Source organism: Mesoterricola sp. MK458 (genome assembly GCF_055384935.1).
Genome location: NZ_AP045075.1, coordinates 1835875 through 1945822, shown reverse-complemented (window position 1 = coordinate 1945822; position 109948 = coordinate 1835875). Strand labels below are relative to the sequence as shown.

113 protein-coding genes, 2 tRNA genes, 1 other RNA gene and 1 pseudogene (2 of these 117 running past the window's edge) are annotated in these 109948 nt (G+C 68.1%); 93 read left to right on the top strand and 24 right to left on the bottom strand.

The window, feature by feature from the left end; genetic code table 11:
- A protein-coding gene (locus ACZ5LB_RS08565; protein WP_464605777.1) for an endonuclease MutS2 crosses the window boundary here: on the bottom strand, positions 1–1158 show its 5' portion. 1275 nt of this gene lie to the left of the window's left edge; only the first 1158 of its 2433 coding nucleotides appear in the window; the start codon lies at positions 1156–1158; the stop codon falls past the left edge of the window.
- Positions 1159–1226: 68 nt separating this feature from the next.
- On the bottom strand, positions 1227–1433 hold the full coding sequence (gene rpsU, locus ACZ5LB_RS08560) for a 30S ribosomal protein S21 (protein ID WP_243335345.1): 207 nt from the start codon (positions 1431–1433) through the stop codon (positions 1227–1229).
- A gap of 169 nt (positions 1434–1602) precedes the next feature.
- Here rpsU and ACZ5LB_RS08555 point away from each other — a divergent pair, with 169 nt between their 5' ends.
- From ACZ5LB_RS08555 to ACZ5LB_RS08540, 4 genes are all read left to right on the top strand, one after another.
- Positions 1603–3408: a serine/threonine-protein kinase gene (locus ACZ5LB_RS08555; protein WP_464605776.1), complete on the top strand. Its 1806-nt coding sequence runs from the start codon at positions 1603–1605 to the stop codon at positions 3406–3408.
- Positions 3409–3483: 75 nt separating this feature from the next.
- Positions 3484–3780 carry a hypothetical protein gene (locus ACZ5LB_RS08550; protein ID WP_464605775.1) on the top strand — a complete coding sequence of 99 codons (297 nt, stop codon included), beginning with the start codon at positions 3484–3486 and terminating at the stop codon, positions 3778–3780.
- Between the two features lie 74 nt (positions 3781–3854).
- Positions 3855–5108, top strand: coding sequence for an MFS transporter (locus tag ACZ5LB_RS08545; RefSeq protein WP_464605774.1), 1254 nt, complete (start codon positions 3855–3857; stop codon positions 5106–5108).
- Positions 5099–7717, top strand: a complete 2619-nt coding sequence (locus ACZ5LB_RS08540) for an AMP-binding protein (protein ID WP_464605773.1) — start codon at positions 5099–5101, stop codon at positions 7715–7717. Before ACZ5LB_RS08545 ends, ACZ5LB_RS08540 begins: the two co-directional genes overlap by 10 nt.
- Here ACZ5LB_RS08540 and ACZ5LB_RS08535 read toward each other — a convergent pair.
- Positions 7701–8228: a SanA/YdcF family protein gene (locus ACZ5LB_RS08535; RefSeq protein ID WP_464605772.1), complete on the bottom strand. Its 528-nt coding sequence runs from the start codon at positions 8226–8228 to the stop codon at positions 7701–7703. The genes ACZ5LB_RS08540 and ACZ5LB_RS08535 overlap by 17 nt on opposite strands.
- A gap of 228 nt (positions 8229–8456) precedes the next feature.
- Here ACZ5LB_RS08535 and ACZ5LB_RS08530 point away from each other — a divergent pair, with 228 nt between their 5' ends.
- The 5 genes from ACZ5LB_RS08530 (at position 8457) to ACZ5LB_RS08510 (ending at position 19639) form a co-directional block, all read left to right on the top strand.
- Complete coding sequence (locus ACZ5LB_RS08530; protein ID WP_464605771.1) at positions 8457–11660, top strand: CehA/McbA family metallohydrolase domain-containing protein; 3204 nt, start codon at positions 8457–8459, stop codon at positions 11658–11660.
- 9 nt (positions 11661–11669) lie between these two features.
- A complete protein-coding gene (gene dnaB / locus ACZ5LB_RS08525) occupies positions 11670–13040 on the top strand; it encodes a replicative DNA helicase (protein WP_464605770.1) in 1371 nt (456 codons plus the stop codon).
- Positions 13040–15130: an ATP-dependent DNA helicase RecG gene (gene recG, locus ACZ5LB_RS08520; protein WP_464605769.1), complete on the top strand. Its 2091-nt coding sequence runs from the start codon at positions 13040–13042 to the stop codon at positions 15128–15130. Before dnaB ends, recG begins: the two co-directional genes overlap by 1 nt.
- Positions 15127–15573, top strand: a complete 447-nt coding sequence (locus ACZ5LB_RS08515; protein WP_464605768.1) for an NUDIX hydrolase — start codon at positions 15127–15129, stop codon at positions 15571–15573. The genes recG and ACZ5LB_RS08515 overlap by 4 nt, the downstream gene beginning before the upstream one ends.
- Positions 15574–15850: 277 nt before the next feature.
- Positions 15851–19639: a CheR family methyltransferase gene (locus ACZ5LB_RS08510; RefSeq protein WP_464605767.1), complete on the top strand. Its 3789-nt coding sequence runs from the start codon at positions 15851–15853 to the stop codon at positions 19637–19639.
- A gap of 22 nt (positions 19640–19661) precedes the next feature.
- Here ACZ5LB_RS08510 and coaD read toward each other — a convergent pair whose 3' ends face one another.
- Positions 19662–20153, bottom strand: coding sequence for a pantetheine-phosphate adenylyltransferase (gene coaD / locus ACZ5LB_RS08505; protein WP_464605766.1), 492 nt, complete (start codon positions 20151–20153; stop codon positions 19662–19664).
- 104 nt (positions 20154–20257) lie between these two features.
- Between coaD and ACZ5LB_RS08500 the strand changes: the two genes are divergently transcribed.
- The 6 genes from ACZ5LB_RS08500 to ACZ5LB_RS08475 are packed head-to-tail and all read left to right on the top strand — an operon-like array spanning position 20258 to position 26779.
- Positions 20258–21292, top strand: coding sequence for a D-alanine--D-alanine ligase family protein (locus tag ACZ5LB_RS08500; RefSeq protein WP_464605765.1), 1035 nt, complete (start codon positions 20258–20260; stop codon positions 21290–21292).
- Between the two features lie 43 nt (positions 21293–21335).
- Entirely contained in the window at positions 21336–21653 is a 318-nt protein-coding gene (locus ACZ5LB_RS08495; RefSeq protein WP_464605764.1) for a flagellar basal body rod protein FlgC, read from the top strand.
- 18 nt (positions 21654–21671) lie between these two features.
- A complete protein-coding gene (locus ACZ5LB_RS08490; RefSeq protein ID WP_464605763.1) occupies positions 21672–22901 on the top strand; it encodes an AmpG family muropeptide MFS transporter in 1230 nt (409 codons plus the stop codon).
- 31 nt (positions 22902–22932) lie between these two features.
- Positions 22933–24411, top strand: a complete 1479-nt coding sequence (pap, locus tag ACZ5LB_RS08485; protein ID WP_464605762.1) for a polyphosphate:AMP phosphotransferase — start codon at positions 22933–22935, stop codon at positions 24409–24411.
- On the top strand, positions 24408–25550 hold the full coding sequence (locus ACZ5LB_RS08480) for a sensor histidine kinase (RefSeq protein ID WP_464605761.1): 1143 nt from the start codon (positions 24408–24410) through the stop codon (positions 25548–25550). The genes pap and ACZ5LB_RS08480 overlap by 4 nt, the downstream gene beginning before the upstream one ends.
- Before the next feature lie 14 nt (positions 25551–25564).
- On the top strand, positions 25565–26779 hold the full coding sequence (locus ACZ5LB_RS08475) for a hypothetical protein (protein WP_464605759.1): 1215 nt from the start codon (positions 25565–25567) through the stop codon (positions 26777–26779).
- 64 nt (positions 26780–26843) lie between these two features.
- Here the strand turns inward: ACZ5LB_RS08475 and recR are convergent, their stop codons facing one another.
- From recR to ACZ5LB_RS08455, 4 genes are read right to left on the bottom strand one after another with little or no spacing between them, the layout of a single operon-like run.
- Positions 26844–27440, bottom strand: coding sequence for a recombination mediator RecR (gene recR / locus ACZ5LB_RS08470; protein WP_464605758.1), 597 nt, complete (start codon positions 27438–27440; stop codon positions 26844–26846).
- The gene (locus tag ACZ5LB_RS08465; RefSeq protein WP_464605756.1) at positions 27440–27742 is read right to left on the bottom strand and encodes a YbaB/EbfC family nucleoid-associated protein; all 303 of its coding nucleotides are present in this window, start codon (positions 27740–27742) and stop codon (positions 27440–27442) included. Before ACZ5LB_RS08465 ends, recR begins: the two co-directional genes overlap by 1 nt.
- A gap of 9 nt (positions 27743–27751) precedes the next feature.
- Positions 27752–28300, bottom strand: coding sequence for a DUF2062 domain-containing protein (locus ACZ5LB_RS08460; protein WP_464605755.1), 549 nt, complete (start codon positions 28298–28300; stop codon positions 27752–27754).
- Positions 28297–29214 (bottom strand): thiamine-phosphate kinase, encoded by a 918-nt coding sequence (locus ACZ5LB_RS08455; protein WP_464605754.1) that lies wholly within the window; start codon positions 29212–29214, stop codon positions 28297–28299. The genes ACZ5LB_RS08460 and ACZ5LB_RS08455 overlap by 4 nt, the downstream gene beginning before the upstream one ends.
- A 151-nt stretch (positions 29215–29365) precedes the next feature.
- On the opposite strand from ACZ5LB_RS08455, the gene ACZ5LB_RS08450 reads away from it, so the two are divergent.
- Positions 29366–29620: a ferredoxin gene (locus ACZ5LB_RS08450; RefSeq protein WP_464605753.1), complete on the top strand. Its 255-nt coding sequence runs from the start codon at positions 29366–29368 to the stop codon at positions 29618–29620.
- Between the two features lie 62 nt (positions 29621–29682).
- Here the strand turns inward: ACZ5LB_RS08450 and ACZ5LB_RS08445 are convergent, their stop codons facing one another.
- Complete coding sequence (locus tag ACZ5LB_RS08445; protein WP_464605752.1) at positions 29683–30147, bottom strand: chemotaxis protein CheX; 465 nt, start codon at positions 30145–30147, stop codon at positions 29683–29685.
- 135 nt (positions 30148–30282) lie between these two features.
- Here ACZ5LB_RS08445 and ACZ5LB_RS08440 point away from each other — a divergent pair, with 135 nt between their 5' ends.
- The 14 genes from ACZ5LB_RS08440 (at position 30283) to ACZ5LB_RS08375 (ending at position 43418) form a co-directional block, all read left to right on the top strand.
- Positions 30283–30732, top strand: a complete 450-nt coding sequence (locus ACZ5LB_RS08440; RefSeq protein WP_464605751.1) for a GatB/YqeY domain-containing protein — start codon at positions 30283–30285, stop codon at positions 30730–30732.
- Positions 30733–30762: 30 nt separating this feature from the next.
- Complete coding sequence (locus ACZ5LB_RS08435) at positions 30763–32589, top strand: proline--tRNA ligase (protein WP_464605750.1); 1827 nt, start codon at positions 30763–30765, stop codon at positions 32587–32589.
- Between the two features lie 2 nt (positions 32590–32591).
- Positions 32592–33065, top strand: a complete 474-nt coding sequence (locus tag ACZ5LB_RS08430) for a hypothetical protein (RefSeq protein WP_464605749.1) — start codon at positions 32592–32594, stop codon at positions 33063–33065.
- Positions 33066–33158: 93 nt separating this feature from the next.
- The gene (locus tag ACZ5LB_RS08425; protein WP_464605748.1) at positions 33159–33716 is read left to right on the top strand and encodes a D-glycero-alpha-D-manno-heptose-1,7-bisphosphate 7-phosphatase; all 558 of its coding nucleotides are present in this window, start codon (positions 33159–33161) and stop codon (positions 33714–33716) included.
- Complete coding sequence (locus ACZ5LB_RS08420) at positions 33716–34867, top strand: MFS transporter (protein ID WP_464605747.1); 1152 nt, start codon at positions 33716–33718, stop codon at positions 34865–34867. Before ACZ5LB_RS08425 ends, ACZ5LB_RS08420 begins: the two co-directional genes overlap by 1 nt.
- Before the next feature lie 32 nt (positions 34868–34899).
- Complete coding sequence (gene sfsA / locus ACZ5LB_RS08415; protein WP_464605746.1) at positions 34900–35649, top strand: DNA/RNA nuclease SfsA; 750 nt, start codon at positions 34900–34902, stop codon at positions 35647–35649.
- A gap of 67 nt (positions 35650–35716) precedes the next feature.
- Positions 35717–36820, top strand: a complete 1104-nt coding sequence (gcvT, locus tag ACZ5LB_RS08410) for a glycine cleavage system aminomethyltransferase GcvT (protein WP_464605745.1) — start codon at positions 35717–35719, stop codon at positions 36818–36820.
- Positions 36821–36880: 60 nt separating this feature from the next.
- A complete protein-coding gene (gene gcvH / locus ACZ5LB_RS08405; protein ID WP_464605743.1) occupies positions 36881–37267 on the top strand; it encodes a glycine cleavage system protein GcvH in 387 nt (128 codons plus the stop codon).
- Positions 37268–39088 carry a lytic transglycosylase domain-containing protein gene (locus ACZ5LB_RS08400; RefSeq protein WP_464605742.1) on the top strand — a complete coding sequence of 607 codons (1821 nt, stop codon included), beginning with the start codon at positions 37268–37270 and terminating at the stop codon, positions 39086–39088. It abuts the gene before it with no gap.
- A gap of 50 nt (positions 39089–39138) precedes the next feature.
- A tRNA-Ala gene (locus tag ACZ5LB_RS08395) sits at positions 39139–39214 on the top strand.
- Positions 39215–39260: 46 nt separating this feature from the next.
- Positions 39261–41237 (top strand): ABC-F family ATP-binding cassette domain-containing protein, encoded by a 1977-nt coding sequence (locus ACZ5LB_RS08390; protein ID WP_464605740.1) that lies wholly within the window; start codon positions 39261–39263, stop codon positions 41235–41237.
- A gap of 38 nt (positions 41238–41275) precedes the next feature.
- Positions 41276–41875, top strand: a complete 600-nt coding sequence (locus ACZ5LB_RS08385) for a thymidine kinase (protein ID WP_464605739.1) — start codon at positions 41276–41278, stop codon at positions 41873–41875.
- Positions 41876–41958: 83 nt separating this feature from the next.
- Positions 41959–42759, top strand: a complete 801-nt coding sequence (locus tag ACZ5LB_RS08380) for a type III pantothenate kinase (RefSeq protein WP_464605738.1) — start codon at positions 41959–41961, stop codon at positions 42757–42759.
- Entirely contained in the window at positions 42744–43418 is a 675-nt protein-coding gene (locus ACZ5LB_RS08375) for a biotin--[acetyl-CoA-carboxylase] ligase (protein WP_464605736.1), read from the top strand. Before ACZ5LB_RS08380 ends, ACZ5LB_RS08375 begins: the two co-directional genes overlap by 16 nt.
- Positions 43419–43457: 39 nt before the next feature.
- On the opposite strand, the gene ACZ5LB_RS08370 is transcribed toward ACZ5LB_RS08375, so the two are convergent.
- From ACZ5LB_RS08370 to ACZ5LB_RS08325, 10 genes are all read right to left on the bottom strand, one after another.
- Positions 43458–43862: a DoxX family membrane protein gene (locus tag ACZ5LB_RS08370; protein ID WP_464605734.1), complete on the bottom strand. Its 405-nt coding sequence runs from the start codon at positions 43860–43862 to the stop codon at positions 43458–43460.
- 96 nt (positions 43863–43958) lie between these two features.
- Positions 43959–44723, bottom strand: coding sequence for a LytR/AlgR family response regulator transcription factor (locus ACZ5LB_RS08365; RefSeq protein WP_464605732.1), 765 nt, complete (start codon positions 44721–44723; stop codon positions 43959–43961).
- A complete protein-coding gene (locus tag ACZ5LB_RS08360; protein WP_464605729.1) occupies positions 44720–45778 on the bottom strand; it encodes a sensor histidine kinase in 1059 nt (352 codons plus the stop codon). The genes ACZ5LB_RS08365 and ACZ5LB_RS08360 overlap by 4 nt, the downstream gene beginning before the upstream one ends.
- 1 nt (position 45779) lies before the next feature.
- Positions 45780–46502 carry a LiaF transmembrane domain-containing protein gene (locus tag ACZ5LB_RS08355; protein WP_464605728.1) on the bottom strand — a complete coding sequence of 241 codons (723 nt, stop codon included), beginning with the start codon at positions 46500–46502 and terminating at the stop codon, positions 45780–45782.
- A 29-nt stretch (positions 46503–46531) separates the two neighbouring features.
- Positions 46532–46657 (bottom strand): hypothetical protein, encoded by a 126-nt coding sequence (locus tag ACZ5LB_RS08350; RefSeq protein ID WP_464605727.1) that lies wholly within the window; start codon positions 46655–46657, stop codon positions 46532–46534.
- 92 nt (positions 46658–46749) lie between these two features.
- Positions 46750–47364: a YigZ family protein gene (locus tag ACZ5LB_RS08345; RefSeq protein ID WP_464605726.1), complete on the bottom strand. Its 615-nt coding sequence runs from the start codon at positions 47362–47364 to the stop codon at positions 46750–46752.
- Positions 47365–47413: 49 nt separating this feature from the next.
- Entirely contained in the window at positions 47414–48859 is a 1446-nt protein-coding gene (locus ACZ5LB_RS08340; RefSeq protein WP_464605725.1) for a NapC/NirT family cytochrome c, read from the bottom strand.
- A 57-nt stretch (positions 48860–48916) separates the two neighbouring features.
- Entirely contained in the window at positions 48917–49582 is a 666-nt protein-coding gene (locus tag ACZ5LB_RS08335) for a protein kinase family protein (protein ID WP_464605724.1), read from the bottom strand.
- An 8-nt stretch (positions 49583–49590) separates the two neighbouring features.
- On the bottom strand, positions 49591–50304 hold the full coding sequence (gene aat / locus ACZ5LB_RS08330) for a leucyl/phenylalanyl-tRNA--protein transferase (RefSeq protein ID WP_464605722.1): 714 nt from the start codon (positions 50302–50304) through the stop codon (positions 49591–49593).
- A 19-nt stretch (positions 50305–50323) separates the two neighbouring features.
- Entirely contained in the window at positions 50324–52414 is a 2091-nt protein-coding gene (locus ACZ5LB_RS08325; RefSeq protein ID WP_464605721.1) for a SpoIID/LytB domain-containing protein, read from the bottom strand.
- 223 nt (positions 52415–52637) lie between these two features.
- Here ACZ5LB_RS08325 and ACZ5LB_RS08320 point away from each other — a divergent pair, with 223 nt between their 5' ends.
- A complete protein-coding gene (locus tag ACZ5LB_RS08320; protein WP_464605720.1) occupies positions 52638–52880 on the top strand; it encodes a hypothetical protein in 243 nt (80 codons plus the stop codon).
- Here ACZ5LB_RS08320 and ACZ5LB_RS08315 read toward each other — a convergent pair.
- Positions 52877–54487, bottom strand: coding sequence for an aldehyde dehydrogenase family protein (locus ACZ5LB_RS08315; RefSeq protein WP_464605719.1), 1611 nt, complete (start codon positions 54485–54487; stop codon positions 52877–52879). The two genes, ACZ5LB_RS08320 and ACZ5LB_RS08315, sit on opposite strands and share 4 nt — an antisense overlap.
- 131 nt (positions 54488–54618) lie before the next feature.
- Here ACZ5LB_RS08315 and ACZ5LB_RS08310 point away from each other — a divergent pair, with 131 nt between their 5' ends.
- From ACZ5LB_RS08310 to ACZ5LB_RS08285, 6 genes are all read left to right on the top strand, one after another.
- Positions 54619–55857: an NAD(P)/FAD-dependent oxidoreductase gene (locus tag ACZ5LB_RS08310; RefSeq protein ID WP_464605718.1), complete on the top strand. Its 1239-nt coding sequence runs from the start codon at positions 54619–54621 to the stop codon at positions 55855–55857.
- Positions 55858–55884: 27 nt separating this feature from the next.
- A complete protein-coding gene (locus ACZ5LB_RS08305; RefSeq protein ID WP_464605717.1) occupies positions 55885–56646 on the top strand; it encodes a site-2 protease family protein in 762 nt (253 codons plus the stop codon).
- 18 nt (positions 56647–56664) lie between these two features.
- Positions 56665–57780, top strand: coding sequence for a tryptophan--tRNA ligase (gene trpS, locus ACZ5LB_RS08300; protein ID WP_464605716.1), 1116 nt, complete (start codon positions 56665–56667; stop codon positions 57778–57780).
- A gap of 91 nt (positions 57781–57871) precedes the next feature.
- Positions 57872–60979 carry a Kelch repeat-containing protein gene (locus tag ACZ5LB_RS08295; RefSeq protein WP_464605715.1) on the top strand — a complete coding sequence of 1036 codons (3108 nt, stop codon included), beginning with the start codon at positions 57872–57874 and terminating at the stop codon, positions 60977–60979.
- A 19-nt stretch (positions 60980–60998) separates the two neighbouring features.
- The gene (locus tag ACZ5LB_RS08290; protein ID WP_464605714.1) at positions 60999–61916 is read left to right on the top strand and encodes a DUF1186 domain-containing protein; all 918 of its coding nucleotides are present in this window, start codon (positions 60999–61001) and stop codon (positions 61914–61916) included.
- A 156-nt stretch (positions 61917–62072) separates the two neighbouring features.
- Positions 62073–62149 (top strand) — tRNA-Lys (locus ACZ5LB_RS08285).
- Between the two features lie 532 nt (positions 62150–62681).
- Here the strand turns inward: ACZ5LB_RS08285 and ACZ5LB_RS08280 are convergent.
- On the bottom strand, positions 62682–63407 hold the full coding sequence (locus tag ACZ5LB_RS08280) for a LexA family transcriptional regulator (protein WP_464605713.1): 726 nt from the start codon (positions 63405–63407) through the stop codon (positions 62682–62684).
- Positions 63408–63516: 109 nt separating this feature from the next.
- On the opposite strand from ACZ5LB_RS08280, the gene ACZ5LB_RS08275 reads away from it, so the two are divergent.
- The 16 genes from ACZ5LB_RS08275 to ACZ5LB_RS08200 all read left to right on the top strand — a co-directional run bounded on the left by ACZ5LB_RS08275 (position 63517) and on the right by ACZ5LB_RS08200 (position 72288).
- Positions 63517–63846: a hypothetical protein gene (locus ACZ5LB_RS08275; protein WP_464605712.1), complete on the top strand. Its 330-nt coding sequence runs from the start codon at positions 63517–63519 to the stop codon at positions 63844–63846.
- A gap of 473 nt (positions 63847–64319) precedes the next feature.
- Complete coding sequence (locus ACZ5LB_RS08270; protein ID WP_464605711.1) at positions 64320–66185, top strand: hypothetical protein; 1866 nt, start codon at positions 64320–64322, stop codon at positions 66183–66185.
- A 47-nt stretch (positions 66186–66232) separates the two neighbouring features.
- A complete protein-coding gene (locus ACZ5LB_RS08265) occupies positions 66233–66943 on the top strand; it encodes an AAA family ATPase (protein ID WP_464605710.1) in 711 nt (236 codons plus the stop codon).
- Between the two features lie 75 nt (positions 66944–67018).
- Positions 67019–67294, top strand: a complete 276-nt coding sequence (locus tag ACZ5LB_RS08260; protein WP_464605709.1) for a hypothetical protein — start codon at positions 67019–67021, stop codon at positions 67292–67294.
- On the top strand, positions 67275–67622 hold the full coding sequence (locus ACZ5LB_RS08255) for an XRE family transcriptional regulator (protein ID WP_464605708.1): 348 nt from the start codon (positions 67275–67277) through the stop codon (positions 67620–67622). Before ACZ5LB_RS08260 ends, ACZ5LB_RS08255 begins: the two co-directional genes overlap by 20 nt.
- A 499-nt stretch (positions 67623–68121) precedes the next feature.
- A complete protein-coding gene (locus tag ACZ5LB_RS08250) occupies positions 68122–68397 on the top strand; it encodes a hypothetical protein (protein ID WP_464605707.1) in 276 nt (91 codons plus the stop codon).
- Between the two features lie 119 nt (positions 68398–68516).
- Entirely contained in the window at positions 68517–69131 is a 615-nt protein-coding gene (locus ACZ5LB_RS08245) for a DUF3164 family protein (RefSeq protein ID WP_464605706.1), read from the top strand.
- Positions 69128–69691 carry a hypothetical protein gene (locus ACZ5LB_RS08240; protein ID WP_464605705.1) on the top strand — a complete coding sequence of 188 codons (564 nt, stop codon included), beginning with the start codon at positions 69128–69130 and terminating at the stop codon, positions 69689–69691. Before ACZ5LB_RS08245 ends, ACZ5LB_RS08240 begins: the two co-directional genes overlap by 4 nt.
- Positions 69684–69851 (top strand): hypothetical protein, encoded by a 168-nt coding sequence (locus ACZ5LB_RS08235; RefSeq protein ID WP_464605704.1) that lies wholly within the window; start codon positions 69684–69686, stop codon positions 69849–69851. Before ACZ5LB_RS08240 ends, ACZ5LB_RS08235 begins: the two co-directional genes overlap by 8 nt.
- Complete coding sequence (locus tag ACZ5LB_RS08230; protein ID WP_464605703.1) at positions 69848–70264, top strand: DUF4406 domain-containing protein; 417 nt, start codon at positions 69848–69850, stop codon at positions 70262–70264. Before ACZ5LB_RS08235 ends, ACZ5LB_RS08230 begins: the two co-directional genes overlap by 4 nt.
- Positions 70264–70331: hammerhead ribozyme type II (locus ACZ5LB_RS08225), an RNA gene on the top strand. Before ACZ5LB_RS08230 ends, ACZ5LB_RS08225 begins: the two co-directional genes overlap by 1 nt.
- 10 nt (positions 70332–70341) lie before the next feature.
- The gene (locus ACZ5LB_RS08220; RefSeq protein WP_464605702.1) at positions 70342–71046 is read left to right on the top strand and encodes a sigma-70 family RNA polymerase sigma factor; all 705 of its coding nucleotides are present in this window, start codon (positions 70342–70344) and stop codon (positions 71044–71046) included.
- A 47-nt stretch (positions 71047–71093) separates the two neighbouring features.
- Positions 71094–71486, top strand: coding sequence for a hypothetical protein (locus ACZ5LB_RS08215; protein WP_464605701.1), 393 nt, complete (start codon positions 71094–71096; stop codon positions 71484–71486).
- Entirely contained in the window at positions 71483–71791 is a 309-nt protein-coding gene (locus tag ACZ5LB_RS08210) for a hypothetical protein (protein ID WP_464605700.1), read from the top strand. Before ACZ5LB_RS08215 ends, ACZ5LB_RS08210 begins: the two co-directional genes overlap by 4 nt.
- A 31-nt stretch (positions 71792–71822) precedes the next feature.
- Complete coding sequence (locus tag ACZ5LB_RS08205) at positions 71823–71999, top strand: hypothetical protein (protein ID WP_464605698.1); 177 nt, start codon at positions 71823–71825, stop codon at positions 71997–71999.
- A 148-nt stretch (positions 72000–72147) separates the two neighbouring features.
- Positions 72148–72288: a hypothetical protein gene (locus ACZ5LB_RS08200; RefSeq protein WP_464605697.1), complete on the top strand. Its 141-nt coding sequence runs from the start codon at positions 72148–72150 to the stop codon at positions 72286–72288.
- A 12-nt stretch (positions 72289–72300) separates the two neighbouring features.
- Here the strand turns inward: ACZ5LB_RS08200 and ACZ5LB_RS08195 are convergent, their stop codons facing one another.
- Complete coding sequence (locus tag ACZ5LB_RS08195) at positions 72301–72450, bottom strand: hypothetical protein (RefSeq protein WP_464605696.1); 150 nt, start codon at positions 72448–72450, stop codon at positions 72301–72303.
- A 50-nt stretch (positions 72451–72500) separates the two neighbouring features.
- Between ACZ5LB_RS08195 and ACZ5LB_RS08190 the strand changes: the two genes are divergently transcribed.
- The 32 genes and pseudogenes from ACZ5LB_RS08190 to ACZ5LB_RS08035 all read left to right on the top strand — a co-directional run bounded on the left by ACZ5LB_RS08190 (position 72501) and on the right by ACZ5LB_RS08035 (position 100873).
- Positions 72501–72785 carry a hypothetical protein gene (locus ACZ5LB_RS08190; RefSeq protein ID WP_464605695.1) on the top strand — a complete coding sequence of 95 codons (285 nt, stop codon included), beginning with the start codon at positions 72501–72503 and terminating at the stop codon, positions 72783–72785.
- A 27-nt stretch (positions 72786–72812) separates the two neighbouring features.
- Complete coding sequence (locus ACZ5LB_RS08185; RefSeq protein WP_464605694.1) at positions 72813–73091, top strand: hypothetical protein; 279 nt, start codon at positions 72813–72815, stop codon at positions 73089–73091.
- Between the two features lie 26 nt (positions 73092–73117).
- On the top strand, positions 73118–73429 hold the full coding sequence (locus ACZ5LB_RS08180) for a hypothetical protein (protein WP_464605693.1): 312 nt from the start codon (positions 73118–73120) through the stop codon (positions 73427–73429).
- Positions 73430–73475: 46 nt separating this feature from the next.
- Positions 73476–73910, top strand: a complete 435-nt coding sequence (locus ACZ5LB_RS08175) for a gp16 family protein (RefSeq protein WP_464605692.1) — start codon at positions 73476–73478, stop codon at positions 73908–73910.
- Positions 73911–73929: 19 nt separating this feature from the next.
- Positions 73930–74277, top strand: a complete 348-nt coding sequence (locus ACZ5LB_RS08170) for a Mor transcription activator family protein (protein WP_464605691.1) — start codon at positions 73930–73932, stop codon at positions 74275–74277.
- Positions 74278–74461: 184 nt separating this feature from the next.
- A complete protein-coding gene (locus tag ACZ5LB_RS08165; protein WP_464605690.1) occupies positions 74462–75010 on the top strand; it encodes a hypothetical protein in 549 nt (182 codons plus the stop codon).
- A gap of 42 nt (positions 75011–75052) precedes the next feature.
- The gene (locus tag ACZ5LB_RS08160) at positions 75053–75505 is read left to right on the top strand and encodes a hypothetical protein (RefSeq protein ID WP_464605689.1); all 453 of its coding nucleotides are present in this window, start codon (positions 75053–75055) and stop codon (positions 75503–75505) included.
- A complete protein-coding gene (locus ACZ5LB_RS08155; protein WP_464605688.1) occupies positions 75502–76038 on the top strand; it encodes a transglycosylase SLT domain-containing protein in 537 nt (178 codons plus the stop codon). The genes ACZ5LB_RS08160 and ACZ5LB_RS08155 overlap by 4 nt, the downstream gene beginning before the upstream one ends.
- Before the next feature lie 55 nt (positions 76039–76093).
- Entirely contained in the window at positions 76094–76810 is a 717-nt protein-coding gene (locus ACZ5LB_RS08150) for a hypothetical protein (RefSeq protein WP_464605687.1), read from the top strand.
- Positions 76807–77148, top strand: a complete 342-nt coding sequence (locus ACZ5LB_RS08145; RefSeq protein WP_464605686.1) for a hypothetical protein — start codon at positions 76807–76809, stop codon at positions 77146–77148. The genes ACZ5LB_RS08150 and ACZ5LB_RS08145 overlap by 4 nt, the downstream gene beginning before the upstream one ends.
- Positions 77145–77615 (top strand): hypothetical protein, encoded by a 471-nt coding sequence (locus ACZ5LB_RS08140; protein WP_464605685.1) that lies wholly within the window; start codon positions 77145–77147, stop codon positions 77613–77615. The genes ACZ5LB_RS08145 and ACZ5LB_RS08140 overlap by 4 nt, the downstream gene beginning before the upstream one ends.
- Complete coding sequence (terL, locus tag ACZ5LB_RS08135; protein ID WP_464605684.1) at positions 77612–79276, top strand: phage terminase large subunit; 1665 nt, start codon at positions 77612–77614, stop codon at positions 79274–79276. The genes ACZ5LB_RS08140 and terL overlap by 4 nt, the downstream gene beginning before the upstream one ends.
- Positions 79273–81780, top strand: coding sequence for a phage portal protein family protein (locus ACZ5LB_RS08130; RefSeq protein ID WP_464605683.1), 2508 nt, complete (start codon positions 79273–79275; stop codon positions 81778–81780). Before terL ends, ACZ5LB_RS08130 begins: the two co-directional genes overlap by 4 nt.
- Positions 81777–82856 carry a hypothetical protein gene (locus ACZ5LB_RS08125; RefSeq protein WP_464605682.1) on the top strand — a complete coding sequence of 360 codons (1080 nt, stop codon included), beginning with the start codon at positions 81777–81779 and terminating at the stop codon, positions 82854–82856. The genes ACZ5LB_RS08130 and ACZ5LB_RS08125 overlap by 4 nt, the downstream gene beginning before the upstream one ends.
- Positions 82857–82925: 69 nt before the next feature.
- Positions 82926–83303, top strand: a complete 378-nt coding sequence (locus ACZ5LB_RS08120) for a hypothetical protein (RefSeq protein WP_464605681.1) — start codon at positions 82926–82928, stop codon at positions 83301–83303.
- 57 nt (positions 83304–83360) lie between these two features.
- Positions 83361–84317, top strand: coding sequence for a hypothetical protein (locus ACZ5LB_RS08115; RefSeq protein WP_464605680.1), 957 nt, complete (start codon positions 83361–83363; stop codon positions 84315–84317).
- A gap of 7 nt (positions 84318–84324) precedes the next feature.
- Positions 84325–84738, top strand: a complete 414-nt coding sequence (locus tag ACZ5LB_RS08110) for a phage protein Gp36 family protein (protein ID WP_464605679.1) — start codon at positions 84325–84327, stop codon at positions 84736–84738.
- Entirely contained in the window at positions 84735–85319 is a 585-nt protein-coding gene (locus ACZ5LB_RS08105) for a phage virion morphogenesis family protein (protein ID WP_464605678.1), read from the top strand. Before ACZ5LB_RS08110 ends, ACZ5LB_RS08105 begins: the two co-directional genes overlap by 4 nt.
- Complete coding sequence (locus tag ACZ5LB_RS08100; RefSeq protein WP_464605677.1) at positions 85316–85702, top strand: hypothetical protein; 387 nt, start codon at positions 85316–85318, stop codon at positions 85700–85702. Before ACZ5LB_RS08105 ends, ACZ5LB_RS08100 begins: the two co-directional genes overlap by 4 nt.
- 3 nt (positions 85703–85705) lie before the next feature.
- Positions 85706–85951 (top strand): hypothetical protein, encoded by a 246-nt coding sequence (locus tag ACZ5LB_RS08095; protein ID WP_464605676.1) that lies wholly within the window; start codon positions 85706–85708, stop codon positions 85949–85951.
- Complete coding sequence (locus ACZ5LB_RS08090) at positions 85948–86616, top strand: hypothetical protein (protein WP_464605675.1); 669 nt, start codon at positions 85948–85950, stop codon at positions 86614–86616. Before ACZ5LB_RS08095 ends, ACZ5LB_RS08090 begins: the two co-directional genes overlap by 4 nt.
- Before the next feature lie 8 nt (positions 86617–86624).
- Positions 86625–87119: a hypothetical protein gene (locus tag ACZ5LB_RS08085; RefSeq protein WP_464605674.1), complete on the top strand. Its 495-nt coding sequence runs from the start codon at positions 86625–86627 to the stop codon at positions 87117–87119.
- An 8-nt stretch (positions 87120–87127) separates the two neighbouring features.
- Positions 87128–87313: a hypothetical protein gene (locus tag ACZ5LB_RS08080; RefSeq protein WP_464605673.1), complete on the top strand. Its 186-nt coding sequence runs from the start codon at positions 87128–87130 to the stop codon at positions 87311–87313.
- A 234-nt stretch (positions 87314–87547) separates the two neighbouring features.
- A complete protein-coding gene (locus ACZ5LB_RS08075) occupies positions 87548–91507 on the top strand; it encodes a tape measure protein (protein ID WP_464605672.1) in 3960 nt (1319 codons plus the stop codon).
- The gene (locus ACZ5LB_RS08070; RefSeq protein ID WP_464605671.1) at positions 91507–94770 is read left to right on the top strand and encodes a hypothetical protein; all 3264 of its coding nucleotides are present in this window, start codon (positions 91507–91509) and stop codon (positions 94768–94770) included. Before ACZ5LB_RS08075 ends, ACZ5LB_RS08070 begins: the two co-directional genes overlap by 1 nt.
- Entirely contained in the window at positions 94770–95270 is a 501-nt protein-coding gene (locus tag ACZ5LB_RS08065; protein WP_464605670.1) for a hypothetical protein, read from the top strand. Before ACZ5LB_RS08070 ends, ACZ5LB_RS08065 begins: the two co-directional genes overlap by 1 nt.
- A 155-nt stretch (positions 95271–95425) precedes the next feature.
- Positions 95426–97060, top strand: a complete 1635-nt coding sequence (locus ACZ5LB_RS08060) for a hypothetical protein (protein WP_464605669.1) — start codon at positions 95426–95428, stop codon at positions 97058–97060.
- Positions 97061–97067: 7 nt separating this feature from the next.
- Positions 97068–98174: a DUF1349 domain-containing protein gene (locus tag ACZ5LB_RS08055; protein WP_464605668.1), complete on the top strand. Its 1107-nt coding sequence runs from the start codon at positions 97068–97070 to the stop codon at positions 98172–98174.
- A 259-nt stretch (positions 98175–98433) separates the two neighbouring features.
- Positions 98434–98631, top strand: a pseudogene (locus ACZ5LB_RS08050) (hypothetical protein); the annotation flags it as partial.
- Between the two features lie 36 nt (positions 98632–98667).
- The gene (locus ACZ5LB_RS08045) at positions 98668–98940 is read left to right on the top strand and encodes a hypothetical protein (RefSeq protein WP_464605667.1); all 273 of its coding nucleotides are present in this window, start codon (positions 98668–98670) and stop codon (positions 98938–98940) included.
- A gap of 284 nt (positions 98941–99224) precedes the next feature.
- Positions 99225–100394 carry an IS4 family transposase gene (locus ACZ5LB_RS08040; protein ID WP_464602275.1) on the top strand — a complete coding sequence of 390 codons (1170 nt, stop codon included), beginning with the start codon at positions 99225–99227 and terminating at the stop codon, positions 100392–100394.
- A gap of 35 nt (positions 100395–100429) precedes the next feature.
- On the top strand, positions 100430–100873 hold the full coding sequence (locus ACZ5LB_RS08035) for a hypothetical protein (protein ID WP_464605666.1): 444 nt from the start codon (positions 100430–100432) through the stop codon (positions 100871–100873).
- 32 nt (positions 100874–100905) lie between these two features.
- Here the strand turns inward: ACZ5LB_RS08035 and ACZ5LB_RS08030 are convergent, their stop codons facing one another.
- Positions 100906–101220: a transposase gene (locus ACZ5LB_RS08030; protein WP_464605665.1), complete on the bottom strand. Its 315-nt coding sequence runs from the start codon at positions 101218–101220 to the stop codon at positions 100906–100908.
- A gap of 365 nt (positions 101221–101585) precedes the next feature.
- Between ACZ5LB_RS08030 and ACZ5LB_RS08025 the strand changes: the two genes are divergently transcribed.
- The 4 genes from ACZ5LB_RS08025 (at position 101586) to ACZ5LB_RS08010 (ending at position 106166) form a co-directional block, all read left to right on the top strand.
- Positions 101586–102170, top strand: coding sequence for a hypothetical protein (locus tag ACZ5LB_RS08025; RefSeq protein WP_464605664.1), 585 nt, complete (start codon positions 101586–101588; stop codon positions 102168–102170).
- A 74-nt stretch (positions 102171–102244) separates the two neighbouring features.
- Positions 102245–103378: a hypothetical protein gene (locus ACZ5LB_RS08020; RefSeq protein ID WP_464605663.1), complete on the top strand. Its 1134-nt coding sequence runs from the start codon at positions 102245–102247 to the stop codon at positions 103376–103378.
- 13 nt (positions 103379–103391) lie between these two features.
- Positions 103392–105458, top strand: coding sequence for a hypothetical protein (locus tag ACZ5LB_RS08015; protein WP_464605662.1), 2067 nt, complete (start codon positions 103392–103394; stop codon positions 105456–105458).
- 147 nt (positions 105459–105605) lie between these two features.
- The gene (locus ACZ5LB_RS08010) at positions 105606–106166 is read left to right on the top strand and encodes a pentapeptide repeat-containing protein (protein WP_464605661.1); all 561 of its coding nucleotides are present in this window, start codon (positions 105606–105608) and stop codon (positions 106164–106166) included.
- Here ACZ5LB_RS08010 and ACZ5LB_RS08005 read toward each other — a convergent pair.
- Positions 106150–106506 carry an ArsR/SmtB family transcription factor gene (locus ACZ5LB_RS08005; RefSeq protein ID WP_464605660.1) on the bottom strand — a complete coding sequence of 119 codons (357 nt, stop codon included), beginning with the start codon at positions 106504–106506 and terminating at the stop codon, positions 106150–106152. The two genes, ACZ5LB_RS08010 and ACZ5LB_RS08005, sit on opposite strands and share 17 nt — an antisense overlap.
- Positions 106507–106595: 89 nt before the next feature.
- Between ACZ5LB_RS08005 and ACZ5LB_RS08000 the strand changes: the two genes are divergently transcribed.
- The 4 genes in view from ACZ5LB_RS08000 to ACZ5LB_RS07985 are tightly spaced (at most 2 nt apart) and all read left to right on the top strand, a layout consistent with a single transcriptional unit that may run on beyond the window.
- A complete protein-coding gene (locus ACZ5LB_RS08000) occupies positions 106596–107888 on the top strand; it encodes a glutamate--cysteine ligase family protein (protein ID WP_464605659.1) in 1293 nt (430 codons plus the stop codon).
- Positions 107863–108858 (top strand): carboxylate--amine ligase, encoded by a 996-nt coding sequence (locus ACZ5LB_RS07995; protein WP_464605658.1) that lies wholly within the window; start codon positions 107863–107865, stop codon positions 108856–108858. Before ACZ5LB_RS08000 ends, ACZ5LB_RS07995 begins: the two co-directional genes overlap by 26 nt.
- A gap of 2 nt (positions 108859–108860) precedes the next feature.
- Positions 108861–109775, top strand: a complete 915-nt coding sequence (locus tag ACZ5LB_RS07990) for an ABC transporter ATP-binding protein (protein WP_464605657.1) — start codon at positions 108861–108863, stop codon at positions 109773–109775.
- Positions 109768–109948 carry the 5' end (the start) of an ABC transporter permease gene (locus tag ACZ5LB_RS07985; RefSeq protein ID WP_464605656.1) on the top strand. 584 nt of this gene lie beyond the right edge of the window, so only the first 181 of its 765 coding nucleotides appear in the window; its start codon is at positions 109768–109770; its stop codon lies off the right edge, out of view. The genes ACZ5LB_RS07990 and ACZ5LB_RS07985 overlap by 8 nt, the downstream gene beginning before the upstream one ends.

Here is a 109948-nt window from a genome sequence, read left to right as displayed (position 1 = left end):
GGTGCCGGGCCGGGCGGGAATGGCGCATCCGGACCGGGCCAGGGCGGTGAGCAGGCCCACGGTCTTGAGGACGACGGTCTTTCCGCCGGTGTTGGAGCCCGAGATGATCACCCCGGGACGCTCCCGGTCCAGCTCCAGGGTCAGGGGCACGGCGTCGTGGTCCAGGGGGTCCAGGTCCAGGGCGGCGCGCACGTTGGGCAGCAGCAGGGGGTGCCGGGCCTCCAGGAGGCAGAGCCGGTCCCGGCCCAGGTCCGGCAGGGCGCCGTCGCACAGGGCGCTCCAGCGCAGCAGGGCGAGGCCCTCGTCCGCGTCGGCCTGGAAGCGGTGCCAGCGCTCGAAATCGAAGCGCCGGGCCCGGAGGCCCTCCAGCAGGTCCCGCAGGAAGGCCTGCACGGCCTGCATGTATTCCCGGTCGGCCTCCACGTGGTCGTTGTTGAGGCTCACGGCCTCGAAGGGCTCCACGAACACGGTGGCGCCGCTGCTGGAGCGGTCCAGCACGAGCCCCGGCACCATGCCCCGGCGCTCGGTGCGCACCGGCAGGCAGAAGCGCCCGTTGCGCTCCACGACGTTGAATTCCTGGAAGGCGTCGGGGAAGTCCCGGAGCATGCGCTGGAGGCGGTTGTTCACGGACTGGAAGCACCTGGACCGGGTGCGGTGAAGGTCGGCCAGGCCCGGCACCCGCATGGGATCGAGCTGGCCGTCCTCCGTGAAGCAGCGCCCCAGCTGGTCGGCCACGGGCCCGGGGTCGGGCAGGAGGTCGGCGGTGACCTGCAGCCGGTCGATGCCCAGTTCCGTGCCCTCGGGCCCGGGCCGGTCCTCGGGCCATTCCAGGCCCCGGGCGGTGCGGAGGAGGGTGGCCAGGGCGCGCAGGCCCTCCCGCAGCTGGCGCCAGTGCTCGGGCAGGGGCCACCCGGCGGGGTTGAGCACCTCGTCCAGGGCCTCGTCGAAGGCCACGATGGGCAGGGCCCCCGGGTCCAGGGACCAGGTGGGTCCCAGTTCCATCTGCCTGAGCCGCCGCAGGCCGCAGCGGCCGTCCCAGGGCTGGAGCTCCTGGAGGGCGGCGCGGCCCAGGCGCGTGCGCGCCCCGCCCGCCACCAGGGCGGCCAGGGTGGGGAATTCGACGGCGAGGAGTTCTGAGGCGTAGGGGGTTCGGGTCATGGGGGGCATTGGCGCACGAAAAAGGCCCGCCGTGGGCGGGCCTTTCCATCCTATCGGAAACGTGGGCTTCAGCCCATCAGCCTCCGCTCCTGGGCGAGGCGCTTCAACGTCTTCTTGCGGGCGGCGAGCATCTTCCGCTTGCGCTTGGCGCTGGGCTTCTCGTAGTGCTGACGCTTCTTCAGCTCGCTGAGGATTCCAGACTTCTCGCACTTCCGCTTGAAGCGGCGAAGCGCGTTCTCGAAAGTTTCATCTTCCTTGATTTTGACCAGTGGCATGTGGGGACACCTCCTTCCGCCTTGATTTCGCCCTGAAACCGCAATTCCGGAACCAGGGCCGTCCATCAGGTTACCAGCGGAATGCAGGTATTGCCAGCATTCGTTGTTGAAGATGAGGAGTTGGCCGCTTCCGCTCCCGCGGTCTATAATTCCATTTTCTCGAGAATTTATGGCCCAGGCTCATCTGCTCATCGTGGACGGCGAATCCTTCCGGACCCCCGACCTGTCGGCGGTCATGGGAAACGAAGGCTGGGAGGTCGTCTGGGCGCAGGGGGCCGCCCGGGGTTTCCAGGCCGCCGCCGCCACCCCGCCGGACGTGGTCCTGTTCGATCCCCGGGCCATCGGGGAGGAGGGGCTGGCGCTGCTCCGGGACCTCCAGCTCCGCAAGCCCGGCATCGCCCTGGTGGCCCTGGGGGGCACGGAAGCCGATGCGGAATGGGCGCGGAAGGCGGGCCTGGACCCCACCTCCCTGCACCGCATGGGCCGGGACACCTCCATCCAGGCCTGGCCGGCCACCCTGCGCTCCTGCCTGGGCGGCTTCGGACCGGGCGCCCAGAAATTCACCACCGAGGACCTCTTCGCGGACATCCTCACCGACCTGGACGAGCTGCCGCCGGAGCCGCCCCGGGCCGTGACCCCCCCGCTGCCCAAGGACTTCACCCTCGGCGGCGTTCCGAGCATCTCCGGCTTCTTCCAGGGCTCCGAGGTCGACATCAAGGCCACGGGCCCGCTGCCCCAGATCCCCGACAACTGGCCCCCGCCCGCCCCTCCCGAGAGCCCGGCCCCCCCGGACGAGAGCATGGAGGAGTTCGGCAACTACTACCTCCTGGAGAAGGTCGCCGTGGGCGGCATGGCCGAACTGTTCAAGGCCCGCCAGCGCGGCGTCCACGACTTCGAGAAGATCGTGGCCATCAAGCGCATCCTCCCCCACCTCTCGGACAACGACGAGTTCGTGCGGATGTTCATCGACGAGGCCAAGCTCGCCGCGCAGCTCACGCACCCCAACATCTGCCAGATCTTCGACCTGGGCAAGGCCATGGGGTTCTACTACATCGCCATGGAGTTCGTGGACGGGCGGGACCTGCGCAGCCTGCTGCGCAAGGTGCGGGAGTACCGGCTGCCGGTGCCCGAGCCCCTCGCCGCCGCCATCACCATGAAGGTGGCCAGCGCCCTGGACTACGCCCACCGCAAGCGCGGCATCAACGACAAGGAGCTCAAGCTCGTCCACCGGGACATCAGCCCCCAGAACATCCTCATCTCCTACGAGGGGGCGGTGAAGCTGGTGGACTTCGGCATTGCCAAGGCCGCCACCAAGAGCACCCAGACCATGGCCGGCGCCCTCAAGGGCAAGCTCCTCTACATGAGCCCCGAACAGGCCCTGGGCGGGGCGCTGGACGGCAGGTCCGATATCTATTCCTTGGGCCTGGTCCTCTTCGAGCTCCTTACCGGGGAACGCTGCTTCCAGGCCGACAGCGAGCTGGGGGTCCTCGAGAAGGTCCGCATGGGCAAGGTCCTGGAGGTGCGCACGGTGAACCCGGCGGTCTCGCCGGAGATGGCCGCCATCGTGAACAAGGCCCTGAACCGCGACGTGGACCACCGCTACGTCTCGGCCCGGTTCCTGGAGCGGGACCTCAAGAACCTCCTGGTGAAGACCAGCAGCGAGCCCACGGAGCACGACCTGGCCGAGTACGTGAACATGGTCCTGAAGGGGTCCCGGGGTGAGTTGGAGGAGCTCCTGCGGCACCGGTACCCCGCCGTCCAGCCCCCGCCGTCCGCGCAGCCGCGCCCCCCGCAGCCCCAGCCCCAGATCCAGCCCCGTCCGGTCCCGCCGCAGCCCCAGCGGGTGCGCCCCCCCGAGCCCATGCCCATGCCCCCGGCGCCCGTGGGGCACCCCCAGCAGCCCCTCTGGCTGATCCCCGTGCTCATCGCCCTCATCGCGACGGTGGCCTGGGTGGCGTACAAGGTTTTCAACTGAGGTCCGTGCGGTTCCCGGTATCCTTTACCCATCCGAATCTTTGGTGTTTCCCCTTTACGTGTGTATGGAGCTTTTATGGATCTCAACAAAGACCAGCAGCAGTTCTACGAGCAGGCCCGGGAGCGTTGCCGCCAGGACGTCGACCAGATGAACAACACCATCCGGGTGGAATGGCAGCACCTCAACGACGAGATCAAGCGCGTGCAGGAGCTCATCCAGACGCTTGAGACCCGCAAGCAGACCGTGGGCCAGATCTACGCCTCCTCCAGCGAGATGCTGGGCCTGGCCAACGACCTGGACGTGTCGCCGGCCATCAAGGACAGCGCCGAGGACACCGCCGACGACCTGGGCGTCGGGGAGATCGACCTCTGATCCATGGACATGCGCGCGCGCAAGGGCCGGACCCTGGGGCATCCCCGGGGTCCGCTGCGTTCCGGGGAGGGCCTTTGAGCGACGAAAGCGTGCAGGTCCGCCGGGCGCGGGGGAAATTCGCGGCCATGGCCGCGGCGTTCTTCCTGGGCGTCTTCAACGACAACTACTACAAGCAGGCGGTGCTCATCCTCGCGGTGGCGGCGGGGCGCATCAGCCTCCAGGGGGTGGCCGTCTTCGTGTTCACCTTCCCCTACCTGCTCTTCGCGGCGCCCGCGGGATGGGCCTCGGACCGGTTCCCCAAGCGCACCGTCGTCATCACGGCCAAGGCCGTGGAACTGGCCGCCATGCTGGTGGGTGCCGTGGGCATCGCCACGGGCCACTGGTGGCTGATCCTCGTCATGCTCGGCACCATGGGCACTCAGGCGGCCTTCATGAGTCCGGCCGTCAACGGCTCCATTCCCGAGCTCTACCCGGGGGACTACGTGACCCGGGCCAATGGCGTGCTCCGCATGGTGGTGACCGTGGGGATCCTCGTGGGCATCGCGGCGGCGGGCTTCACCCTGGACGTGACCGGAACCGGGTTCCACGGCATCGACCGCGGGCGCCTCCTGGTGGGGGCCGGCGTGATCCTGGTGGCCCTGGGCGGCCTCGCGGTCAGCTTCCGGATCGCCGCCTTCCCCGCGGCGGACCCGCGCGCCCCCTTCCCGTGGCTGGGCCCCCTGGCCACCCTGCGCGACCTCGCGGGCATCCGGAAGGATCCCCTCCTGGCCTTCACCGTGGGGGCCTCGGTGTTCATCTGGTTCTCGGGCTCGCTTCAGGTGCTCCTCATCAATCCCCTGGGCATCCAGGAACTCGGGCTCAGCAAGTCCCTCACCAGCGCCCTCATCGTCAGCCAGCTGGCCGGAATCGCCGCGGGCGGGATCCTCAGCCCCCGGTGGGCCAAGGGTGAGGACTGGCACCGGGTGCTGGGGCCCGCGGGCGCCGGGATGGGCCTGGCCATGATGGTGCTGCCCGCCCTGCGGCTGCTGCCCGCGCCCCTGGTGGTTCCCGCCGTGTTCGTGGCGGTGGGCCTGGTGGGGCTTTTCGGCGGGATCTTCCTCATCCCCGTGGAGAGCTTCATCCAGCGCCGGCCCGAGGCCTCGCGCCGGGGCGCGGTCCTGGCCGCGGCCAACTTCGCCGTGTTCGGCGGAATCATGCTGAGCGGACCGCTGTCCAACCTTCTCAACGCCCACTGGGCACCCACCACGGGCATGTGCGCCGTGGGGTGCCTCGCCCTCGCCCTGAGCCTGGGGATGCGGGCCCTGCTCCGGAGTGCGCCATGGGCGTGACGGCCTCCCTCTTCATCGCCCTGGGCCGCTGCCTCCTGTCCCTGCGGTACCGCATCCGGGTCAAGGGGCTGGAGGAGGTGGCCTCCCGGGGCACCGGCGGCATCCTCTTCCTTCCCAACCATCCCGCCCTCATCGACCCGGTCATCGTGGCGGGGACCCTCTACCCCCGGTTCCGTCCGGCCTCCCTGGCGGACCGGGACCGCATCGCCAGTCCCGGCATCAACTGGATCACCCGGAAGTTCGGGGCCAAACCCCTGCCGGACCTCTCCAAGCATGGCGAGAGCTGCCGCCCCGAAGTGGAGCGCGTGATCCGGGAATGCGCGGAGGATCTGGCCCAGGGCCGCAACATCCTCCTCTACCCGGGCGGACACCTCATGCGCGCCCGCCACGAGGACCTGGGGGGCAACAGCGCGGTGGAGACCATCCTCGCCGCGGCGCCCGGCGCGCGGGTGGTGCTGGTGCGTACCCGCGGCCTCTGGGGCAGCCGCTTCAGCCGCGCCGCGGGGCACTCCCCCGACTTCACCCGGGTCCTGGCCCGCCAGGCCCTGGACATCCTGGCCAGCTTCATCTTCTTCTGCCCCCGCCGGGAGGTGACGGTGGAACTGGCCGAGCCGGCCGACTTCCCCCGGTCTGGGGGCCGGGAGGCCATGAACCGGAGGATGGAGGCGTACTTCAACGAGGATGCGCCCCCGGCCCTGCATGTGCCCGCGACCCCCTGGGAACCCGGCGGCCGCCGCGTCCTCCCCGACCCGCCCCAGGCCCGGCTCCAGGGCGATCCCGGCGAGGTCACCCCCGCGGTGCGCGCCCAGGTGCTGGCCAGGCTGGGCGAGATGTCGGGCAAGGCGGGCCTGAAGGACGACGACAAGCTGGCGCGGGAACTGGGCATGGACAGCCTGATGCGGCTGGAGCTCCAGCTCTGGATCGAGCAGGAGTTCGGCCACCACCTGGGCGACCCGGACTCCCTGGTCACCGTGGGCGACGCCCTGCTCGCGGCCTCGGGCCACGCCATCGACACGGCGGGGGCCCCCCTCAAGCCGGTGCCCTCGGCCTGGTTCCGGCCCATGGGCCTGCCCGCGATGGTGCCCGAGGGCGACACCATTCCGGAGGTCTTCCTGCGCCAGGCGGCGCGGGACCCCGGCAGGGCGATCATCGCCGACCAGGCCTCGGGGGTGCGCACCTACCGGGACATCATCACCTCCGTCCTGGCCCTCAAGCCGGTCCTGGAGGCCATCGAGGGCCCCTACGTGGGCATCATGCTGCCTTCCAGCGTGGGCGCGGCGGTGCTGTACCTGGCGGTGCTCTTCGCGGGCAAGACGCCGGTCATGGTGAACTGGACCACCGGGGTGCGCAACATGACCCACGGCCTGGACCTGCTGGACGTCAGGCGCGTGCTCACCGTGGGCAAGGTGGTTGAGCGCATCCAGTCCCAGGGCATGGACCTGGATGCCCTGCGGGACCGTCTCCTGCTCATGGAGGACGTGGGGGCCTCCCTCACCCGGGGCGCCAAGCTCAAGGCCCTCCTGGGCGCCTGGCTCTCCTGGAAGCCCCTGCGCAGGGCCCGCATCCCCGGGACGGCCGTGGTGCTGTTCACCAGCGGCAGCGAGAACCTGCCCAAGGCGGTTCCCCTGACCCACGGCAACATGCTGGCCAATGTGCGCGACGTGGCGGCGGAGTACCGCTTCCTGGACGGGGCCCGGTTCGTGGGGTTCCTGCCCCCCTTCCACTCCTTCGGCCTCACGGGCACCGTCGTCCTGCCCCTGTGCTGCGGTTTCCAGGCCGTGTACTACCCGGTGCCCACCGACGGCACGGCCCTGGCCCGACACATCGAGGCCTACCGCGTCACGGCGCTGGTGGGCACCCCCACCTTCCTCAACGGCATCGTGCGGGTGTCCCGCACCGCCCAGCTGGAATCCCTGGGCTTCGTCATCACCGGCGCCGAGAAGTGCCCCGAGGCCCTCTTCGAGACCATCGCCCAGCGCTGGCCGGGCATGGTGATCCTCGAGGGCTACGGCATCACGGAGTGCTCCCCCGTGGTGGCGGCGAACCGCGAGGAGCGCCGAAAGCACGGAACCATCGGCTGGTGCATGCCCTCCGTGGACCACGTCCTGGTGGACCCCGACACCGGCGAACGGTCGCTGCCCGGGGCCATGGGGATGCTCCTGGTGCGCGGCCCCAGCGTCTTCGGAGGCTATCTCGGGTTCGACGGCCCCTCGCCCTTCGTGGACTTCGAGGGCCACGCCTGGTACCGCACCGGGGACCTGGTGCGGGAGGAGGACGGCATGCTGGCGTTCGCGGGCCGGCTGAAGCGGTTCGTGAAGATGGGGGGCGAGATGGTCAGCCTGCCTTCGGTGGAGGAAGCCCTCCTGGACCGCTTCTCGGGCCTCGGGGACGACGAGGCGGTCCTGGCCGTGGAGGCCCGGGAGACCGGCAGCGCCGTGGAGCTGACCCTGTTCACCACGCGGGGCGTCACCCGCGAGCAGGCCAACCAGGCCATCCGGGAGGCCGGTTTCAGCCCGATCCACAACATCCGTGCCGTGGTGGACCTGGAGAAGATCCCGGTCCTGGGCACGGGAAAGACCGACTACCGGGCCCTCAAGGCCCTGCTGTAGCGTCGTCGGGCGTGGACTCCCTGTTCCCCAGCATCGTGTGGGGCGGGAACCACCGGTCCAGCACCGCCACGTGCCGGGCCGCGAATTCCCGGGCCAGGAAGCCGGCCCGGGCCCTCAGGGGCACCCCGGAGGTGTCCGCCGCCACGCCGGTGGCGTCAAGGCCCATGCTGGAGGCCAGGTAGAGGGCCCTGGGCAGGTGGAAGTCCGAGGTGACCACCACGATACGCTTGACGCCGAAGACCGCCTGGGCCCGCCTGAGGCTGTCGTAGGTGCGCCTCCCGCCATAGTCGCTGACCACCCGTTCAACAGGGATCCCCCGCCGGATGAGCCACTTGCGCATGGCCTGGGGTTCGTTGTAGTTCTGGGCCCGATTGTCGCCGGATACCAGGATCCAGCCCACCTTGCCGGCCCTGAACAGGGCCATGGCGGTTTCCAGGCGCCCTTCGAGGATCGGGGAGGGCTCGCCGTCGGCGTACACGCCGGCCCCCAGGACCAGGGCGGGACCCGTCACGGCGGGAACGGCGCTTCGCGGAAAAATGCGCGAAGCGAACTCCTTGGGGAACCATAGGAGAATCCAAAGCAAATCAATGGTAAAGAACACAACAAGGGTTGCCCACAGCCACCGCCGTGAACCCCAACGGAGAGTAACCCAGCCAGATAGTCCCATCGTGAGTTAGCATAGACCCTTACCCCCAATGGGGCCCAACGCGAGTGAGAATTAATGAATCATACCAGACCCGTGCGGCCAATTTCCCAAAGCCTTCCCCGCGTGGGCATCGCCTGCGCCGTACCGGCCCTGCTCGCGCTGGGCGGCACGGGCTGCTACCGGGCCACGGGGTTCCAGCGGACCACGGTGGTGGCCGAGGCCATTCCTGAAACGGGCGGCGACCGGGTGGCGGGCCTCAAGTCCACCGCCGGCCCCGGCGACTTCTACCTCGGCAACGACTTCCTTCAGGTGGCCATCGACGGCACGCGCTGGGGGGACACCTCCCAGCGCCCCATCGCCGGGGCGGCCTCGGGTGGAAGCATCGTGGACGCCGGGTACATCAGCCTGGACACCAGCTACCAGCGGGTCAACATGCCCGCGGACTCCCTCGAGCGCCTCACGCCCGTGGTCAACCAGGACCCCGACCTCCAGCTCGTCTTCGACAGCTTCGAGCCCGAGACCCTCACGGATCCCAGCACCCTCACCATGAGGGGCGCCATCCTCGACAGGGGCCACAAGCTCGCCGGCGCCACCTGGGACGCGTCGGGCCGCGTGCAGGGCGTCTCCGTCGTCCACGTGCTCTCCCTGTCCAAGCTCTGGCGGTACGTGCTCGCCACCACCACCATCGTCAACGAGAGCGGATCGCCGTTGGGCGTGCGCAGCATCGGCGACGCCCTCCACCAGACCTCCAGCGGCTTCCGCTTCTGCGTGCCCGCGGGCGTCTCCGTTTTCGGCGAGCCCCTTGCCCAGCCCTGGGGCGTGCAGATTCCGGGCAGCGACTTCGGCAACCCCATCGCCACCTCCGTGCAGTCGCCCATGGTGGTGCTGATGGCCGCCGAGCCCGGCGCCGCCTCCATCGATTCGCACGCGTCCATCGGCATCATGAGCCAGGACGCCCCCGCCGTCGCCGTGGCCTCCGATCCCCAGGAGGCCCGCGAGGCCATGCGGCCCACCTTCCCGGAGCGGCTGGTGGTGGGCAGCCTCCCCCTCGCCCCCGCGGGCCTGGCGGCGGGCGGAACCCTGACCTACAACCGCCGCCTCTACATCGCGGGCGGGAAGAGCACCGACCTGTCCAAACCGAACCACGGGGAGGCTCTGTTCGACGAGATGGCCCTGGCGAAGTACAACAAGACCGACGGGCTCTGGCCCCAGGGTTTCGGCCAGCTGGAGTTCCCGCTGACCGGGTCGGCCATGCGGCAGAGCCCGTTCCCCACCGAGATTCGCGTGGAGCGGTCAGCCGGCCAGGCGGGCAAGGATATCTGGATTCCCGAGCGCGTGGTCTGGCTGGAGCCCGGGGAGAACATCACTTCGGCGGCCAGTTTCGCGCCCGACTCGACGTCGATGTACCTTCCTGCCGGCACCTACCGCATCGTGGTGACGAACAAGGTGGGCCAGCAGGTCAAGTACCAGTCTGTCAACATCTACGATAGCCTCCGCCCCCTGCTCAGCGGACCCATCGTCATCTATCCCACCCTGCGCTTCTACCCGGGGTCCTTCGACTATCTGTGCCCCGAGGCCGACCGCATCGTCAGTTCCACCGGCACCGCGGTGCGAAGCCTGTACGCGCCCCACCTCTTCGACACCCGGGAGGCCAACGCCCCCGAAGGCAACATGCAGCCCATGCGCTTCACCATCAAGGGCACCGGCATCACGCCCGACCCTGAGATGCGCCGGACCCGGACCCTCTCCACCTACTACGACGGCGTCACCAAGCACGTGGTCGTGGGCGGCGGGCCCGGCCAGAACCAGTTCCGCGCCGGCAACGAGATGTTCGGCACCGGCTTCTTCACCAACGTGCAGACCCGCTACTTCTGGCTCGCCAACGGCACGCCCACCGGACAGGCGTCCGAGGCCGGCACGCCGGTGATCACCGGCGGCACCTACCGCGCCTACGGGACGCGGGGACCCCTTTCCGACCTCCAGACCATGGACATCACCGCCTTCGAGGGCCAGTCCAACAGCATCCATTCCTTCATCGTCTGGCCCAGGACCCTTCCCGCGGGCTGGACCACCTTCGACGTGCCCGGGCCCTCCCAGGCCAGCGGCGGCGGGTACCTCCCGGTCGAAAAGCTGGTCTCGGCCCTGGCCGAATCCGTCCAGGTGGTGGCCACCACCGAGAAGGACCTGGGCACCGACGGCCACCGGCTCTACAACGACTTCCGGACCGAATACGACAGCATCGGCTGGAGCGCCGGGCAGCTTTCCGCCATCAAGAACGACCCCTTCGTGATGGACGCCCGCACCTCCGAACTTCCCGGCTACGGCACCGCCACGGCCCTGGGCACCCCCGCCGCCACCGCCTACCGCTACGGCGGGGCCCTGCAGCCCGACAACTGGACCCTGTCCGACTTCATCACCCAGTCCAAGGGCTCGTACACCATCGTGAACCGGCCCCGGGGCGCCAACGGGCTCTTCACCCAGGCCGGCTTCGACGGCACCGTGCCCGTGGGCACCGGCGTCAACGCCTGGTGGACCGGCAAGGGCTTCTACGCCAACGACACCACCAACGGCAGCTTCGACGCGATCGAGCTCTTGAGGGCCGAGGGCTTCGACAAGGCCGCCCCCGATCCCTGGTTCCAGGAATTCCTGCAGGTGCGGTCCGACTGGTTCGCCCTGCTGAACCAGCAGACCCCCACGGCCTTCACCAAGGCCCTGGGTCTGTCCTCGGCCAGGTTCAGCCTCGACACCCCCGTGGGTCTGGCGCGCACCTACCTCAAGGCCTCCCCCGTCCTCACCAACCCGCCCGTGGCCGGCACCGCGCCCACCTCGGACCTGGTGCAGGACCTCTCCTCGGTGATGGCCGCCCTGAAGTCCGGCGCCGCCGTGGCCTCCACCGGCCCCTTCCTGGATGTGACGATTTCGGGGACCGGCCCCGGCGGCCTGGTGAAGGGGCCCCTGGCCACCGCCAACGTCGCCGTGAACCTCTACCGGCCCGACTGGATGCCCCTGGACCAGGTGCGCATCGTCATGAACGGCAAGGTGGTCAGCACCCTCGACCCCGCCGTCCTCACCCGGTCCGCCACGGACGACCGCCTCTACACGGGAACCTTCCCCGTCGCCCTGCCCACCTCGGGAACCGGCGCCTGGATCGTGGTGGAAGCCGGCGTCGCCCTGGACCAGGCCGGCCCCTACCATGCGGGAACCCCCTGGTACGAGATCATGCGGGGCATCTATCCCATCGCCGTCACCAACCCCATCTTCATCGATGTGACGGGGACCGGCTACACCCATCCCTGACGTGACCCCATGAACGAGTGGCTCCCCCAACGCCTGCCGGAGGACATCGAGGCCGAACGCGCGCTGCTGGCCACCTGCTGCGCGCCCGGGGCCGAGACGGCGGCCACCGAAGCCTCCTTCGTCCTGTCGGAGGAGGACTTCGTCCACCCCGCGCACCGCGCGGTGTTCAAGGCCCTCAAGGCCCTCATCGAAGCCCAGCTCGAGGTCAACTCCCTCACCCTCAAGGACGCCCTGGACCAGGCCGGGGACCTGGGGCGGGTGGGCGGCTTCACCGGACTGGTGGACCTGCTCAGCGCGGAGGAGGTGGGACGCCCCAAGGTGCTGGCCGACCTGCTCATCCGCAAGCGCAAGCTCCGGCAACTCATCCGGCTCGGAGCCCAGCTGGTGCGCCAGGCCGCGGAGGAGGAGGCGCCCCCCGACACCCTGGTGGAACAGGCGGCGGTCGACCTGTTCCGGCTGGCCCAGGGCCAGGACCGCCGCGGGCTCGAGCACATCTCGGACGTGGCCCGGGACGCCATGGAGAACCTACTGGACCGCCTTGAAGGGCGCGGCTCCACGGGCCTCAAGGTGGGCTTTTCCCGCCTGGACGCCATCACCCAGGGTTTCCAGCCCGGCAACCTCATCATCCTCGCGGCCCGCCCCGGCATCGGCAAGACGGCCCTGGCCCTCAACTGGCTGCTGCGCTCGGCGATGTACCACCAGGCCCACGCGGCGTTCTTCTCCCTGGAAATGTCCAAGGAGGAGGTCTTCAACCGCCTCCTGTCGGCCCACTGCGCCGTGAACCTGCGGAGCGTGGCCGCGGGCAACTTCGACGAGACCATCCAGGCCCGGCTCCTCAAGAGCCGCGACGCCCTGCTGGAGCTTCCCATCTACATCAACGACCAGGCCGCCATCACCACCCGCGAGATCACGGCCATGGTGGACCGCCACCTCTCCCAGGCCAACCACAAGCTGGACCTGCTCATCGTGGACTACCTGCAGCTGCTGAGCAGCCCGGACTCGTCCAGGGCCGCCAAGCAGAGCGAGGCCACCCGCATCGGCGAGATCAGCCGCGGGTTCAAGCTCCTGGCCAAGGACCACGGCCTGCCCATCGTCGTGCTCTCCCAGCTCAACCGCGAGGTGGAGCACCGCCAGGGCGGGCGGCCCCAGCTTTCCGACCTGCGGGACTCGGGCGCCATCGAGCAGGACGCCGACATGGTCATGTTCATCCACCGGCGCATGCAGCCCCCCGCCGACGGCCAGGTGGAGGACGACCGCAGCGCCGAGCTGATCATCGCCAAGCACCGCAACGGCCCCGTGGGCTCCGTGGGGCTCTACTTCGAGGGCGAGTACGCCCGCTACCGCGAGATGGAGCGCGCCACCGATCCCGGGATGGGCTGATGGCCACGGCGCTGCCGCTGTACCCCCTCTCCTCCCGGGTCACGGCCCTGCGGGGCGTGGGGCCGGCCTTCGCGGAGGCCTTCGAGGCCGCGGGCATCACCACCCTCAAGGAGCTGCTGTGGTCCCTGCCTTACCGGTACGTCGACCGGGGCACCCTCCAGAAGATCGGCGAGCTCGACACCCGCTGGAGTCCCGACAGGGAGCCCGTGACCGTGCTGGGCACCGTCAAGGACCTCCGGACGACCACCACCCGCGTGCAGCGCATGGCGCTCACCGAGGTGCTCCTGCAGGACGGCACCGGCACCATCCGCCTCATCTGGTTCAACCAGGCCTACCTGGCCCGTGCCCTGCGGCCCGGTGACCGGATCCTCGCCTTCGGGCCCGTGGCCATGGGCCGCGCGGGCCTGGAGATGAGGGGCCCGTCCTTCGAGAACATGGGCAAGGCCGTCGACGAGGAGAACCTCTGGGTGCGGCGCTTCCTCCCCCTGTACCGGAAACTGGGCCCCATCGGCGGGCGGTTCCGCCAGAAGCTGGTCCAGGAGGCCCTGGCCCGCGCCGCGGACCCGGGCGAGTGGCTTCCCCCGGACCTGGCCCGCGGCTTCCCCGGCACCCTGGGGGCCCTGCGCCTGCTGCACCAGCCCCCCGACGACGGCGACGCGGACCTGCTGGACGCCCGCGCCACCCCGGCCCACCAGCGCCTGGCCTGCGAGGAGCTGTTCGCGTTCTCCCTGGGGGTCTCCCTGCGGAGGGCGGGCCGCATGGCGCGCCGGGGCCAGCTGGTGGCCACCTCCCCCGAGCTGCGCGAACGGCTGCGGAGCTTCCTTCCCTTCCGGCTCACCGGGGCCCAGCGCACGGCCTTCAAGGAGATCGTGGAGGACCTCACGTCGGGCCGGGTCATGCACCGCCTGCTCCAGGGGGACGTGGGCAGCGGCAAGACGCTGGTGGCCTTCCTGGCCATGGCCATGGTGGCCGAGACCGGAGGCCAGGCCGCGCTGCTGGTGCCCACCGAAGTCCTGGCGCGCCAGCATGCCGCCACCTTCAGGCGGATCCTGGGCGACCAGGCCGGGCGCATGGAGCTGCTCCTGGGTCCCATGAAGGCCGCCGAGAAGCGCGCCGCCCTGGCCCGGATCGCCTCGGGGGAAGCCTCGTACGTGGTGGGCACGCACGCCCTTTTCCAGGAGTCGGTGGCCTTCCAACGCCTCCAGCTCGTGGTGGTCGACGAGCAGCACCGCTTCGGAGTGCGCCAGCGGGAGGCCCTGAAGGAGAAGGGCCTGGACCCCCACTGGCTCGTCATGAGCGCCACGCCCATTCCCCGTTCCCTGGCCCTGGCCCTCTTCGGCGACCTGGAACAGTCCGTGCTCGACGAACTGCCCCCGGGGCGCCAGCCCATCACCTCCCGCCTCCTGGAGCCCGACCACGCCGAGCGCGCCTGGGAACTGGTGGAACGCGAGCTCAGGGCCGGGCACCAGGCCTTCGTCATCAGCCCCGCCATCGACCCCCAGGACGAGACCAAGGTGCCCCTGCGGGACATCCAGGCCATGGAGGCGCTCCTGCACGCGCAGTTTCCGGACGTGCCCATCGCCGTCGTCCACGGCCGGCTCAAGGCGGACGAACTGGCCCTGCGCATGGAGTCCTTCGTCAAGGGCGAGACCCGCGTCCTCCTGGCCACCACGGTGGTGGAGGTGGGCGTGGACGTGCCCAACGCCACGGTCATGGTGGTGGACCACGCCGAGCGCTTCGGCCTGTCCCAGCTCCACCAGCTGCGGGGCAGGGTGGGCCGGGGCGCGGCCCGCAGCCAGTTCATCATGCTCTCCGCCAGCGAGACCGAGCGCCTGCGCGTGCTCACCGAGACCCAGGACGGCTTCCGCATCGCCCAGAAGGACCTGGAGCTGCGCGGGCCCGGCGAATTCTTCGGCACGAGGCAGGCCGGCCTGCCCAGGTTCCAGGCGGCGGACCTGGTGCGGGACCGCAAGCTCCTGCTCACCTGCAAGGAGGCCGCGGAAAAGGCCCTGGCCAGGGGCCTCACCGAACCCCAGAAGGACTGGCTCAAACAGGAACAGGCAAGGCTCAAGCTCGCGGAGATCTCATGACAGGCTGGAGGCCCACCGTGGCCGCGATCATCGAACGGGACGGCCGCTTCCTCATGGTGGAGGAGACCGACGGCGTGCACTCCGAGCGCGTCTTCAACCAGCCCGCGGGCCACCTGGACCCGGACGAGACGCTCGTGGAGGCCGTGGTGCGGGAGACGCTGGAGGAGACGGGCCTGCCCTTCACCCCCGAGGCCTTCCTGGGCGTCTACCACGTCAAGGCGCGCAACGGCCGGGACTACCTTCGGGCGGCGTTCATCGGCACCGTGCCCGAGGGCCTGGAGCCCTGCCCCCAGGACAGCGTCATCCTGGCCTGCCGCTGGCTCACGCGGGAGGAGATCGCCGCGCGGCCCCGCTCCTCGGCGGTGCTGGCGTGCATCGACGACTTCCTGGCGGGGACGCGGTACCCGCTTTCGGTGGTGGCGCATTCGCTTTCGGACCGGTGAAGGACTGCCTATTCCGGCCTCGCCCTTCGCAGGAAAAAAGCTTTCGAATCGGCAGGAACCATTCAAGTGCCCGGGTTCACTCCTTGAGGAGGGCCTAGGGGTTTCAGGGGCACCGGGCTTCGGGATTGACTTAATGGTTCATTGCCTCGGGCCCGGTTGTTCGAAAGCGCGGTTTCCGAGGCCCGCCGGGGGTGAACGGGCCTGATAGGATGGCGGGACATCCCTCCTTGCCAACCGCCATCAACCGCGATCCGACCGGAACCCTTCGCCGATGGACATGCCGCACGACCATTTCCAGGAACCCAGGGACCAGGCCGAGGTCCTGAAGCACATCTGCGAGGTCCTCGCCCAGAGGACCGACAACGACTTCAGCCGGTACAAGCCTGGGACCCTCCAGCGCAGGATCCAGAACCGGGCCCGGGCCACGGGCTCGCCCACGCTCCAGGACTACCTCGCCCACCTGCGGGACTCCGCCGAAGAGGCCGAGGCCCTCCTGGACGACCTGCTCATCGGCGTCACCGAATTCTTCCGGGATCCCATGGCGTTCGTGAGCCTCGCCAACCACCTGCTGCCCGAGCTGGCGTCGCGCAAGGCCGACCCCGAGCCCCTCCGCATCTGGGTGCCGGGGTGCTGCACGGGGGAGGAGGCCTATTCCATCGCGATGCTGGTGCGCGAACAGCTGGACGCCCTCGGCGCCACGCGCCCGGTGCGGATCTTCGCCACCGACATCGACACCAGCGCGCTCATGCACGCCAAGGCCGGCCGGTACGCCGCCGATGCCCTGCGGGGCGTATCCGCGGATCGCCTGGCCCGGTTCTTCGTGCCCGAGGGGGCCCTCTTCCGCGTCGCCAAGGAACTGCGGGACATGTGCGTATTCTCCGTGCAGAACCTCGTGCGGGATCCGCCGTTCTCCTCGCTGAACCTCATCGCCTGCCGCAACGTCTTCATCTACCTCCAGCCGGACCTGCAGCGCAAGCTGGTGCCCCTGTTCCATTTCGCCCTCAGGGCCCGGGGGATCCTCTTCCTGGGGCCCGCGGAGGGGCTGGCCTCCAGTCCCGACCTGTTCGAGGCGGTGGACAAGGTGCACCGCATCTTCCTGCGCCGGGAGGTGCAGTACCGGCTCCCGCTGGATTTTCCCCTGGGCGACCGCAGGCTCCTCTACCGCGACCGCCCCCGGGCGGACCGAGCCACCGGCGCGCCCGCCACCACCACGGACGGCCTTTTCGAGCGGATGCTCCTGGAGGAGTACGCCCCGGCGAGCGCCATCATCAACGAGCTGGGCGATGTGCTGTTCTGCGCCGGCCGCATCGGGCGGTTCCTCCACCCCCCCATGGGGCCGCCCACCAGCAACCTGCTCCAGAGCACGTCCGGGCCCCTCCGGCGGGAGCTGCGCAACCTCCTGGCCCAGGCGGCGGATCCCACCGGCCCCGGTCCGGCCACGGCCCTGGTCAGGGCGGATTCGGGCCAGGGCGAGGAGAGCTTGCGGGTGACGGTGCGCCCCATGCCGGGCCTGGAGCGGGAGTCCGGGGTGTTCGCGGTGATCCTGCAGACGCTGGAGCCGGCCGCCGCCCTCGCGCCGCTGGCCTCGGCCACGGACAATCCCCTCCTGGACCAGATGGAGATGGAGCTCCGCGTCACCCAGGCCGAACTGCAGGCCACGGTGGACGAACTGGGTTCCACCAACGAGGCCTTCAGCGCCTCCAACGAGGAGCTGCAGGCCTCCAACGAGGAGCTGCAGGCCTCCCAGGAGGAGCTCCGGTCGGTGAACGAGGAGCTCACCACCCTCAACCACGAGCTCCAGCAGAAGGTCGGCGAGCTGCGCCTGGCCAACAGCGACCTCCAGAACCTCCTGGGGGCCACGGCCATCGCCACCGTCTTCCTGGACCAGGAGCTGCGCATCACCCGCTACACGCCGGCCTCCGCGGAAGTGTACCGGCTCATCGAAGGCGACCTGGGCCGGCCCATCGGGGATATCGTGCCCCTCTTCCGGGGCGCCGACGTCATCGAGATGGCCAGGCAGGTGCTGGCCACCCACGAAACCCGGGAAGAGCACGTCCAGGGTTCGGAAGGGGACCGCTGGTTCATCGCGCGGGCCCTGCCGTACCGCACCCTGGCCCAGACCGTGGGCGGCGTGGTCCTCACCTTCACCGACATCACCGAGATCATGCTCGCCCAGCGCTCCCTCGCGGAGAACCAGGAACGCCTCCAGGTCAGCGAGGAGCGCCTGTCCTATTCGCTCCTGCGCAGCCACACCGGCGCCTGGGAATTCGACAATTCAGACGGGTCGGCGTACCGGACCCTGGAGCAGGCGCGGATCTTCGGCTACGACTCCGTGGAGGCCCCGTGGACGCGGGAGGCCTTCCTCGAGCACATCCTCCCCGAGGACCGGGCGGAGGCGGCGCGGATCATCCGGGAGGGGGCCGCGGCGGGCTCGGACTGGACGTTCCAGTGCCGCATCCGCCGCGCCGACGGGGAGATCCGCTGGGTGCACGTGGCCGGGGGCGCCCGGGGCGGAAGGGACCACAAGCCCGGGCTCATGGCGGGCATCATCCAGGACATCACCGCCAGCAAGCAGGCCGAGGAGGAGGTCCGGCGCTCCGAGGAGCGCTTCGCCCTCACCTTCCATGCCAGCCCGGACGCCATCGCCATCACCCGCATCGAGGACGGGACCTACCTCCTGGTGAACGACAGCTTCACCCGCTTCCTGGGCTACAGCCCCGCGGAGGTCATCGGCAAGACGTCCATCGAACTGGGCGTCTGGGTGGATCCCCGCGACCGGGTGCGCTGGGCCGAGGAGCTGCGCAGGGACGGCCAGGTCACGTGCCTGGAGATGTCCTTCCGCAGGGGCGACGGCGCCGTCGCCATCGGCCAGGTGTCCTCGCGCATGATCACCGTGGCCGGCGAGACGGTCCAGCTTTCCATCATCAGGGATGTCACGCGCCAGCGCAGCGAGGAGGAGCACCACCGCCTCCTGGAGGCCGAGGTCGAGCACATGCAGCGCATGGAGAGCCTCGGGCGGCTGGCGGGGGGGATCGCCCACGACATGAACAACGTCCTCGCGGCCATCTTCGCGCTCACCCAGGCGCTCCGGGTGCGCCACGCGGACGACGCGGAGCTGGACGGGGCGCTGGCCACCATGGAACGGGCCGCGGGCCGCGGACGGGACCTGGTCAAGGGCCTGGTGGGCTTCTCGCGCAAGGGCCTTCGCGAACCGGCGCCCGTCGACCTCAACGACCTCGTCCGCCAGGAGATGGCCCTCCTGGACCGGACCCTCATGCAGAAATTCCGGCTGGTGATGGACCTGGACGAAACCCTCCCCTCGATCACCGGCGAGGCCGGCATCCTGGGCAGCGCCCTCATGAACCTGTGTATGAACGGGGCCGACGCCATGGTGCCCGGCGGCACCCTGACCCTGCGGACCCGGCGCCAGGGCGAAGACATGGTGGAGATCTGGGTGGAGGACACCGGGGAAGGCATGGCGCCCGAGGTGATGCGCAAGGCCATGGAGCCTTTCTTCACGACGAAGCCTTCGGGCAAGGGCACCGGCCTGGGCCTGTCCATGGTCCTCAACGCGGCCCGGGCCCACGGCGGATCCCTCACGCTGCACAGCGAACCCGGCCAGGGCACCCGGGCCGTCCTGGCCCTTCCGGTGGCCATGGCCACGCAGGGGCCCGATGTCCTGGAGACCGCGCCGCCGGTTCCCCCCCTGTGCATCCTGATGGTCGACGACGACGAGCTGCTGCGGGCCTCGGTCCCCACCATGCTCCGCATGCTCGGGCACCACGTGGAGGTCGTGGACGGCGGCCCCGCGGCCCTGGCGTGGCTCGACGGCGGGAACAAGGCGGACCTGGTGCTCCTGGACATGAACATGCCCGGCATGGGCGGCCTGGAGGTCCTGCGCGGGATCCGCCACCGGAACCCGGGGCTCGCCGTGCTGGTGGCCACCGGCTACCTCGACGGGGAGGTGGAGGAGGTCATGGCCCGCGACCCGCGGGTGCGCGTGCTGGGCAAGCCCTTCACCCTCGTGGGGATCCAGCGGGCGTTCCTGGAACTCTTCCGGGGCTGAGGCGCCTCAGGCCTGGGGCGCCTCAGGCCTGGGGCGGGAGGCTCAGGCGCCGGGCGATGCGTTCCACCAGGATTTCGGGCACCAGCCCGGAGATGTCCCCGCCCATGCCGCCCACCTCGCGCACCATGCGGCTGCTCACCACGCTGTACTCCTCCTTGGGCATGAGGAACACCGTCTCCAGGTTCGCCGAGAGCTTGCGGTTCATCAGGGCCATCTGGAACTCGTACTCGAAGTCCGAGAAGGCCCGCACCCCGCGCACGATGAACTGGGCGTCCCGCTTCCGGGCGTAGTCCACCAGCAGGCCGTGGAAGCTGGTGACCTCGATGTTGGGCATCGCCCCGGTGAGCTCCCTGAGGAACTCGACCCGCTCGGCCACGGTGAAGGCGGTGTTCTTGGCGGGGTTGTGGAGCACGGCGACGATGAGGTGATCCACGAGCCTCTCGGCCCGCAGGATCAGGTCCCAGTGGCCGAACGTGACCGGATCGAAGGAACCAGGGTAGATGGCAGTGCGCAAGGGAACTCCTGCGGATGGCGAAGCTACTAGTTTAGACTTGTGGGATGGACACGGCGCGCATTTCCATCGGTCTCCTTTTCGGCGGGGAAAGCCCGGAGCACGAGGTGAGCATCGTCTCGGCCCGGAGCATCGCAGCCCATCTGGATCCGGCCCGCTTCGAGGTGCGCCCCATGGGCATCGCCCGCAACGGCGTCTGGGTTCTCCACGGGGACCCCTTCGCGCGGCTCTCCGCCGGGGAACTGCCTGAGCGGGGCCCCTGTCCCTTCCTTCCCTTCGAGAAGGGCGCCGAGACGGCGGAACTGCCCGACGTGTTCTTCAACGCCATCCACGGCGCCGGGGGCGAGGACGGGCAGATCCAGGGCCTCCTGGAGCCGCTGCACCGCCCCTACACGGGCGCCGGGCTCCTGGCCATGGCCGCGGGACTGGACAAGTGGATCACCAAGCGCATCTGGGAATCCGAGGGCCTGCCCGTGGTGCCCTACGTCGGCCTCACCGAGGAGGGGTGGCGGCGCGATTCCGGGGCGGTCCTGGCGTCCCTGGCGACCCTGGGCATGCCGGTTTTCGTCAAGCCGGCGAACCTCGGCTCCAGCATCGGCATCGAGAAGGTCAAGGATCCCTCGGACCTGGCCGCGGCCCTGGACCGGGCCTTCTCCTTCGACCGGCGCGTCCTGGTCGAGCAGGGCCTCACGGTGCGGGAACTGGAAGTGGCGGTGCTGGGCGGGGACGACCCCCTGGTGAGCGTGGTGGGCGAGATCCTGCCCGCGGGGGAGTTCTACGATTTCAAGGACAAGTACCTCAACGGCCTGAGCACCACCCGGATCCCGGCCGAACTGCCGGAGGGGGTCGCCAACCTGGTGCACCGGTACGCCGTGGACGCCTTCCGGGCCCTGGACGCCTACGGCATGGCCCGGGTGGACTTCTTCCTCGACCGCTCTACCGGTCGATTGTTTCTCAACGAGATCAACTTCATCCCGGGGTTCACCAGCATCTCCATGTATCCCAAGATGATGGAGGCCAGCGGGGTGCCCTACGCGGAGCTCCTCACCCGGCTGGTGGACCTGGCCATCCGGCGCTTTGAAGAGAAGGCAAAAAAGACCCGGCTCTTCCAGAGCGGCAGCACATGGTACGAACAGGCTTGAGAAGTTGAAGACCGGGCCTATGCTGGAACCAGCGAGGGTTTCCATGGACGGCATTTCAGCAGGCATTTCCCGGATCGGGGTTTCGGCCCAGGGCGTCGCCCTGTCCGCGGGCAACGTCGCCAACCTGAACACCGACGGCTACCGGGCCAAGTCCCTCCGCCAGGAGGAACTCCCGCAGGGCGGGGTGCGTTCCTCCGGCGTCGCCGAGAGCCAGGAGCCCTTGAACCCCGGCGGCTCCAACGTCGACCTGGCCGCGGAGGCCGTGGCCCTGGACACCCGGGGGATCAGCTACAAGGCGGACCTCACGTTCCTCCAGGTGCAGCAGAACGTCCTGGGCGCGGCGCTGGACATGAAGGCCTGATCCAACCATCCTCGGAGGATGCGGAAACGATCCCTGGCGATGGTGACGGTGGCCCTGATGGGGTTTGCCTCGGGCCTGCCCCTCTACCTGACGGGTTTCACCCTCAAGGCCTGGCTGACCGAATCGGGACTCGACCTGAGGGCCATCGGCCTGTTCGGCCTGGTGACGCAGCCCTACGCCCTCAAGTTCCTGTGGGCGCCGGTGCTGGACCGGTTCCTGCCCCCCTTCCTGGGGCGGCGGCGGGGCTGGATGGTGCTCTTCCAGGGCGCCCTGGCGCTGCTGCTGGTCCTCATGGCCCTGGCGGACCCCAGGGCGAGCGTCACCCGCATCGCCCTGCTGGGCTTCCTGGTGGCCTTCGCCAGCGCCAGCCAGGACATCGTGGTGGACGCCTGGCGGCGGGAGGCCTTCGTGGAGAAGGACCTGGGCCTGGCCAACGCGGTGCACATCGCCGCCTACCGGGTGGCCATGCTCGCCAGCGGGGCGGGGGCTCTCATCCTCGCCCAGGCCGCCGGGTGGCGTTCCACCTACCTGGCCATGGCCGGCCTCATGGCGGTGGGCGCCGTGGGCACCTTCCTGGCCTGGTCCACGGACGGCCAGATCCAGCCTCCCAGGACGCTCCGGGAGGCCGTGGTGGCCCCCCTCTCCCAGCTCCTGAAACGCCCCGCCATCGCCGAGATCCTGGCCTTCTGCCTCCTGTACAAGATCGGCGACCAGCTCGCCGACGCCATGAGCGCGCCCTTCCTGCTCCGGGGCATGGGGTTCACCAAGCTCCAGATCGGCGCCACCACCAAGACCGTGGGCATGGTCTCCATCATCGTGGGGGGCGTCCTGGGCGGGCTGCTCATGAAGAAGCTGAGCCTCAAGCGCGCCCTGTTCCTGTTCGGCCTGTGCCAGGCGGGTTCCATCCTGGCCTTCTGGGTCCTGTCGCAGCTGGGGCCGCGGCTGGCGCTGCTGACCTTCGCGCTGGGCCTGGAAAACCTCGCCTTCGGCATGGGGGGCACCGCCTTCGCCACCTTCATCATGCTGCTGTGCGACCGGCGTTTCACCGCCACCCAGTACGCGCTGCTCAGCAGCCTCCTGGCCGTCACCCGCGGCTACCTCACGGCCCCGGCGGGCTGGTTCGCCCTGCGCTTCGGGTGGTCGGGGTACTTCCTCGCCTGCGCGGCGGTGGCCATTCCGGGGCTCCTCCTCCTGGCGCGGTACGACCGGTGGGGAATCGTGGAGGACAATCCCGGCGCAGAAGGCTAGAATCGGGCCGATCCCTCCTGCCGGAGCCACCATGTTCGAATCCGCCGAACTGGGCCATTCCATCGACAAGGCCGCCTACGACCAGGAAGTGCCCGCCCTGCGGGAGGCCCTGCTGGACGCGCAGTTCGACCTGGCCTCGGCGAAGGCCTTTCCGGTGGTCATCCTCGTCGCGGGGGTGGACGGCGCCGGCAAGAGCGCCACCGTCAACACCCTCAACGAGTGGATGGATCCGAGGCACATCCTCACCCACGGGTTTTCCGAACCCTCCGACGAGGAGCTGGAGCGCCCGCACATGTGGCGGTTCTGGCGGCAGCTGCCCCCCAAGGGGAAGATGGGGATCTTCGACGGGAGCTGGTATTCCTGGCCCATCCTGGAACGCGCCCACGGCCGCATCAAGGATGGGCGCCTTGAGCAGTCCCTGGACCAGATCCGGCGGTTCGAGGAGATGCTCATCAACGAGGGCGCCCTGGTGCTGAAGTTCTGGATGCACCTCTCCCGGCAGGCCCAGAAGAAGCGGCTCCGGAAGCTGGAGAGCGATCCCCTCACCCGCTGGCGGGTCACGGACCGGGACTGGAAGCACTTTGAGATGTACGACGCCTTCCGGGAGGTGGCCGAACGCACCCTGCGCAGCACCAGCACCGCCGAGGCGCCCTGGACCGTGGTGGAGGCCACGGATCCCCGCTACCAGAGGCTGACCGTGGGCCGCACCCTCCTGGAGCGGCTCCGGGCCCGTCTGGACAGCCCCGCGCCCCCGCCCGCGGTGGTGCGCGCCCCGCCCGCGGCCCCCAGCATCGACGGCCTGAACATCCTCAGGATGCTGGATCTCACCAAGAGGACCGAGAAGGCCGAGTACGAGACCGAGCTGGAGAAATACCAGGGCCGCCTCAACCTGCTCACCAGGCACAAGGCCTTCAAGGACCACAACGTGGTGATGGTCTTCGAGGGGGCCGACGCGGCGGGGAAGGGGGGCAGCATCCGGCGCATCACCCAGGCCATCGACGCGCGGCTGTGCGGGATCACCCCCATCGCGGCCCCCACCGAGGAGGAGCGCGCCCAGCCCTACCTCTGGCGGTTCTGGCGCCACCTGCCCCGGCGGGGGCGCTTCGCCATCTTCGACCGGAGCTGGTACGGGCGGGTCCTGGTGGAGCGGGTGGAGGGCTTCTGCTCCGAGGCCGACTGGATGCGCGCCTACGGGGAGATCAACGACTTCGAGGACCAGATGGCCCGCAGCGGCACCATCGTCGTGAAATTCTGGCTGCAGATCAGCAGGGAGGAGCAGCTCCGGCGCTTCCACGAGCGCCAGGAAAGCAAATTCAAGCGCTTCAAGATCACGGACGAGGACTGGCGGAACCGGGAGAAGTGGGACGCCTACGAGGCCGCCATCTGCGACATGCTGGACCGCACCAGCACCGAGATCGCCCCCTGGACCCTGGTGGAGAGCGAGGACAAGCACTACGGCCGCCTGAAGATCCTGCGCACCCTCTGTGCGCGCGTCGAGGAGGCGCTTTGACCCGAGCCGCCCCCGCAGCCCTTTGGCTGGTCCTGGGCCTTCCCGCGGGGCTCCTCCTCCTGGGGCTCTGCATGGCGGCCTACCGGTGGATGAAGCTCCGGCGCAGGCCGGTGGTCGATTCCGAGGAGGTCCTCCTGGGCGCGGTGAGCCAGAGCCTCCAGGAACGGGGCCGGCTCGCGGCCAGCCTGGGCGAGCTCCGCACCGTGCACGAGCGGCTCCTGGACGCGCTGCCCTTTGGAATCCTCTGGGTGGACCAGCGCCAGAACCTGGCGGCGATCAACGCCGCGGCCCAGGCCCTGCTGGGCGTCAAGGCCGGCGTGGTGGGCCTCGAGGCCGCCTTCGTGCTGGAGGCCTACCCCTGGCTCCGGGAGGGCCTGGAACGGCCCCCGGGGCCCGCGTGGCGCTGCGACGGCGGGGGACGCCGGTGGCAGGTGAGGCGCATCGAGGCCCCGAACATCGTCGGCGCGCTGCTCCAGTTCGAGGACGTCACGGCGGCCGAAGCCGAGGAGCGCCGCCTGCAGCTGCGGGATCGCTTCGCCGAGCTGGGGGAGATGACCGCCGGCGTGGCCCACCAGCTCAAGAACGGCCTGGCCGTCCTGAAGGGCCACGGCCAGCTCCTGGACCGCGCCGGGCAACGCGCCGCCGCCCAGGCCGTGCTGGCCGAGACCGACGCCCTGGAGCGCCTGGTGCAGCGCTTCCTGCAGTGGGCCCGGCCCCTGGAGCCCCAGTGCGTGGACCTGCGCCTGGAGGAGGTGGCCTCCCAGGCCGCCCAGGAGGTGCACCGCCGCCCCGCCTTCTTCGACCGGGTGGTGACCGTCGAGGGGGCCGGAAGGGCCCAGGCCGACCCCATGCTCCTGCACCAGGCCCTGGTGAACCTGCTGGAGAACGCCTGCCACGCCACGCCCGCGGGCCGCCGGGTGCAGGTGCGCGTGCGCGACGGCGTGGTGGACATCCTGGATGACGGCCCCGGGCTCAGCCCCGAGGCCCTTTCCCGCATGCTGCGCCCCTTCGAGAGCGGCCGCCCCGACGGCACCGGCCTGGGCCTGCCCCTGGCCCTGAAGTGGCTCAACGCCCAGGGCGCCGACCTGGCCTTCTTCCCGAGGCCCGAGGGCGGGACCCGGGTGGAGGTGCGGCTTTGATGCTGGAGTGGACGATGACGACCCCCGATCCGAACCGGCAACCCGAAGGGGACGGCGGCGAACGCGTCCTTCGCGACCGCCCCACGATCCTCGCCTACCTGGAGGACCTGCGCCGGTCGGAGGCCGAGGCGGCGCTGTCCGGGGAGGGCCACGGGCCGCTGCCCGCGCGGGTGGAGGAGGTGATGGAAGATCCGCCCCGCTTCCGGGTGCGCCTGGGCCGGGCCCTTCCGCAGGCCTGGCGCGAAGGCGCCGACCTCACGCTCCAGTTCAGCCTGGACGGCATCCGCCTCCTGGCCACGGTGGCCCTGAAGGAGCGCGGCTTTGAAGACGCGTGGTTCGGCCTCCCGGCCTCGGTGGCCTTCGCCGACCGCCGCAGCCGCATGCGGGCCCATTTCGGGCCCCGGGAGAAGGCCACCGTCACCGTCCTGGAGGGCTTCCTGGGCGCCCGGGGCGTCATCGGCCCCCTCCTGAACCTCTCCCTGGAAGGCGTCCGCATGCGGGTGGAACGGGCCATCTCCGGGCCCGGGCAGGCCCCCCTGGCCGTGGGGGCGGCAACCTTCGCCCCCGGAACCCGGTTCCCCATCCTTCGCATCGACCAGCTGCCCTATTCCCCGGTGCTGGTGTGCGCCGGAGCCCTGGCCCACGTCACCCAGGCCGCCGACGGCATCCAGCTGGGAATCCGCTTCGAGGACCTGGGGGAGATGGAGGCCCAGACCATCCGGCGGATCCTGGGCCGCAGGCTGCCCCGGTTCAGCGCCGGGTTCCCCGTGCGCAAGCGCCGGGAGCAGTCCGGCTCCGCCGCGTCGGCCCTTCCGCCCGGGGCGGTCTCCCCCGAGGCGCGGGAGGATCCCCGGAAGGCGTCCCGGCGCATCCTCCTGGCCCTTTCCGACGACCTGGAGCGCGCCGTCCTGGCCTCGGCCCTGCGGGCCGAGGGGTACGCCAGGATCCACGAGGCCCGCAACACGGCCGAGGCCCTGGACCACCTGAAGGTCTTCCCCATGGACCTGGTGATCCTCGGGGAGAAGGTGGGAACCTTCTCCGCCGCCGACTTCCTCGTGCGGGTGAGGCGCCTGGGCGGCGAGGGCATGCCGGCCCTGCTCCTGGCGGCCCAGGTGGACGTGCGCACCCTGGCCCTGGCCCGCTCCGCCCAGATCGAGCACGTGCTGCCGCTGGGGCAGGACGGGGGCGGGGAGTTCCGGAGCGTGTTGGCGGGGCTGCTGGGATCCTAGGTGCAGGGCGATCGGAATAGCGGAACGGTCCCGCTATTCCAATCGACCTACCCCAGAACCCTTCCTAGACGGGCCTGCGCCCTTCCAGGGCACGGTCGAGGGTGAGGTCGTCGGCGTATTCCAGGTCGCTGCCGATGGGCAGGCCCAGGCCGATGCGGGTGGTCTTCAGGCCCAGGGGCTCCAGGATGCGGGCCAGCCACGCGGCGGTGGCCTCGCCGTCCAGGGTGGGGTTCGTGGCCAGGACGATCTCCTGGATCCGCTCGTCCTCGAGGCGGCGCAGGAGCTCGCGCACCTTGAGCTGGTCCGGGCCCACGCCCTTGAGGGGGGAGATGAGGCCGCCGAGCACGTGGTAGCGCCCGTGGAAGTGGCCGCTGCGCTCGAAGGTGAGGACGTTGCTGGCCTCGGCCACCACCACGAGGGTGCGGGTGTCCCGCTGGGGGTCGGCGCAGATGGAGCACACCGGCCGGTCCGTGAAGGCCCCGCAGGTGGTGCAGAACCCCACGGACGTGGCGGCGTGGCGCAGCAGGTCGCCCAGGTGCTCCATGGCCCCGGGCCCCTCCTTGAGCAGGTGGAGCGCCATGCGCTGGGCGGACTTGGAGCCCACCCCGGGCAGCTTCTGCAGGGCCTCCACCACGGCCTCCAGGGGGGCGGGAAGCTTCATTACAGGCCGAGGCCGGGGATGTTGAGCCCGCCGGTGAGGCCGCCGGTGATCTTGCCCATGGACTCGTCCACCTTGGCGTAGGCGTCCTTGAACGCGGCGGAGATGAGGTCTTCCAGCATGCTGGGATCCTCGGGGTCCATGGCCTCCTTGGCCACCGAGATGCCCACCAGCTCCTTGGAGCCGTTGAGGGTGACCTTCACCATGGCGCCTCCGGCGGTGCCTTCGGCACGGAGGTTCTTCTGGGCCTCCTGGAGCTTGGTCTGCATGGCCTGGGCCTGCTTCATGAGGAAACGCATGTCCATGGGGTTCTCCTACGTAGACGGGGGTTTCGGATGGTGGAGATGGGGCATGTGGAGGTGGAGCCTGCGCAGGCGCCGGGCCACCAGGAGCATCGCGAAGTAGCCCACCGGCATGGCCAGGGCGCTCAGCACGAAGCCGCCCAGGAGGTAGGGAAGCAGGATGGGCTTGAGCATCGCGAACAGGCCGTCCAGGCCTTCCCGGGAGATGAAGCTCCGCCAGGTGATGGCGTGCCACTGGATGGCGCTGAGGTTGAGATTCATCCCCCGGCCCAGCAGGAGGTTGCCCGCGAGGGCGCTGGCCGTGGCCATGGGGACCATGGTCCAGGGGTTGTTGATGAAGCAGGCCAGGAACATGATGGGCCGGTGCAGGCGCCGCGACAGGAAGCACGCCACCAGGACGATGGCCGTGTGCAGGCCCAGGAGCGGGTTCCAGGCCAGGGAGAAGCCCACGCCGAAGCTGAGGGCGATCTGCTCCGACGTCATTTCCGGATGCAGGATGTGGCCCTTCAGGGCGGCCCAGATTCCGGGCTTGGGGGCGTCCTGCGGGGGCTGGTCGGTCATTGGGTCCTTGGGGCGAAGTGGTCGAAGCTCAGGTCCGGCAGGGGCCGGAGCGTATCCCCATCATAGTGGAGAAGGGGCCCTTCGCCCTCATCCGTCGCGGTGCCGACCGGGATCAGGGGGATCCCCAGGAGCCGCTCCAGCTCCGGCCGGGGCAGGGAGGAGGAGAAGCACCGCGCGTAGTCTTCGCCCCCGGTGATGGCGTCGGGCGACAGGGCGCGGTCCAGGACGATGGACCTGCCGGAAGCCAGGGCCAGGGTGCGCAGGTCCCGGCTGAGCCCGTCGGAGATGTCCATGCAGGCATGCACCTGCGGGATCGCCGCCAGGCGCGGGCCCAGGCCGATGCGGGGCCGGGGGTCCAGGTGGGCCTGGACGTCGGGGTCGGGCAGGAGCGGGTCCTGGCCGGCCTGGAGCTTGCGCAGCCCCCGGAGGCTCGCCCCCAGTTCCTGGTCGGCGTAGAGGCCGTCGCCGGCCTCCAGGGTGTCCCGGCGCAGCCACCGCCGCGCCGAGCCGAAGGCGGTGACGCCCAGGCCCAGGCCCCGGTCCCGGCCCACGGTGTCGCCCCCCAGGACCGGCACCCCGGTCTCCCGGGCGGCCGAGGCCAGGCCCAGGAGGAATTCGTCCACCCAGCCCGCGTCCAGGTCCCGGCCCAGGGCCAGGGTGAGGGTGAAGCCCGTGGGCACGGCGCCGCTGGCGTCCAGGTCCGAGAGGTTCACCATGAGGAGCTTGCGGCCGAGGAGGCGAGGGGGATGCCAGTCGCGGCTGAAATGCTGCCCGTCCTCCATGAGGTCGGTGGTGACCAGGAGGGTCTCGCCGGGCGGGGCCGGAGGGATCCTCCCGCAGTCGTCCGTGAGCTCCCCGCCGCCCGGAAAAAGATCCCGGATCCGGGCGAGGATGGCATTTTCCGATAGGCGCACAACCCCTCCTGGTTCCGTACGATAGCCCATAAAACCAGCCTCGGCCACCGGTGGCATTCGGTCACAATCCGGCTTGGAGGGATGGGTTCGAGATGATAGGTTTTAGGAAGTGCGAAATGGTGGGGCCGAAGCCCCTGATAAGGAGATACCGATGGCCATCACCAAGGTTTGGATCGAAGAAGGTTGCATCGTCTGCAACGCGTGCGACGCGGAGTGCCCCGACGTCTTCCTGGTGACCGACACCACCTGCGTCATCAAGGCTGATGTGCGCGAGGACGGCCTCGAGACCGAGAACCGCGACGAGATGTCCGCCCTGAAGGGCGAGTTCCAGGACTCCATGGAAGCCGGCATCGAAGCCGCCGCCGCGGGCTGCCCCGTGGAAGTCATCAAGTTCGAGAAGGCCTAGCCCTTCCCGATGGCAATGAAAAAGGCGCCGCGAGGCGCCTTTTTCATTGCAGCTGAAACCTCCTAGCTTTCCCTGAGCCCGACGTTCACCTCGAAGTCACCGAACTCCGTCGTGAACGGGATGGCGATGCAGGGCACGTCCCCGCTGCGGCTGATCTTGTGGCCCACGCCGATGACGACCGTGGGGATGGAGATGTTGAGTTGGTGCCCGTCCTGGATGAGGCTGCGCCGCGCGTCGCCCACGACGATGTTGCCGATCTCGCCGATGGCGTCCTCGACGTTCTTGTTCAGGGTCTTGATCTCCTCCATGAGCATGTTCGAGGCGATCCTGCAGGCCAGGGCCTCGGGCATGCTGATGATGATCGACCCCGACGTCTCGCCCGTGAGGCCGATGATCGCCGACACGTCGTAGGTGGTGATGAGGTCCTCCTTCAGTTCCAGCCCCGATTTCTCGGCCTGGATCCCGGCCATCATGTCCAGGCTGCGGAGGGTGGATTCGATGAAAGGGTTGATGAAGGCAACGTTCATGTGGGGTAAGCCTCGCGGTTTGTTTTCATTATTTCACTGGTTACGGCCACCGGGCGGGGATTATTTCCACAACTGATTGAAGGCGGACCGCTTCAAGGGCAGGATTAAGGAGCAGGCCGATTGGAGTTTTCCCACATGCTGGATCGATTGCAAGCCGAATTGAAGACCTCGATGCTGGCCCGGGATGCCGCCCGGACGGCGGTGTTGCGCATGGCCCTTGCCGCGTACAAGAACGAGGCCGTCGCCAAGGGCCTCGGGCCCCAGGGCGTGCTCCCCGACGCCGACGGCCTGGCCGTGCTCAAGCGGCTGGTGAAAAGCCGGGAGGACAGCGTGGAGCAGTTCACCCAGGCCGGCTATGCCGACCGCGCGGCGACGGAACTCGCGGAGATCCAGGTGTTGAAGGAATTCCTCCCCTCCATGCTGGGGGGAGCCCAGCTCGAGGAGGCCGTGCGCGCCGCCATCGCCCGGACCGGGGCCCAGAGCCGCAAGGACATGGGCGCCGTCATGAAGGCCCTCCAGGCAGCCCACGGGGGCGCCTACGACGGCAAGGCCGCCAGCCAGATCGTCAATTCCCTGCTCGCCTGAACCCGATACCCAAGCCCCGAAAGAGACCCGATGAAGCAGACCAAGATGTTGATCCAGACCCTCCGGGAGGTTCCCCGGGACGCCGACGTGGTGAGCCAGCAGCTCATGATGCGCGCCGGCATGATCCAGAAGCTGGCCGCCGGCATCTACGACTACCTGCCCCTGGCCCTGCGGAGCATCCGCAAGTTCGAGCAGATCGTCCGGGAGGAACTGGCCAAGGACGGCTGCCAGGAACTCCTGATGCCCACCGTCCAGCCCGCTGAGCTCTGGCAGGAGTCCCGGCGCTGGTCCTTCTACGGCAAGGAACTCCTGCGCTTCAAGGACCGCAAGGACGCCGACTTCTGCCTGGGCCCCACCCACGAGGAGGTCGTCACCGACATCGTCCGCAAGAACGTCCGCAGCTACAAACAGCTGCCCATGAACGTCTTCCAGATCCAGACCAAGTTCCGGGACGAGATCCGGCCCCGCTTCGGCCTCATGCGCGGCCGGGAATTCATCATGAAGGACGGCTACTCCTTCCACGTGGACGACGCCGACGCCGACAAGGGCTACTGGGAGATGTTCAACGCCTACAAGCGCATCTTCTCCCGCCTGGGCGTCAAGTTCCGCCCCGTGGAGGCCGACAGCGGCGCCATCGGCGGCAGTTTCACCCACGAGTTCCACGTGCTGGCCGGCTCGGGGGAGGACGGGATCCTCTCCTGCGATTCCTGCGAGTACACCTCCAACATCGAGAAGACCGAGGCGCCCCGGGTGCCGGCGGTGGACCACGGCCCCGCGCTGGCCCTCAGCCGCTGCCACTTCAGCACCCCCGGGATCACCGTCATGGAGGAGCAGGCCCGGGCCTTCAAGGACGATGCCCACGACGGGCTCCCCCTGCACCAGACCTCCAAGGTCTACTGGCTGACCGCGGAATTCCCCGCGGAAGGCGACACGGTCCGCAAGGCGGCCGTGGCCTGCGTCCTCCGGGGCGACCACGAACTCAACACCGTCAAGGTTAAGAATTTCCTGGGCGCCGCCGACCTGCAGCCCATGGCCGACGTGGAGGACTTCTGCGGCGCGGCCCCGGGCTTCCTGGGCCCGCTCCCCCAGGAGGGCACCCGCCACTGGGCCCTCCACCAGGCCCCCAAGGACGCCCTGGTCTACCTCGTGGACCGTTCCCTGGAGGGCGCCAGCAACCTCACCTGCGGAGCCAACGTTACCGGATCCCATCACTTCGGCTTCGACCCCCTGCGCGACCTCCCGGGCGCGAAGGTCCTGGACATGCGCCTGGCCCAGGAGGGCGACCTCTGCCCCCGCTGCGGCACCGGGCATTTCCAGGCCTTCCGGGGCATCGAGGTGGGCCAGGTCTTCAAGCTGGGCACCAAGTACTCCAAGTCCATGAATTGCGTCTACGTCGACGAGCACGGCAAGGAGAACCCCATGGTCATGGGCTGCTACGGCATCGGGATCACCCGCACCGTGGCGGCGGCCATCGAGCAGAACTACGACGCCGACGGCATCGTCTGGCCCTGGCCCATCGCCCCTTACCAGGTGCACCTCCTGGACCTGGATCCGGGCAACGACCAGGTGCGCGAAGTGGCCGACGGCCTGGAGCGCGACCTGGAGGCCGCGGGCTTCGAGGTGCTCCACGACGATCGCGAGGGCATGAGCCCGGGCGCCAAGTTCAAGGATGCCGACCTGCTGGGCTTCCCCCTGCGCGTCATGGTGGGCTCCAAGGGCCTCAAGGACGGCGTGGTGGAACTCAAGGACCGCCGCACCAAGGAACTCCGGAAATTCAAGCCCGAAGCCCTGGTGGCCGAAGTCGAGGAAGCCAGGGACCGCATCCTGCGGGATCTGGAGATCCAGGGCGGGAGGTGAGCATGTCGGAAGGCCCGGTCTACCTGACCACCTTCATCGAGGGCGTGCTCGTGCACGGATCGGCCATGCCCTTCGTGCTCCTGGTGCCCTCCGTGCATGCCCCCCACCGTGGCCTCCTCATGCCGCCCCAGGTGCCGTGGTCCCCGGGCTTCCTGCCCCCGGCCCTCCTCCAGGCCCAGGTGGACGGCAGCTGGAAGATCCCCTTCCGGTTCCACGATCCCTCGCGCCTGCCGGTGGTCTTCGACGAGCGCACCTCGCGGCTTCCGACCCCCTGGCTCCTGCGCCTGGAGGGGCTCGAAGGGCAGCAGCGCCTCTACCTCACCCACCTCCTGCGCACCAAGGCGCCCGAAGAGCAGTTGCCCCCGCCCCCCGAAGGCGGGCAGTGGGTGGGCGAGAAGGCCCTGGCCTCCCTGGACCTGGTCCCCGGCGTGCGGCGCCTGTGCCAGGCGGCCCTTTCGCTGGTCAAGGAACTCTGAGCCCGGTCCGGCCCGGCGCAGCCCCGCGGGGCCGCCGCCCCGTGACCGTGGCATCATGCCAATCGGGAGTGATTGATGGTTGAAGGAACATTCATGGCTGCGCGTCCGGCGGTCTTCATCGACAGGGACGGCACGCTCAACGAGGAGGTGGGCTACCTCCACCGCCCTGAGGACGTGGTGCTGGTGCCCGGGGCCGCCGGGGCCCTGGCCAGGCTCAACGCCCTGGGCATCCCGGTGGTGGTGGTCACCAACCAGAGCGGCATCGGCAAGGGCCGGTACGGCTGGGACGAGTTCAACGCCGTGATGGAGCGCATCGCCGAACTCCTGGCCAGCGAAGGGGCCCGCATGGACGGGATCTACGCCGCCCCGCACCACGAGCGCGGGAAGGGGGACTACGCCCACCCGGACCACCCGGACCGCAAGCCCAACCCCGGGATGCTGGTGCGGGCCGCGGAGGAACACCGGCTGGACCTCTCGCGCAGCTGGATGATCGGCGACAAGGCGCTGGACCTCGAAGCCGGGAAGAACGCGGGCTGCAGGTCGGCCCTGGTGCGCACCGGGTACGGCTCCCAGGTGGACGGCGCCGGGGCCGACCTGGTGGCCGCGGACCTGGCCGAGGCCATCGACCGCATCCTGGCCGCAGGCTTCTGATGGCGAGGCTGGCCCCGAAATACGCCGCGCTGGTGGTGGTGGGCCTGGCCTTTTTCACCGATACGGTCGTCTACGCCATGCTGCCGCCGCTCCTGCCGGAGTACGCGCGGCTCCATGGCCTGAGCCAAACCCACCTGGGATTCCTCTTTGGCAGCTACGCGGGGGCCCTGCTGCTGGCGGCCCTCCCCCTGGGCACCTGGGCGGACCGCCACGGGCGGCGCGGCCCTTTCCTGGGGGGCCTGGTGGGCTTCGGGGCATCCACCATCCTCTTCGCTTTCGCGGGGAACTTTCCCCTGCTCCTGGTGGCCCGGGTCCTCCAGGGCGTGGCCGCGGCCGCCACCTGGGTGGCGGGCCTGTCCATGGTCGCCGACCACTTCCCCGCCAACCAGCGGGGCAAGGCCATGAGCACGGTCTTCGCCTGCGCCAACCTCGGCCTGTTCCTGGGCCCGGCCTTCGCCGGGTGGATGACCCGCGTTTGGGACATCCGGGCCGCGTTCCTCTTCGCCGCGGGCCTGGCGGTGCTGGACGCGGGGGTCCGCATCACCCTGCTGCCCGAGGACCCTCCCGGCCAGCCCGCGGGGAGCGGTTACCTGGGCCTCCTGCGGGACGGGACGGTGCGGGTGTTCGCGGGCGCCATGGTGCTGGGCTCGCTCCTGGGGGCCGTGCTGGAGGCGGTGCTGCCCCTGCACCTGTCGAAGCACCTGGGCATGGACGCCATGGCCATCGGCCTGGCCTTCACCACCACGGCCCTGGCCAGCATCGTCACCTCGCCCCTCGTGGGCCACTGGACCGACCGGCGCGGCCCCTGGGGCCCCCTGCGCCTGGGCATGGGTCTGGCGGCGGTGCTGCTGGCCACCGCGCCCTTCCTCCCGGGCCGCGCGGCGGTGTTCGCGTACATGCTGGCCATGGGAAGCACCTGCAGCCTGCTCATGTCCCCCTGCGGACCCGCCCTGGCCGGCCACGTGGAGGGGAAGGGGAGCACCGACTTCGGCTCGGTGTTCTCCCTGCTCAACATCGCCTTCTCCCTGGGCCTTATGGTCGGACCCGTGGTGGGGTCGGCCCTGGCCGACCTGGCGGGCCTGAAGGCGGCCATGGGCCTGCTGGCCGTCGCCTTCCTGCTCTATCCCTTGGCGTTGCGTCCGTCCCGCTGAGGGGTTCCGGGGCGTTCTGTCACACTGGACCCATGCTGATCCGGAAAACAGGCCTCGTCCCAGGCGTCATCCTCAAGCGATACAAGCGGTTCCTCGCCGACGTGGAACTGGCCGACGGCACGGTGGCCACGGCCCACTGCACCAACACCGGCACCATGGCGTCCTCCTGGGAGCCCGGCGACGCGGTGCTCCTGGAGGCCAGCACCAACCCCGCCCGCAAGCTGGCCTACACCTGGCTGGCATGCAACCGTGCGGGCGCCTGGGTGGGGGTGGAGACGGGCATGCCCAACCGGGTGGTGGCCGAGGCCGCCCGCCAGAACCGGCTGCCGGGCCTTCCGGGCCTCCATTCGGTGCTCACGGAGCAGAAGTACGGCGAGGAGCGCAGCCGCATCGACGTGCTCGCCCGGGATGCCCGGGACCGGTGCGTCTTCATCGAGGTGAAGAACGCCACCCTTCGCGTGGGGGACCTCGCGTGCTTCCCCGACGCGGTGAGCCTCCGGGGCGCCAAGCACCTGCGCGAACTCCGGGCCATGGTGCGCCTGGGCCATCGCGCGGCCATCGTGTTCTTCGTGCACCGGGGCGACGTGACGGGCTTCGACGCGGCCCGGGAGATCGACCCGGACTACGCCGCCGAACTGGAGCGGGCCCGGGACGGAGGCGTGGAGATCCTTCCCCTGGCGGTGGCCCTGGAGGCGCGGCGGGAGCCAGGCGGGGCCTGGAGCCTGGCCTGGGACCTGCCCGGGGTGCTTCCCTGGGTGCCGAGACAGCCTCCTAGGATGTGAAAACCCCGGGCGATGGCCTACAATCAAAGTTCCGATTCGTTCAACTCGCAAACCTGATGGAGAAGCCATGTCCGAACTCTTGAAGACCCCCCTCAATGCCGTCCACCGGGCCCTCGGGGCCAAGATGGTGGACTTCGGCGGCTGGGACATGCCCGTCCAGTACCCCGCCGGCATCATCGCCGAGCACATCGCCGTGCGCACCAAGGTCGGGCTGTTCGACGTGAGCCACATGGGCGAGATCCGCGTCAAGGGGCCCCAGGCCATGGCCTTCCTGGACTGGCTCACCCCCAACGCCGTCGTGAAGCTGGCCCACGGCCAGATCCACTACACCGCCTTCCTGTACGAGAACGGCACCTTCGTGGACGACCTGCTCCTCCACAAGATCGCCGACGACCACTTCCTGCTGGTGGTGAACGCCTCCAACGTGGAGAAGGACTTCGCCTGGGTCAAGCAGCACGCCGCCAAGTGGGACGTGGAGGTCACCAACGAGAGCGACCAGACGGGCCAGGTGGCGCTCCAGGGTCCCCTTTCCATCGACGTCCTCCAGCCCCTGGTGGACATCGACCTCTCCCAGATCAAGTACTACTGGTTCGCCTTCGGCAAATTCAAGGGCATGCCCGTCATGTTCGCCCGCACCGGCTACACCGGCGAGGACGGCTTCGAGGTGTACTGCCCGGCCGAGAAGACCGAATGGGTGTGGAACGAGCTCATGCAGTCCGGCCAGCCCCTGGGCCTGATGCCCACCGGCCTGGGCTGCCGCAACACCCTGCGCCTGGAAGCCAAGATGGCCCTCTACGGCCACGAGATCGACGACACCACCAACGCCCTGGAAGCCGACCTGGGCTGGATCATCAAGCTCCAGAAGGGCGAGTTCCTGGGCCGCGAAGCCCTGGCCACGCTCAAGGAGCAGGGCTTCAGCCGCAGGCTGGTGGGCTTCCGCATGCTGGAGAAGCGCGAGATCGCCCGCGACCACATGGACGTCCTCGTGGACGGGAAGAAGGCCGGCTACGTCACCAGCGGCTCCCCGAGCACGACCTGCGGCTTCAACCTGGGGCTGGCCTACGTGCCCGTCAGCCACGCTCCCCTGGGCTCCCGCATCCACATCGACATCCGCGGCAAGGCCTGCGAGGCCGAAGTGATCCCCACCCCCTTCTACAAGCGCGCCAAGTAGTTGCACCTGTAAACCCCTGACCGGCCCACCGCGGCTAGAATCATCCCTCTGGAGGAATCCATGTACCCCGCCGACGTGAAGTACACCAAGAACCACGAATACATCAAGCCCCTGGGCGACGGCACCGCGCTGGTTGGCATCACCCACTACGCGCAGGAGGCGCTGGGCGACGTCGTGTTTGTGGACATGCCCGAGGTGGGCGCCGCCTTCAAGGCCGGCGACGAGTTCGGCACCGTCGAGTCCGTGAAGACGGTCTCCGAGATCTTCATCCCCTCCGCCTGCGAGGTGCTCGAGATCAACGCCGAACTGGAAGCCCACCCCGAGTACGTCAACGAGGACGCCTACGGCAAGGGCTGGATGCTCAAGGTCAAGCTCGAGGGCGCCCTGAACCCCGAGCTGCTGGACGCCGCGGCCTACGAGGCCCTCGTCAGCGCCGAGAGCCACTGAATGACCTGCCAGGCCCCGGATAGCCCCCGGCGATTCCGGGGCCGGCTACTGGCCCTGCTCGTGGCATGCGCGGGCATGGCGGCCCCGGCCACGCCGGTCCAGCCTTCCAGGGCCCTGCCGGCCCAATCCCCCAAGCCCCTTCCGGCCCCGGCGCCCAAGGGGCTTCCGGTGCCCGCCGCCAAGGGCCTGCCCGCCACGACCCCCAAGGCCGCCGGAGCGACGCGCTTCCGGCCCGACGTGGCCCGGCTGCGGACCCTGGTGGAGGACGGCGAGCGCAGCGCCCAGGAGAAGGACTGGGACACCGCCGGCACCCGCGCCGAGGAGGCCGAGGTGCTCGTGGCCGACTGGCCCGAGGAGGCGCTGGAGACCCCCGAGATCAAGGCCCTCCTGGACCGGCTCCAGGAGCTCGAGCAGCACCTGCCCGACAGCGAGGGCGAGCCCGCCGTCCCGGACCCCGGCCTCAAGGAGGCCGCGGAGGTGGTGCCCCTTTCCGGCGAGGCCCTCAAGGCCGAGCTGGAGCAGGTCAAGGGCGGCACCGCGGGCGCGATTTACGACTTCCCCATCGACCTCAACGACAAGGTCCTGGCCTGGGTCCACGAGTTCACCACCACCAAGCGGGGCTTCATGGAGCGCACCCTCTCGCGGGCGACCATGTGGCTGCCCATGGCGCGCCAGATCTTCGCCGAGGAGCGCATCCCCCAGGACCTGGCCTACCTGGCCGTCATCGAATCGGGCTTCATCAACAGCGCCCGCAGCTACGCCCAGGCCGTGGGCATGTGGCAGTTCATCCGGTCCACGGGGCGCATCTACGGGCTCAACGGCAACGCCTGGGTGGAGGAGCGGCGGGATCCCGTCAAGGCCACGCGCGCCTCGGCCCGGTACCTGCGCCGCCTGTACGAGACCTCCGGGGACTGGTACCTGGCCCTGGTCGGCTACAACGCCGGACCCCTCACCACCGATCGCGCCGCCCAGAACCTGGGCAGCCGCAATTTCTGGGACATGGCCCGCAGCCGCTGGCTCCGGAACCAGACCAAGAACTACGTGCCCGAACTGTGCGCGGCCATCCTCATCGGCCACGACCCCGAGCGCTACGGTTTCAAGGTGGAGCAGCTCCAGCCCTACGCCTACGAGACCGTGGAAGTGGACCGCATGACCAGCCTCGCCGTCCTGGCCCGCCACGCGGGCACCGACGTGGAGACCCTCCGGGAGCTGAACCCCGAGCTGCTGCGGTCCAGCACCCCTCCGGGACGCTACACCCTGCGGGTCCCGCCGGGCCTCGGCGGCGCCACCGCGCGGGCCCTGGCCCGGATCCCGGCCGGCCAGCGGCTGGACTTCAAGACCTACAAGATCCGCCCGGGTGACACCCTGGCCAAGGTGGCCGCCAAGTTCAGGCTGAGCCCCGAGGACCTGCTGGAGGCCAACGACCTCCGGAAGGCCCAGTTCAAGTCCGGCAAGGTCATCAAGGTGCCGCCGCCGCCCCCCGCCCCCATCGACACCCGCGACCTCATGACGCACGTGGAACGGAGCAAGGTCATCGAGGATCACCCGCTGGAGGCGCTGCCCACCATTCCCGTGCCGGCTCCGGAAGCCCCGCCGCAGGCCGCGGCCCCGGCGGACCTGCCCCCGGTGCCCCAGGCCGTCAAGGCGCCCGCGCCCCGGCCGGCCCTGGAAGCCCGTCCCCGGACCCACCTGGTGAAAAGGGGAGAAACGCTTTTCGCCATCGCCACCCGCTACGGCGTGGAGGTGGAGTCCCTCCGCAAATGGAACAAGGTCAAAGGGAACCGCATCCAGGTCGGTCAGCGGCTCCGCCTTGGCCCGTGATTTTGTGCTTGCGGTTTTCTCCATCCGGTGGCATGATTATTACTTCCCCCGGGGCTATAGCTCAGCTGGGAGAGCGCTTGCATGGCATGCAAGAGGTCAGCGGTTCGATCCCGCTTAGCTCCACCAAAACAGAGGCCACCAACCCGGTGGCCTCTTTTCTTGAAACACGAACATGCTCGCCAGCCTGAACCACGCCTTCCTCAGCTTCGGCCCCCACGAGGTGCTGAAGGACGTCACCTGGGCCATCCAGGAGGACGAGTGCTGGGGCGTCATCGGACGCAACGGCGCCGGCAAGAGCACGGTCTTCAAGGTCCTGCTGGGCGAGCTGGAGCTGGATGAGGGCACCGTGGTGCGGCCCACCGCCGAGCGCGGCATCCGCGTGGGCCACTATGCCCAGGACCTGGCGCCGGCCACCGGCGGATCCATCCTGGAAGAGGCCATGGCCGCCTTCGGCGACGTGGAGTCCCTGCAGCATGAGATGCGCGACCTGGAGCACGCCATGGCCGAGCCCGGGGTGGACCTGGACGCCGTCATGGAGCGGTACCAGAAGGTGCAGGAGGCCTTCGAGCGCCAGGACGGATTCACCATCCGCAGCCGCGCCGAAGCCATCCTCTTCGCCCTGGGCTTCGCGCCCGAGATGATGGACAAGAGCGTCCTGGAACTCAGCGGCGGCCAGAAGAGCCGCGTGATGCTGGCCAAGGCCATCCTCCAGGGCCAGGACCTCCTGCTGCTGGACGAGCCCACCAACCACCTGGACCTGCCCAGCCTGCGCTGGCTGGAGAGCTTCATCAACTCGACATCCGCCACCGTGGCCGTCATCAGCCACGACCGCTACTTCCTGGACCGCATCGCCACCAGCATCCTGGAGATCGAGCTGGGCCGCAGCCGCGCCTACGAGGGCAACTACACCGAGTTCATCGAGAAGAAGGAAGCGGAGATCGAGATCGCCGAGCGCCATTTCGAGCGCCAGCAGGAGTACATCAAGCGGCAGGAGGACTACATCCGCCGCAACATCGCCGGCCAGGACACCAAGATCGCCCGGGGCCGCCGCACGCAGCTCGCCAAGCTGCAGCGCCTGGAGAAGCCCCTCAAGGACCGGCGGCGCATCAAGTTCAGCTTCCCCGAGACCCAGCGCAGCGGCGACACGGCGCTGGTGCTGGACAAGGCCTCGGTGGGCTGGGACGGGGTGCCCCTGTTCGAGCCCCTGGAGCACTTCCAGGTCAAGCGCGGCCAGAAGCTCGCCATCGTCGGCCTCAACGGCACCGGGAAGTCCACCCTGCTCAAGGCCATCGCGGGCGAGATCGACTTCATCACCGGCGGCTCGCGCCTGGGCAGCCAGGTGAAGCTGGGCTACTTCGACCAGCACCACAAGAACCTGGACCCCCGCAACACGGTCTTCGCCCAGATCCAGGCCGTGATCCCCATGGCCCCCAAGCAGGACGTGCTGGGCTTCCTGGCCAAGTTCTCCTTCCGCGGCGACGACGTGGACAAGCCCGTCACCGTGCTCTCCGGCGGCGAACGCGCGCGGCTCTCGGTGGCCACGCTGATCCGCGAGGGCGTCAACCTGCTGCTCTTGGACGAGCCCACCAACCACATGGACATCCATTCCATGGAAGCCATGGAGGACACCATCCTGAGCTTCACCGGGGCCGTGGTGGTGGTGACCCACGACCGGTACCTCCTGGGGCGCGTGGCCGACAGCATCCTGCGCGTGCACGAGAACCGCACCGAATTCCGCGAGGGCGGCTACGAGGACAACCAGGCCTGGGTGGACCTGGACATCGGCGAGGAACCCGAGGAGGCCGAGGCCGTGGAGGAACCCCCCCGGCGCAAGTCCGAGCCCCAGAAGTCCCAGCCCCAGAAGTCCCAGCCCCAGAAGGCCCAGCCCCAGAAGCCGCAGCCCATTGACCGCGAGCGGCAGAAGACCGTCAAGCGCTGGGAGCGCAAGGTGCAGGAGGCCGAGACCGCGGTGGCGGACCTGGAAGGCCGCCTCGCCGTGGTCGCCCGGGAACTGGCCGCCGCCGACCCCGCCGACTGGGAGGTCTTCGGCGCCAAGCTGGATGCCCAGAAGGCCCTGGAAACCGAACTCGCCTACGCCATGAGCGCCTGGGAGGAGGCCCAGACCGCCCTGGAGGAAGCCCGGAAGTAGCCGCTATACTGGCGTATCCATTCAACGGGGGTATGAGGGTGACTGTCTTCTTCCGATACGGCGCGATGAACGCCGGCAAGAGCATCCAGGTGCTCACGGTGCGCTACAACTACCTGGAGCGCCACCAGAGCGTTCACCTGTACAAGCCCAGCGTGGACACCCGCGCGGGGGCCAACCTCATCCGCGCCCGCATCGGGCTGGAAGCCCCCGTGGACGCCATGATCAAGCCCGACACCGACATCGACGCGCTCCACGCCGCCACCGTGGCCGAGCGGGGCGTGCCCAACTGCATCCTCATCGACGAGGCCCAGTTCCTCACCCGCGCGCAGGTGGCGCAGTTCTGCGACCTCTCGGACCGCACCGGCATCCCCGTCATGGCCTTCGGCCTGCGCTCGGACTTCCGGGGCGAGCTGTTCCCGGGGTCCGCGGCCCTGCTGGCCCTCGCCGACCGCATCGAGGAACTCAAGACCATCTGCTGGTGCGGCAAGAAGGCCACCATGAACGCCCGGATCGTGGACGGCAAGGTGGTCATGGAAGGGCCCCAGGTGCTCATCGGCGGCAACGAGAGCTACACCGCCCTGTGCCGCAAGCACTGGAAGGAAGGCATCAGCGCGCCGCCCGCACCATTACCCGCCTAAGGAACCGATGGGGTTCCCGATGCCCTCCCGCGACCCGTTTGTTTGCGCCGGCATTGTGGGAGATCCTTGAACGTGGAGCACGTATGAGCCTTCTGCTGGCCGTGGACGTCGGCAACACCAACATCGTCCTGGGCATCTTCGACCTGTCCGCCGGTGAGGACGGCCCCATCGTCCATTCCTGGCGCCTGGCCACGAGCCGGGAGCGCACCGTGGACGAGTACGGGCTATCCAGCCTGGCCCTGCTCAAGCACGCCGGGATCGACCCGGCCGCCATCCGCCACGTGGTCATCTCCAGCGTCGTGCCGCCCCTGCACCCGGTCCTGGACGCCTGGCTCCGGGTCTACTTCAAGGCAGAGCCCCTGTGGATCGAGCCCGGCATCAAGACCGGCCTCAAGGTCCTGCTGGACAACCCCGCCGAGCTGGGCGCGGACCGCATCGTCAACGCCGTGGCGGGCCTGGAGGCCTACGGCGCCCCGCTCATCGCCGTGGACTTCGGCACCGCCACCACCTTCGACGTGGTCAACGACCGGCGCGAGTACCTGGGCGGCATCATCTGTCCCGGCCTGAAGATCAGCGCCGAGGCCCTGTTCCAGCGCGCCTCCCGGCTTCCCCGGGTGGAGATCGCCGAACCCGAGCGCCTCGTGGGGCGCTCCACCATCCAGGCCATGCAGTCCGGCCTCTTCTACGGCTACGTGGGCCAGGTGGACGGCATCCTGGAGCGCCTGCTGGCCGAGTACCCGGGCTCCAAGGTGGTGGCCACCGGCGGCCTGGCCAAGGTGATCGTCCCCGCCAGCCGCTTCGTCCACGAGGTGGCCCCCGACCTCACCCTGGACGGCCTGCGCATCCTCTGGCTGAAGAACCGCAAGCCATGCCCCTCCCGCTGATCCGCCTGGGGGTGGTGGATTCCACCCAGGCCTTCCTGGAGCGCCACCCGGAATTGGGCTGCTGCGGCGTCCTCGCCGGCGAGCAGCTCCTGGGCCGGGGCCAGGCCGGCAACACCTGGGTGAGCCGCCCCGGCGCCGGTCTTTGGCTCTCCGCGTACCTGCCGGCGCCCCGGGTTCCCCCCGGCCTCCTCCTCCAGAGGGCCATGGCGGCCGTGGTGGAAGTGCTGGAGCCCGCCGGCGCCCCCCTGGGCCTCAAGTGGCCCAACGACCTGGTGGCGCGCAAGGACGGCCGCCTGGTGAAGGTGGGCGGGATCATCGGCCAGGCCAAGGGGAACCGGGTCCTGCTGGGCCTGGGCGTCAATCTGGAGGAGGCCCCCGCCATCCCCGGCCGGCGGATCCCCCCCGCCTGCCTCCGGGACCTTGCCCCGGGGCCCGTCCCCCAGGCGCCCGCCCTGGCCCGGGACATCCTGGACGCCTGGGAGGACCTGGAGGTCATGCGGGTGCCGCCCTTCCTCTGGCCCGGGGCAGGGGATGCCATCCGGTGGGAGGAAGGATCGGGCGTCTGCGTGGGCTGGCTGGGCGATGGCCGGCTGAGGGTGGAACTGGGCGGCGGAACCTACGCCGACCTCACGGCCGGCGACGTCTCCGGCCTGGCCTGATCCGCAGCCCCGTCAACCGGGATGCCCCGGCGGGTCCGTTCACCGGGCGGCGAGCATCGCCCGGAAGGCCGCGCGCCGGGTCCACGCCAGGTAGAGTTCCAGGACCAGCGCCAGGACCCCGGGCCCGATGCCCGCAGGCAGCAGGAAAACGTGGAAACAGATGATGTTGACGATAACCGGCGCCAGAAGGGTGAGGGCCAGGGGCACGAAGCGCCCCACCAGGAGCAGGACGCCGGCCACCAGCTGGGTTCCCGCCAGGAGCTGGAGCAGGTAGCCCGTCTTCATCATCGCCCCCGCGAAGGCGGCGGCGCCTTCGGGCATGGGCGCGGTGGGCCGGGGCAGGAAGTCCAGGAAGCCGTTCAGCCCGGTGACCGCAAATAGCAGGCCAAGCACCACACGGGCGGCAATGGGGGGGGCCTGGGTTAAAAAACGGGACGTGGCCATGCGTTCCTCCGGACCTTTGATGCCGATCCGGGCGCATATGCAACCCCTTATGCGGCACAAAGCGTGCGGACGGACCGCATCCCCGCCTTCGCCCGGTCAGACGCTGCCCTTCTCCAGCATGGTCTTGATGCGGGCGTACCCGCTCTTGCTCACCGGCAGGCGGGTCCCGTCGTGCAGCACGGCCACCCAGCTTTCCGAGGGCGTCTGCTCCAGGCGGGCCAGGCGGTCCAGCTGGATGATGAAGCTCCGGTGGATGCGCAGGAAGCGGTTGGGGTCCAGGCGGGTCTCCAGGCTCGAGATGGTCTGCTGCTTGAGGTGGCTCTTCTCCGGGGTCTTCAGGAGCACGTAGTCGTCCTGGGCCTGCACGTAGTCCAGCTTGGCCAGGGGGATGAGGGTCACCTTGGTGCCGTCCTTGACCACCAGGCGGTCCAGGGGCCAGTCGCTGCGCGCGGCGTCCGAGAGCTCCGCGGGCTGGGGGCCGGCGGGGGCGCCCTGGTCGCACCGGGCCTTGGCCCGCACCAGGGCCTCCTCGAAGCGCTCGGCGTCGAAGGGCTTGAGCAGGTAGTCCACGGCGTGCACCTCGAAGGCCTTGAGGGCGTGCTGGTCGTAGGCGGTGATGAAGACCACCGTGGGCTGCGGGTCCAGCAGTTCCAGCACCTCGAACCCGTTGAGCTTGGGCATCTGGATGTCCAGGAACAGCAGGTCGGGCTTGTGCTCCGTGGCGGCCTTGACCGCCTCGAAACCGTTGGCGCAGCTGGCGACCACCCGGATCTCGGGGTGGACGCCCAGGTGCTCCACGACGATGGCCCGGGCCAGGTCCTCGTCGTCCACCACGATGGCTTTGTAGGTTTTCTCGATCATGGCTTGACCTCGCTCGGAAAGACCATGCGGACCCGGTGGATCCCGTCCACCGTGCCCGCCTCGAAACGCATGCGGTCCCCGTACCGCATCTGGAGCCGGCTCCGCACCTGCCGCTGCCCCAGCCCCAGGCCCGGCACCACCGGCGTGTCGGCGTCCACGGGATTCTCCACCACGAGCTCGAGCACGTTGCCCTCCCGCCGGGAGGCCACGCGCACCACGCCGCCTTCGGTGAGGCCGGCGATGCCGTGCTTGATGGCGTTCTCCACCAGGGGCTGCAGCAGCAGGGCGGGGACCTCCTCGGCCAGGGTGGCCGGGTCCAGGTCCCACTGGACCTGGAGCCGGCTGCCGAACCGGATCTGTTCGATGGAGAGGTAGGCCTTGAGCAGGTCCACCTCCTCCGAAAGGGAGACCAGGCGCTTTTCCCCCAGGCGCAGGCTGCCGCGCAGGAAATCCGAGAGGAGGATGCACATGGACCGCGCCTTGGGGGGGTCGATGGTGGTCAGGGCGCTGATGGAGTTGAGGCTGTTGAACAGGAAGTGGGGGTTGAGCTGGGCCCTGAGGGCCCGCAGCTCGGCGTCCTGGGCCAGGATGCGGAACTCCGCCTCCCGGGCCTCGGAGAGCTTGCCCAGGTCCACGGCGTCCAGGAGGTAGTGCAGGGTCAGGGTGGCCAGGTAGAGGACGACGCCGATGCCGAGCAGGGTCGGCAGGGCCGCCAGGGCCCGGTGGTGCAGCCCGGCCAGGGGGGTGAGCCGGTCCAGGCACCAGGCCAGGGCCACGCCCGCCCCCGCCCAGAGGGAGGCCATGATCACCGCCGCCAGGATCCAGGCGGTCCAGTGGCTGCCCACGCGGGTGGACCGCAGCGGCAGGGCCCGGCACAGGTACCAGGACGTCAGGAACAGGAAGGCCCCCCCCGCGCACATGGGCACGCCCAGCACGAGGGCCTCGGCCAGGTGCCAGCCCTGGCTCATGGCCACGAAGGTGAGGAGCGCCACGACGGGGACCCACCCCAGGAGGTAGGTCCCCAGTCGCGCGCGGCTGCTGGTAATGGGATTCACGTCAGTTCATTACGGTAAGGCCGCCGAACAGGACCAGGCCCGTGACGACCAGGTGGACCCGGGGGGCGTCGCCCTCGGCCGAAGGCATGTGGAGGGTCTTGTCCTCGAAGCCGCCCAGCATCGCCGTGCCCTTCATGGACACCGCCCAGTGCTGCGGGATCTTGATCTCGCCGCCGCCGAAGAGCACGAAGACGTCCACCCGCACCTGGTTGCCCTCGATGGTGGCCTGGCGCAGGTCCAGGTCGAAGCCGCCGAAGATGGCCGTGAGCTCGCCGCCCTTGAAGTCCTGGTGGGTGACCCGGCGCTTGTTGCCGCCGAAGATGGCCGTGGAGGAGATGAAACTCTCGTGCGCCGCCAGGTCCGCGGGGACTCCCCGGTTCTTGCGCAGGGCCTTGGTGACCAGGAAGACGCCCACCGCGACGATGAAGAGCGGCCCCAGGGCCTCCATCAGGCTGTCGCTGCCGAAGTTGTGCACCAGGAGGAAGGCGCCGGCGAGCATGAAGAGGTAGCCGGAGATGCCCTTTTCCACTGCGCCGCGGCTCACCTTGCCGATGCCCACGACGATGAGGATCACGGGCCAGAAGTTCAGGAAGAAGTGGTCGTGGTCGCGCACGAACGGCAGGTTGTCCAGGGCCGCGAGGATGCCGAAGACGATGATGGCGATGCCGATCCACAGGCGGGTGGAGGTCGGTTGCTGGGAGGGGGTCTCATTCATGGTTTGCATGGATCTCTCCGGTAAAGCCTAGCAGATCGTCAGGAGCGGCCACTCTTCTGCGCGCTGTTCATGGGGATCAAGGCGACCAGGGTCGGGGTGAGCAACGCTGAGAACCACCAGAGGGCCACGGGGCAGCATTGGATGACGCCCTGTATGAGTTCCATGGTTCCAACCTCCCTGCACCCAGGCTACGGGCCACCGGGTCCCGGGGGAGGGGCCATTCGGCGAACGCCGGACCCGGATCGGCGAACGGTCCCTATTCCCAGTCCACGCATCCGCCCCGGCTCCGTTCCAGCCAGAGGGCGGCGAGGGCCTTCTCCCGGGCCCCGTCGGCCGTGAGGGGCAGGCGGAACCTCAGGACGGCCTGGTCCCCGCGGAAGTCCTGGCCCAGGATCTCCGCTTCCGGGAACGCCCCCAGCACCGAGAAGGGCAGGTGGGCCTGGCCGGCGTCCGCCGTGATGGCCCCCACCCGCCAGGCCCTGACGGTCTCCAGGAGGCCCTGCTCCCGGGCCTGGGCGATGGCGCCCTGGACGCCCTCCGTGTAGGCCCTCACCAGGCCCCCCGTGCCCAGCTTCGTGCCCCCGAACCACCGGATGCACACGGCCAGGACGTCCACCAGGCCCTCGCCCTCCAGGACCCGGAGCATGGGCGGGCCGGCGGTGCCCGAGGGCTCCCCGTCGTCGTCGGAGCCCTGGGCCCCGCCCAGCTCCCGCCAGGCCGCGCAGTGGTGGTTGGCGTCGAAGTCGCGCTTGCGCAGCCGGGCCAGGATCGCCTCCCGGGCCGCGGCGTCCGGGGCGGGGTGCAGTTCGGTCAGGAAGACCGAGGCCTTCTCCCTGAACTTGTGGACGGCGATGTCGACGGGGCGCTGCATGTCTACCAGGATGCCAAAAAAAAGCTCCCGTCGCCGGGAGCCTTCCTGCCTACTTCGTGCCGAGGTCCTGGAGGATCTTCGGGTTGGGATCGTCCTGGGCCAGGATGGTGTGGCAGGTGTCGCAGTCGCCGGCGATGGTCCTGCCGTCCTTGCTGACGTGGCTGCCGTCGTGGCAGCGGAAGCACCCGCCGTCCTGGTGGCCGATGTGGTTGGGGTGGGTGCCCCAGGTGAGCTTCATCTCGGGCGAGACGTTGCGCAGGTAGGCGTCCTTGACGGCCACGGCGGCGGCCTCGATCACCGCCTTCTTGTCCCGGTAGACCTCGGGGTAGTTGGCCTGGTAGAAGTCCACCAGGGCCTTGGGGATCCGGACGCTGGCGTCGTTCTGGTCCTTGTACTCGCCCTTGAGGACCTCCACGCCCTTCTTGTGGATGAAGGGGATGTCCCGGCTGACCAGGCCCTCCTGGATGCGGCGGTCCATGGCCCACTCGGGGCTCTCGAAGGCGTGGGTGGGACGGTTGTGGCAGTCCACGCAGTCCATGCTCCGCTGGGGCAGCTTGGCGAGCTGCTCGGGGGTGAGCTTGGTGTCGGTGGAGACGTACTCGACCATCTGGCCCTTGTCGTCTCGGTAGACCACCCGCGGGATCACCTGGCGCCGCTCGTCGGCGCTGGAGTAGGTGATGCGCTCGGAGGTGTCGATGTGGCGCCCGTGGATGCCCGTGTTGGCCTCGCCGCTGCGCCCGCCGATCTTGAGCATGAGCACGGTGATGGCCGGGGTGTTGGCGATGTCGTCGCCGTAGTGGGTCTTCACGAGGATCTTGTTGCCGTGGAACTTCTGCGGCCAGTGGCAGGACTCGCAGGTCTCCTTGGCCGGGCGGAGGCTTTCCACAGGGCTGGGGATGGGCCGGTGGTAGTTGTTGAACACGACCCCGAACAGCTGGCGCACGCCGGCGAGCTTGGCCCGCATGAAGGAGTCCGCCCCCGGGCCGATGTGGCACTGGGCGCAACCCACGCGGGAGTGGGGCGAGTCCACGAAGGCCCGGTACTCCATGATCATGGGCGTGTGGCAGGTGAGGCCGCAGAACTTGCTGGAGTCCATGTATTCCACGCCCCGCACCGTCGCCACGCCCAGCAGGGCGATGTTGAGGAAGGTGGCCACCGCCACCACGGTCAGGACCTTGCGGATGTGCCGGGTGGAGAGGTCGATCTTGGGCATGACCTCGGGGGCCTGGCCGGCCTTGGTCAGGCGCTTGTACTTGAGCCACATGCCGAAGGGGATCAGGAAGAGGCCCACCAGGAACAGCAGGGGCAGCAGCACGAAGAGCAGGATGCCCACGTAGGGCAGCGCCGAGTGCGGGCTGGCCAGTTCCCGGAACCAGGACCACAGCAGCGTGAAGCCCGTGGCCGTCGTGAGGATGCCCGCGCAGATGCTCACCCAGTTGTCGCCGTAGAAGAAGGCGTGCCGGAACCACACCGTGAGACGATCTCTCCAATCCATGGTCAAACTCCTATTCGGACAAGGATATCCGATATCGAACCTGCTGGGAACGAGGCATTAGATCACATATTCCGCCGGCGCGCCGAGCTTGCGGAGGCTGCGGGCCAGGCGCTCCCGGTACCGCTCGGCCAGGTCCTCGCCCGGAAGCCACCGGGCCTTGTCCCAGTCCAGGGCCAGGACCTCCCCGCCCGGCAGCACCTGGAAATTGGTGGCGTTGAGGTCGGGCGCGTAGAGCCCCCAGGCGCACAGGGCCTCCAGGAGGGCCCGCACCCGGGGCAGGGCGGCCTCGTCCCAGGCGCGGGGCCAGGGCGTGCCCCCCGCGTAACGGGTGAGGAAGACCCCCTCGCACCCCCAGAGCCGGGGCCGGTGGGCCCATCCCAGGGGCTCCACGGTGGGGAAGCCGGCCTCCCACAGGGCCCGGTGGACCCGGTATTCCCGGGCGAAGCGGTCCGGGGCCGGGTAGATCGCCGCGTTCAGGTGCCGGACGAGGCCGCCCCGGCGGTAGGGCCGGAGCACCACGTCCCCCACCCGGTAGACGCCGCCCCGCCCGAAGGAGCCGCCCAGGGGCTCGGGGTCCCCCTGGAACGCCAGGTCCGCCGGGGCCGCGAGGTCCCACGCGCCGTCCAGTCCCGGGAGCCGGGCGCCGGCCCGGGGAGGGGGGCAGGGCGCCGCAACGCGGGGCGCATAGGGCCAGGAGGCCGGAAGCGGCGGAATGGGGAGCATGGGCTCCATCATAGCCGGGCGGCGGCGGCGAGGCTTCCCGGCTCCGTCCACGGCCCCCGCCGGGTGGGAACCTTCAGGGCCTGTGACAGGCGCGCCAGGAAGGCGTCCCGGGTCACCACCCGCGCGCCCAGGTCCTCCAGGTTGGCGTTGGGCACCTGGCCGTCGATGAAGTGGAAGCCCCAGCCCCAGGCCACCCGGCACAGGCCGGCGAAGGCCGCCCGGGACGCGTAGCTCTCCAGGGTGAACATGCTTTCCCCGAAGAAGGCCGCCCCCAGCGATACCCCGTAGAGCCCCCCGCGCAGCTCCCCGCCACGCCAGGCCTCGAAGCTGTGGGCGTAGCCCTCCCGGTGCAGGGCCAGGTAGCCCTCCCGGATCTCCCGGGTGATCCAGGTGCCGTCCTGGCCGGGGCGCTCCACCCGGGCGCAGTGCTCCACCACCTCGGCGAACCGGGTGTCGATGCGCACCTCGAAGGGATGGCGGTCCAGGGCCCGGCGCGTGCTGCGGGAGAGGTGCTCGTCGCCGGGCAGGAGGATGGCGCGCTCCGGGGGGGACCACCAGAGGATGGGGGAGTCTTCGCCGTACCAGGGGAAGACGCCCAGGCGGTAGGCGCCCAGGAGCCGGGGCACCGAGAGGTCCCCGCCCACGGCCAGCAGGCCCTCTTCGTCCGGAAAACGGGGGTCGGGGAAGGCGGGGCTGGGGCCGAGGCTGTACACGGGGCTCATGGGATGGGATTATCCCAGGTCACTCCCCGATGGGCGTGAGCTGGATCCCTTGGTAGTAGTGCTTCAGGATGCCGTCGAAGGTGTAGCCCTCCAGGGCCATGCCGTAGGCCCCCGTCTGGTCCATGCCCACGCCGTGGCCCCAGCCGCGGCCGTAGATGATCCAGCGGCGGGAGGGCGCTTCCCCCACCGACGTCATGCGGAAGACGTTGTCCTTGAGCCCCAGGAGGTTCCGGATGTGCATGCCCCGGAAGCGGTGGGGACGGTTCCGGCCGTCGCGCACCACCATGTCGGTGACCCGGCCCTGGGGGTTGTGGGTGAACTCGAAGCCCTTCACCTCCTTGATGCCCGCGCGGGTGCGCAGCCTGTCCAGGAGGTCGGCCTCCTTGATCTCCACCTTCCAGTGGGCGGTGGGGTTGTAGCGGTCCAGAGAGGTTCCGTCCGGGTCCAGGCGGCGCACCAGGAGGGGCGAGCCCCCGGAAGCGGGGATCCACCGCACCCGGTCCCCCACCTGCACCGCGCTCTCGGCCACCAGGCGCAGGCTGCCGCCGGGGGCCTCCTCGGCCACCAGGATGGAAGGCGCCAGCGCAAGGGGGCCCGGGCCGCCGTTCTTCACGCGCACCTGGCCGTCGCGCAGCAGGGTGCCTTCCAGGAATTCCGCGGGCTCCAGTTCCTGCCAGAGGCGCCCCAGCACCTGGAAGGCCTGGCCCAGGGTGGGCGCCACGCGCCACAGGGCCGGGGGCGCGATGCCGCGGCGGGCCAGGAAGGACGCCAGGGGCTGGTCGGCGATCCCGGGGACCGCGTCGCCCAGAAAGTAGCGGGCGTCCTCCGGGCGTTCCTGGCCGTCCACCAGGTCCGCGAAGCCCAGGGAACGGGCCATCCACAGCAGGAGGTTGCGCTCCGGCGCCACCGGAGGCCGGCCCAGCCGGGACGCCAGGGCGGCCACGGGGGCGCGCAGGTCGTCCATGCGCGCGGGCTGGGTCATGCGGGCGGAGTCCAGGAAGGCCGTGGGCACCAGGCCCGCGGCGCACAGGCGAAGCAGTTCGGGGGTGAGCCAGGGCGTGTCGCCCGCCGGGGCCAGGGAGCCCTTGAAGGTGAGGGTGCGGGGCGCGGCCGCGTAGTTGGAGACGCCCTTGAGGTAGGGGCTGCCGTCGCCGAAGACGAAGGTGTTGTCGATGGTGGCGCCGCCCGAGTCGGCCATGAAGAGCGCCTGGATGGGCCGGCCGCCGTAGGTGGCGATGAGGCCCGCGGTCTCAGCCACGGCCCGGTCCGTGAGGGACTGTTCGCCGTCGCGCCCGCCGTACACCTGGTCCGCGACGGTGTCCAGGAGGTCGAACCCGTCCTTGGCACGCTTGCCCAGGTTCACGTAGGCGTAGGTGCGCGCGGCCACGGCCTGGGCCTTGAGCGCCTCCAGGGCCGGATACTCCCAGGCCCCCATCTCCCGGGGCACCACGCCCTTCAGGTAGGTCTCCAGGTCGAGGGTGTTGATCACGGAAAGCCGCCCCTGGGCGTTGGGGACGATGCGCATGGCGCCGCGGTAGCGGCCCTTGCCCACCAGGGTGGTGAGCTCGCCGGCGGGCTGCAGGAGCACCCCGGCGTTGGGCAGCGGCAGGCGCTCGTAGCGTTCGGTCACGGCGTAGAGGGCGCGGGCCTTCCGGGGCGCCCCCTTGCGCTTTTCCGTGGAGACCCACAGTTCGTCGAAACCCTGGGCGGCCAGTTTCTCGAGGATGGGCTCCGCCTCCTTCGCGCTCTCGAAGTGCCCCGTCAGCACCCGCCAGGTGCCGCCGTCGGGCACCGCCACGCGGTCGGGGCGCTCGCCCAGGGCCGCCAGCTTCTTCAGGGTGGCCGTGGCCTCCTCGAGGCCCATGGCCGTGCCCACCTGCACCCGGTATTCGTCGGTGGGATCGGCCTCCCCGCGGCTGTCCCACCAGATCCTCAGCTTCTCGCCCTCGGCCAGCTTGAGGATGCGCCGGCCCTGCAGGTCGCGCACCTCGCCGCCGCCCTCAAGGCTGACGGTCCATTCCAGGGCCTGGGTGTCCAGCCCCACGCGGATCTGGGGCGCCGCCGCCAGGGCGGGCAGGGCGAGGGAGAGCAGGACGGGCAGGGATCGCATGGCTCCAGCTTAGCGCAGGGGTTGTGAATGATGCGTTCATTGGATTGGCGACCTGTCTGAAGGGCCAATTCAGGGACTGCCGGGGATCGGTACCCAAAAATCAACAATGATGGAGTCTTGACATCAATTAGCCTTTAATTAAACTCATAATCAGGACCCCAGCCCGAACCCTCCCCTCCACCCCGCACGCCCCATCCCGCCGCTTCCCTTCAGGAGGTCCGCCATGGCCATGCCCCATGCCGCCCGACGCATCGAGACCGCACGGCTTCCGTTGTTCCGGTTCCGGGATCCGGGCCGCTGGCGCCTGGGACGCGACCGCCACCGGAGGCGCCTGCTGTGGACCGTGGACTTCCAGAAGACCTTCCCCGCCCTCTGGCGCCACGGCACGGCCGCGGACGAGGCCCGCGCCCAGGCCCGCACCGCCGCGAAGGCCGCCGCGCGGCGGCCCCGGAGGTTCCAGAACTAGAGCTTGTCCCAGTTGCTCGCTTCGTAGGTGTGCTTGATGGCGTAGTCCGTGTGGATCTGCGCCAGTTGCAGGTCCCCTGAGGCGTCCTCGTTCACGGCGTGCCACCGGCTGTAGGCGTCCAGGGCCCCGGGCCCCGCCTCCCGCGTGCCGTTTCCGCTCCAGCCCATGCCGCCGAAGGGCACGTGGACCTCCGAGCCGGTTGTGGCGTTGTTGATGGACGTCAGGCCCGCGCGGACCTCCCGGGCGAACCGCTGCGCCAGGGCGTGGTCGGCGGTGTAGATGGCGCTGCTCAGGCCGTAGGGGGTGGCGTTGGCCCAGGCCAGGGCCTCCTCGAAGCTCTCCACCCTGCACAGGTTCACGGTGGGGCCGAGGATCTCGGTCTGGAAGAGCTTCATCTGCGGGGTCACGCCTTCCCACACGCAGGGCTGCACGAAGTGGCCCTTGGCCAGGGGGCCGTGCACCTTGGCGGTGCGGTTCTCCTCGTTCCACCGCGCGCCGCCGCAGAGCAGGGTGGCGCCCTCCTCGAGCCCGCCGTGCCAGTGTTCCTCGAAGGCCTTGGCGAACCGCGCGTTGATCAGGGGGCCGTAGAAGACGTCGGGGTTGCTGATGGGGTTGCCCAGTTCCAGGTCGGCCACCGCCGCCAGGAAGGCCTCCTTGAACCGGTCGTAGATGTCCTTGTGGATGATGATGTTGCCCAGGGAGGTGCGGCGCTGGCCCGCGGAGCCGAAGGCGCCCCACAGGGCCCCCTTCACAGCGTTGGCCAGGTCGCAGTCGGGCATGACGACCATGGGGTTCTTCCCGCTGAGCTCCAGGCTGGGGACCAGGAGGTTCCGGCCCGCGGCCTCGGCGATGAGCCGGCCCTGGGTGGTGGCGCCCGAGAAGCAGAACTTCTGGTAGAACCCCTTGTCCATGCCCGCCACCACGTGCTTCCCGCACCCGGTTCGGCCCTTGCCGTTGAGGATGTTCACGACCCCCGGCGGCAGGCCCGAGTCCATCATGCACCGCGCGAAGAGGTACGCGATGGTGGGCGCGTCCTCGGAAGCCTTCCACACGACCGTGTTTCCGCACAGGATGGCCGGGATGATCCGGGCCGCCGGGGTGGACAGGGGGAAGATCCCGCCGGCCATGACGGCCACCACGCCCAGGGGGCGCCGGTGGACGGTGATGGTGCGGGCGGGGAGCTCCGAGGGGATCACCTGGCCCAGCAGCCGCCGGCCCTCGCCCTGGAGGTAGTGGCAGAGGTCGATGGTCTCCTGCACCTCGCCCCGGGCCTCGCGGATGGGTTTGCCCACCTCGCGGGTGATGATCGCGGCCAGCTTCTCCTTGTGCAGGGCCAGGGCCTCGCCGATGCGCCCCACCAGGGCGCCGCGCAGCGGGGCCGGCATGGCGCTCCAGGCGGGGAGGGCCGCCGCGGCGGCCTTGGCGGCCTTCTCCACGTCCCGCTCCCCGCATTCGGGGAAGATACCCACCGTGTCCCGGGTGTCGATGGGGGACCTGGAATCGAAGGAGGGCAGGTCGCCTTCCACCTCCCGGCCGCCGATCCAGTTGAACCCGATGACCGTCCTGCCATGGCTCGACACTGAGGGGGGGTTGTCCTTCAGGTACATAACGGGCTCCGGGGTGCGTTGAACGTCCCAGGATAGCCGGGAAGGGCCCCGTTTCACACGGGTTACTTGTGACGGCCGCCCTTGGACGGGAGGGGTGCGATCCGGCCATACTCTCCTTCGCGGAGGACACGTTGCGCAGATTCGATGTGATCGTTGTGGGCGCCGGGATCGGCGGGGGCTCGTTCGTGTACAACCTCCTGAAGCAGGGCTTCACGGGGTCGATCCTGGTGGTGGACCGCGGGGACGCCGTGGCCACCGGGGCTTCCGCCTATTCCGCGGGCGGTTTCCGCAACCTCTGGACCACGCCCATCAACCAGCAGCTCTGCACCCGGGGCATCGCGATCCTCAAATCCTTCCAGGACGAGATGGGCGTGGGCATCGGCTTCCGCCAGAGCGGCTACCTCTTCACCTACTACAAGGACGCCTGGGGCCGCGTCCCCGCCGCCGCGGAGATCTGGAAGGCCAACGGCGTGGACTTCGAGCTGTTCACCCCCGCCCAGGTGGAGGCCATGATCCCCGGCCTGCGCTGCTCCGTGGACGCCGTGGACCCCGACGTGCGCGAGTTCCTGGGGATGGAGGCCATCGCCGGGGGCGTGTTCGGCAAGGACTGCGGGAGCTTCGACCCCAGCCAGGCCGCCGTGGGCTACTTCGAGCGGGCCCTCAAGGACCACCCGGGCAAGGCCCGGCTGGAACTGCGCACCGAGGTGGAGTCCCTGGTCTTCGACGCCGCGGGCAGGGCCACGGGCCTCACCGTCACGGGCCCCGGGGGCCGGGAGACCCTGGAGGCGGGGCTGGTGGCCCTGTGCTCGGGCCCCTGGACCAACGGCCTCCTGAAGCGCTCCGGGTGCCCGGATGAGGATCTCATGCCCATCGTTGCCCAGAAGCGCATGATGTTCCTCACCGACTTCCCCGACCAGGACCCGCGCTGGCAGGACATCCCCCTCACCATCATCGACCAGGGCATCTACTTCAAGTACGAGAGCGGAAACCTCCTCATCGGCAAGGCCAAGCCCGACACCCCCGACAGCCTGGACACCACCTTCGAGCCCGACTACTACGTGGAGGAGATCAACCTGGTCATGCAGGAGCGCATGCCCTCCACGGCCACCTGCAAGCTCAAGAGCGGCTGGGCCAGCCTCTACGACACCACCGGTCCCGACCACAACGCCATCCTGGGCTGGCACGCCAACCACCCCGGCCTGCTCCTGCAGGTGGGCTACAGCGGCCACGGCGCCATGGAGAGCCCCGCGGTGGGCATCGGCCTGGCCGAGCTGGTCATGACCGGAGGCTACCGCAGCATCGATCTCACGCCCTTGCGGTGGAGCCGGTTCCGGGAAGGGGATCTGGTGAAGGAGACGATCGTCATCTGACGCTATGATGGGGGTCCTGGGGGACCCTTGTTCGACAACATCCATATCGCCACGATCCTCGTCTCGTACGTGGCCATCCTGTTCGCCCTGAGCGTCCACGAGGCCGCCCACGCCGCCGCGGCGTACTACCTCGAGGACGACACCGCGGCCCGCCTGGGCCGCATGACCCTGAACCCGGTGGCCCACATCGACGTCCTGGGCACCCTCATCCTGCCGCTGCTGGGCATGATCTCCGGCATCCGGGTGCTGGGCTGGGCCAAGCCCGTGCCGGTGGATCCCGGCCGGCTCACCCGCCGGTACCCCATGCGGGTGGGCTACGCCATGGTGGCCGCCGCGGGGCCCGCCTCCAACATGGTCCAGTCCCTGGTGTTCCTGGTGATCCTCGCGGTCCTGATCCGTCTGGTGGGGCCGGAGAATCCCATGGTTCGCCTGAACTGGTTCTTCGCCTCCATGCAGTATCCGGTGGAGCGGTTCATGGAGGTGCCCGGCATGGGCACAGGCACGGCGCTGGCCATCACCCTCCTGGGGCGCCTGGTGATCATCAACATCGGCCTGGCCATCTTCAACCTGCTGCCCTTCGGGCCCCTCGACGGCGCGGGCATCCTGCGGGGCTTCCTCCCCCACCGAATGCTGCCCACCTTCGACCGCATCCAGCCCACCATCACCATTGTCCTCCTGGTGTGCTTCCTGGTGCTGCCGGTGGTCATCACCACGATCCTCAGTCCCTTCTTCTACGTCGCGGACGTCCTGTACATCACCCCCCTGGCCCGGCTCCTGCTCGGAGCCTGAGCCCCCACCGGAGCCGGAATGGAAGAGAAATTCATCACCAACGCCGAAGACGTCGAAGGCGAGTCCGCCACCTTCCTGGAGGCCTCCCGGCGCAGCCAGGCCATCTGGGAGGACCTCCCCAAGCACCCGTCCAAGTACCGGGTCCTCACCGGCGAGCGTCCCACGGGCCCCCTGCACATCGGCCATCTCTTCGGCACCCTGGCCAACCGCGTGCGCATCCAGGAACTGGGCGCCACCACCTTCATCGTGATCGCCGACTACCAGGTGCTCACGGACCGGGACAGCGCCGAGAACGTGGGCGCCAACGTGCGCGAGGTGATCCTGGACTACCTGGCCTCGGGCCTGGATCCCGAGAACGGCCGCACCTTCTTCTTCAGCCATAGCCACATCCCCGAGCTGAACCAGCTGCTGCTGCCCTTCATGAACCTGGTGACCACCGCCGAGCTGGACCGCAATCCCACCGTCAAGGAGGAGATCAAGGCCGCGGGCCTCAAGCAGGTGAACGCCCTCATGTACACCTATCCCATCCACCAGGCCGCCGACATCCTCTTCTGCAAGGGCAACGTCGTGCCCGTGGGCCGGGACCAGCTGCCCCACCTGGAGCTCACCCGCAAGATCGCGCGGCGGTTCAACGACCGCTTCGCCCCGGACGCGCCGGTCTTCCCCATCCCCGACGCGCTCCTCTCGGACATCCCCCTGGTGCTGGGCACCGACGGCCAGAAGATGAGCAAGAGCCGCGGCAACACCATCATGCTCAAGATGACCGCCGAGGAGACGGCCAAGGTGATCAAGGGCGCGAAGACCGACGCCGACCGCAACATCTTCTACGACCCCCAGAACCGTCCCGAGGTGGCCAACCTCCTGCGCCTGATCTCCATCTGCACCGGCGAGGCCCCCGAGTCCATCGCGAACGCCATCGGCGACGGCGGCGGCGGCAAGCTGAAGGCCGCCCTCACCGAGGCCCTCAACGCCCACCTCGCCCCCATGCGCGAGCGCCGCGCCCGCTATGCCAAGGACCCCGCCTACGTGCAGGACGTGCTGCGCCGCGGCATCGCGCGCGCCCGGGAGGAAGGCGTGGCCACGCTCCGCCAGGTGCGCAAGGGCATGAACATGGACCACGGCCTGGACGGGTAGGGACCTTGCGTGGGCGGTCGCGGGGATGGAATGATGGGGTATTCCCCCATTGCCCCCATAGGCCGCCCGTCACGAAAGGACCCCGATGCGTATGCCCGAGCTCCCCCTTGGAGCGCTGTTCCTCACCCTGCCCATCCTCGTCTCCTGCGGCGGGGGCGGTTCGGGCTCCAAGCCCAAGCTTCCGGTCACCATCAGCCTTTCGCCCCATAACCTGACGCTCACCGCGGGGGAGAGCTACGATTTCTCCTTCAGCCTGGTCATCCCGGGTGGGAACTACACGACCGACTTCGGCATCAGCTGGGGCTGCTCGGGCGGGACCATCGCCCAGGCGGGGCAGCTCCCGCCGCCCTACGAGTACGGGGGCCACTACACCGCGCCCACCTCCCCCGGAACCTACTCGGTGGTCCTCACGAGCCAGTACGACAGCTCCCGGAAGGACACCGCCACCGTCACCGTCATCGCGGCGCCCGTCGTCACCTCCTTCACGGCCAGCAGCATGGACCTGGACGCCCGCGACCCCAAGGCCGAGCTCACCGCCGTGTTCACCGACGGCGTGGCCACCATCTCCCCGGGCGTGGGCGCGGTGCAGAGCGGCCTCCCCGTCACCGTGAGGCCCACCGCCGGCACCACCTACACCCTCACCGTCACCAACGCCGCCCGGACCTCCGTCACGCGCAGCCTGGACCTCAAGGTGTGGGATGCGCCCGAGGTCACGCTCACCGCCAGCGGGGCCTCGATCACCCGGGAAGCGACCGCGACCCTGGGGTGGACCCTCCGCAATGCCACCGCCGCGACGCTTGAACCGGGCATCGGCTCGGTCCTTTCGGACCGGTTCGCCAGGGGTCAGTGGATGGTGGCCCCGCCCGAGGACACCACCTACACCCTCACGGCCAGCAATCCCGTGCGGACCGCCCAGGCCTCGGTGACCGTGAAGGTGGTGGCTCCGCCTTCCATCGACGCCTTCGCATTGAGCCCGGAAGTGATCCACCCCGGTGAGCGCGCGCAGCTCACTGTTGCCTGGTCCGGGGGCACCGCGTCTCTCACCCCTTCCGTCGGCACCTTCGGCTCCGGCGTGCCCGTGGAACTGGGTCCCGAAGCGACGACGACCTACAAACTCAGGGTCGACAACGGCTCGGGCTCCCAGGCCACCGCCGAGCACACCCTGCGGATGGCCTCCCGGGGCGCATTCAAATTCGCGGGCTCCCTGGCCTCGCCCCGGGTGAACCCGCTCCTGGCCCTGCTCCCGGAAGGCAAGGTGCTGGTGGCCGGCGGCGGGTCCCGGGACCTGGACACCTCAGGTGCGCGCCCGCCCCTGGCCGGTGCAGAGATCTTCGACCCGGCCACCGGAACCTCCCGGACCCTTTCCGCGTCCATGGCCTCGGCGCGCATGGCGATCAACCCCTCCGCCTGCGCCCTGGCGCTCCCGGGCGGAGCCGTCCTTCTCATGCCGACCCTCTACGGCGCCACGGCGGAGATCTTCGAACCGTCCACCGAGACGTTCCGGCCCCTGCGGGCGCCCGCTCCCGCCACTCCCTGCCTCGATCCGGCCCAGGCCCTGCCGCTGCCCGACGGACGCATCCTCTTCACCGCCTTCAGGCGGCTCTACCTCTTCGATCCGGCCACGGAGGCGTTCCAGGATGTGGCGATGCGCAAGGAGCGCACCGGCCACGCCCTGACCCTCCTGGGCGACGGGACCGTCCTGATTTCAGGCGGAGACCCGCACACCGGGTCCGTCCTCGGCACCTGCGAGCGCTTCGACCCGGCCACCGGGACCACGACGCTGCTTCCCGGCCAGTGGAACACCATGCGCGAGGGCCACAGGGCCTTCCTGGGAACGGACGGCCGCGTGCAGCTCTGGGGGGGGAAGGGCCCGATGGACTATGGCTGGGGCTCGGTCACCCGCGTAGACACGGTGGACCCTTCCGACGGTAGCCTCACCGACGCGGGCCTGCCCCCCCTGGCCGCCCCGTACCCGGGCCCGTACGCCATCTGCCGTCTGGCGGACACCCGGACCCTGGTCCTGCAGACACGGTCGGGAATCCTCTACGATCCCGCTGCGCTCCGCGCCCTTCCGGCGGAGAACGAGGCGATCCTCTGGCACCACGGCCGGAATGGCGTCCAGCCTTTCGAAGCCGCCACCCTGGCCCTTCCCGACGGCCGGATCCTGTTCGCGGGCGGCGAGGCCGAGGAGGCCCGCCGGGTCAACGTCTTCGATCCCCTCGGCGGGGCTCCGGGCCCGTACTCCGGGCTTCGCCATCCGGTGGTGAATCCCTTTTCGGAATTCGTGGCGCTCACCGACGGCCGATTCCTGGTGGTGGATGGCCTGGGCAGGTTGGCGCCGAAGCTGCTGGAACCGACCACCGGCGCCATCACCACCGGCGGACCCCTGGTCCAGCCCTGCTCGGGCATGGCGGTGGAACCCCTTCCCGACGGCTCAGCGTTGGCCTTCGGCGGGTTCAGCTACGTGGAGAACGTCTGGGGGGGCGGCGCCACCCTCGACCTCGTGCAGCGCTTCGAGGGCGCGACGGGAACCTGGTCCGCGGCGGGAAAGCTGGTCACCCCGCGGCGGGCCCCCACCACCGTGCGTCTCGACGACGGGAAGGTGGTCGTCCTGGGCGGCGCCTCCACCCCGGGCGCCGCCTGGGGCGAGTGCTTCGATCCCGCCACCGGCCTCTCCAAGGCCATGCCCGCGCCGCCGCAGCCCTTCGACAGCTGGTTCGCGGCGGGCCAGGTCCAGGGTGGCCGCGTCCTGGTGGCCGGCTCCGGCCGCGCCCTTCTCTTCGATCCCGCCACCTTCGTCTGGAAGAATTTTTCCGTGACCATCGACGCCGCCGCTCCGTCCTTCGTACGGGCCCTGCCCGGAGGCCAGGCGGTGTTGCTCCGGCAAGTCGAAGGCCATGTGGTGGATCTGGCCACCTCCACAGGCGTCCGCTACTACGACGCGCTGGATTACCTTTCCAACGTCCTGGCCCTGGGGGACGGACGGTTCCTCGTCAGCGGCTGGCTGGAATACGGCTACAACGACTACCGGAACGCCCTGGCCCTCCTCGATCCCGCGCGCGGGACCAGCCGGCTGCTTCCCGCCGCCCACGGCGACGTCCAGGCCATGGGCCTGATGCCGGATGGGCGCATCTGCCTGATCCACAAGTACACCGCCACCACTGAGTTCCTCGACCTCACGGGGTTCCAGCTACCATGAGGTGCCCGGAGGGCACGCCATGACACCGTCGGACATCCTCGCCGAACTCGAGTTCCCCTGCAGCGGCCTTCCCGAGGCCGCCCTGCTGGAGGCCATGGAGCAGCCCGAGGCCGTCATTCCCGGCCTCCTGACGATCCTGGAGGAGGTGGCGGCCGATCCCGGGGCCTACCTGGACGCCTCCGAGTCCAACGCCCACCTCTTCGCGCTGTACCTCCTCGCCCAGTTCAGGGAACCCCGGGCGCTGGCCCCGCTCATGGCCCTGCTGCGCCTGCCCGTGGACACCCAGGACGCCCTCCTGGGCGACCTGCTCACCGAGGGCATGCCCTCCCTCCTGGCCTCCCTCTCCCTGGGCACGCCGGAGGTCCTGGAGGCCGCCGCGGCCGACGCCGACCTGGACCCCTACGTGCGCGGCGCCGCCATGGACGCGCTCCTGGTCCAGTCCTTCCAGGGCCACCTCCCCGAGAAGCGCCTCATGGCCATCTACGACGCCCTCCTCAGCGCCTTCGAGTCCCGCGGCCCCGCCGAGGATCCCCTTGCCTGGGCCTTCCTCGTCATCGCCCTGCAGACCGCCGGCTTCGCCCCCTTCCTGCCGCGCCTGCGCGACGCCTGCGCCCGGGGCCGCGTGGACCGCGAACTGGTGGACGCCGACGAACTGGAGGAGGCGCTCACCCGGCACAACGCCCACGAGCGCCGCCGTTTCCTCCTCACCAACCATCTCGTGGAGGACGCCCTGCTGTCCCTGGAGGAACTCCACTGGCCCGGCGACGAGGATTACGCCGACGAGGAACCAAGGGACGACCTCCCCACCTTCGCCCCCGAAGCCCTCCAGACGATCCTCGCCCGCCAGGGCACCCCCCGCCCCGGAACCCCCGCCCTCAACGCCCTGTGCCCCTGCGGCAGCGGCAAGAAGTACAAACGCTGCTGCGGTAAGCCCTAGGCCGGAAGCCGCCATGCATCCACGATTGCCAGAGTCCAGCGGGACGCGCCTGGAAAATCCATGGCCAACCCCACCCCCGAACCCCGCGCAACGCCGCACCCGCCGCATTTTTTCTTGCGTTTCGCAGCATGAAGAGTAGACTGAAAGCTCCGAGTCGGTTCCTTAGCTCAGCTGGTTAGAGCATCTGACTCTTAATCAGAGGGTCCAGGGTTCGAGTCCCTGAGGAACCACCACTCGAAATGCAGCCCCGAAACCTTGCGGTTTCGGGGCTTTCCACGTACCACGAGGTCGACCTCCATTTTTTTGTGACACCAGGGGTCTGGTGTCACAAGCGAGAACGGATCTTCCAATTGGTGTTGTGCGCCAGAATTATTGCGTACCTCGGGCTTGGGGTGGACCGGGCCTGGATCGAGTCGGGACGGGCCTTTTGGGCGGAAAGTGATGTCGGAGGGTGCGCCAAAATGTTTTGCGGGTTGTACTCAATCCGCAGCCTCAGTGCGCCATAATTTTTGCCGTGGTCGTGCCCAGGCGTTTAATTTTCGTGCGGGGAGCTGCGCCGGACCCGTTTCTTAAACGCGCCATAATTTTTTAGACCTTCGCGCGGGTGGATGGAGGGCCCTTGCCGGACAGTAAGGCTAACCGCCTCTGCTTTAAGGTTGTTTTGTGCGAATAGTGCGCCAAAATGTTTTCGGGCATGTGCGCCATAATTTTTTAGACCTATAGACACCTAAATTTTGCATCCAGTATATATATGTATGGAGACGTTCACCAGTTCCTTGAAAGGTGCTCGCTCTTCAGGACGTTTCGAGAGATCCAGCAGACTCTGCCGAGAACCAAGCACGGAGTGGGGGTGTCTTCGGTCTCAAGGTCAAGGGGCAGGTAGCCAGGCGAGTCGACGGTTAGGCGAATGAATCTGGATTCCTCGAAATCCTGAACCCGCTTGATCCTGGTGGCACCGCCTTGGGTATTGTTCCTGACGAGAAACATCGCTTTGGACTTTGGACTACGGCGGAGCTGCATGGCGGTGTTTATCAGGACCAGGTCTCCTTCCTGAATGGTTGGACGCATGGCATCTCCTTCGCAGTCCACAATGAACAGGTCGGAGACTGTGCCGGCGCCACATTCGTTCAGGATGGCCTGAAGGAGAGATCGTTGGAATGGGGTGCCCGGAGAGGCCTTGTCAGGGGGAATCACAATGCCACTTGGTGCGAATCCCCTTTCCGGATTGATTCGAGGAATGAAGACGAGCTGGTCCGTGTGGTCGTTCCCGGAGGGACGGAAGGCCCATTTGGGACCTGTTCCGTCGAGAATCCACGTCCATGAGATACCATATAATGCTTGAAGTGCAAGGCAGATAGCCTTTCTAATTGGTTGCTTTCCGGACTTCCAATCGGAAATCGAGGCCCCGCTCACGCCAAGAGACTCAGCCAGGCGCTTGCCGTCCAGGTTAAGTTCACCGATGAGAAGGGTTAGTCGTTCGTGTGCTTCCACGTATTGGTGGCCTTTAGAAAATCGAAAGATTTTTGTTGACCGATTAGACTGTCGAATCCTAGGCTTGCGTATGCCTGATCACAGGTGAAAGCAAACCTAGAGGAATAGGATGATGGCGAAAAAGTCTCAAGACAAGAGACTAGCCTCCGGCCTGTCCGGAGATCCCCTTGTCTGGCTTCAAAGTACTCAAGATGTGCAACGCATTATGGCAGAGGGTGTCAACTCCGATGGCACCTTAAAGCCGGAAACGGTTCGTGCCCTCCTTAAATTCCGGGGCGTGGACATCATGCGTTTTGCGCGAGAGCGCGCTGTCAGCCATTCTTATGTCCATCAGGTCATAGACCGAAAGCGTAGCGATCAGGCAATTGAGGATGCAATTGCCGCCTGCTTACAAATGGAAGCAGGACGCATTTGGGGACGCGCCGAGGTGGTCAGATGACGCCCCGGACTGTCGCGAAGGGATCAGCGGACCCGGCAATTTGCTCGGATCCGGCGAATTCTGCTCTATCGTCGGACCCGGGTCCGACGATCGAAGCAACTAATAACAAAGGCGTTGTCGAATTGGCTTCCCGCCAGACAGGGTCCGCCGTATCCGGCGTTCAGGTCCCTGGCTTTTCGGTTTCTGAAGCTTCCGACCTTGCTGGAATCGATGCCCGAAATATCCGTAAAGCTATTTCCGCGGGCCGTTTGGAGGCCGTCCCGAGGGTCGCGGAATCTGGTCGGAATAAGGGGCGTGAGGAATATTTCGTTCAGCCTGAGTCTCTCTTCAACGCCTATCCAAAAGCTCTCCAGGAATGGGAGAGCCGCCAACTCGCAACGCGTCGTGTTTACGAGGCGCAGCTCGTCCACACGCCGCGCCCTCTATATAAAAGGGATGAGCACCAGGTCGTCCTGCGGGCCAAGCCCGAGGTGATGGACAACGCACAAAAGGTCATGAACGCGCGTCTCCACCTCCTGGACGCGACGATCCGGACCCCCCTCCGCACCCTCACGGAATTCGAGCGCAAGAAGGCCCGGGGCGGCCTGCCGAAGTGGATCCTGGAGCAGGCCGTGGCTTGGCTCGTTGGATCTGAGGATGGACGGGCCGTCCTGGCCCAGCTGGGGAAAGTCCCTTCCTCAGAGACCATCGCCCGGTGGTGGAAGGCCAGCTGCGCGGATCCCCTCGGGATGACGCTCCAGCCTAAGTCCTACGCCGCTGGTCGGGAGCGCCTCACGGACAAGAACCCCGCGCTCCAGGAGGAGATCCTGGGGGCCTACGGCTACGTGAAGTCGTTCCGTGGCGCGGCTGACGTGCTCCGCAAGAAGGGCCACGACATCAGCGAGAACACCGTCCGCCGTGTGATTTCCGGCCTGGACCCGGTGGTGGTGGCCGGCCTCCTCAAGGGTGAACGCAAGGCCTTGACCGACTTCGGTCCCTATGTGCGCCGGAAGCCCAGCCTCCCCTACCAGTGCTGGTCCATCGACGGCCACACCTGGGACGCGCTGACCCTGTGGGAGAAGCCGCTTCCCGGCGAAGAACTGAAGCCCTTCCGGCCCAAGCTCTACATGGTTCGGGACGTGGGATCCGGGGCCTACCTCAGCATTCAGATGGGTAATAGCCTCAATCGGTATCTGGTCTACATGGCCATTGCCGAGGCCATCATCCGGACGGGAGTCATCCCCGAATCCATCCAGACGGACAACGGCTCTGAGGTCGTAAACGACCTGTTCATGGGCGATGAGGACACCTACGGCTACTTCCAGCAGCTGGGAATGAACTGGAAGGATGGCCAGGCCCTCTGGCGGGCTGCACTCCCCTACAATTCCCGGTCCAAGCCTGTGGAAAGGGATTTCCGGACCCTGAGCCAGAGCATGGCGGCCCGGCTCCCGGCCTACGTCGGGGGGAACCCCAGCCGGAGGCCCGGGGACCCCTTGAAGGAAGCCCATGAGACGGGCGCCTATGAAACGGTCGCCAGCTTGAAGGAGAAGCTGGCCGTATGGCTCCAGGAGCGGCTCCAAATCGTCCGGACCGTCCAGCGCCACCGGATCCAGCCCCTTGCGGCCCTCTCCGAGGCCCGCCAGAGCCTGGTGGAGGAACTGGGAGCCGACCACCCCCGGTTCGTCCGGCAGGGCCAGGAATGGCGCGTTCTGCCGAGCCTCAAGGGACGCCTGGTGAGGGGGTTCGTGGAGGCCCGGATCGAAGGCCAGGTGTTCCGCTACCATTCGCCCATCCTGGACACCCTGCAGGCCGACGGCTTGGAAGTCCGGATCTGGCCCTGGAAGGTCTCCAAGGCCTGGTTGTGCAGAGGCGGGGCGTTCCTAAGCGAACTGACCTTCGTGCCCGATGGGCCCGAGCTGGGTGCCGAGCGCACTGCGGAAACCGATGATTGCCCGGACGTCGTGGCTCTGCGCTACGCCAAGCTCCTGGAACGCCGCCAGAGGGGCCTCATCAAGGCAGCCCGGCGTGGGGCGGAAGCCCTCCAGATCGAGGCCGGCATGCATGGGTTGGACCTGAAGCCCCTGGAACTTCCCACCTTGGGCGATGCCCAGTCTCCGGAAGAGCACCTGGACCCTGCCGAGTTGAATCGCCAGCGGGAGCTGCTTGCGGTTGAGGAGCAGAAGGCCCTCCAGCAGCCGGAGGAGGCCATGGACAAGTACCGCCGCCTCCTGATGTTCACCGCCGGGGAAGACCTGACCGACGACGACCGGGAATGGATCTGCGAATTCGAGAAGACATCCGAGGGGAAGAGTCTCAAGCCCCTCCTCCAGGACTACCGCCGCGACGGCGCGGCACGTTGACCCCCATCCACTCCGCCCCTTAACTCGGGGCCATCCAAGGAGCTGCAATGAAATACCACCTCGTTCCCGTCAAGAACGTGCTCAAGCTGCGTTCTGCCCTGGAAGCGCTGGAAAACCGGGATGAAGGCGTCCCTGGGCTCGGGTTGCTTTACGGACGCCCCGGCACCGGCAAGACCATGACCCTGGCCCACACCGTGGCCAAGGAAAAGGCCGTCCTTTTCCGGGCGAACAGCACGTTCACCCTGGCCACCCTCCTGGACACGATCTGCTTCAACCTGGGCGTGGACGCCCCGGCGAAGAGCTACCAGAAGCTGGGCATCATCTGCGAGTTCCTCAAGGAGAACCCGCGCCCCATCATCATCGACGAGGGCGACTACCTCCTGCGCGACGCCCGGATGCTGGACGCCCTGCGCGACATCCACGACATCGAAATGGTCCCGGTGCTGGTGGTGGGCATGGCCGACATCGATTCCAAGCTGGTCCGCCGCCCGCAGTTCGCCCGGCGCATCACCCAGCGGGTCCGGTTCGACCCCTGCGACCTGGAGGACACGCGCTTGGTCACCCGGACCCTCTGTGAGATCGAGGTGGCCGACGACCTGGTCAAGACCATGCACAAGGCCACCAAGGGCATCCTCGGCCTGGTGGTGCCGGCCCTGGCCGCCTTCGAGCGGTTCGCCAAGACCAATCGAGTGAAGTCGCTGGACGCTGCCGCCTGGGGTGACCGGGCCATGTTCCTGGGCCACGGGAAGGAGAAATAGGGCATGACCAGAAAACAAGGAAACCGCTCCACGACCCGCCCGGATAACGAGGGCCGGGCGCGTTGCTGGAGGGCCATGAGGGTCTTCGGGACGTTCGTCATCCCCCAGGTCTGCATGGCCGCTGAAGTCAGCCTGGACAACGCTTCCAACTACATCCGCGCTCTCCGCAGGGCCGGGTACGTGGGCCTGAAGAAACCCCACCTGAACGGCAAGGCCGGCAGCTACGACACCTGGACGCTGGTCCGGGACTCGGGGCCCCATGCGCCCATCTGGCGAACCGACGGAACCGTCTTCGATCCCAATACCAAACGCCTTTACAAGCTGGTGACCCATGATTCCGCTGCCTCCTGACGCCCCCGCCTGGTTCCAGGCCCTCCATGCCGAGTGCAGCCGCACCTCACAGGCCGCCTGTGCCCGCCTCCTGGAGGTCTCGCCCGCCACCGTCAGCCTGGTCCTGAAGGGCACCTACAGCGCCAGCACCAAACGCATCGAGGAGAGGGTCAAGAAGGCCCTCCTCTCGGAGATCCGGTCCTGCCCCGTCCTGGGGGACCTGGACGTGGCCAGATGCCTGGAAGAGCAGGCCCGCCCCTACTACCCGGACCCCATCCGCTCCGCCCTCTCCAGGGCCTGCAGGACCTGCGCCTATGCCCAGGTCAAGGACGGGAGGGATGCCAAATGAGCCGCTTCATCGATCGCTGCCGAGAATTCCTTCAAGGAGTGTCACGGCTTCTCCAAGGGACAAATCTCTACTCTGGATCAAGGCCCAGTCATCCGAGGCGTCCGCAATCAGGACTCGGTACCCGACTGATGGGTCAAGGGCGCATTCCTGCTCAAGGTAATGGAGAAGCGTTTCCGCGTTGCGGTTCATCTGATATGCGCACAAAAGCGCCCACGAACGCTTTACATCCGATGGGACGCCTTTCAGTAGACCCGGCCATCGAGAAGGTGGCGCGGCAATTAACGCGCGACCTGTTGTATAGGAGCTTTGAAGAAGCTGGTCTTTCTCCAGACGATGCAGGAGTGCATAGGCTTCTCTCGCTGATTTCACGTCACGGGGGGATAGGCGCTGTCGAATCTCTTCTCCGATCGACTGGGAATACGCCTGGGCGCTGCCAAACCGCTGCATATCCAGCTCCAGAGGATGGCCCTCAGGGTATGCCCATTTCTAAGGATTCCCAATGACTTCTTCCCCGCTCGCCCGCCTCGTCCAGGCCGCCTTCACGGCCAAGGACTGCATTGACCAGGTCCACGACCAGACCAGCCTCGAAACCGCCTTCCAGGCCGTGACCCACCTCGCCATGGTGGCAGTGGAGACCCCCCACGCGACCCACCAGACCGCCATGGCCCAGGAACCGGCGATCCCGGTCCTAAAGGGCCTCCTGGCGGAACTGACCACCGTGACGGCCCGGGTGGCCGCCCAGGCCGAAATGACCCGTATGGCCGCCGCCTCGTGAACCCCCTCCTCCGCTCCCTGGCCCTGCTCGTGGGCCTGCCCGTTCTTCTCGTTCTTCACCTGGCCGACGCCCGACGACGCCGCGCCTTCCGGAAACACAACCGCCACTAAGGAGGCAACGTGAACCACCCGAAAATCCCCGACGGCTACAGGAAAAACGCCAATGGCGACCTGGTGCTGATCGAAAACATCAAGCCCATCGACCTGTTCCGGGACGAACTGGTCAACAGCATCGCCGACCGGGCCAAGGCCATGTCAGGCGAGCTGGGCACCTTCCGCAACACTGTCATGGACGAGGTCCGCGACTTTGTGGCCACGAGCGCCGAGCGCTTCAAGGCCAAGATGGGCGGCGCCAAGGGCAACCTCACCCTGTTCAGCTTCGACGGGCAGTTCAAGGTCCAGGTGGCCAACCAGGACTACCTCACCTTCGATGAGCGGCTCCAGGTCGCCAAGGCCCTGATCGACAAGTGCATCAAGAAGTGGAGCGACGGTGCGGATCCCAAGCTCCTGGCCCTGGTCAACGATGCCTTCCAGGTGGACAAGTCCGGCAACGTCAGCACCCGGCGCGTCCTGGGGCTCCGGCAGCTCGACATCGACGACAAGGACTGGAAGAAGGCCATGGACGCCATCTCCGAGAGCGTCCAGGTGACCGGCTCCAAGAACTACCTGCGGGTCTACGAGCGCGCCGAGAACGGCGAATACAACCCCATCGCCCTTGACGTGGCCAACGTATGAAGCCGCAAACGACCATCTTCGGCGATATCAAGCGCAAGAGGGCCGCCCAGGACCTGGAACATGGCGGCCCGGCGCACGATGACCTGCACACTCCCACGGAGTGGGCGGATCACATCATCCACCAGCTGGGCAAGGTTGTCACGGGGTGCCGGGAGCAGGGGAAGCCCTACACCCAGGACCCCGACTGCCGGGAGCGGTTCGTGAACGTCGCGGCCCTTGCCGTGGCGGCCATCCAGTCCCTGACCCGCCAGGCCGGCGGAACTGTGGGTGGCGCGGTGGAGACGCTACTGGATCCGACGGACGCCACCATCGGGGAGCTGCTGGGCGTCCTGATGGAGACCAACGCCGCCTTCCTGAAGATCGCCCCCGTCAACGCCCAGGGTGAGCCCCTCTGCGCTTTCATCACCCTGGGGCCTGGGCTGGCCCTGGAACCCACCCTGGCCATCATGGACGCCCTCAGCGACGAGGACGGCCCCTTTGTGACCCGGAAGCGGGTCCTGGAGGCCCTGGACCGCTTCAACGCGGCCTTCTGGCTCACCGATGGGGAGCCTCATGTCTAAGTGGCGCAAGACCCCGCCCCGTCCCATCCAGGCCAAGTCCTCCCGCGTCGTGCAGCGCCAGGTCGAGGTCCGGATCCTCGGATCCAACACCCCGGAGCAGAACGCCAAGGCCCTCGCCCAGTTCCTCAAGGTCAATCCCCCCACCCGGAGGCGCTTATGAGCTGTCTTCACGAGGATCTCATCCGGCCCCGGCGGTCCATGGGATACCTGAGCGCCCCCATCAGCGCCCCGGAGGCCCTCTTCCGGACCTACAACCGCCTGAAGGCCCTGGAGGCATCGGCCCGCCTCTGGGAGGCGTCTGTCCTGCACTACTGCCCCCATGCCAACAGCCCCGCCGTTGGCTGCACCGATGTCCCCTATGAGACCTGGATGGCTATGGACCTGGAGGTCATCCAGCGCTGTGACTGGGTTCTCATGCTGGAGGGCTGGGAGCGGAGCCCGGGCTGCACCCGGGAGTTCAACCTGGCCCTGAACCTTGATGTCCCGGTGGTCTTCACCGTGGAGGAGGCGGTGGAGATCTCCCGCCGGCAGGACCAGGAGTTTGCGGAGGAGGCGGAGCAGCGTAGGGCCTGATGCGAAACGCCCCCGCAAGGGGGCGTCCGCAGGGCGTGGCGGCCCTGCGCTGAGGATGCAGCCACAGGAGTTCCACCATGTCAGAACCCAGCACTGCCGAAGTCCTGAAAGACCTGCCGGTCCAGGTGACCGTGGGCGGCCAGGCCTTCCCCTGGACCCCGGAGGCGGGCCTGGATCCGGCGGCCGCCATGATGCTGGACCCGTGGATCCATGGCAAGGCCATCCGCATGCGCTATCCCGCGGCGCGGAACGGCTACTCGGTCGAGGACCTGTTCCAGGAGGGGCGAGTCGGGGCGCTGGAGGCGACCCGTACGTTCAACCCGCACCACGAATGCCATTGCAGCTTCTTCGGGTGGGCCAAGTTCTCCATTCTCCGCCGGATGTTGGATGTCCTCAGGCATGGCGACCTCAACGTCTCCAAGCGGGACTGGGATGCCATGCGGAAGGTATCCGAGTTCCCCCAGGTCTGCTCGCTGGATAGCAGCCCCCTGCCAGATGGTTCCCTCACCCTCAAGGACCTCCTGGCCGATCCCTCCACGCCGGACCAGGGCATGAACGATGAGCGGGACCACATCCTGGAGGCCCTGTCCGCCCTGAGCCACCGGGACCGGGATATTCTCCTGCGGCGGTCCGGCTTCCTGAACCCCGACGGCCAGGTGGACACCTTTGAAACCATCGCAAACGTGTGGTCCCTGACGCGCCAGCGCATCCAGCAGATCGAGAAGCAAGCCCAGATGCGGCTGCGGTGCGCGATGGCCAGAAGGGGGATCACCCAATGGTGACCTGGCGCCCTCCTGTCCCGGCCTTCCCCCCCGTCCCGACGGCACCCATGGACCGTGCGGACCTGGCGCAACTCCTGGAGGCCCTCCGGGAATGCCGGAAGATGGCCAGTTGGCCCGACGTGGCCCGCTATGCCAAGGGGGGCCTCGCTCGCCTCTGGATCCACTTGGTCCTGGAGCGCGGCCTGGATCCCCGCAAGGCTGCCCCCCAGGTCTCCAAGGGCCACCAGGCCGTCCTGAAGCCCTACCTCGAAACCGGCTTCAAGGCCGGCCTCGGAGACCGGGCTGAGCTGGCCTGGGATGCCCAGGAAGTCGCCGACCTGGCCTCCGGGCTCTGGGACCAGGCCAAAGCCAGTCAGAGCGCTCTGAGGGCCTCCCAGGCCCCGCTGTTGGGCCTTGAGCCCGACCCTTCAACCCCATTTAACCTCAAGGCCCCCCGATGAACGCCACCCAGGACCTCCAGGTCCACCTCCTCTCCCTGGCCGAAGCCCGTGAGCAGCTGGCCCAGCACATGGACCTCAAGCCCGCCGAACCGTGGGAATCCCTCCAGAGCCAGGCTTGGCTGGAGCGGAAGGCCTCCCTGGAACTGTGGATCCTGCTGGAGTCCAGGCGCCAAGCGCCGGCCACGGTTCCGGATCCGATCCCGACCCCGGTCCCTGTCGAAGTCCCCGCCCGGGCCCGGAAGGCTCGGCCCAAGCACAAGCACCATCACCGCCGCCGGTTCCGCCTCTGTGGCGTCCTCGGCTAGGCCCCCGGCCCCACTCACCCAAGGAGGCATCATGGCCATCCTCAACCCCTCAAGGCAGGTCAACGAACGCAGATCCGACCCCTACGCCAGGCGCACCCGGAATGAGCGCCGGCACCTCTTCTTCGACCGCCGCAAGCGGGCCGGCATCTCCCGGTTCCTCCGGATCACCGTGGGGAAGTTCCTCAGCCTCCGCTTCGCCTTCCCTTGAGGCCCATTCAAGGTTCCCATCCTGCCCCAGGATCGCACCCATGAAACTCAATCGCTACGCAGGTCTAGCCTGGATCGTGGTCCCAGGGATCTCCTGGGGGACCGTGGTCTACCTGCTCTTTCACTGGTCTTGTCCCATTGGAGGAACCATGCGCCCCGAACGTGACATCCGAGCCATCCATGCGCTCGAAAATGTGATGTACCGGCGGATAGTGCGGGATGAACGAGTGCGCCACCTGACCCTCCGTGAGGTCATGCTGTCCGCCATCGCCACAGCCAAGACCTTGTAATCCTGTCCAGGATCACCCCCCGCGTTCGAGTTCCTTGATCCTGGCCCGCAGCTCCTCGTTCTCCTGTTCAAGGCGCAACGCGCGGATCTCAAAAGCATCCACCAGGGGCTCCATTTCGCGCATGGTATCGGCCACCTTGATCCTCTCGATGAGTTCCTTCAATTCCCCCATTTCACACCTCTTCACCAGCAATATACGCCACGGAGAGCACCATGCCCGAAATGCGAAAGTTCACTCGATTCCGCACCTGCGAAGAGCTGGAGGTCGAATGCCGCCGCCGCTGTTGGCCCTTCAACGCTGTTCTTCACGACACGAAGGGCCATGACCACGTTTCCTTGGCTTTCGTGGCTGGGGATGTCTACGGAACCGCCCTGGTGAACGTTTTCAACGGGATTTTCTTCGGCCAACTGGAGAACGGGACGGCGTTCCACAGCTCCAAGACCGATCACGAGAACGAACCCTGGTTCCAGGCGCTCCTGGAAGCCGTTTACCTCTAACCGCCACCCCACCGCAGGAGGTTTGCCATGCAGTCTCCCAGCCGATTCCCCAACTCCGCCCGCGCCGCTTGGCTCGCCCGCAAGGCCCAGCGCACCCCCCGCCGGCCCGCGCCTCTCGCCCCAGAAGCCAGGGATGTGAAGGCTCTGGCCCGCGCCCTGGCCCCGGTCCTCCGGGAGGGCACCCGGGACCAACTCCGTCAGATCGCCTGGATCCTCGGGAAGACGCCCCAGTGGGTTGACCTGGTCATCCTGGAGGCCCGGAACCCGGGCGTGGTGGGGAAGGCCTGCCTGGAGGCCGCCCGATGACCGCCCCCTTCACTACTGGAGATCCCATGAACCACTTTCCCCACAACACTGCCGAAGCTATCGCCAAGGCCGACCAACTCTGCGTGCTGGGTCGTCCCGATCTTGCCTCCAAGTTGTTGACCAGCCCCGTTAACGGGTCGGGCTCAGTTGAGGAGATCCTTGACGCCAAGTCTCTTGGCCAGGTCGGAGATCAAGGTCGCCATGTCGTAGTAGGGCTCAGTACCAACGACTGTCCCGCAGTCGTTGCAATGGACCAAAAAGAGCTTGAAATTGGCTCCGACAGGGGTGTCCAGGGTTATGGCAAACCTTCGAGATCCACACTTGGGGCAACACGGTGAGGCCATGGTTCCTCCATGAATTTGAATGGATTGGATTGGAAAAATCATGACACAAATGGACGTGTACCGTACTAAAGACCTCGCCCGAATCCACATGGCCAAGAAGGAGCTGGGCCTAGACGATGACGCCTACCGGGCCCTGATCCAGGGGACCACCGGCAAGTCCAGCTCCGGGGACCTGACCAGCTCCGAGCGGTTCAAGCTCCTCCGGGCCCTCCAGCAGCTGGGCGCCCTGGCCGCCACCCCCAAGGCCTTCCCCGGCAAGCCCAAGAACCCCCCGCCCGACAAGGACCGCCTCATCTCGAAGATTGAGGCGCTCCTGGCCGATGCCAAGCGGCCCTGGGCTTACGCGCACGGCATGGCCCGGCGCATGTTCAAGCAGGAGCGGGTCCAGGACTGCGATCCGGGCGAGCTGGTTCGCATCGTGGCCGCCCTGACCTACGACGCCAGGCGGCGGGAAGACAAGGCCTCCAAGGCCTGATTCATTCAAGGAAAACGTTATGGGCATTGAATATCCAGAACTCCTCATGGATGCCGCGGCGACCCTGGCCAGGGCCCTGGAGCGGCAGGGGATCCAGGGCGACCGGGCCTCAGACCTGGCCTTCGAGGCCGTGGAGTCCCTGCGGTCCACCTGGGGAGGCCAGACCTGCTACATCCCCAAGGCCGAATACATCGAACTGGCCCCGGTCCACGCCCAGGTCTACGAGCGCTACGCGGCCGGGGAGGACCTCCGGGAGATCGCCACGGCGTTTAAGTATTCCGTCCAGTGGGTCCGCCAGATCATCCGGACGGCTCGGATGACCAGGTCGCAGAAGGTCGCGGCGCCCCAGCTGCTCCCCGACGCCTGACCCGCCCGCAAGCCCAGTCCAGCCCCCGATTCCGGGGGCTTTTTCATGCCTGAAATCGAAAACCTACATTCCTTACGGTATTGGACCGCGCGCGGGATGTTCCAGGCCTCAGAAACGCAGCCCCCAGCCGGGGAGCTGATCCCTGAAAAGGCCCGGAGACCCCGGGCCTCACAAGGAGGCCGCCATGCCCCTTACCTGCTACTCCATCGCCGCCGCCCTGGGCATCCAGCTCCAGGTTGTTGAGCGCCACTGGCCGATTCTGGTCGCGGCCCTCAAGGAGCGGAAGATCCTCTCCGACCTGGTGGAGGTGGCCGTGGCCGCGACGGTCTTCGCGGAAACGGTCCAGGCCTTCCAGCCGATCCACGAGTACGGGGGCAAGGACCCCGTGTCCTACTTCACCCGGAAGTACGAGCACCGCCGGGACCTGGGCAACGTCCACCCCGGCGACGGCCTGCTCTTCCACAGTCGGGGCTACGTCCCCACCCGGGGCAGGTCGGCCTACCGCGCGGCGGGCAAGGTGCTGGGCCTGGACCTGGAGGCCTGCCCTGACCTGGTCCTGGATCCGGCCCACGCCTCAAAGGTCCTCGCCCACTACTTCTGGCTCCGGCACATCGACATGGCCGCCGAGGCCCGGCAGTGGGAGACGGTCTACGCCCGGGTCAACGACTCCGGCCACTACCAGCCCCAGTTCCGGAGCGCCGTCCAGAAGCTGCTGACGGCCCTCGCCGCCTGATCCGGCCCACCCGGCCCTCGTTCACACCCCCTGGAGTTCCCGATGGAAAAGCTGCTCACGCTCCTGACCTCCCTTTACACGGCCCTGACCAACCTCTGGAAGGCGGCCTACAACCTCGACCCGGAGGACCGCCAGCGTTCCGTGCGGATCGCGGCGGGCCTGGGCGTCCTCCTGGCCGTCCTGGTGCTCTGCGGGGCGGGCGGGACCGCCGGCCAGGTGGTGGCGGCGGACCACCCGCTCTGGGAGGCCGTCCTGCAGGCCCGGGTGGTCCTGGTCCGGCTGGTCCTGGCGGTTCCCGTCCTCGTCCTGGGTGGGTTCGCAGGGGTGCTGCTCTACCAGCTCCTGGAGAACACGAACTTGGGCAAGCGCCTCCTGATCTGGGACCTGGGCGACGATACCCGCATCCGGGCCCAGAAGACCCGGAACGCCGGCAGCCTCCTGGGGGCCATCCTGGCCGCCTCCATCGTCAGCCTGATGCTCGGAGTCCTGCGATGAGGGCCTTCCTGGTCCTCCTCCTGGCCTTCGCCGGGGTGCTCCTGGCGGTCCCGCCCCGCTCCCTCCCCGGGGAGCTGGTCCCCTTCCAGGGCCATTTCCTGGCCGTCGCCGGGCCCCGCTGGATCGACCGGGCGGCTCAGGCCCGGGCCGAGTCGGCCTTCGATCCCCGGGCCGTCAGCCCCGTAGGCGCCCGGGGGATCGCCCAGTTCATGCCGGCAACCTGGCGCGAATGGGCGTCCCCCGGAGCGGATCCCTTCGACCCCCTGGCCGGCATCCTCGCCCAGCACCGCTACATGACCTGGCTGGAGGCTCGGACCTCCGGCCTGGACCCGGCGCTGGGGTCCTACAACGCCGGCCTGGGGAACATCCGCAAGGCCCAGCGCCTGGCCGACGCCCTGGGGATGACCGATCACGCGGCCTGGCTCCGGACCCTCCCCCGGGTCACAGGCCCCGCGCATGCCGGCGAGACCCGGGGCTACATCGAGCACAACGCGGCCTACCGGGCCGCCCTTCGCGCCCAGCTCGCGCGGTAGCGCCAGCCCACCACCTACCGGAGCCCAGGCTCCGCCCCCTCTGGAGACCCCCCGCATGACCGAATTCCGTGAACCGCTCAGCCCAGCCGCCCAGAAGGTGGGCTGGGGCATCCTGGCGGCCCTCCTCATCATCGTGGGGCTGGGGCTCTACGCCGCCCGGCAACGACAGCACGCAGCCGACGCCCGGGTCCAGGCGTCCTCCTTCGCCGGGGAGAACCGTCAGCTCGTGAAGGACGCGCTGGCGGCGACGCTCCAGGCCACCCAGGCCCGGGCCGAGCGCGACAAGGCCTCCCAGGAGGTTCGGCGCCTCTCCAAGGCCCTGGAGGCCGCCCAGCGCCCCCCGAAGCCCCTTCCGGCGCCCGAGGGTGACCCGGAGCTGGCCAAGGGCCTGGAGACGGCCGGCCTCAAGGTCGGCCTGGTCCTGTTCCGGGGCGAGACCCCTTCAAGGCTGGAGCGCCAGGACGCCCTCAAGGTCTGGGACTGGAACGCCCAGGCGCTCCGGGTCCCCGCCCTGGAGCTGCGCCTGGACGCCGCCGAGAACCTGGTGGACGGGCAGCTCAAGGAAACCGGGGCCCTGAAGGTGGAGGTCCGGGAGTGGTCGGCGTCCAGTGAGCGCTGGCAGGTCGCCCACGGAGCCAAGGCCCAGCAGGCCGACGCCCTCCAGGCCGAAGTGACGGCCCTGCACAAGGCGGCCACGGCCGACAAGTGGAAGACCTGGGTCATGGTGGGCGGCGCCCTCGCCACCGGCTACCTGGTGGGGGGGCGCCGATGAACTTCGACAGCTGGATGGCCTTGCTGGCCTTGATCTTCGTGCCCATGGGCGGAACCTGGGGCGTCGTGAAGCTCCTCCTCCTGCGGGACCGCAAACAGATCTCCCTGGACGTGGACGCCCTCCAACGGGACCAGGCCGCGCTCCGGACGGAGCTGAGCCAGGCCAAGGTGGACCTGGCCACCCTTCGGGAGCGGATCCGGACCCTGCCGGACCACCAGGCCATCCAGGAGCGCCTGGAACGCCTGGAGGAGCGCCTGGAAGGCAAGCTGGACGCCTGGGGCGATCGCCTCCAGGCCTCCCTGGACACGGCTCTTTCGGCGATGCGGGGTGGCCTGTGACGCATGGAAACACGCGCTTTACGGACCAGGACCGGGCCAAGGCCCGCCGCCTCTTCGTGGAAGAGGGTCAGTCCATGCAGGCCATCCAGGATGAGATCGGCTGCTCCCCCCGGACCCTGGGCATCTGGGCCAAGGACATGGGCTGGCGGGACGAACGGGTCTCCTGGCTCCGGATCCACGCCGTGCCCCTGGAGGACCTGGAGGAGCGGGCCATCCGCAAGCTCATGGGCCGCCTGGAGCGGGATGCCGAAGACCTGGCGCCCGAGACCCTCCTGTCCCTCCTGACCAACATCAACCGTTTCAAGGCCCTCATCGCCAAGCGGCAGGGCTACCGGGTGCTGGACGCCGCCCTCGTGGTCGGCGAGGACTTCCAGGAATTCGTCCTCCGGGAGTGCCCGGACGAGGCTCCGGTCCTCCTGGAGGCCTGGAAGAACTTCATTGAGGACCTGCAGCGGAGAACCGTATGACCCGGATCCACATCCCCCGCGCCTCCAAGGCCCAGGCCCGCCGCACGGCCGAAGGCCTGGAGCAGCTCATCGCGCGGCTGCGGGAGATGGAGGACTTTCCGGCCTCCGAGCGCACCCGGGAGGCCTCCAAGGCCCGCCGGGAGCGAGCCCAGGACGACTTCCTGTTCTTCGCCAAGACCTACCTGCCCGAGCTGATCCAGGGCGAAGGCTGCGCCCTCCACGCGGCCCTGGCCTCCACCTGCCAGCAGCTGGCCGACGGCAGGACGGTGGTCCATGTGGACCCGGGCCCGTTCGGCGAGCTGGTGACCCCCAAGGAGGATGAGGAGGAGGCGGCGGAGATCAACGCGGCCGCCCTGGCCGCCCCCCGTGGCCATGCCAAAAGCACCTGGGGCACCATCGCCTTCCCCACCTGGTGCGTCCTGGCCGGGCGGAAGGGCTACGGCCAGCTCTGCAGCGACACCAAGGAGCAGGCCAACGGCTTCGTTGAAGCCATCCGCATGATCCTCCAGGAGTGCCCCCGGATCCGGACGGACTTCGGGGAGATCGACGTGGACGGCCCGGAAGGGACGCTGGACATCGTGGTCCCGGCCCTCCCGGACGGTTCCAAGCCGAAATATCGCCTGGCCCGCCTCCAGGGCTTCGGCTCCGGCCAGAAGCTCCGGGGCCGGACCCACCAGGGTCGGCGGCCTGACCTGGTCATTCTGGACGATGTCGAGAATGACGAGGCCGTGGAGAACCCGGCCCGGCGCAAAAAGCTCCGGGGCTGGCTCACCAAGGCCGTCCTCCCGGGCATGGACCCCAGCTCCGGGGCGTTCCTCATGTTGGGGACCGTCCTCCACGAGGAAAGCCTTCTCAAGAGCGTCCTGGCCATGTTCGGCGGAGCCATCTGGCGGTGCTGGGACGAGGACGAGAACCCCATGTGGGGCGAGCGCTTCCCCAAGCGCCACCTCCGCTGGCTTCGGTCCAAGATGGACGCCGAGGACCCCGGCAGCTTCGCCCAGGAGATGGAGAACCGGGCCCAGGGCGACGACGAGAAGCCCTTCAAAGCCTTCCAGGAGTACGAGCAGCTCCCAGACCGCCTGGAGGTCAAGACCCATGTGGACCCCGCCCTGGGCAAGCGCAAGGGCGACTTCACGGCCCTGGTGACCGTCGGCTACGCCTCCGGCGTGGTCTACGTCCTGGACGCCGTCATCCGCAAGCTGGGCCCCAAGGCAACCGGGGAGAAGATCCTGGAAGTCCGGGAGTCCTACCCGGGCAGGCTCCAGGCCGAGTCCGTGGCCTACCAGGAGGCCCTGAAGGACATCCTGGACCTCCTGGCGGACCTGGAGGGGATCGTGGTCCCGGTGACCCTGGTGACCCCCAAGGGCGACAAGAACGCCCGGATCGAGTCCATGGCCCCGGCGGTGGAGACGGGCAAGATCCTCTTCCCGCGCCTGTCCCCGCCCGCCCGGGGCAACGGATCCCTGGAGCCCATGGCCTGTGGCGGGGCTTCCGGGATCCGCAAGCTCCAGGAGCAGCTCCTTCAGTTCCCCAAGGCAGCCAACGACGACGGCCCGGACGCCCTGCAGGGGGCGACGGCCGGGCGGTTTAAGCGGAAGACCTTTGGGGGCTTCGGCATGGGCATGAAACCCGCGGTTGAAAAGATCGAGGTGAGGCTATGAAGGTCATCGAGCGGCTGCGGTCCATCTTCACCCCGGCGACTCCCAACGCCATGGGGGTCATCAACAGCGCCCCCATGAACATCCCCTGGCTGGGCTCCCAGCGCATGGCCAACCCCAACCTGGACACCGGGACCGAGGGCCGGGGGACCTGGCGCGAGCTTCACGAAGCCCTGATCGATACCAAGGCCGCCGCCTGCTTGGAGATCCGGTGCCAGGTGGTGTCGGACTTGGCCTGGTCCCTGGTGGCTCAGCCCGGGACCCCGCCGGAGGCCATGGACCTGGTCCGGAGGGCTCTGGACGGCCTCAACCTGGTGGAGGACTTCGAGGAAATGGCCAAGGCCTCCTACTTCGGCTTGGTCCCCCTGGAGGTCCGTTGGGAGGTGCGGGACAAGCTCATCGTCCCGGCGGAGCTGGACAGCTTCGAGCCCATCCACCTGGCCTTCGGCCCGGACCGCACCCCCACGATCAACGGCGCCGTTCCGGAGCCCGGGACCCTGATCCTGCACCGGCACGGCAGCTCCTTCCGTAACCCCTGGGGCCTCGGCCGGGGCCGGACGGTTCCCCGGTGGACCCGGGTGAAGACCGCCGTGGCCTACGCCACCTACCGGGACTACCCCCGCTACGCCCATGACCGCATCGTCCTGCGCTACCCCGACGGCAGCCCGGACGAGGAAGTGGCCCGCTACGTTCAGATCGCCAACCAGCTCATGGACAGCCCTGGCCTGGTGGTCCCGGACGGGATGACGGCGGATCGGCTGGAGCTGGACTCCAAGTTCGACGTGGGCGCCACGCTGGTGGACGCGGCCGATGCCCAGATCGCCGTGGGCATCCTGGGCAACACCCTGACTACCGGGGAGGGCCAGCACGGCACCCAGGCCCTGGGCTCGGTCCACGAGGGCCAGAGCGACCGCCAGGAGAGCGCCGACGGCCGCCGGATCGAGGCCACCCTGAACCGGACCCTGATCCCCTGGATCATCGCCCTCAACCTGGGCCCTGACGTGGTCCCCCCGCTTTTCCGGTTCAACCGGGCGGTTCGCTCCACCATCAAGGACCGCCTGGAGGCGGTCATGGGCCTCAAGAAGGAAGGCCTCCAGCTCAGCAAGGTCTGGCTCCGGGAGACCTTCGGGATTCCGGCCCCCCAGGACGATGAGGACACCCTGGTCGCTCCAGAGCCCGCCCCGGCCGTGCCCCCGGTGGTCGTCCCGCCCGTCCCGGCCCCGGTGGTCCTGTCCGTGGACGGGGATCCGATCGACGCGCAGTTCCGGCGCTGGGAGGACGGCTACGTCCAGCGCCAGGCCGCCGTGACGCGCCTGGCCCTCCTGGCCGTCGCCGATGCCGGCACCTACCACCAGGCGCTGGAGTCGGTCCTGGCGCTCGGGCGGGACTTCCCCACCTCGGCCGCCGAGTGGCTCTACTCCAGCCTGCAGGCCGGCCGCCACGCCGGGGCTTGGGAGGCCGACCGGGAGGTCAAGGCCCTCGCCCTGGAGGAAAGTCCAGAACTGGACTACAACCTGACCCCGGAGCTGGCCCTGCGCTGGCTGGAGGGAAAGGTCCCCCTGACCATCGCCCAGGCCGACGGCCTGAAGGACGCCGAGCTGCGGGCCCGGGCCTTTTGGGTGGCCGGGGTGGACCAACTGGCCACCGTCCAGGCCCTCCAGACCGCCATGGCCGAGGCCCTGGCCAAGGGGATCCCCTTCGATGAGTTCAAGGGCACCTGGTTGTCCCGCCTCCAGGGGACCGGGGTGAACGAGGCCCGGCTTCGCACCGCCTTCGACCTGCAGCTGCAGGGCGCCTACATGGGCGGCCGCATGGCCAGCCTCATCGGCAACCCGGCCGTCAAGAACCTCACCTACGTCACGGCCGGGGATGAGTCGGTCCGCCCGAACCACGCCATCCTCAACCGGATCACCCTTCCCAAGGGCCATCCCTTCTGGCTGACCCACACCCCGCCCCTGGGCTACCGCTGCCGCTGCCGGATCCGGGCGGCCGCCGCCCACGAGGTGCCCACCCCCTCCATGGACCCGCGCCTGGAGACCCCTCCGGACCAGGGCTTCGGCCAGGGCGCCCAGAGCTTCAACACCTACCTGGACACCCTGGCGACCCAGCCAGGAGCCTCCTGGACGCCCCTGGAGCCGTCCCGGCCAGGATGGGACTGGCTCAAGGCCTCCAGGCCCTCCAGCGCCCTCCCAGCCCCGGCACCCAGCCCTCAGGTGCGGCCTCTGACCGGCGACCTGGTCACCGATCCAACCGGCCGGGTGATCGCCGCCCCCGGGGCCCGGCCGGAGGTCCTGGACGCTCTCCGGGCCCCGGCGGAGATCTGGCTTTCCCCGGTGGAAGGTCCGGAAGGCCAGCTCGGCCTGGAGCTGAACTACCTCCTGCCCCTGGGCAATGACCAGGTCCTCTACGTGCCGGCCTTCGGGGGGGTGGTCAGCCGGGCCCAGCCCCCCCAGGTCCTCCCTTCAACCGGGCTTGATGCCCTTCGCCAAGGAGTGAAGCTGAAATGACCCTCCCGTTCCGCCCGACCCCCCCCTCCGGCCACTCCCACACCAGCCGGACCCCTTCCGCCGTTTCTAAACGGTGGTTAAACGGCTTCCTGGCCCTTTCTGATGAGACGACGATCCTCACCCCGGGGGTCCACAACGGCCACCCCCTCGGGTTGGCCCAGATCCAGGAGCTGGTGGAGACCTACAACCCCCAGGCCCAGCCGGCCCCCCTGAAGCTCACCCATGCCGACAAGCAGAAGGAGGCCTACGGCTGGATCAAGAGCCTCCGGACCGGCCCGTTCACCCCGCCCGGCCAGACCAAGCCCGTCACGGCCCTCTTCGCCACGCTGACCCCGACCGAGGCCGGGCGACAGGCGAACCGGAGCGGCGGGTACCGGATGAAGAGTCTGGAGGCCTGGCCTCCGACCCACCCCTCCAACCCCACCCCCGGCCGCTGGCACCTGAAGGCCCTGGCCCTCCTGGGCAGCGACAGCCCCGCCTGTCCCAACCTCGGGCCCCTCGAACTCTCCGCGGATCCCGTGGACGCAGAGACCCCCGTCCTGATTCTCCAGGACACCACCTCCACCCCCGGCGGCGACCCGCTGCCCAACCCCAGAGGAGCCACCATGGCCCTGACCCCCGAAGAACAAGCCGCCCTGGACAAGGCCAAGGCGACCGAGACCACGAACAAGGAACTGCTGGCCAAGCTGGAAGCCCAGACCCAGGCCACCGCCAGCGCGGCGGTCCAGGCCCGCCTGGACGGCCTGGTCCAGGCCAAGAAGGTCACCCCGGCGGCCGCCGCCATCCTGAAGCCCGTCCTGCTGGCGCTGCCCGTCGAAGGCGAGGTCCAACTGGCCGAGGGCAAGAAGGCCACCCCCCGGGAGGCCCTCCTGAGCGTCCTGGACAGCCTGGGCACCCTGGGCGTCTTCAAGAAGATCCCGGTCCCCGGCGAGACGCCCGTGGAGCTGGCGGCCGGCGACGCCACCAAGGCCATGGAGGCCGCCGTGGCCAAGCACAAGGCCGACGGGAAGCCCCACGCCGAGGCCGTGGCCCTGGCCGCCAAGGAAGTGGACCAGGCCACCGCCAAGCCCTGCTAGGCGACCTCGCCGACCCTCACCGCCCTTCGGGGCCCATATCACTTCTCAACAACTCATAAGGAATGAACTATGAGCAATTACGGACTCACCCTCTCCGTACTGATCACCGCGGCCATCCTGAGCAAGCGCGCGGTCTACGAGGACCCCGACACCGGGGTGGCCGTCAACCCCAACGTGGCCGGGGTCAAGTGCCTCGGCATCTGCACGGAGGACACGGCCGCCGCTGCGGGCTACGCCCCCGTCCAGGTGGAGAAGATCGCCCCCGCGATCTTCGGCGGCGCCGCCAAGATCGGCGACAGCCTGGCCACGGACAACCAGGGCCGCATGGTCAAGGCGGCCGGCGCCCCCGGCGCCACGGTCTGGTGCCTCGGCTTCTCCCGCTCGGTCATCGCCCAGGCGGGCGACGAGGGCGACGTGTTCATCCACCCCCACCAGGTGACCGTCTAGGCGCTTCCTGGCGCCTGGGTCTCCTCCAAAACCGCACCACCCATCACAGGAGCAAGCATGCTGCACATCCAGAACGTCATCGGGTTCCTCCCCGGGACGTCCATCTCCTACAAGTGCGAGGGGGGCATCGCCCACCAGCTCTTCAACGAGATCCCGGCCGATCTCGAAACCGGGTCCTACACCCGGTTCGGCAAGGAGCTGATCTTCTCGCTGGAGGACCCCTCCATGAGCCGCCTCGGCGAGGCCCGCGAGATCGACTTCTCCGAGTACCAGGAGGGCTACATGGCCAAGCCCTACGCTCTCAAGACCGCCCTTCCGCTGGATCTGGCCAACCTCACCCCCGCCAACGTCAACCGGGTCCAGCAGGGCATCACCGGCCTGACGGACACGCTGGACCGGTGGTACGAAAAGCAGGGGGCCGCCCTGTGCGCCACCTTCAGCTCGACGGCCGTCGTGAAGGTCTGGACCGACCCCACCAGCACCCCCCTGAAGTCGGACATCAAGCCCGCCCGGGCCAAGCTGGCCATGCCGGCCAACGTGGCGGTCATCGGCAAGCGCACCTTCGACGTGCTGGTGAACAATCCCGAGATCGTGGCCCAGCGCAACACGGCCGCCGCCGGCACGGTCACCAAGGAGGAGCTGGCCAAGATCCTGGAGGTCAAGGAGATCCTGGTCCCCGAGATGAAGGGCAACACCGCCGTCAAGGGCCGGGCCGAGAACCTGGACTACATCTGGGGCGACGTGTTCATGTTCGCCTACCGGAACCCCGTCCTGGAGATCGGGCCCGAGCAGATCACTTTCGCGGCCCGGATCTCCCTCACCGAATTCGGCCTGAAGGGTGCCCCCACGGAGGCCGTGGTCTACAGCGCCTCCGACAAGGGCACGCTGGTCCGGGCGTGGGAGAACCCCAACCGTGGCTTCTCCGGAGCGTCCATGATCCAGGTCGGCCGCAAGTACGACCTGAAGAAGATCGGGCCCGACCTGGCCTGGCGTCTCACCGGCATGCTGGGCTGAGGCGGCCATGACCTGGTTCCAGCCCTCCGACCTTGAATCCCGCCTCAGCCCCAAGGCCCTGCGTGAGCTTTCGACGGGTACCGGGCAAGCGGGGGAACCGGATGAGGTCGTTCTCCAGGAAGCCCTGGACCGGGCGGAAGCCGAGGTCCGGGGCGTCCTGGCCGGGCGGACCACCCTCCCGGATGACCTCCCCGCGGGGCTTCTTCGGGATGTGGCGCTGGACCTGGCCGTGGAGGGTCTCTTCCTCCGTAAGCCCGGCGAGGCCGCCACGGTGCCGGAGGGCTGGCAGGGGCGGCTCAAGCGCAGCCGCTCCCTCCTGGACCAGATGGCCCAGGGAGAGATTCCCATCCCTTCCACCACCGCCCGGCGCCGCCTGGAGGTCATCAATCCACCCTCCCCGGTGGATGGAGCCTTCCGATGACCCGTGAGGAGCTGCTCCAGAACCTGAAGGCCATGCAGGCCCGGATTTCCGACCCCCGGCCGGCCCTGCAGGCGATCGCAGACCTGATGATCGCCAGCGTGGACCAGAACTTTGCCGCCCAGGGCCGCCCCAACCGGTGGAAGGAGGTCACCAAGACCACCCGCCGCCTGAAGGACCTGGCCGGCAAGGGGAGCGTCCTGACCTGGTCCGGGCGCCTGGCCAGCTCCGTGGTCCCCCAGGTCCTGGCCGACAAGGTGGTCCTGGGGTCGAACTGGCCCTACGCCCGGATCCACAACCAGGGCGGCACCATCAAGCGGGCCGGGAAGTCCGGCTCTGTCCGCCTGCGCACCAATGCCAAGGGCCAGCTCCTCCGGCAGGGCCAGGAGGGCCGCTCGGCCAACCTGGCCGTCTTCGCCCGCGGGGGCCACAAGCGGGCTGTGGAACGGGCCTTCACCCATGGGGCCTATGAAATCCACATGCCCGCCCGGCCCTACCTGATCTACCAGCCCGGGGAGCCCGAGCAGTACGGGGCCCTCGTCATGCACTACGTCCAGACCGGCCGAATCGAGGTCCCCGCATGAGCATCATCGCCACCCTTGAAGCCGAGGCCGTGGCTGCCCTCCTAGGGGCGGCTCTCCCAGAGCTGGCGGACTTCACTGTCGAAAGCCTGAGCGGCCAGGTGGACCTGGAGAAGGATGAGCTGACCCTGGCCGCCCCGACGCTCCTGGTGGCGGTGGTGGGCGGGGACCACGCCACGGCCGGGGCCGACACCCTGAGCCTGGCCTTTGTGGCCTGTGTCCCCGGGGAAAGCCAACAGGGCCGCCGCCAGCAGGCCATGGACGCCTGTTTCGCCATCCGCATCTGGATGGAGGAGTCCGACACCCGCTATGTCCCCAACGCCACCCGGACGGAGCGCCTCCATCCCATCGCCGTGGTGGGGCTCTTCGCCTCCCTGATCGGATAACCCATGTGCAAAGCCATCTGCAGTTACTGCACCCTTCGGCTCAATGCGAGCAACGACCCCAGCATCCCGGCCTCCGGCCTGGTGCTGCGTGCCGGGGTGGTCACCCCGGTCAGCCATGACCAGGCTCGCTACCTCCTGACCCTTCCCCTGGTGGACGTGCTGGAGGCCCTGGCCTCCCCCGCGCCTGCCCTTGAGTTCGCCACCAGCGACCTCCCCAACGCTTCCCTTCCCGAGGAGTCCTCCCTATGAGCACCGCCGTTTTCAACCGCAAGGCCATCCAGGCCGGCGCGGGTCACCTGTTCCTGCTCCCCACCCCTGCCACCGTCACGGCCACCGACGCTGACGAAATCGTCAAGGAGCTGCTGGAGCACTTCCTCGCCGATGGCGACATCCGCGGCGCCCTCAAGGCCGGCGTCAAGCCCTGGCTCGTCCAGGGCAAGGACGGGTTCTCCGCCAAGGTGGACCAGAAGGCCCTCAAGGACGAGGACAACCTGAACCCCGAGTACGTCCTGGGCTACATCGACATCGGCTACGAGGCCACGGTCACCATGAAGGACCTGGACGCCGCCCACCTGGCCGACGTACTCTCCGCCAAGGGCGGCCAGATCATCACCACCGCCCCCTCCGCCACCCAGGCCGGGCGCACCACGATCCTGGGCGGTGGCCAGCGCCTGGCGAACGTCTACATGGCGCTCTTCCGGTACGAGAGCGCGGCCTTCCCCGGGGAGTTCCGCTACGTCCTGATCCCCGCCTGCACGCTGAACTTCGACGGCGACTCCAACTACGTCAAGGACAAGGCCATCGAGCGCAAGGTCAAGCTCGTGGCCCAGCCCTCCGGCCTCCTGACCGACCCCGAGACCTTCCGGGACGTGATCTGGGTCGAGGACTACGTCACTGCCGCGAAGACGGCGTGAGGTAGGCCATGACGACGATTCTCAGCACGGCCCAGATCGAACACGGCTTCCCCATCCTGGCGGAGCTGGACCTGACCAAGCTCTTCGACGCCTTCCTCACCCTCAAGGCCAACCTCCCCGAAGGGGCCCTGGACTCGGAGGAGGAGGGTTCCATCCTGAAGGCCGTGGCCGGGTCGCCCCAGGTGCTGCGCCTGGTGCTCCCCCTCCTCCAGACCATGGGGGAGGTCGGAAAGGCGCGGATCCTCCGGCGGATCTCGGCCGTGCTGAGGGCGTCGGACGATGACCTGCTCGACGCTGAGCGGAACCCGTCCAAGCTGGCCGAGCTGGAGGTGCAGGCTGCCAAGCTGCCCTACCTGGAGGCCCTCATGGACGTCGTCCGTTTTTTTGCACGGCTCGGGCTCTCTACCACCGTTTCCCTGCCCTCTTTGGAGGAGGAGGGGGAAACGGAGCAGGGAACGTCCGAGACCGAAGGGCGGTCGGAAAGTTCGCCCTCCGAAGGCTGATCTCCCCCATGGCCGGGGGGTGGGTTGCAGCTGCCCGCCTCCCGGCCCTGGAGGCCATCACCTGGGCCGACGAACACATCCGCAAGGAGCGCTGGTCCGCCCACACCCAGAACCTGCAGATTTGGGCCTCCAGCCTCGGAGCCTATGCCTTCGGGGGCACCCCACCGGACCCGCCGGAACCGCCGCCCGTGTGAATGGGCATCTGGCCCAGACGTTCAAGGACGGCACGCCCCTCCCTGATTTCTTCCCTGGACTTGGCAAGACGCGCCCGTTCTGCATCAAGGCTCTTATCGAGGTTCTTCCCGAGAGGTTTCAGGCTGCCCCGAACGATCCAGAGCACGAACACCGCCACCAGCAGGTAGATCAGGCCTTCCATAGGTCACCGTCCAGCCTTTAATTCTACTCCTTTTCTTAAACAAGGCCCGTCCATGGCGAACGAATACAAGGTCCAACTCGAATTCGGAGCCGAGGCGTCCGCCCTCCTCCAGGCCCTCAAGGGCATCGTGGAGGGTTCTGAAGCGGCCCATCGGAGCCTCACCGGAACCGAGAAGGCCGCCACCGCCATGGGCGGGCAGGGGGCCCCGCCCCTGGTGACGGCTCTCGCCCAGGCCAAGGCCGGGGCGTCCGGGCTGTTCATGGAGATCAGCGCCGGCACGGCTCGGACCACGGCCGACCTGCTGAAGACCTCCCAGGCCGCCGCCGCGATCGCCGAGAAGGCGGCCCCCATCGCCCCCCAGCTGGCCCAGGCCCAGGAGAAGGCTGACGGCCTCACCGGGGCGGTCGTCCGGGGCGGCCTGGCCCTCCAGGTCATGGAGCGGGCCGCCCACAGCGTCCTGGACTTCCTGGAGAAGATCGGGGAGACCGGGCTGAAGATGCAGGGCACCCTCCGGACCCTGCAGTTCGCCACCGGGGACGGCGAGGCCGGGATGGCCTTCGTCCGCCGGGAGGCCCATGACCTCGGCCTGGAACTCACCAGCGCGGCCAAGGACTACGCCCAGCTGGCGGCCGCCTTCAAGGGCACCCGCCTGGAGGGCCAGGCCACCCGGAACATCTTCCACGCCGTGGCCAGCGCGGCCACCGTCCTCCAGCTCTCCGCGGATGACACCAGCGGCTCCCTCAAGGCCATCAATCAGATGATGTCCAAGGGCACCGTGGCGGCCGAGGAACTCCGGGGCCAGCTGGGAGAGCGTCTCCCGGGGGCCTTCAACCTGGCCGCCCGGGCCATGGGCGTGTCCACCCAGCAGCTGGGGAAGATGCTGGAGCAGGGGGAGGTCCTGGCGGCGGACTTCCTGCCCAAGTTCGCGGCGGAGCTGCAGCGCAGCCTGGGGGATGAGCCGGCCAAGGCCGCCACCAGCACCCAGGCCCAGCTCAACCGCCTGAAGACCGCTTGGACGGAACTCCTGGTCTCCGTGGGGAATTCGGGGCCCATGCGGGAAGCCGCCGCCTCGGCCGGGGATCTGGCCGCCGCCATCCAGCACGCCGCCGGCAACAGTGTGGCCCGGGAGCTGGGGTCGGAGATCGCCGGCACCCTGAGCGCCGTGAAGAACCTGACCTTGTTCCTCTGGGAATGGCGGAACGCCTTGATCGCCCTGGCCAAAGCCTGGGCGGTCATCAAGGCCCTTCAGATTGTGGACTCGATCCGAGCCCAGGTTGTTGCGAAATACGAGTCAGTCATTGCGATAAACGCAGAACGTGAAGCCTTGGTTACAGAAAGCCTCGCGTATGCCGGTCACACTCGGGTTCTTGGGCAAGACACTCTGGCTCAGATCAGCTCTGCCAAAGCTAAAGTGGCGGCTCAGCTTGCGAACCTCGAAAGTATGGGCGCCCTCTCCGGCCTCACCCTTGCAGAACGGGACGCCACCAGGGCAACCCTCCTCCATACCCAGGCCAAGCTGGACGAGGCCGCCGCCATTGCCGGGGCCAGCGCCGCCAGCAAGGGCGCCGGAGTGGCCATGGGCCTCCTGGGCGGCCCCATCGGCACCATCATCACCCTGATCGGCGTGGCCGTCTTCGCCTGGTCCGCTTTTGGGAAGGCCAGCAAGAGCGCCACGGAGATGGCCTCGGAGGCCCTGGAGCATGCGGCCCAGAACCGCGCCAAGTTCGCGGACCTGGTCCAGGAGGTGACCCACCTGGAGGGCGTCCTGGCCAGCTCCAAGACCAAGACCGACGAGAAGAAGCGGGCCCAGGAGCAGCTCAAGACGGTCATGGAGCAGCTCCTGGCCGTTTACCCGGAGTTAAACACGTACGTTAAAAAAGAGGGGGAAACGTACGTGAACGCCCTGGGCGGGCTCAAGAAGTTCACGGAGGCCAAGAAATCCGACGCCCAGGCCAGCCTGGAGCAGGCGAAGGCGACCCTCCAGGTGATCCAGGCTGAGCAACTCCGGCTCAAGACGGAGGCGGATGCCGAGACGGCCCGGGCCGTGGACTCCGGAACGGACGATGCGGCTGCGGCCGGGTTCGCGGCCTCCAAGGTGCTCGCCAGGGAGGCCAAGGCGAAGGGGGACGCCGCCAAGGCCCAGCAGGCCATTGTGGAAAAGAACCTGGAGGAGCTGAAGCAATGGCAGAAGAAGCTGGCCGACCTCAATGCCCCGCCCGCCAAGCCCGGGGAGGACCCGACGGGCAAAACATCCAAGGACCTGGTCACCCCGGCGGAGCACCTGGTGCGCCTCCAGCAGATCGCGGCCCAGGCCGCCGCCCGGACCACCCTGGAAGAGGAGGAGCGGGCCAAGCTCATGACAGTCGAGGCGGAGATCGCTGACAAGCTGGTCAAGCTGGACGATGAGCGGGCCAAGGGCAAGTTCAAGCGGGCCGGGGGCGAGGAGGACTACAAGGCTGAAAAGCAGGCCCTCCAGGACCTCCTGAAGGCCCGGGAAGGCCTGATCAAGACGGAGTACGCCGACAAGCGCACGGCGATGGAAGCCAAGATGCAGAGCGAACTAACCGGGCAGGAGGCGAGTGAGCTGGCCAAGCGGCTGGACCAGATCCAGCAGCACTTCGCCAAGATCCGGGAGATGAACAAGAGCCTCCAGGTGGAGGGAAAGCCCTTCGTGACGGAGGCCTCGATCGTGGAGGCGGAGAATGCCGCCATCCTCCGGGCGAATCAGGAGGCGGCGAACAAGCGGAAGATGCAGGAGGCCCAGCTCCAGTCGGACCTCACGGGCCAGGAGGAAGGCGGGCTTGAGAAGCGCCTGGACGCAGTCACCCGCCACTTCGCCAAGCTGCGTGAGCTGAACCGCACCCTTGCGGTGGACGGCAAGCCCTACCTCACGGAGGACGCCATCATGTCCGCCGAGAATGCCGCCCGGGTCCGGGCCCGGGTCGCCCAGGTCAAGGAGGACCTCTCCAAGCTCAAGCAGGAGCTGGCGGAGCTGGCCCAGGTGAAGGGGCGGGCCCTGTCGATCTTCGAGCAGGATGAGGTTACGGGGCGCTACAAGGCGGCGGGCGGCACCAAGAAGGAGGCCGCCGGCCAGTATGAGACCGAGCAGCACCGGGGCGCGTCCGGTCTGAGCGGCTTCCAGACGGGCGTGACGGCCTGGGTCACCCAGTCCAAGTCGTCCTTCGACACTTGGAAGGAAGTGGGCACCTCCGCCGTCCAGGGCCTGGAAACCAGTTTTGCGAATTTCTTCACGTCCCTAACCCAGCGGGGCCAGACCTACGGGCAGAAGGCCAAGGCGCTCTGGATGAGCGTCAGCGGCAGCGCCGTCCAGGCCCTGACCAAGGTGGCGGGGCAGGAGCTGGTCCTGTGGGGCATCCAGAAGGCCAAGATGGCCTGGGAAGCCATCCGGTCCGCCTGGAACACCAAGGACACCGTCAAGACCACCGCGGAATCGGCCACCAAGTCGGCGGCCAATACCTCCCAGGCTGCCACGGGTTTCTTTGCCTCGTTCGCCGGCACCGGCCCCTGGGGCTTCGCCCTGGCGGCCGCCGCCATCGTCGCCATGTTCTCCCTGCTCAGCTCCATCACGGGCCGGAAGGTAGGCGGCCTTGTGGGCCAGAACGGTCCCGAGCTGACGATGTTGGGCGAGGAGGGCCTGGAGGTAGTGGCTCCGCTCAATGACTTCCAGGACTGGAAACAGGAGGAGCGCTACATGGGCGCGAACCTGGGTTACAACCTGGCCCAGCACCAGGCGGAGATCCGGGCTTCCCAGGCCCAGGCGAGCGACTACGCCCGCCAGGCCCAGCAGAACACCGGGAGGGGCTACGGCCAGAGCGCGATGACGGAGGGCCAGGCCGCTCAGCTCAATTTCATCCTGCCCGGGATGGTCAACCTGGACAGTTCCCGGCGCGGCCAGCAGAAGCTGGGCGCCGCCCTGGTGGATGGAGCCCGGGCCCGGGTCCGCCAGACCGGAGCCGTCGTCAAGAGCGGCAATATTTTCGGGAGGCTCTGATGTCGACCTGGTCTGTCCGGGCCATCGAACGCCTGGGGGCGCCCTCGATCCAATGGCCTACCGTCTTTGGTCCCAACGGTGGGGCGGATCCCATCGCGTCCAACGACCTGGCCGTCCTGGACCTGACCCCGTTCCTGGCGCCGATCGGGGACTTTACCCACCAGATCGAGCAGGACATGACCCAGGGAACCTTCTCCAGCATCGACCTGGACCTGGAGGACCCGGATGGGAGCCTGGCGGAGGCCCTGGGCCCCTTCAGCGCCACGATGGCGACCCCCTCCCGCTATTACGGCCCCTGGATCGAAGTCTGGGAAAATTGGGGTGAAGGCCAGGCCGCCCTCCGGTTCCTCGGGTATCTGGAGCCCACCAGCCTCCAGTGGATGGAGGATGATGCGGCGACCCAAGCCACCGTGACGCATGCGAGCCAGCTGATCCAGGAACGCCTGATCACGGACTATCCTGCCCTCCTGAGGCCGTGGCCTTCGGTTCCCACGAATTCAACCCAGGACTGGGTCCAGGCTACTGCCGATGCCCTGGTGGATGCGGCGTCGGAAACCTTCAGCCCAAGGGCCGATGCAGCGGCTCTGGAGGCTGCCCTGTGGGCCCAGGGACAGCTTTCCTGGGTCGCCCGCGCCTCGGAGGTCCTGACGCACCGGGTGACCATGCGTCCGGACCAGGATCCCATCAACTATTACCAGACCCGGAGCTACGATGTGCCCGCCGCTCCGGCCTCCAGCGTCATCATTGGTGGGACCGCTTACGCCGTTGACCACTTGGCCTGGGATACCTCCATTGCCGGGACGGCCGGGGAGGATGCCCCAAACGTTCCGGGACAGGTCGTAACCTATCGGGCCGTTCGTATCTGGCTGCAGGGGTCTCCGGATCTAACCGGCCATCTGCACCTCGGGGACACCGTCCTTTGGGGAATCCCCGAGAGCCAGCGCTCCCATTACCTCCTGCAGGGGGCCTCCATCCCGGCTCCAGCGGATGGGAGCGACGGGCAGGCATACATAGGTTTGAACACCGTGGAGCAGCTCGGGGCCGGAGATGCGCTGACCCTGACGTTTGAGGATGCCAGCAGCGGCCATCCCCGCCTCACCACGGCCGACCTTCCGAAAGCGATCGATTTCGACGGCGAAAAGGGCCGTGTCTGGCTCGCCTCGCCTCTGGATCAGGGCTACACCAACGTCTCCAAGGTCCGCCGCAATTCGCAGGATCCCATTCTTTTTGACGGGCTTGCCTATGCGCGTGCGCTCATCGCTCCCTGGACCCTGGACGTGAGCAACTTTTCCCCGGCCGAAACGGACGTCCCTGTCTTCGTATGGCGGCCCTACGACGTCGTCCAGCCCCAGCTCTACGGGGCCGTCAACTGCCAGGTGGTGGACCAGACCGGGCGCCTGGTCATCTCCCGAAGAGGCCCGGATAGCGGCAGCGGCGAATTCCCTGCCGCCGGCGTTTGGACGGGATCCTGGGGCGGAGCCTGGTCCTGGCTAGGCCTGCCTTCTCCCCAGTCAACCCATGAGGTCCATGGGAATGTGCAGCAGTGGCCGGGAGGCATCAATAGCTATGAAGCCCCTGTCATTTATGTGGAGGGGGACCTGTCTGGGGGGGCTTCCATTCCGGTGAATGGGTGGAGGCCCGGATGGCGATCCTGGAAGGACCCCGAAGTACTCACCCAGGACCCCGACAGTTCCTGGAATGGAACAGAGGTCCAGTGGGCGCCCGTCGCAGCCAGCGGCGACATCCCGGGGAAACTGGTGGCCTTCTCCGCCAGCACTCCCAGTCCGGGCAGCTACACCCGCACCAGCGCGGGCGATTGGTCCTTCCGGGCCCACAACGGCCACAGGAGCCTGGCGTCGCCCATCACCCCCACCGTTTCGGGGACCTTGCCGGCAGGCAACTGGCTGGCTCTCGGGATGGGGATCTGGGCCAACGGCGACGAGAAGGAGGCCCTCCTGGGCCTCGTGGTAGGGGGGGCCAGCTTCCCCTTTGCCTCGGTCTCAGCGGTGCTCCTGAGCCAAGCGGCGGGCGGGGATCTAACTTCCAGGCAGACCCACCAGCTCTGGGCGTCCACGGACGCGATTCCCGCGGGCCCCTGGGCGCTGGGTGGCGGCCTCGTCGTGCAGAGCTACACCCAGGACATCGCGGGCCTGACCTACCCCCGGACGGTCCTGCATAAGCTCACCGGGACTACGGTCCTTAGCGTCGACCTGAAAACCCTGGAAGTCATCCCTGGCACCCTCCAGCCGCTCCTCCTGGCCGGCGCGAGCGGGGCCAGGACGATCCAAGGGTGGTATGCCCTGGCGTTGGAAACCTATGCGGATGACAGTTTCGCGGCGAGCCGCCGGCTGCGGTTCCTCCATCTGGACGCGGCCCTGCAGGTGGTCAACGGAGATCCAGAGGCGGACCCATCGCTCCCGACGGATCCAGCTGCGTCATTCCGACGTGGGGACATCGTCGCCAGCAAGGTCGCACCCGGGGCCCTGATCGCTCGGATGGTGCGCACCAGCACGTCCGAGGACGCTATGGCCGGTCTGATCGGGGGGAGGCTCTTCACCGTCCAGAACCGCCTCTCGTCCACCGTGGAACGCCTCCAGCTCAATGCAACGCCCCCAAAGGACAAGGCCTCCGGTGTGGCCTACAGCGGCGATGGCATGACGGCGTCCGAATTCCTGGAAGCCTGGGCGGCCTCCCAGCTCGCCACCGTCGTCCCGGGCCCGGATGGGAACCTGGCCCTGGTCTCCCGGTCCGCCGGAACGCTCCGGGTCCGGGACATCGCAGGTCAGCGGATCAGCGTCCAGCCCTCGGAACGGTCCAAGCGAGCCAAGACGGCGGCGTGGGAGGGCTACCTCCGCAAGGTCCGGGTCAGCTACAGCGACATCCTTGCGGACGAGACCATCTCGGTAGAGGAGACCGCGTCCTTCGATGGCGGGCGGATCGTGGAGCAGGATCACAGCAAGGTTCTGAGCGGTCCAACCATGGCCCGGGCGCTGGCGAGGGCCTACGTCTACTGGTTCGGCCATCCCGTCCCGATGCTCAATGAGACCTGGGTCGATCGGAGCTACGGAGTCTCAGGCGAGATGGCCCCGGTGTTCTGGAGCACCTGGCAGGACGGGGACCTAATCACCTTGGAGCCCTATAACCCGGCAGTCCCAGCGTCCATAACGGTCTTCAAGATCATCAGCATGCGTCCCCAGCCTGAAAACCGGGAGGTTGACGTGGAACTGCGGCAGCAACCCTGGCCCATCACCCCGGAGGCATAATGGATCTCATCGTTTATGGCATGGAACGGTCCCGCATCACCCTGTATGCAGCGGATGGGACCACTCCCCTCTACCGGATCACTCTCCAGCGGGAGGCCCCGGAGGGTCTGACGCTGAAGTTCGTCCCCGAAGTCGTCCCCCACAAGATGGGCAGCGGAGCTGATTGGGCGAACCATCTGACCTATCGGGGGCACCGGCCGCAGCTGGCCGTGAAGTGGATCTACGGGGTCCGGAGTGATCGGCAGGCCTGGACGGGATCCGCCTGGGACGCTCCCACCAAGATCCTCACGGCCACGGCCATCAGCATCATCCAGGCGTATGCCTTCCCGGTCCCCTGCAAAGTGGAACCTCGTTTCGACAAGACATATAGCTTTATGGCGCAACCCGATCCCGGCAAGGCCCTTGAGCTGCGAGATACCAAGGGTGTGGCCCATCCAGGGCTGGAGCTGGTCCTCATAGCCCAGAAGGTGGGCCCCATTCCTGACTGGGAGAGCCTGTGAGCTACACTGTTTTCCCCGTAACCACCCCCACCTGGATCACCCTTCTGGATCCGAGCGGAACACCCTTCGCCCGCTGGACTCTCCAGGGCTCTGCGCCAGAGGGCCGGATCCTGCGGTGGAAGGCCGAGGGGAACCTCCATATGGCCGGAAGCGCCTTGGACTTCGCCCGCAGCTGGCATCATCGTGGGTTCCGCTTGGAGATGGTGATTCACTGGAATGTTGGCGTCCAGTGCCTTCGGCAGGATTGGACGGGCACCACCTGGGGCGATCCGGATTCCCTCCCAACCGCCGTGGCCCATAGCCAAATTCTGAGGTGGGCCGCTAGGGGGGTTGTGGTCGTTCAGCCCTTCCAGGGCGACGACAGCTTTATCTTCAACGCGCATGCCGCAGGCGATGGTCCCAGCCTCCGGGACCTGGCCGGCGTGGCCCATACTCACTTGGAGATGACCCTGGAGGCCGTTAGCCTGGCCCCCTCGCCGGAGGTCCCCGGAACTATTGACCCAGACGCCCGCACCGGTTGGTCCTATGGTGCCTGGTCCTACTACACCTGGGACAGCGCCCGGGTCCCCGGGAACGTGTCGAAGGGAGGGATCGCCTACAACCTCAAGACGGCCGCCATGGGCAACTACCCCGGCGGGGCCTACACCTGCGAGATCCAGCGCCGCGACCTGACGGACCGCGTCCACCACACGTTCCAGACCCACGCGAAAATGTCGCAGATCATCGAGGCCGGCTACATCTCCAAAACGAGCGTGGTCACGGCCTGGGTGCACCTCAAGGGCGAGACCCTCTACGTTCACTGTGTGGGCCCCATCGTCAATGCCAAAGGGCGTTCGCCCTCGAAAACGGCGGTGTTCAGGCTGGATTCCATCGACCCGGTGACCCTGGAGGGGACCTATACCCTCCTCAGTGAGGTGCTCCTGAACACCGGAGCCGGGAGCGGGACCATGCCCTCGAGCGCCTATGCCCCGGGTGCAGTCGGCCTCGGTGCCGTGGGCTATGGGGGTTTCGTGTACCTCTCAGCCTGGCCCTGGAATCGAGTAGTCACGTCCAGTTCCAGGCACTTCACTGACACCTACCTTCGGGGTGTTTACATCGATATCGCAGAGTGGGCCAAGGTCACGGTGGACGTGTTCGTCACCCCTCCGTCTCCCATCCTGCCGAGTCGAGTTCTACACGCATCCGAATACTATAGCTATAAAATCATCACTTGTTCGAAACTCCCTTGGGAAGAGGCTTCACTTGAGGATTTCACGGTCATCAACGAGGCCTCCGGGAACGTCCGATCTGACATGGGGATGTCCTGGGATGGATTCGATACGGGAGAAAATGCGCTGTCAGGTGTCAACGTCCAGGGCGACACGTCCGATCTATACGAGATTTCAGCGACGCTCGGCGGGGGCCTGGACCCGTTCCATCCAGCTGGCATGCACCTCACCAACGCCCACGGGATTTTAAGGGGTCGGATGTATGACATGACTCGGTTTTTCTACCTCAACTCGGCCCAGGAGCGAGTTCTGTGGACGCCTCCAACGATGCCAGGGAGCGATCGCTTGATGGGCGTATGGGGCAACTCTCAGGCCATCGTGGGTATCCGTGGGACCACGGCGGGTAACAACGTTAATTGGAATTATTTTTATGTCTGTAAATCGTCCGATACCACGTTCTCAAACAAATACTCAATCTATTCCAGCCTGACTGACGATGGCAGGATCCTGCATCTCGAGGGGGTTGAGGACGTGACGCCGAGTATGTGGCTGGATGGCGTGAAATTGTTCGATCTGAACTGAGGCTCCAATGGCTACCTTTACGGCACATTTCAATTTCTACCTGCCCGCCCAGGGAGACGGGATCCTGAATGGCCACACCTGGGGCTTCCAGATTAATGACAATTTTGAACTCATTGATACGATGTTCAATAATCTGCAAACGGCCAAGGCGGAACTCCCGCTTGGGGGAAGCGTGGGCCAGTACTTGGCTTGGCCCGGGACCTCATGGGGAACCCCGCCCGCGCCCAACCCAACCCACGCCAGCTCGCACGTCCCAGGGGGATCGGACGCGCTGCCGTGGAGTAGCATCCACGGGCGGGGCACCACGGCTGCGAAGCCTGCCGCGAGTGCCGCGAACGCGAACTACCTCTACTTCGACACCGATCTATCCAAGCTCCAGATCTCCAACGGCACCGCGTGGGTCGATTACGAAGGCGCGTCGGGCTCGGGTGGAGGCGGGACAGGAGCCGGGCCTTGGGTGTACTGGGATCCTCGGGTTCCTCCCGCCATCCCCAGCGCGCTGGATGACGAGTTCTCGACTGCGGGTGCGGTGGATGCCAAGTGGACAACCGTGAACTGGTCGACCCCGGCGATCAAGGACGTGAACACGACGGTTCCACTGTCGCTGTACATGAAGCTCACGACCACGGGCTACACCATCCCCTGTGTGCTGCAGCCCATCCCCACCGGGGACTTCACGGTCTACACCAGGGTGCAGGGCCAGTCGGAGGCCACCAACACCTCCAATGCGGGCGGCGGGATCATCCTGACCAACGGCACAACGGCAGGCGCCGGGAGCCAGGTGATGCTCAATTCCCTGAGCACGGGCCTCGCCCAGGCGTGGCTCTACACGTGGTCAAATTTCAACGCCGCGGGCAGCCAGCAGTTCCTGCGCGCCGAGATCGTGCGGTACCTGCGCGTCCGCCGGATCTCCGGCGCCTACACCTGGGGCACCTCGGAGGACGGGAAAACCTGGACGAACTACGCCTACAACCCAGCGTTCACGCCGACCCATTTCGGGCTGTTCGGGTACTGCAACCAGACTGGGAGCGTCCACACCAGTTTCGATTTTTTCCGCTACTTCCCGAGCGGCTCCGCCCTCCTGGGTGCTGCCCTCAGTGTTAATCGGGCATAGGCGGACCCTAGGTCACACCTGCCCTCCGACATCCACTTTTAATGCGCCAAAAATTTTTAACCCTTAAAAAAAAATGGCGCATTTCGATGAAAAAAAAATGGCGTGTTACAATTGGACGATTGACCATCAAGGGCTTGGTGGGCGTGTGAGCGCTGGGCGAGGGCTGGATAGAGTCCCAGAGAGTGGTGTAAGAGCCGGGTAGGCAGACCGATGGCCAGAGGAAGGGTGGCGGGTCTTGTGGGCCTGGGCAAGGCTTTGGTGGTGCGCCGTGGCCACCTATGTCCTGGTAGTCATTGCCAAGAAGGAGATGCAAATCGAGGCCTCCATGTACGCTTTGCTCCAGGTCTTTTCTGTTTCCGTCTTCGAGAAAACTGAGCTATGGCGCGCTTTTGTGGGGCCAGAACCCCAAACTGACACTGGGTGGATATCTAAGCCTCTGTTTCCATTAGAGATATAATCGGACACTAGTGCTGCGGATGTAAAAGTTGCTCACTTGAATATGCTTGCAGAAGAAGGTAAGTTGCTAAAGGCGGATGTCAATAGAACGGAAAAGGCAGCTGAAACATGGAAGGCTGCTGGAAATATAGCGACAAATGGATCAGATCTAGATCACTTGCATGATCTTCGGTTGGGCGGAAAACGAAAAGATGTTGGCAATTTGGGTTCGCTCGACGCTAGTGTATATGAAAGTTTGGGTAGCCAGATTGGGAATCAGTTGAGAAATATGGAAAACGGTGCTCATGTAAAAAGTGTAAAAATCGAATAGATATATAGGTGGATTATGGATAAAATTGAAAAGAAATATTCAATTGATCATGTCGGGCGCATGCTGGCTGATCGGCTTGAATCCATTGACTATAATTCAATAATTGCCAATTTTGGAGGAATGATATTTGAAGATGGATTGTATAGAATCACTGGCGTCTGGTTCCCTAACGCATCTTTCTGAAAAGCGCCTGTAATTTCAACGCGATCCCGGCGCAAAACCTTGGTGTCGATTTGAAACGGCGTTTGCGCAGTGCCCCCAGGATGGTGTAGAGGGGGTCGCCGATGAATTCGGGCAAGACGCTTTTCGCCCAACTGATGGCCTGGGTGCCATGGACCAGCTTCGACCGAATCGTTCGGCGACACCAGGGAGACTACGGCGTTCGCACCTTCCCGTGCACCGAGCAGTTCCGGGCCATGGCCTTCGTGCAGCTCACCTGGCGCGAAAGCCTGCGCGACCTGGAGGCATGCCTGGCCGCCCATCCCAACAAACTCTATGGCATGGGCTTCCGCCAGCCAGTTCGCCGCTCCACGCTGGCGGATGCGCTTGAACAGCGCGACTGGCGAATATGGGCGGAACTGGCCCAGCTCCTCATCAACAAGGCCCGCAAGCTCTACGCCGGGGATGACCTGGGCCTGGACCTCGAAGCCACGGTCTACGCCCTGGATTCCACCACGATCGACCTGTGCATGACGCTCTTCCCCTGGGCCCACTTCCGCAGCACGAAGTCGGCCGTGAAGCTCCACACAATGATTGACTTGCGTGGCTCGATCCCGACTTTCATCCACATCAGCACGGGCAAGATGGCCGATGTGCGGGTCCTGGACATCCTTCCCGTCGAGCCGGGTGCCTTCTATGTCATGGATCGAGGCTACATCGATTTCGCCCGCCTCCATCGGTTCCAAGCGAGCGGCGCGTTCTTCGTGACACGCGCCAAGGTGGGCATGGATGCCCGGCGCCTGCGTTCTGCGCCCTCCGACCGGGAACAGGGCGTGATCTGCGACCAACACATCGCGCTGAACGGCCATTACGCCTCGCGGGGTTATCCCGAGCCACTGCGCCGCGTGCGCTTTCGAGACCCGGAGACGGGCAAGACGCTGGTCTTCCTGACCAACAACATGGCCCTCCCAGCCCTGACGATTTGCGCCCTCTACAAGAAACGGTGGATGGTGGAGCTGTTCTTCAAGTGGATCAAGCAGCACCTGCGGATCAAGCGGTTCCTGGGCACTAGCGAGAACGCCGTCAAGTCGCAGGTTTGGTGCGCCGTGGCCACCTATGCCCTGATCGCTATCGCCAAGAAGGAACTGCAAATCGAGGCCTCCATGTACACTTTGCTCCAGGTCTTTTCAGTTTCCGTCTTCGAGAAAACCGAGCTTCGGCGCGCCTTTGCGGAGCCCGAACCCCAAAACGACAATGGGTGGATCTCTAAACCATTGTTTCCGCTGGAGATCTAACCGGACACTAGTGGTATAGAATATTTGATAATGATATGGCGCTTCGTTTGGGTGAATCAATTTTACCTAATTTTGAATATCTTGGTCAAATCAGGCTTTTTGGATGTGACTGGTTGGGCAGGCTGTTTGGTGAATTTTGTAATGGCAATGAAGTTTCTGTGCTTTTGTTTTCTCATCACTCCATGGATGTATATAAAATTCCATGCGATATTTCAACCTTTCATAATGATGTTCTAAGTGATCAAGCAAGTCAGGGGCTCGAGATTGAATTGTGGAAAACCTGGATAAATTCAAATAGGTCCAGGCCTTTATCGGCAGGAGAGTGCGTTTCTTTGAAGCAGTATTTATTTATTGGTGGAGAATTGGCTATGAGTAATTTGGATCTATCAAATATTGAGGTTGATTGGGATATTGCAATGCAGATGTTTAGATCTGTCAATGGTATTGATGATGGTGACCCTGTTTATGTCATAAATTGATTCAAGTCTGATGGTGATTTGTGTAACTGGATTCAGATCGCTTTTCCCTCAAGATTCCCCGCCTCTACCAGGAGCGTCAGGGCACTCCAGGGCATCTCCTCCCGCGTCAGCTCGTCGGAAAGGTTGAAGGTGTACTTGAGGAGTTGGAGGCCGGCCATGAGCAGGGTCGGGACCGCAGACCTGCCGTTGTTGGGGCAGGACATGGGCCGGAATTCTGCGGCGATGGCACCCCAATCGATGGCCGCTGCAAGGCGGACCAGTTCGTGGTTCATGTCCAGGGCCAGGTCCAGGCGCATGGTCGCCATCAGGGGGCGTTCGTGGGTTGGTGCCTTGGGCTTGGGGTTCACCCTGAGATCCTGGTGAGACCTACTGCCAAGGGTGTGAGGGAAGGTCGGGATGAGGTGCTGGACAAGGCTTTAGCCTTTGTGGGAAAAGACTGAAAAAATCCCCTCAGCCGGGCCCCGACCTTCGCGCCTTCCTGGCCGAACCTCCCCGGGATGAGAAGAAGCCTCGCCGCCTTCCGCCGGAAGGGAAGGTGGAGCAACGGATCTCCGTACCGCTTCCGGCCAAGACGCCCGAGGTGGCGCCGCCCACGGGCAGCGCAAGGGTTCAAGCTTCATTCCTACCCCTCGACAAGGCCCCGGGAACCCCACGGCGATAATAACCATTAATAGCCGTGGCCTCTTCGTGCCCACCCTTGTCGAGGTCTCCCATGCGCTTTCCCCGCTCCATCGTCGTGCCCCTCCTGCTCCTGGGCGCCCTGCCCGCCGTGGCGGACGTCAGTCTGACCAACCGAACCCGCGCCGACGTGCGCGTGGACCTGAAGGAGGTCAATCCCGACCACGGGTCGCTCATCCTGATCGTCGATCCCCCCCGGGTCCCCGGCGCCCCGCGCCCGGCCTGGGGTGCGGAGGAGAACCCCGGCGACCGCGCCGGGTCGGTCATCCACGGCATCTACGAAAAGGATGTCAAATTCACGAGGAACCGGATCAACCTTCCCCCGGGCGCCACCCTCCTGATCCAGGCCGGGTACCGGGAGCGGAAGGAGGCGCACACCCAGTTGGTCTCCTTCACCGTCGCGAAGGTCCGGCGCTCGGGAACCACGCCTCCCCAGGAGGTCATCTACTCCGGGACCCTCGCGAACAATCCCGGCGTCCAGGCAGAACTGACCCTGATGCCGGACCTTACGAGTCCGATGGGCCTCGCCTCCGGCCCCCTCAGCCTGACCCTCCGGGAACAGGGCGGCGCCCATTACGACCTTAAGGACGAGTCGGACAGCCTCTGCGCGATTCTCTGATGCCCCGTGATGACTCGCATCCGCCTGGAGCCAGCCCCCTGAAGCCCTCGGCATCCCTGATCTGGAGATCATCCGTGCGCCCATCCTTCCTCTGGTTATTCCGCGCGGCGGTGGGTGCCGCCTCCGGCCTTGGGCCCCTCCATGCGGACGGCGAAGCCCTTCTGCTCAACCAGACTTCCCAGGTCCTGACCATCTACCGCGCCCCGACCCCCAACCGCGCCTTGGAGCACCGCAGCGTGGAACTCCTGGGCTCCGTGGCGGCGGACCAGCCGGTGGTCCTCGAGGCCCGCTTCCAACCGGCGCCCGGCTCGACCCTTACGGTGAACCCGGGTGCCACCGCCACCTTCCGCTGGGCCGGGGCCGCGCCCGCGGGCAGCCTCTACCACCTTGGCATCCGGGTGGGCACCGACGGGATCCCGTGCTTTCTCGCCTACCGTCCCACCGGATCGGCCACGGAAGGGCACCTGGTTCCCCACCAGGAGTCTCGCATCTGGCCCCGCCTCGGGGTGATCGTGAAGGGCGGGCAGGTCGTCCAGACTTTCCTGGGCACGGAAGCGCCGAAGGAGCCCGGCGGGGTTGAGGCCGCCCTTCAGGAGGTGGACCCGGATCTGGACCCCTTGGCCCCGCCGGGGCCCCACTTCTACACCAAGCGCCGGCCCGTCCCGGCCCGGTTCATCCGGTTCATCGACGAGGCGAAGGCGGAGCCAGGGGAGGCCTCCTCGTCCACCTCCAGCCTGGAGCCGTGCCTGCCCGTGTTCGTGGTCAACCTCTCCACGGTGGATGTGTGGCTTACTCTGCCCCGCGGCGAAGGGTCGGCGCCGGGCCCCCTGTTCCTGACCCAGGAACTGCCCGCCGCCGGCAGCCCCGTCCTGGGGTCCTGGCGTTCCGCGTCCCGGGAGAACCCGGGTCCCCTGCGCATCCCCGCCAAGGCCACGCTGGCCCTCGCCCTGGCCGGGCCGGAGGCGAAGGGCGGCCCCTTCCTGCTGACCCTGACCAAGGCGGGCGTGGACCAAGCCTGCCACGTCCTCCACGCCGTGGACGGAAACGGCAAGGCCGGGCTCCAGCCCATGGACCCGGCGGATGCCGTCCTCCTGGAGGAAAGCGGTTCCCCGACCGACCTGATCATCATCGACGACACCAACTTCAAGCCTTCCGCGCCCGGGACGGAGCTGAAGGCCCCGCCACCGACGCCCCGTACCAAGGAATGAGGGAGAAATGAGCTTGAAAACGTTAACGGTCATTGACCGGGGCCGCCGGGCTGCCTCGGCCCTGGTGTACTCGGCACTGGCGGTCCTGGGTACGTCTCCCTGCCAGGGCGGGAACCTGGTGTTCGCCGTGCGGAACGATTCCCCGGTTCCCTGGGAATTGGTGGACGAAACGCCACGGCGGGCGCCTTCGTCCTACCACCTGGCCCTGGTGGCCCCGGACCCTGGAACCAGGCAACCGGGTCCCCAGTGGGTGTGGCCCGACACCGCCAGGTTCCTGGTGGCCCCCGGTGAAACCTTGACCTTCGCGGCCGAATCCTTGCCCGACCATTGGGAGGGACTCCGGATCGGCCTCCAGTCCGGACCGGGCAGCACCCAGGCCCCCGTGGCCGGTGCGCGCCTGGAACTGCCCATTCCGTACCGCTCCTGGACGGAGGCCGCGGATCCGGATTGGCAGGCCCTGCCGGAGAACGCCTTCTGCATCCGGGGAAACGGTTCCTTCTCCTTGGATACCCCACGAGGATCGTTTGGCAAACGCTTCCACAAGATTCGGAAGGAGCCTCCTTCGCCGGCCCCGGTGGCCAACCGGGACCCCGGAGCCTCCCGGGGCAGGAAACGCCCCGCGACACAGCGAGCCAGGGGCGCCGGGGGCACCTGGGAGAAGGCGACCGGGATCTGTCCGTGCTTGACGGTGGCCAACCGGTCCCGGCAGACCTGGCATGCGGCCGTCCTCACCCGGCGCGGCGCCGAGCCCCCGGCCGCCATGCTCCACGAACAGGAAGCCAAGGGTTCCACCCCCGCAAGCGTGGCCGGCTTCAGCCGGAAGCGCCGGGCCCTGGATTGGGAATACGGCTTCTCCATTCCACCCGGGGGCGAGCTCGAATTGAACGTGGACGACACGATGGGGGTCAGGATCAAGGACCGGGACCAGCAGAACCCCCGGGGGGCCGTGGTGCGGTTCGAGGAGGCCTCCGCCGGCCAGGCCATCCTGCGGTTCAGCAGGAATCCCAAGGCCCTGCCCACGTCCGGTTCAGTGCTGCGCCTGCAGGGGAATCGGCTGGAGATCCTGGCGGACCACTGGCGGGCCCCGGCGCTGCACCCGGGTGATCCATCCACCCCCTCCTCCCAGACGCCCCTTCCGCTCCTTCCGTCCTTGCCGCCCTTGCCGCCTCCGGCGCTCCCGCTTCCGGAGCCGCCCGTCCAGGCCGGGACGACCGGAACCCCGTCGTTGGTTCAGGCGTTGGAGGAACCGGACGCGGGGGATTCGCCCGTCATGGATGGCCCGCGGGTTCCGGCGACTCCGAATCCGGCCGGCAGCCCCGGCGATTCGCCCCGCCAAGCCGCCACGGCCCCGCCGGCCGAGGCCAAGGACCCGAACCCGACCGATGCGCTACGCGGGGACCTGGCCGAGAGCCGGATGTTCCTGGGCCACGATGAGGGACAAGCCCTGGCCACCCTCCTGGGCCTGACGCTCGATGTCCACATGATCCTGGAAGACCGGTCGGGTCCGCGGACCGACGACCAGGGACGCACCGTGATCGGCATCCGCTCGCGGTTCGGCACCGGCAATCAGCCGGCCCCGCGCCATGACGGCCTGGCCCTGCTCAGCGTGCAGCGGCACTATACGGTGCTCCGCCCGGCCTTTCCGGCGGAGGTGGCCCGCTACGTCACCACCAGCGGCCTGCCCTGCGTGGAGATCACCCGGCCGGACCCGGGGAGCGTGGGCCCCGCGCCACGGGTGCCGGTGATCCCCAGCGACGGCCACTGCATGATCTCGTCGCTGCACTACCTGATCCACGGCGAGGTGCCGAGCCCGGAGCAGGTGTGGGCGTACCGCCGGCGCGTGGCCGACAGCCTGGCCCCCGAGGTCCTGGCCGCCCTGGCCAAGGAGTTGGCCGAGGACGTCCTGAAGGAAGGGAGGCCCCTGCTGCCGGGCGGCTGTTTCGCGGGGTTGGGTCCCAGGTTTTCCCAGTCCCTGCTGGCCGATCCCGAGTGGAGGTCGCGGTACGAGTGCCAGAAGGAGGCCGAGATGCTCGTGGAAATGGGGTCGTGCTCGTTGCCGGAGGGTGCCCTGGGCAGCTAAACGCCGCAGCGCTTTGCGAGCAGTCGCCTCCGCTCCACAGCTTCGGTAAAGTGAAAAGGTATGCGCCCCCCTTCCTCCTCCCCGTCCCCAGCCGGACGCGCCGCGGGTTCCCTTCCGTTCGCGGAGGACGCGAGGCTCGAGGCGGAGATGAAATTCGAGCGGGTCGCGTTCGAGGGGCCGGACTTCGGGGGCCAGACGGCGGACATGGTTTCCTTCCAGGGGTGTTCGCTGGAGCGGGCCTGTTTCGCCGACGGGGTCCTGCCCAAGGTCGACTTCACGGACACCGTCCTGGATGCCTGCGACATGGCCAACGCCACCTGGGAGAAGGCGCATTTCGGGTCCGTGCGGCTCAACGGGTGCCGGATGGTCGGCCTGGACCTCACGGGGGCGCTGTTCCGGAACACCGTCCTCACGGGCTGCAACGCGTCGTTCGCCCACTTCCGGGAAGCCTCCTTCCACCACGTGCGCTTCCAGGACTGCAACCTGCGCGGCAGTTCCTTCCAGGGCGCGGACCTGAGGGGCGCGTCGTTCCGCGGGTGCGACCTCGGGGAATGCCAGCTGTCCTTTGCCCGCCTGGGAGGCGCCGATTTCCGCGGGGCCGAGATCAAGGGCATCCGCGTGCGCATCGAGGACCTGAAGGGCCTGATCGTCGATGCGGTCCAGGCGGCCTACCTGTCCGGGCTCATGGGGCTCAAGGTGCTTCCGTGACGCAGGCGTTCCCGGTGCAGGCCGGAGCCGCGCCCCAGCGGGTGGCCAGGCCCTGGGTGAAGGCGGCCAGGGCCTCCTCGTTGATGGCGTAGTACACCCACTTGCCCCGGCGCTGCTCCTTCACCAGGCCGGCGGCCCTCAGCTGCGCGAGGTGGTAGGCCAGCTTGGAATGGGCCAGGCCGCCCAGTTCCGCGGCGAGGTCGCAGGCGCACACCCAGATGGGCGCATCGGGATTCTGGGGCGAGCAGCAGGGTTTGGAGCGGCCCGCGGCCAGCAGGTCCAGGACCTTCAGCCGGAGGGGATCCCCCAGGGCGGCCGCGATGGTGACGAGTTCATCCATGCCTAGAATCATAGGGCGGTTGGGATTCATTTCAACTTTTCTTGACATGTCAAAAAAAGTTGACATATTTGTCCCTGGAGACCCTGGCCATGGACCGAAACGCGACGAAGCCCTTCCTGGATTTCCGTTGGGGCGTGGAGCGGGAGACCCACCGGATGCTGCCGGAGGGCCGGCTCAGCCTCCGGCCCCATCCCGAGGCCCTCCGGCCGCCCCGGTTCACCCGGGATTTCGCCGAAGGCATGCTGGAGATCGTCACCGACCCGTTCCCCACCCTGGATGGGGTCCTGGATGAGCTCGAGGCCCTGACCGGGCAGGCCCAGGCGGCCGTGCGCCCCGAGCTGCTTTGGCCGTTCAGCATGCCCCCCCGCCTTCCGGAGGATGCCCACATCCCCGTGGCGGCCCTGGGCCGGCGGGCGGTGCTCTACCGGCAAGGGCTGGCCCTCCGGTACGGCAAGGCGCGGCAGATGATCTGCGGCGTGCATCTCAACACCTCGTTCGGGCCGGCCCTGGAGGCGTGGCTCGCCCGGAACGCCCCGCTGGCCGAGGGCGAAGACAGCTTCCAGATCCGGCTGGCCCGCAATCTATACGAGGACCTGGCCTGGTTCTCCATCCTGTTCGGGGCCTCGCCGGTGGCCGGCGACGGGGGGCCCCTGGCCCTTTCCCACCGCAACGGGCCGCGCGGCTATGCCCGGGCCGGGTTCCTGCCCTACCTGGACCTCACCTCCACGCAGGCCTACGTGGCGGGGATCCGCCGGGGCCTGGCGACGGTCTCCCCCGGGTTCTCGGCCCTGGGCCTGGCCCGGGACGGCCAGGTGCTCCAGCTCAACGGCAACGTCTTCCAGACGGAGAAGGAGTTCTACGCGCCCATCCGCATGCGCGGGGCGGCCCGGGACGGGGAGACGGGGCTCCAGGCCCTGGCGCGCCGGGGCGTGGGGTACCTGGAGCTGCGGTTCCTGGACGTGGACCCCTTCACGGCCTCGGGGGTCTCCCGGGACGGCCTGCGGCTGCTGCACCTGTTCATCCTGGACGGCCTGGCCCGGCCCACGGCGCCCCGGCCCCCGGCGGCGCTGGGCGAGGACCTGGACCGGGCCGCGGCCGCCGCCCGCATGGATCCGGGCGCCGTGGACTCGGGACCCCTGGGGGCGCGGCTGGACCAGCTGGAACGGTGGGCCCGGGCGCTGGACGCCCTGGAACCCGGCGGGCACTACGGCCGGGCTCTGGATGGCTACCGGGCCCGGGCGGCCGCGCCGGGGCAGCTGCCTTCGGCGCGGCTGGCGGCGCTGTTCGGCGCCTCGGGGCTGGACTGGACCGCCTTCGGCCTGGAGTACGCGAACGCATTCTCGAAAGGAGCGAACCATGAAATGGACTACGCCTGGGTTTGAGCACCTGGAACTCTCCACCCAGCTGGTGATCCGGGAGGCCCAGGCCCGGGGCCACGCGGTGGAGGTGCTGGACGCGGCCTCCAACTTCATCCGCGTGCGGGGCGCGGGGCGGGTGGAATACCTGCGCCAGGCCACCCGCACCTCCGCGGACACCTACATCAGCCCCCTCATCATGGAGAACAAGAAGGTCACCAAGCTCCTCCTGGCCGAAGCCGGCATCCGGGTTCCGGAAGGCCGCGACTACGTCGGGCTGGACGCGGCCCGGGCCGACTTTCCGCTGTGGCGGCCCCGGGGCACGGTGGTGAAGCCCAACAGCACCAATTTCGGCATCGGGGTTTCCATGCTGCCGGCGCCGGTGGCCGAGGAGGACTACGTGAAGGCGGTGGCGGCGGCCCTGGAGGCCGACGGCACCGTCCTCGTGGAGGCGCTGCTCCCGGGCCGGGAATTCCGCTTCCTGGTGATCGGGGACGCGGTGCGGGCCATCCTGCACCGCGTGCCGGCCCGCGTCCAGGGCGACGGCGCGCATTCCATCGCCGACCTCATCGCCCTGAAGAACGAGGACCCCCTGCGGGGCAAGGGCTACCGGAGCCCCCTGGAGAAGCTGCGCATGGGGCCGGAGGAGGCGGCGCACCTGCGCCTGGCCGGGCTCACCTTCGCGTCCGTGCCGGAGGCGGGCCGCGAGGTGGAGCTGAGGCCCAATTCCAACATCAGCACCGGCGGGGACAGCCTGGACTTCACGGACCTGATCCATCCCGGCTATGGGGACCTGGCGGTGGCCGCGGCCGCGGCCGTGGGGGCGCGCATCTGCGGCGTGGACATGCTGATCGAGGACGTGGACCGCGAACCCGCCGCCGCCAACTACGGCGTCATCGAACTGAACTTCAACCCGGCCCTGCACATCCACGACTTCCCGTTCCGGGGGGAGAACCGCCGCGTGGAGCGGCACGTCCTGGACCTCCTGGAGCTGTGACCATGCTGACCCTCGACGGCCTCACCAAGACCTACCGCGGCGCCGCCCGGCCCGCCCTGGACGCCGTGGACCTGCGGGTGGAGCCCGGCGCCTTCCTGGCCCTCCTGGGGCCCAACGGCGCGGGCAAATCGACCCTCGTCAACATCCTCTCCGGGCGCTGCGAGCCGGACTGGGGCACCGTGCACGTGGCGGGCCGGCCCCTGACGGCGTCGGACCCGGAGCTGCGCACCCTCATCGGCATCGTGCCCCAGGAGATCCGCTTCGATTACGTCTTCACCGTGGAGGAGCTCCTGCGCATGGAGCTGGGCTTCTACGGCCTGCGCGCCGACGAGGCGCGCCTGGCGTTCCTCCTGGAGCGCCTTTCCCTGGCCCCCAAGCGCCGGGAGAAGGTCCGCAGCCTTTCGGGGGGCATGCAGCGGCGCCTCATGATCGCCCGGGCCCTGGTGCACCGGCCGCGGCTGCTGCTCCTGGACGAGCCCACCGCCGGGGTGGACCTGAACCTCCGGCGCGACCTGCATGGCTTCCTGCGCGAACTGAACGGGGAGGGGCTGACCATCCTGCTCACCACCCACTACCTGGAGGAGGCCGAGGAACTGTGCGGCCGGATCGTGGTGCTGGACGAGGGCCGGATCGTGGCCGACCAGGGCCGGGAGGCCTTCCTGGGCATGGCCGGGGACCACCTCACCCTGGACATCCAGACGCGGGTGGAGGCCCGGGTGCGGGGCCTGTTCGAGCTCGGGGGCGTGACCGCCGAAGCGGGCCCCGGCCTGCGCGTGGTGTTCCCCCGGTCCGCCCGGGAGTCGGTCCTGGCCACCCTGGCCGAGGCCTCGCCCCTGGTGGATTCGTTCCAGATCCTCCGGCCCCGGCTGGAGGACGTCTTCCTGAAACTCACCGGCAAGGGGGCCCGCCTTGCATAGCCCATGGATCGCCTTCCGGACCCTCTTCCTGCGCGAGGTGATGCGCTACCTGAAACTGGCGGTGCAGACGCTCGTGGCGCCGTTCCTGTCCAACCTGCTCTTCCTCAGCATCTTCGGGGGGCTCATGGCCTCGCGGAGCAGCGGGCCCGGAGGGGGCCCCTACCTGCGGTTCC

Excerpts from the sequence above, each read along its gene's own strand:
- ACZ5LB_RS07995 (WP_464605658.1), top strand. The coding sequence starts at position 107,863 with ATGAAATGGACTACGCCTGGGTTTGAGCACCTGGAACTCTCCACCCAG.
- ACZ5LB_RS08555 (WP_464605776.1), top strand. The coding sequence starts at position 1,603 with ATGGCCCAGGCTCATCTGCTCATCGTGGACGGCGAATCCTTCCGGACC.
- ACZ5LB_RS08420 (WP_464605747.1), top strand. The coding sequence starts at position 33,716 with ATGGCGAGGCTGGCCCCGAAATACGCCGCGCTGGTGGTGGTGGGCCTG.
- ACZ5LB_RS08435 (WP_464605750.1), top strand. The coding sequence starts at position 30,763 with ATGAAGCAGACCAAGATGTTGATCCAGACCCTCCGGGAGGTTCCCCGG.
- ACZ5LB_RS08010 (WP_464605661.1), top strand. The coding sequence starts at position 105,606 with ATGAAATTCGAGCGGGTCGCGTTCGAGGGGCCGGACTTCGGGGGCCAG.
- ACZ5LB_RS08495 (WP_464605764.1), top strand. The coding sequence starts at position 21,336 with ATGGACGGCATTTCAGCAGGCATTTCCCGGATCGGGGTTTCGGCCCAG.
- ACZ5LB_RS07990 (WP_464605657.1), top strand. The coding sequence starts at position 108,861 with ATGCTGACCCTCGACGGCCTCACCAAGACCTACCGCGGCGCCGCCCGG.
- ACZ5LB_RS08250 (WP_464605707.1), top strand. The coding sequence starts at position 68,122 with ATGACTTCTTCCCCGCTCGCCCGCCTCGTCCAGGCCGCCTTCACGGCC.
- pap (WP_464605762.1), top strand. The coding sequence starts at position 22,933 with ATGTTCGAATCCGCCGAACTGGGCCATTCCATCGACAAGGCCGCCTAC.
- ACZ5LB_RS08055 (WP_464605668.1), top strand. The coding sequence starts at position 97,068 with ATGGCTACCTTTACGGCACATTTCAATTTCTACCTGCCCGCCCAGGGA.
- ACZ5LB_RS08170 (WP_464605691.1), top strand. The coding sequence starts at position 73,930 with ATGGGCATTGAATATCCAGAACTCCTCATGGATGCCGCGGCGACCCTG.
- ACZ5LB_RS08235 (WP_464605704.1), top strand. The coding sequence starts at position 69,684 with ATGTCTAAGTGGCGCAAGACCCCGCCCCGTCCCATCCAGGCCAAGTCC.
- ACZ5LB_RS08005 (WP_464605660.1), bottom strand. The coding sequence starts at position 106,506 with ATGGATGAACTCGTCACCATCGCGGCCGCCCTGGGGGATCCCCTCCGG.
- ACZ5LB_RS08255 (WP_464605708.1), top strand. The coding sequence starts at position 67,275 with ATGATTCCGCTGCCTCCTGACGCCCCCGCCTGGTTCCAGGCCCTCCAT.
- ACZ5LB_RS08220 (WP_464605702.1), top strand. The coding sequence starts at position 70,342 with ATGTCAGAACCCAGCACTGCCGAAGTCCTGAAAGACCTGCCGGTCCAG.
- ACZ5LB_RS08550 (WP_464605775.1), top strand. The coding sequence starts at position 3,484 with ATGGATCTCAACAAAGACCAGCAGCAGTTCTACGAGCAGGCCCGGGAG.
- gcvH (WP_464605743.1), top strand. The coding sequence starts at position 36,881 with ATGTACCCCGCCGACGTGAAGTACACCAAGAACCACGAATACATCAAG.
- ACZ5LB_RS08475 (WP_464605759.1), top strand. The coding sequence starts at position 25,565 with ATGACGACCCCCGATCCGAACCGGCAACCCGAAGGGGACGGCGGCGAA.
- ACZ5LB_RS08345 (WP_464605726.1), bottom strand. The coding sequence starts at position 47,364 with ATGCAGCGCCCCGTCGACATCGCCGTCCACAAGTTCAGGGAGAAGGCC.
- ACZ5LB_RS08375 (WP_464605736.1), top strand. The coding sequence starts at position 42,744 with ATGCCCCTCCCGCTGATCCGCCTGGGGGTGGTGGATTCCACCCAGGCC.
- ACZ5LB_RS08325 (WP_464605721.1), bottom strand. The coding sequence starts at position 52,414 with ATGCGATCCCTGCCCGTCCTGCTCTCCCTCGCCCTGCCCGCCCTGGCG.
- ACZ5LB_RS08125 (WP_464605682.1), top strand. The coding sequence starts at position 81,777 with ATGACCCTCCCGTTCCGCCCGACCCCCCCCTCCGGCCACTCCCACACC.
- ACZ5LB_RS08350 (WP_464605727.1), bottom strand. The coding sequence starts at position 46,657 with ATGGAACTCATACAGGGCGTCATCCAATGCTGCCCCGTGGCCCTCTGG.
- ACZ5LB_RS08230 (WP_464605703.1), top strand. The coding sequence starts at position 69,848 with ATGAGCTGTCTTCACGAGGATCTCATCCGGCCCCGGCGGTCCATGGGA.
- ACZ5LB_RS08315 (WP_464605719.1), bottom strand. The coding sequence starts at position 54,487 with ATGTACCTGAAGGACAACCCCCCCTCAGTGTCGAGCCATGGCAGGACG.
- ACZ5LB_RS08105 (WP_464605678.1), top strand. The coding sequence starts at position 84,735 with ATGACCCGTGAGGAGCTGCTCCAGAACCTGAAGGCCATGCAGGCCCGG.
- ACZ5LB_RS08425 (WP_464605748.1), top strand. The coding sequence starts at position 33,159 with ATGGCTGCGCGTCCGGCGGTCTTCATCGACAGGGACGGCACGCTCAAC.
- ACZ5LB_RS08100 (WP_464605677.1), top strand. The coding sequence starts at position 85,316 with ATGAGCATCATCGCCACCCTTGAAGCCGAGGCCGTGGCTGCCCTCCTA.
- ACZ5LB_RS08200 (WP_464605697.1), top strand. The coding sequence starts at position 72,148 with ATGCGCCCCGAACGTGACATCCGAGCCATCCATGCGCTCGAAAATGTG.
- ACZ5LB_RS08040 (WP_464602275.1), top strand. The coding sequence starts at position 99,225 with ATGAATTCGGGCAAGACGCTTTTCGCCCAACTGATGGCCTGGGTGCCA.
- ACZ5LB_RS08160 (WP_464605689.1), top strand. The coding sequence starts at position 75,053 with ATGGAAAAGCTGCTCACGCTCCTGACCTCCCTTTACACGGCCCTGACC.
- gcvT (WP_464605745.1), top strand. The coding sequence starts at position 35,717 with ATGTCCGAACTCTTGAAGACCCCCCTCAATGCCGTCCACCGGGCCCTC.
- ACZ5LB_RS08320 (WP_464605720.1), top strand. The coding sequence starts at position 52,638 with ATGGCCATGCCCCATGCCGCCCGACGCATCGAGACCGCACGGCTTCCG.
- terL (WP_464605684.1), top strand. The coding sequence starts at position 77,612 with ATGACCCGGATCCACATCCCCCGCGCCTCCAAGGCCCAGGCCCGCCGC.
- dnaB (WP_464605770.1), top strand. The coding sequence starts at position 11,670 with ATGAACGAGTGGCTCCCCCAACGCCTGCCGGAGGACATCGAGGCCGAA.
- ACZ5LB_RS08185 (WP_464605694.1), top strand. The coding sequence starts at position 72,813 with ATGCAGTCTCCCAGCCGATTCCCCAACTCCGCCCGCGCCGCTTGGCTC.
- ACZ5LB_RS08065 (WP_464605670.1), top strand. The coding sequence starts at position 94,770 with ATGGATCTCATCGTTTATGGCATGGAACGGTCCCGCATCACCCTGTAT.
- ACZ5LB_RS08275 (WP_464605712.1), top strand. The coding sequence starts at position 63,517 with ATGATGGCGAAAAAGTCTCAAGACAAGAGACTAGCCTCCGGCCTGTCC.
- ACZ5LB_RS08370 (WP_464605734.1), bottom strand. The coding sequence starts at position 43,862 with ATGGCCACGTCCCGTTTTTTAACCCAGGCCCCCCCCATTGCCGCCCGT.
- ACZ5LB_RS08355 (WP_464605728.1), bottom strand. The coding sequence starts at position 46,502 with ATGCAAACCATGAATGAGACCCCCTCCCAGCAACCGACCTCCACCCGC.
- ACZ5LB_RS08075 (WP_464605672.1), top strand. The coding sequence starts at position 87,548 with ATGGCGAACGAATACAAGGTCCAACTCGAATTCGGAGCCGAGGCGTCC.
- recR (WP_464605758.1), bottom strand. The coding sequence starts at position 27,440 with ATGAAGCTTCCCGCCCCCCTGGAGGCCGTGGTGGAGGCCCTGCAGAAG.
- ACZ5LB_RS08445 (WP_464605752.1), bottom strand. The coding sequence starts at position 30,147 with ATGAACGTTGCCTTCATCAACCCTTTCATCGAATCCACCCTCCGCAGC.
- ACZ5LB_RS08490 (WP_464605763.1), top strand. The coding sequence starts at position 21,672 with ATGCGGAAACGATCCCTGGCGATGGTGACGGTGGCCCTGATGGGGTTT.
- ACZ5LB_RS08390 (WP_464605740.1), top strand. The coding sequence starts at position 39,261 with ATGCTCGCCAGCCTGAACCACGCCTTCCTCAGCTTCGGCCCCCACGAG.
- ACZ5LB_RS08145 (WP_464605686.1), top strand. The coding sequence starts at position 76,807 with ATGAACTTCGACAGCTGGATGGCCTTGCTGGCCTTGATCTTCGTGCCC.
- ACZ5LB_RS08090 (WP_464605675.1), top strand. The coding sequence starts at position 85,948 with ATGAGCACCGCCGTTTTCAACCGCAAGGCCATCCAGGCCGGCGCGGGT.
- ACZ5LB_RS08130 (WP_464605683.1), top strand. The coding sequence starts at position 79,273 with ATGAAGGTCATCGAGCGGCTGCGGTCCATCTTCACCCCGGCGACTCCC.
- recG (WP_464605769.1), top strand. The coding sequence starts at position 13,040 with ATGGCCACGGCGCTGCCGCTGTACCCCCTCTCCTCCCGGGTCACGGCC.
- ACZ5LB_RS08210 (WP_464605700.1), top strand. The coding sequence starts at position 71,483 with ATGAACGCCACCCAGGACCTCCAGGTCCACCTCCTCTCCCTGGCCGAA.
- ACZ5LB_RS08155 (WP_464605688.1), top strand. The coding sequence starts at position 75,502 with ATGAGGGCCTTCCTGGTCCTCCTCCTGGCCTTCGCCGGGGTGCTCCTG.
- ACZ5LB_RS08150 (WP_464605687.1), top strand. The coding sequence starts at position 76,094 with ATGACCGAATTCCGTGAACCGCTCAGCCCAGCCGCCCAGAAGGTGGGC.
- trpS (WP_464605716.1), top strand. The coding sequence starts at position 56,665 with ATGGAAGAGAAATTCATCACCAACGCCGAAGACGTCGAAGGCGAGTCC.
- ACZ5LB_RS08085 (WP_464605674.1), top strand. The coding sequence starts at position 86,625 with ATGACGACGATTCTCAGCACGGCCCAGATCGAACACGGCTTCCCCATC.
- ACZ5LB_RS08000 (WP_464605659.1), top strand. The coding sequence starts at position 106,596 with ATGGACCGAAACGCGACGAAGCCCTTCCTGGATTTCCGTTGGGGCGTG.
- ACZ5LB_RS08450 (WP_464605753.1), top strand. The coding sequence starts at position 29,366 with ATGGCCATCACCAAGGTTTGGATCGAAGAAGGTTGCATCGTCTGCAAC.
- ACZ5LB_RS08265 (WP_464605710.1), top strand. The coding sequence starts at position 66,233 with ATGAAATACCACCTCGTTCCCGTCAAGAACGTGCTCAAGCTGCGTTCT.
- ACZ5LB_RS08035 (WP_464605666.1), top strand. The coding sequence starts at position 100,430 with ATGGCGCTTCGTTTGGGTGAATCAATTTTACCTAATTTTGAATATCTT.
- ACZ5LB_RS08215 (WP_464605701.1), top strand. The coding sequence starts at position 71,094 with ATGGACCGTGCGGACCTGGCGCAACTCCTGGAGGCCCTCCGGGAATGC.
- ACZ5LB_RS08110 (WP_464605679.1), top strand. The coding sequence starts at position 84,325 with ATGACCTGGTTCCAGCCCTCCGACCTTGAATCCCGCCTCAGCCCCAAG.
- ACZ5LB_RS08515 (WP_464605768.1), top strand. The coding sequence starts at position 15,127 with ATGACAGGCTGGAGGCCCACCGTGGCCGCGATCATCGAACGGGACGGC.
- ACZ5LB_RS08070 (WP_464605671.1), top strand. The coding sequence starts at position 91,507 with ATGTCGACCTGGTCTGTCCGGGCCATCGAACGCCTGGGGGCGCCCTCG.
- ACZ5LB_RS08290 (WP_464605714.1), top strand. The coding sequence starts at position 60,999 with ATGACACCGTCGGACATCCTCGCCGAACTCGAGTTCCCCTGCAGCGGC.
- ACZ5LB_RS08165 (WP_464605690.1), top strand. The coding sequence starts at position 74,462 with ATGCCCCTTACCTGCTACTCCATCGCCGCCGCCCTGGGCATCCAGCTC.
- ACZ5LB_RS08295 (WP_464605715.1), top strand. The coding sequence starts at position 57,872 with ATGCCCGAGCTCCCCCTTGGAGCGCTGTTCCTCACCCTGCCCATCCTC.
- ACZ5LB_RS08540 (WP_464605773.1), top strand. The coding sequence starts at position 5,099 with ATGGGCGTGACGGCCTCCCTCTTCATCGCCCTGGGCCGCTGCCTCCTG.
- rpsU (WP_243335345.1), bottom strand. The coding sequence starts at position 1,433 with ATGCCACTGGTCAAAATCAAGGAAGATGAAACTTTCGAGAACGCGCTT.
- ACZ5LB_RS08095 (WP_464605676.1), top strand. The coding sequence starts at position 85,706 with ATGTGCAAAGCCATCTGCAGTTACTGCACCCTTCGGCTCAATGCGAGC.
- aat (WP_464605722.1), bottom strand. The coding sequence starts at position 50,304 with ATGAGCCCCGTGTACAGCCTCGGCCCCAGCCCCGCCTTCCCCGACCCC.
- sfsA (WP_464605746.1), top strand. The coding sequence starts at position 34,900 with ATGCTGATCCGGAAAACAGGCCTCGTCCCAGGCGTCATCCTCAAGCGA.
- ACZ5LB_RS08270 (WP_464605711.1), top strand. The coding sequence starts at position 64,320 with ATGGACAACGCACAAAAGGTCATGAACGCGCGTCTCCACCTCCTGGAC.
- ACZ5LB_RS08240 (WP_464605705.1), top strand. The coding sequence starts at position 69,128 with ATGAAGCCGCAAACGACCATCTTCGGCGATATCAAGCGCAAGAGGGCC.
- ACZ5LB_RS08025 (WP_464605664.1), top strand. The coding sequence starts at position 101,586 with ATGCGCTTTCCCCGCTCCATCGTCGTGCCCCTCCTGCTCCTGGGCGCC.
- ACZ5LB_RS08465 (WP_464605756.1), bottom strand. The coding sequence starts at position 27,742 with ATGGACATGCGTTTCCTCATGAAGCAGGCCCAGGCCATGCAGACCAAG.
- ACZ5LB_RS08440 (WP_464605751.1), top strand. The coding sequence starts at position 30,283 with ATGCTGGATCGATTGCAAGCCGAATTGAAGACCTCGATGCTGGCCCGG.
- ACZ5LB_RS08190 (WP_464605695.1), top strand. The coding sequence starts at position 72,501 with ATGCCCGAAATGCGAAAGTTCACTCGATTCCGCACCTGCGAAGAGCTG.
- ACZ5LB_RS08120 (WP_464605681.1), top strand. The coding sequence starts at position 82,926 with ATGAGCAATTACGGACTCACCCTCTCCGTACTGATCACCGCGGCCATC.
- ACZ5LB_RS08380 (WP_464605738.1), top strand. The coding sequence starts at position 41,959 with ATGAGCCTTCTGCTGGCCGTGGACGTCGGCAACACCAACATCGTCCTG.
- ACZ5LB_RS08205 (WP_464605698.1), top strand. The coding sequence starts at position 71,823 with ATGGCCATCCTCAACCCCTCAAGGCAGGTCAACGAACGCAGATCCGAC.
- ACZ5LB_RS08115 (WP_464605680.1), top strand. The coding sequence starts at position 83,361 with ATGCTGCACATCCAGAACGTCATCGGGTTCCTCCCCGGGACGTCCATC.
- ACZ5LB_RS08510 (WP_464605767.1), top strand. The coding sequence starts at position 15,851 with ATGCCGCACGACCATTTCCAGGAACCCAGGGACCAGGCCGAGGTCCTG.
- ACZ5LB_RS08260 (WP_464605709.1), top strand. The coding sequence starts at position 67,019 with ATGAGGGTCTTCGGGACGTTCGTCATCCCCCAGGTCTGCATGGCCGCT.
- ACZ5LB_RS08335 (WP_464605724.1), bottom strand. The coding sequence starts at position 49,582 with ATGCTCCCCATTCCGCCGCTTCCGGCCTCCTGGCCCTATGCGCCCCGC.
- ACZ5LB_RS08400 (WP_464605742.1), top strand. The coding sequence starts at position 37,268 with ATGACCTGCCAGGCCCCGGATAGCCCCCGGCGATTCCGGGGCCGGCTA.
- ACZ5LB_RS08340 (WP_464605725.1), bottom strand. The coding sequence starts at position 48,859 with ATGGATTGGAGAGATCGTCTCACGGTGTGGTTCCGGCACGCCTTCTTC.
- ACZ5LB_RS08175 (WP_464605692.1), top strand. The coding sequence starts at position 73,476 with ATGACACAAATGGACGTGTACCGTACTAAAGACCTCGCCCGAATCCAC.
- ACZ5LB_RS08460 (WP_464605755.1), bottom strand. The coding sequence starts at position 28,300 with ATGACCGACCAGCCCCCGCAGGACGCCCCCAAGCCCGGAATCTGGGCC.
- ACZ5LB_RS08365 (WP_464605732.1), bottom strand. The coding sequence starts at position 44,723 with ATGATCGAGAAAACCTACAAAGCCATCGTGGTGGACGACGAGGACCTG.
- ACZ5LB_RS08430 (WP_464605749.1), top strand. The coding sequence starts at position 32,592 with ATGTCGGAAGGCCCGGTCTACCTGACCACCTTCATCGAGGGCGTGCTC.
- ACZ5LB_RS08080 (WP_464605673.1), top strand. The coding sequence starts at position 87,128 with ATGGCCGGGGGGTGGGTTGCAGCTGCCCGCCTCCCGGCCCTGGAGGCC.
- ACZ5LB_RS08180 (WP_464605693.1), top strand. The coding sequence starts at position 73,118 with ATGAACCACTTTCCCCACAACACTGCCGAAGCTATCGCCAAGGCCGAC.